The following is a 115,343-nucleotide window of genomic DNA, read 5'->3' on the forward strand; positions in this document are numbered from 1 at the left end:
AAGACGGTAAGACTGTACGTGCCATGGATGTTCTTTTCCCGAAGATTGGTGAAATTATCGGTGGTTCCGAACGTGAAGCGGACTATGACAAGCTGATGACCCGTATTGAAGAAATGCACATCCCAATGAAAGATATGTGGTGGTATCTGGATACCCGTAAGTTCGGTACTTGTCCTCACTCCGGTTTCGGATTAGGATTCGAACGTCTGTTATTGTTTGTAACAGGTATGGCGAATATCCGTGACGTGATACCGTTCCCGCGTACGCCAAGAAATGCTGATTTCTAATATTTCGGTATATTTATGTAAAACTCGCATAATCTTTAGGTTATGCGAGTTTTTTTATGCTCTGAATCGCTGTATTTTCAAAATAAATCTTTATATTTGGAAATACGCATTCAAGAGTGTTAACTAAAATAATACAACAATGAAAAAGCTCTATTTTTTTACCATGCTTTCAATAATGTTGTTAGCGGTAACAGGTGCGATGGCCCAAAAGAAAACTAAATTCAAGGCGGCCGATTTAAAAGGTATTTGGCAGCTCTGCCATTATGTGTCGGAATCTCCCGATGTTCCGGGAGCATTGAAACCCAGTAATACATTTAAAGTGTTGAGTGATGACGGACGGATCGTGAACTTTACCATTATCCCCGGCTCGGATGCCATTATTACAGGATATGGAATGTGGAAACAACTGACGGATGATTCTTATAAAGAAAGTATCGAGAAGAACATTCATCTTCCGATGCTGGATAATCAGGATAATATTTTGGAATTCGAGATCAAAGATAACGATTATCTCCATCTGAAATACTTTATCAAGAACGATTTGAATGGAAATGAGTTGAATGCCTGGTATTATGAAACCTGGAAAAGAGTAGAAATGCCGGCTAAATTTCCGGAGGATATTGTGAGATAAAGGGAAGATACCTTTATTGTGAGACACGGATTTTGCAAAATACTGCATGGTTGCCTGGCTATGCCTGACAACGACTTATTTTGTGAAATCCGTGCCTGTTTTTATGAAAAAGATAAAAACAAAGATCTTTTGGACAAAATCAAAGTCCGTAGAAATAGAAACGAAAATGAAAAAATAGATTTGCAAAGGTTGTGTCTGCGACTTACTCTAACTTTGTTGCCAGTAATAGAATACAGTAACAAAATAAAGTAGAACAATGAAAAACAAACTTTTACTGGCGGTAGGGAGTATTGCTCTCCTGACTGCTTGTGATGCTTCAAAAGAAAATGAAATGGAATGGTTCGACCATGCAGTGAAAACATCCGGACATCAGTTGCTCTATATGTCAGAACAATTGAAGAATGAACCGGACACCGCCTGTTTTCCCCGTTCTATCAAAGAAGGAAAGTATAGACTGGAGCACCCAACCGACTGGACGAGTGGTTTTTATCCCGGCTCCATGTGGCTGGCATACGAGTTGACAGGTGATGAAGTTCTGGCAAAAGAAGCACGCAAATATACGGACCGTCTGCAGGATATGCAATATTATACGGGTAATCACGATTTGGGCTTTATGATGTTTTGCAGTTATGGGCAGGGCATCCGTTTAAAACCCGAGCCAACGGACCGTTTGATTCTGATTAACTCGTCAGAAAGCTTGTGTTCCCGTTTTCGTCCGGAAGTCGGACTGATCCGTTCGTGGGATTTCGGTGAGTGGAGCTATCCGGTGATTATTGATAATATGATGAATCTTGAAATGCTGTTCTGGGCTTCGGAGCAAACCAATAATCCGAAATATCGCGAAATAGCCATCTCTCATGCCGACAAAACGTTGAAGAACCACTTCCGGAAAGATATGACTTCCTATCATGTGGTGAGCTACCTGGCAGATAGCGGTGAGGTGGAGTCAAAAGGAACCTTTCAGGGATATGCCGATTCTTCCGCCTGGGCGCGTGGACAGGCTTGGGGAGTATATGGATATACTATGTGTTATCGCTTCACCAAGCAGCAGAACTATTTGGATGCCGCTCATAAAATAGCGCGGTTTATTATCGATCATCGTCCGGCTGAAAATGACTATATACCTTATTGGGATTATGATGCTCCCAAGATACCGAATGAACCACGCGATGCTTCTGCGGCTGCCATAACAGCTTCTGCATTGCTGGAGTTGAGTGGTTATGGCGACAAGAAACAAGGGGAAGAATATTTTCGTTATGCGGAGCATATCCTGAAGCAGTTATCCTCTGATGATTATTTGGCCAAGGAAGGAGAAAATCATGGTTTCATCCTGTTACATTCGGTTGGTAGTTTCCCGCACGACAGTGAAATTGATACTCCGCTCAATTATGCTGATTATTATTATCTGGAAGCCTTGAAGCGCTATAAAGATCTGAAAGAAAAATCAGAAAATCAGTCTTACTAACTTGGAGGAAGACCGTTGAAGATAATCGTATTCGTTTTGAAGCCAATACCGGTCCTTTATATGAGTTAAAAAAAAGGATTCATTTATCAGATTGAATTGAAAATACTTATCTTTACGATAAATTCTTCAATATTAGCTCATGAAAGACCGACATTTGCTATTTAAGTACATATTCGGATTAACCGTTTACATCTTATTTTTTCCTTTGGCTGTATCGGCTACCGACAGCTTCATCCATTTTAAACGATTATCCGTGGATGACGGACTATCGCAAAATACTGTGCTAGCTCTGACACAAGATCATAATAATAAGATTTGGGTAGGTACCATAGACGGACTGAACTGGTATGAAGGTTCTCGCTTCGTTTCGTATTATAAAGCGCCGGATGATACGACCAGTCTGGCGAACAATCATGTCTATTCACTTCATACCGATTCGAAGGGTACGGTATGGGTAGGTACGCAGGTCGGTTTATCCCGTTATAATATTGTAGGAAATAATTTCACCAATTATTCGTCACCGGACAATCAGCCGATGCAAGTATTGGCTATCGGAGAACCGGAGGAAGGTGACCGGCTTTTGCTTGCTACCAATATCGGTCTGATGGTTTTTGATAAAAAAACTGGGCGGATGAAAGTGCAGCCAGAACTTGCCGGGAAAGTGATCTATTCTGTTTGCCGGATGAATGACGGCTTCCTATTGGGTACTTCGGAAGGTGTCTATTTCTATTATGTACGTAACGGAAACGTGATCCGGCTTCTTCTTCAATTGAAAGGAGAAACGATCTCTGATATGCTTTATGACGATAAAACCGGGAATTGTTGGCTGGCTTCATTGACAAACGGGGTGTATTGTGTGGATAATAACTTTCAAATAAAACATCATTATAACAAGCAAAATACTCCTGTTTATTTCCTTACAAACTCGGTCAGAACACTGTCCAGAGATGATAAAGGAAGGGTTTGGATAGGAACCATGGAAGGTTTGCTTATCCTTGAACCGGAGACGGAAACTTTCCGGATCTGTCGTTTTTCTCCTGAAGATCCGACTACATTGGGGCATAATTCCATCCGCTCTATTTTGAAAGACAATCAAGGGGGGATGTGGATCGGCACATTTTACGGTGGGCTTAATTATTATCATCCCCTCGCTCCGGCATTCGGACGTTTGCAACATTCCGCCTGGAGGAATTCGTTAAGTGATAACACGGTGAGTTGTATTGCCGAAGACCCGGATAATGGAAATCTCTGGATCGGCACGAACGACGGCGGATTAAATTATTATAATCGGAAAACCGGAGTCTTTTCATATTACCGGACGGGTACTTCCGCCAACTCTTTAAAGTCTGACAATATAAAATGTATATGGACGGACAAGGATGGAAGTGTCTATATCGGTACTCACAGAGGGGGAATGAGCCGCCTGCATCATAAGAGTGGCAGGATAGAAACATATTCCTTTCCCCATTCTACTACCCTGACTAACAGTTGTTACTCCTTATTAGACGGAACAGATGGAACGCTTTGGGTAGGCGGTATGAGCGGACTTTACCTTTTCGACAAACAGACCGGAGAACTTTCGCAGCATCCATTAGCTAAAAAGCATAAAAAGTTGGAGAATGTATTGATATATACGTTGTTCCGCGATTCGAAAGGAAGAATATGGATTGGTACGGAAGAGAGTCTGTTTTTGTATGCCGGCGGGAAACTGGAAGAATTGCATCTTTCTTCTTCGGCTTATCTGCATGGGTTGATACAAGCTTTCTGTGTACAGGAAGATAGCCGTCATGAAATCTGGATCGGCTCTTCCACAGGACTATATTGTTATAAGGAAGGAGCACCGACAGCTTGGAAACACTATACGATGATAGACGGTTTGCCGAACGACTTTATTTATAGCATACTGGAAGATGAACGGGGACGTTTATGGTTGACAACTAACAAGGGGCTGGCTTGTTTCAACACGGAAGAGGGTACTTTCCTCAACTATACGAAGCAGGACGGATTGCCTCACGATCAGTTTAATTATTTCGGAGCTTGCAAAGCTCACGATGGTACATTCTTTCTGGGGTCTCTTGGTGGCGTTGCTTATTTCAAACCTTATGAATTGGGTGATAATCCATATTCTCCGGATGCGGTGGTAACAGGAGCTGTTGTCTTAAATCAGGTGATTACGGATATGAAAAGTGAACGGGTACACTATTTTCAGGACGAGCAAGGGCGGATGCTGGGTATGTCGTTTCCTTCCGATCAGAAACTTTTTAATATCCGGTTTGCCGTTATCAACTATTTGGCTGGCAAGCGGAATCAGTTTGTTTACAAATTGGAAGGCTTTGAAACCGAGTGGAACTACTCCCGTCATGTTTCCTTTGCACGGGCGAGTTATTCTAATCTTCCGCCCGGTGAGTATGTGTTCAAGGTGAAGGCATGTAACAACAATGGAAAGTGGAGTGAAGCAACCACTGAATTTTTTGTGCACATCACTCCGATGTGGTATCAAACCTGGTGGGCAAAGACGCTTTTCATCTTCTTTTTTGTAGGGCTCCTCGTTTTTGTGATCTATTTTTTTATTGCCCGTGCCAAAATGAAGATGCAAGTCCGGATTGAACAGATAGAACGAAACAAGATAGAAGAAATCAGTCAGGAGAAAGTACGTTTTTACATGAATATGTCTCATGAGTTGCGTACTCCGCTGAGTTTGATATTGGCTCCGTTGGAGGAACTTTTGGAACAGAGTAATCTGAAAGGTACTCCAGTACAGCAGAAACTGGATTACGTCTATAAGAACGGGCGGAAGTTATTGCACATTGTCAACCAGTTGCTGGATTTCCGTAAAGCCGAAGCAGGTGCAATGCCTCTTCATGTTGCGCAGGTGAATGTAGAAGAACTGTTGCAAGATGCTTTTGCTCTGTTTAAAGAAAATGCGCAAAAGCGTACTATCAGCTTTCATATAAAATCCGATTTAGAAGGACGGTTGTTTCCGGCAGATAAGACGTATGTGGAGACAATCTTGATGAACCTGCTGTCTAACGCCTTTAAGTTTACACCGGACGGTGGAAGCATCTCGCTTTCCTTATGGACAGAGGGAGATACCTATGGTTTCACGGTAAGAGATAGCGGAATCGGTATGTCTCCAGAGCAGCTAACCCGTATTTTCGAACGTTTCTATCAGGTAGACGGTCAGCGAAAGGGAACGGGTATCGGACTGTCATTGGTGAAGATGCTTGTAGAGAAACATCACGGCACTATTACCGTAGCAAGCGAGCCTGCTCAATATACAGAATTTAAAGTCACTCTACCTGCTGACATAACTGCCTTCACGGAGAAAGAACGTGAATTACCGGTGCATGAAGTCGAAACATCTGCTTCTTTCCGGGAGCTTCCGGTGGCTGATGAGTATTTCTCTGGTGATGCGTCAGTTATAGTTTCAGAAGAACTATCGGATGACGATCAGATAGAAGCTGGTAGTGAGGAAGGACGTCCTACTATCCTGTTGGTAGATGACAATAAAGAAATGGTAGATTACCTAAAAGATAATTTCCGGCAGAACTATGTGACGCTTACCGCCGGAAACGGGGAAGAAGCATTGGCTATCATGAAAGAACACCGTGTAGACATTGTTCTTTCCGACGTGATGATGCCGGGAATTGACGGCATCAAACTTTGTCAGTTTATTAAGCGAAATCTGCAAACCTGCCATATTCCCGTCCTTCTGTTGTCTGCCAAAGGAAGTGTCGATGCACAGACGGAAGGTATTCAGGCTGGAGCGGATGATTACATTGCCAAACCGTTCTCTATTCACTTATTGAAAGGAAAAATTGCTAATCAACTGAAAGCACGTCAGCGGTTGAAACACTATTATTCGAATACGATTGATATAGATACTGCTAAAATGACTTCGAATAATCTGGACGAGGAATTCATGAGCAAAGCTATTCAGGTGGTAGAAGAAAATATCAGTAATGAAGACTTCACCTCTGATGAGTTGGCGAGCCAGCTTTGTATGAGCCGTTCGTCACTTTATCTCAAGATGAATTCCATATCCGGTGAACCGCCGGCAAACTTTATCCGGCGTATTCGTTTTAATAAAGCATGTAAATTGTTGCTTGAAGGGCGCCACTCTATTTCAGAGATTAGTGGAATGGTCGGTTTCGGATCTTCTTCTTACTTTTCTACTAGTTTCAAGAGGTATGTAGGTTGTTTGCCATCGGATTATGTAAAACTGCATACTAAGTAACTGCCTTGCAGTTATGCATTTGTTCACCACTGAGGACGCGGAGGACACAGAGGTGAATCTTGTTCATGCCGGTACGGAAATGAATGAGATGACATGTATTCTAGGAATATTTGTACAGTATAAACAAGTTATATGACACCCGGGTCTCATTAGTGCTGACACCCGGGTGTCAGGTATATCAACACCCGGGTGTCAGTGCCATTGAGACCCGGGTGTCATACAACCTATTCATGTAGTCTGCAAATTATTTGAGTGCATGCTGTTTAGCTCGTAACCGTTCGAAAAGGAATTAAACAAAAACTAATAATCTTCATCTTTCTATCGGTTTCAGTCATTCCGTTTGGGGGCTATTTTACCCTTTTACCCTCTTTGTATCCTCCTGTAACGCTTGTTTTGGACGAATTTTAAGTTGAAATGAACGAAAACAAAGCCCCGTTAGACAGTATCAGAGAAGGAAGAAATGAATTGAAAGTCCTGTTTCGGACGGTTTACCTACATTTGCCTACAGAAAAAACAATTATTTGATATCATGAGAAAAATAGTATTGATTTCATTTGTAATCTTATCTGCGGCTGTACAAATGACACATGCGCAAAAGCAGGCAGTCATCAAACTGACGGAGACGACATTGATGCACGAAATGCGTGCCACTCCTTATCCCCTTGATAAAGCGGTGGTAAATGATCGCGCGGTTTCTTTTCAGTGGCCGCTTCGTTCGGATATGAATTCCCAAGATAGTCCGCTGGATGGATTCGAACACAAAGTAAAGAAGATAGATAAAACAAAGATTACCTATCGGTTACGTTATTCACAGGATGCCGGATTGAAGTCGGGAGTTGTTCAGGTGGAAACTCGCTGGCCGTTCTATAATCCGGAACAACCGCTTGCGCCGGGTGTATGGTACTGGCAGTTCGGTTATGTAGAAAACGGACAAGTGACATGGGGAAGCACACAGCAAGTCACCGTGGAAGATCGTCCGGGTAAATTCTGTCCGCCTTCATTGAAAACAGTGTTGGCGAAACTACCTGCTGACCATCCGCGCGTGTGGATCATGAAGAACGAATGGAAGGACTTTATAAATCACAGCAAACAAAAGGCAGAAAGACAATGGTATCTTGAACGTGCAGATCAAGTACTTCAGACTCCAATGAAATCAGTGAAAGATATTAATGTCTCGCAGGTGAAGAATCTGAAGAACGAGATGCAGATAAATTCATACCTCACTCGTGAGAGCCGTCGCATCATCGATGCGGAAGAGGGCAATACTGAAGCACTTATACGGGCCTGGTTACTGACGCAGGATACTAAATATGCTGACGAAGCTATCAAACGGGTATTTATCATGGCCGACTGGGATGAAGATAAGAATGTGAAAGGCGATTTTAATGCTTCCAGCTTATTGTCTCTCTGCTCTATGGCTTATGATTCTTTTTACGACCGGTTAAATACATCACAAAAGAAAGCATTACTGGAAGCCATCAAAAATAAAGGTGGTGAAATGTATGAGAACTTTAATAATCGGATGGAGAACCATATTGCCGACAATCATGTGTGGCAGATGACACTTCGTATTCTTACAATGGCAGCATTCAGTGTGTATGGCGATTTGCCGGAAGCCAATACATGGGTAGACTATTGTTATAACGTCTGGTTGGCACGTTTTCCCGGATTGAACAAAGACGGTGGCTGGCATAATGGCGATTCTTACTTTACGGTCAACACCCGTACATTAGTCGAAGTGCCTTACTATTATAGCAAACTGACTGGCTATGACTTTTTTTCCGATCCTTGGTATCAGGGAAATATCATGTATACCATCTTCCAGCAACCTCCTTTTTCCAAATCCGGAGGAAACGGAAGTTCACATCAGAATGTAGCACGGCCTAATAGTATTCGTATAAGATATTTAGATGCACTGGCACGTCTTACCGGAAATACTTATGCCGCTGACTTTGTACGCCGTACATTGAAAGTGGAACCGGAATATATGAAGAAAGCCTTATTGAGTAAGCCCGGTGATCTTGCTTGGTTCCGTCTGCAATGTGATAAACCTCTGCCGGAGGGCGAAGGGCTGACAGCACTCCCCGCAGGATATGTGTTTCCCGCAACAGGGCTTGCCTCTTTCCAGACTAATTGGGATAGAGTGGGTGGAAATGCCATGTGGAGTTTCCGTTCTAGTCCTTATGGTTCTACCTCTCATGCACTTGCTAATCAAAATGCATTCAATACTTTCTACGGTGGGCAGCCATTGTTTTATAGTAGCGGTCATCATATTGAATTTACTGATGTACATAGTATGCTGTGCCACCGTGCCACACGGGCTCACAATACTATTTTGGTGAACGGTATGGGACAGCGTATCGGGACGGAAGGATACGGGTGGATTCCCCGTTATTACGCTAGCGAGAAAATAGGTTATGTGTTGGGCGATGCTTCCAATGCTTATGGAAAAGTAATTTCACCGCTTTGGCTGACACGTGGCGAGCAGTCCGAAGTGCATTATACACCCGAAAATGGTTGGGATGAAAATCATGTGAAGACTTTCCGTCGGCATATAGTTAATTTAGGCAAAACCGGTCTGATTTTTATTTATGACGAACTGGTGGCAGACGAACCGGTGAACTGGAATTACCTGTTACATACAACAGCAAATCCTATGACAGTGAATAAATCGAATAATCGCTTTGTACATATTCAAGCCACGAATCGGGGAGGAGCATCGGACGCTTATCTTTTCTCTACCGGAACATTACAGACTGATACGACGAGCCGTTTTTTCTATCCGGCAGTCAACTGGCTACGTGCTGATGACAAAGGGGTGTTCAAGAAGTATCCTAATCACTGGCATTTCACCGCTACATCGGAAAAGGCACAAGTATATCGTTTTGCCACTATCATCAACACACATGCGCTGAAATATCCTGCCAAAGACCCCGAAATCCTGTCCGACGGACGTATCAAAGTGGGCGGATGGTTGATCAGTGTAAACCTGAAATCCGACGGTGCTCCTTCATTCTTTATCCGCAGCACCCAAGAGAAGGTGAATATCACTTATAAAGGTGAAGCTACTGTCATCAATGAGGATGGGTATGAAACGGTAATGAGGGATACAGTGCCCGAACTGGAAATCTGATAATGAACATGAAAGATATGGATATATGAGACACTCGACTTTTAATATGAGAACTATATGCTTGTTGGCTGTATTATCGGGCATAACTGTCTTGTCAGCACAGACTCCCGGTAAACCCCGTGTACAGACTTCGGCAGCTCCGGAGGAAACTACGGTTTACAAGTCCGGCGGAAAAAAGCAGGAAACAGCAGTTGCGACTTCTTCAAAAAAGGAGGAGGATAAACGCCAATCCGGCAAAGAGAATACAGGAAAGAAAGCGGCTGCCTTTGATGGTCAACGCTATCTGGCACTGAAAACGAATGTAATATATGATGCTTGTGCTTTGCTGAACCTTGCCGTGGAAATGCAGGTGCATAAAAAGATCACGGTAGAGTTGCCATTGACTTGCAGTTTGTGGGACTTGGGAGATAAGCACGGCGTGCGTACGGTAGCATTGCAACCTGAAGCCCGCTGGTGGATAGGAAATGAGACAGGACGGGGACACTTTGTCGGACTACACGCCCACGTGGCATGGTTTAACGTAAAGTGGAACGATGACCGTTATCAAGATACTGATCGTCCGCTGTTGGGAGCCGGAATAAGCTACGGTTACAAACTCCCTCTTTCCAAACACTGGGGAGCGGAATTTAATCTGGGAGTGGGATATGCCAACATGAAGTATAACACCTATTATAATGTAGACAACGGCGCACTGTTGGATACGCGTGTCCGTCATTATTGGGGGATAACCCGTGTGGGAGCATCGTTGGTCTACCGCTTCTAACCTTAGATAGGAACATACATATAAATAAGATAACAATATGAGAAGAAATTTATATATACTGGCGCAGTGCACTTTCCTGTTGTTCATCACCCTGCTGGTGAATGGATGCAGCCTGCACGAAGAACCGGAAATGACTCCCGAAGGAGAACTGGGAGTGGACCCGACAGCTGTAACACTCAACCTTAATCTGGCAATGAATCTAAGTTTGGCAGAAAGAGCACCGGTAACCATCACCCGTGCGTCGGAAACCAACTATCTGCGTCGTTTCATCGTAGAAGCCTATCTGGATAGACAGGTGGCGGCACGGCAAACGGTATATGAAGAGGATTTTAACCGTGCCAGTCTGTCTGTTAGTATGAAGCTGCACGCCCGTAATTACCGCATCCTGGTGTGGGCCGATTATGTGAATGCGGAGACACCGGAACAGGGACTTGTTTACGATGCCAAGAATCTGGCTTTTATCCTTCCTGCCGGAAAGTATATAGGGAATAGCCGCTATAAAGATGTTTTTGCTGCTTCTACTATGGCAGACCTGACTTCTTTCCGCAATCATTGGGGAGCTGAAACAAGTCTTGACGTTGAACTGTATCGCCCCGTAGCACGCTATGAGCTGGTGGCTAAAGATGTGGCTACGTTTCTCAATAAACTGTCCACAGGCGGACTGAAAGGTGAAAGTTTTACCGCTCGTGTGAAGTACAGTGATTATTTGCCTACCGGCTACAATTTGTGGGACGATGTACCCAAGAACTCGCTCATGTACATGGAATATAAAGTGGCCTTTGAACCCCCTGCCGATGGTACGAAAGAACTGATACTGGGATTCGACTATGTGTTGACCGATGCCGGAGAAACCGTTTCCATCCCTGTAGAGCTCGAAATCTTGAATGAGAAGAATGAAGTGCTGGCACGTACAGCTTTCCGTATTCCTTGTGAACGGGGCAAAAACACAACGGTACGCGGTAACTTCCTGACTTCCGATGCCAATGGAGGAATAGGGATCGACCCCGATTATGACGGTGATCTGGAGGTAGACCTTGGAGAATTATAAAATAGACAAATCAATTAAGAATTGCTTAACCATAAAACAATTAAGATCATGAAAAAGAACTTATTTTATTCGCTAATGGCTTTGTTCGTAGTGCTTTTTGCATCCTGTGGACAAGAAGAAATCGTTTCGGACAACGGAACAGAAATCAATGCTCCTGTTACCATCTCTGTACAGGCTCCTGTAAATAACGTCTTTAGCCGTGCGGTTACCATCCCTGACGGTTATACGATGCAATGTATCATGCAATTACTGAATGCTGATGGCGATAAGATAGGCGATCAGGTAACTAAACCGGTTACAGACGGTAAGGTATCTTTCACTATTTCCGTAGATGAACAAAAAGAAGTGTCGAAAGCATTGTTCTGGGCTGAATACGTACCGGAAAGTGGTGCTGCTAATAAAGTATATAACACTGCTGATTTGAGAGCTGTAGGATATAATACTGCATCATTCGATTTGACAAATGATGCGTTGATGGCAGCCAGCGACGCTTTCTGCGGAAAATTGGAAACGATTGGCAATGCCAGTGTGACATTGAAGCGCCCGTTCGCTAATGTGAGCGTAAAACCGAAGAACCCGGAAGTAGCTGCGCAAGCTGATAAGCTGGAAATAACATACAACGCTTTGAGTGGATATGATATTTTAGAGGGTAAATGTACTGCTACGGCTCCTGTGACTTATACAAATGCAAGTTTTGCTTCTGCGGATGGCAATTGGTTCGCTAATTTCTTTTTTGCTCCTTCAAATGTAGGTAAATTTACAGAAGAAATAACCATGGCATTGAGTGGCGGATATAGTAAAGAGATTAAAATACCGGCAAATACATTACCTTTGGATGCTAATATGCAGATTATGGCTAAATTTGAAATCGGAGATGGCAACTTTGACATTGAAGTAGGAGTGGATCCGGATTATGAAGCGTTGGAAATGAAGGTTGGTAGTTATATCAATGCAGAAGGTAGAGTGGTACGTGATGCAGCAGATGCTGTCGGTATTGTTTTCAAAATGGAGGCTATCGGTAGTGATGTGCCGGCTAATTATCCTGTAGCACTTCAGGGCAAGACAATAGTCGGATATGCAGTAGCGATTGAGAATGTGGCGACTGGTCGTCAGACTCTTAATACGGAATTATTGACTACTTTGGCTGAAACAGCTGCAGGTATGACAAATGGAACACAGACTACGGACGTCTTATTAACAGGTCTTGGAGATGTTGCGTTTAAAACAACTTATGAGAAATGGGTGGGAGAACATGCTCTTGCTAGTGAGAATTTGAGTGCATGGTATATTCCTACATTGTCGCAATTGAGTGCGTTTATGGGTACATTGTTTACAATGAAAGAGGTGCCTGCTACTGGTAGTGAGGACTTTAAAAATATTCCGGAGTTTGAATTTGTCAATGGCAAAATGTTTGATAGAACACCGATTAATACAGTGAATTATGCTTCCAGTACCATCAATAACCAAAATAATGTTTCTGGCGTACGTATTAATGTGACTGATGGTGCTGTAACTAATGCACAGGAGGCGGGTATCAGTGTTAAGGCAGCTCTTAATCAACAAGCTCTTTGCCGTCCAATGATTACGATTTTTAAATAGTCACTATTCGACCTTACTCAATAGAAATTCAAGGAAAGTGGGATCCCCCATCCCGCTTTACCTTCTTCTTACATTGAAACTTTTGAAAATAGCCCTCTAATCTTATACCTAGAAAAGAAAATAATATGCACACCACATTTCGCCTATCGGTTTTTCTTTTGTTCATGGTACAGTTATTCTGTAGCTGTACATCTGACTCGCTGCCCGAACCGGACAGTACGCAGCCAGAGACGCCTGCCGGAATTCCCGATGCCTATCAGGATAAGATACGGACACAACCTTATCCCAAAGCAGATAATGAATTGTATCTGAATCCTGCTCCTCTTATTGTTCCTCAAGCCATGAAGACGGGCGAAAGACTGCAATTTTCCCTTTTACGTACTGAAGATTTCAGCAGTTCCGAAACGCTACTTTCCGAACCGCAGGAATGGTGTATGTATAATCTTCATCGTCGTTTGGAGGTCGGCACATGGTATTGGCGCTTTCGTTCCACCAATCTTAATGGAACTACGCCCGGTGAATGGAGTGCTATCTATCGTTTCGAAGTAAAGAATGATACACCGGAATTTGTAACACCTCCTTTTCAGACATTCTTAGCAAATGCTCCCCGTCTGCATCCTCGTATTTACTGTTTTTTAGACGACCGTATCGGAGAGGCTCGTAACCGTGTCACTTCACACCCTGAATATACAGAATTACAAAGTCGTGCTTCTCAGGCATTGAAAGCCGAATACACCGGAATGACTGATTTATATAGTCGTGCAGAAGAGCTCCGGCAACATGCCACTTATCTTTATCAGGCTTATCATCTGACTCAAAAAGAAATTTATGCCGAAAAGTTGCGTCAGCTTCTCGAAGCGTTGATTGTCGCTCCCCCTGCTGATGGACAACTTTTTACATCCAACTTTACTGCCAGCAACATCGCATGGTGTCTTGTTGCAGCCTACGATCTGCTTTATAATAACTTGTCTGCTTCCGATCGTACTGCTGCCGAAGAACTGATGATGCGTGTGGCACGTTACTATTACAAGGTAAATTGCGGTTTTCAGGAAAACCATCTCTTTGATAATCATTTTTGGCAGCAGAATATGCGGATCCTTTTTCAAGTGGCTTTGTCGCTTTACGACAAACCGGCCTATTCTTCCGAAGTGCTGCCCATGATGGAGTATTATTATGAATTGTGGACAGCCCGAGCTCCTGCCTCCGGCTTCAATCGTGACGGTATATGGCACAATGGCACCGGCTATTTCAGTGCCAATATATTGACTTTGGCGTATATGCCGTCTCTTCTTTCATTCATCAGTCAGTACGATTATCTATCGCATCCGTGGTATCAGAATGTCGGACGCTCGCTGGTTTATACTTGTCCGCCGGGATCGAAAAGCAATGGCTTTGGTGACAATAGTGAAAAGGGTAGTGAACCCAACCGTCTGGTTGCCGCCTTTGCTGATTATCTGGCGTGTGAAACGGGTGATTCCTATGCCGGATGGTATGCCGGAGAATGTCGGGAGCTGTTGCGTCGGGATTATGAATTGCGTCTTTACCGGATGTGTACCGAGCAGGATTACAACACAGCTTTTCCTGCCGGGGCTGATAAAATGGTGTGGTATAAAGATGCCGGTGAAGTAGCCATGCACAGTGCACCGGAAGATGTAGAAAAAGATCTTGCACTCTCGTTCCGATCCAGTACATTCGGATCCGGCAGTCACACTACTGCCAGCCAGAATGCTTTTAATCTGTTGTATAAGGGTGTCGATGTGTATCGCAGTACAGGCTATTATCAGAATTTCAGCGATGCTCACAATCTGATGTCCTATCGCCATACGAGGGCGCATAATTCACTGTTGGTAAACGGCATCGGGCAACCTTATTCTACCGAAGGTTATGGCAGTGTGATGCGTGCTATGGGCGGACAGCATATCAGTTACTGTTTGGGAGATGCTTCACATGCTTACAGAAGTATCAGCAATGACCCGATGTGGGTTGACTACTTCAAGCAGGCAGGTATTGAGCAGACGCCTGAAAATGGATTCGGTGCCACTCCGTTGACTAAATACCGTCGGCACGTGTTGATGCTTCATCCTCATACAGTAATAGTGTATGATGAATTGGAGGCATCGGAGGCTGTTCGCTGGGAGTGGCTGTTGCATAGTCCTACGGAATTTAAGATTGATGCGGTAAAGAAAACGTTGTCTACAGATAATAAGACCAAAGGATGGGTGGCTGTGACACAACTTTTTGGAGGACATGTTTTTACGCTGTCCCAAACGGATCGTTTTGTAGTGCCGCCCGCCATCACCGGAGCAGAGTATCCCAACCAGTGGCACTTGACTGCACGGGTTGACGGTTGTTCTGCCACCCGTTTCCTGGCTATTATTCAGATAGGAGATGAGGCTGTTTCTATTATTAACCGTGACGGTGATACCTTTAACGTAGGCGACTGGACGATCAAAGCGGTTTTGGATGCTTCCAAGGCACCGGAACTGACAGTGAGTCATCGCACCGAACAAGCAGTATTTAGTTATGGAACAGACAATCCTGCGTTGAATGGCAATTTTTACTCTCGACAATATACGGGTTCCTCGTTGCTTTACGACGAGATAGACGGAGCTTATCAGGTGGTAGAAATGACCGACCGGAGTCCTATATCTACCCGGGTAGTAAATCAATGATAAACAATGAAACATAGTGAATATAAATAACAAACAGAATATGATGAAAAGTAGAATTATTTGCATTTTGTTGCTTCTTGTCGGTGTATCCGGCATTTATGCCCAGAGTTTGACCGTTACCGGTAAGGTGGTGGACAACGAAGGCTTGGAAGTGATTGGAGGAAATGTGACCGTGAAAGGAAAACAAAACACGGGTACCATTACCGATATCAATGGTAAATACACCATTACCGTTAGTGATCCGCAGAAAGATGTCTTGGTTTTCTCTTTTATCGGACTGGAAAATATGGAAGTACCCGTGAAAGGAAGGAAACAGATTGATGTGACCATGAAAGCTGCGTCGGTATTGTTGGATGAGGTGGTAGCTATCGGTTATGCAACAGTAAAGCGTAAAGACCTGACCGGTTCCGTGGCTTCTGTGAGAAGCGACGATTTGCTCAAAGTTCCTTCGTCTGATGTAACCCAGGCTTTAGCGGGACGTATGGCAGGGGTACAGATTATACAGACAGACGGTCAGCCCGGTGCTACCATGTCAGTGCGTGTTCGTGGCGGTATATCAATTACGCAAAGCAACGAACCGCTTTATATTATCGACGGATTTCCGACGGAAGATGGTATGTCCAGCCTTGATCCTGCCGATATTGAAAGTATTGATGTGTTGAAAGATGCTTCGGCAACAGCAATTTATGGTGCCCGTGGAGCAAATGGCGTAGTGGTAATCACTACCAAAAGCGGTGCGAAAGGAGAAGGAAAAGCAACACTTACTTTCGATTCTTATGTAGGTGTGCGTACGCTTGCCAAGCGGTTGGATGTATTAAGTGTAGAGGAATTTGTGTTGGCGGATTATGAAAGAACATTAGGCGATGCTACTGATCCCGAGGAAAGTATGCGGTCATGGCAAAATCGTTACGGTGGTTTTGTCGATCTTCATGAGAACTATGGCAATCGTAAAGGTATCGATTGGCTGGATCGTACGATGGGACGCACTACCGTTACGCAAAATTACCGGGTAGGCGTCAACGGTGGTAATGATAAGTTGAACTACAATATGTCTTATGGTTACTTCAAGGATGAAGGTGCGATGGTATATAGCGGCAGCGACAAACATAATATTGCGCTTAGCGTGAAAAGCGAAGTGAATAAGCGGCTCTCCGTTACAGGACGTATCAACTTCGATTATCTGAAAGTGTATGGAGCTGGTGTTGCCGGAAATGGAACGAATGAAGGCGGAAGCAATGTAGATGCAAAGTTTAATAAAATGGTTCAGATTTTGCAATACCGTCCTACTATTGGTATACGTGGTAGTGATTCGGATTTGTTGGCAGGAGAAGATCCTGTATTAAGCGATGCGGATGGAAACGTGATGCAGAATCCATTGATTGCCGCCGCTGAAGAAAAGGATAATAAGGAAACACGCACTTTGCAAGCCAATGGCGGACTGACTTTCAAAATCATCAAAGGATTGACCTTCCGTAACAATACAGGTATGCGTTATCAACTTTATCGCCGGGAGCTTTTTTATGGCGACCAATCTATAATGGGAAGACGCAACGGTATTTACGGCTCTATCAGAAATACAGAGACCGGAAGTTTTCAGACCTCTAACGTCCTGACTTATGACAAACGTTTTCAGAAGAAGCATAAAGTAGTAGTGCAATTGGGACAGGAATTTGTAAAACGCTGGACTCGTGTGCTCGAATCCGGTGTCAGTGGGTTGCCTACCGATGAGTTCATTTTGGGAGATATGAGTCTGGGTACTCCGTCCGTTGCTTCGTCCGATGAAAACTATGATGATAATCTGCTCTCTTTCTTTGCTCGTCTCAATTATGACTTTACGGATAAGTACTTGTTTTCCGCAACTTTCCGTGCGGATGGGTCTTCTAAATTCGGAAAGAATAATAAATGGGGATACTTTCCTGCTGTATCGGCAGCATGGCGTGTAGGTGAAGAGGATTTTATAAAGAAACTGAATGTTTTTTCCGACTTGAAATTCCGTATCGGATACGGTTTGGCGGGTAACAACAGAATCGGTAGTTATAACAGCCTTGCTTTGATGTCTTCCATCATCACAGCTATGGGAGATCAGCTTACTCCCGGTTATGCTTCCAAGCAGATACCGAATCCCGATCTGAAGTGGGAAGCGAACAAGACTTTTAATATGGGGGTCGATTTAGGATTTCTGAATCAACGCATTACCATTTCACCCGAATTCTATATAAATAGGAGTAGTAACTTGCTGCTTAACGCCCAGTTGCCTTATTCTTCCGGTTATCAGAGTATGTTGATTAATGCCGGAGAAACGAAGAATGTAGGTGTGGAACTGACTGTGAATACTGTGAATTTCTCTACAAAGAAGTTTAGTTGGAACACTACACTGACGCTGTCGCACAATAAAAATTCCGTGAAAGCATTGACCGGTGAGGCGGTACAACTCTATGAAGCCAAGTTCGGCTTTAACCAAAATACCCATCGTATTGCTGTCGGAGAACCATTAGGACAGTTCTATGGTTACATCACCGAGGGGCTGTATCAGGTAGATGATTTCAATTATGATGCTTCTACGCAGACCTATACCCTGAAAGATGGTGTACCTTATCATGGTGATAAAGGTCAGATTCGTCCGGGCATGTGGAAGTTTAAGAACTTGACCGGAGATGATAATGTGATTGATGAAAATGATAAAACGGTCATTGGTAACGCTCAACCGAAATTCTACGGAGGCTTGAACAATTCTTTTACTTACAAAGGATTTGATTTAAGTATATTCCTGACTTTCAGCTATGGTAACGAAGTGTTGAATGCGACCAAACTGGTTACCAGTAAGGTGGGTAGCCTGAACTACAACGCATTGGACGTGATGAATAGCTCTAATCGCTGGATGACCATCAATTCGGATGGACAGAAAGTGACAGATCCCGGAGAACTGGCTGCTTTGAATGTTGGTAAAACCGTAGCCGCTTATCATGATGCTCAACAAGGAGATAACTATATTCATTCATGGGCAGTGGAGGATGCTTCCTATTTGAAACTAAGTAATGTGACTTTGGGATATACATTCCCTAAAAATCTGATTGCAAGGGTGGGATTGAAAAACTTGCGTTTGTATGCCACTGGTAATAATCTGTTAACTTGGACCAAGTATTCAGGTTTCGATCCGGAAGTCTCTACGATGAAAAGCGGTTTGACACCGGGTGTTGACTTTGGAGCGTATCCGCTTAGCCGTTCTTTTATTTTTGGTCTCAACGTAGCATTTTAATTCTTTAAATACATAGTAATCATGAAAAAGATACATCTATTATATGCCGTATTCGCCTTGTTGGCAACAGGATTTTCCTCTTGCGAGGATTTGCTAACGGAAGAACCTAACTCAAAATATGACCGGGACCGCTATTTCGATTCGGAAGATAAAGCGGAAATGGCAGTGATGGGAATATATAGTTCATTGTCGGACTTTAATCATTACGGTTGGTACGAAATGGCTTCTCCCGCATCGGACGATACCTATTATACGGCTCGTACGCAGTCTGACAATCAGGTTCACGATATTGCACATTATCAGCTAAACTCCACGAACACATGGATTGAAAGTATCTGGAAACTGAAATATGAGGGAATCGACCGGGCTAACCTCACCATTGACGGAATCTGTGGCATGACAGGATACGCAGAAAATACCCGCCTGAAAGCATTGGAAGCAGAAGCTCGCTTTCTGCGTGCTTTCCTCGCATTTGATTTGGTGAGATATTGGGGAGATGTGCCTTTCAAAACATCTTATTCTTCATCCTACGAATCTGCTTTTGGTGAACGTGTGGACAGGGAAGTGATTTATGACGAGATTATATCTGACCTTACTTTCGCTAAGAACAATCTGGATTGGGCAACTGCTTCTTCCAGTCCCGAACGAGTGACGCAAGGAGCTGCCCGTGCATTGCTGATGCGTGTCTATTTGCAGCGTGCAGGATATAGCCTTCAGTCGAATGGACAGTTGAAACGTCCGGAGGACAGTAAGCGAATGGAATATTTCGATGCAGTGATAGAAGAGTGGGAGGCTTTTGAAAAGAAAGGGTACCATGATTTTTATGACGGTGGTTATGAGGCACTCTTTAAAAGCTACTCGCAGGGGGTACTGAATAATAAGGAGAGTCTTTGGGAGATTGCTTTCTATCATTCGCAAGGACGTCGTAATGGTGGAGCATGGGGGATTTATAACGGTCCGCAGGTGGCGGAACCTACCGGAGTTTCTGCATCTGAATCAAGTCAGTATATGGGACGTGCCAATGGTTTCTTTATAGTCGTTCCCGAATGGCGTAACTTCTTCGAAGCGAGCGATAAACGCCGTGATGTTGCTATTTGCACCTATCGTTATACCTGGAATGGTACTAAAAAAGAGCATGTAAAAGAAGAAAGAAGCGCAGGAAGCTGGTATGTGGGAAAATGGCGTCGGGAATGGATGCCGAAAGAGTCATGGAACAAGAATATCAATTATGCGGATGTGAACTATTGCCCTTTGCGTTATGCTGATGTGGTATTGATGGCTGCCGAAGCGTATAATGAAACAGGAACAGATAGACAAAAAGCATGGGATTTGCTGAATAGCGTACGTACACGTGCTGAAGCAACTTCTATTACAGAAGCGAATTATGATGAAATGATGAGCGTACGGAAAAAGACACATAACCTGACTTTCATCGACGACTCTACACCGGAAGGAAAGTTCCGTACAGCTCTTTACTGGGAACGTGGCTTTGAGCTGGCTTTTGAAGGACAACGCAAATATGATCTGATACGTTGGGGAGTACTGGGCAAGGCTCTGAAACTGTTTGGTGAGATCAGTTCCGTCAATCAGAAAGAGAACAAACCATATCCGGCTTACCGGAATTTTACGGAGGGTAAACATGAACTTTTCCCTATCCCTCTGAAAGAGATACAAAGTAATCCGAAACTCAATGGAATGAATAATAACGGGTATTAAGAAGACTCTCAATAGAATAGGCGACTGGAAAAATATACAAAAATAGTTTGCCAATTCAAAGAAAAGCCGTACTTTTGCAAGCCGATTATTATCACAAAATGATAAGAGATTAATTCATAGCAAGTTAGTATTCCTTTGTCCGGGGAAGACTAATGAGTGGTGAAGAAAATTTTTAGTAGTAACATTTAAAAAACAAAATTAGAGTGGATACTTTAAGTTACAAGACCATTTCTGCAAACAAAGCGACTGTAACCAAAGAATGGGTTATCGTTGACGCTACAGACCAGACTTTAGGTCGTCTGGGAGCAAAAGTTGCAAAATTGCTGAGAGGAAAGTACAAACCAAACTTTACTCCTCACGTAGACTGCGGTGATAACGTTATCATCATCAATGCAGACAAAGTAAAACTGACTGGTAACAAATGGAATGACAGAGTTTATTTGTCATATACTGGTTATCCTGGTGGTCAGAGAGAAATGACTCCTGCCCGTTTGATTACAAAACCGAACGGTGAAGAGAGATTACTGAAAAAAGTAGTGAAGGGCATGCTTCCTAAGAATATCCTGGGAGCTAAATTGCTGAATAACTTGTATGTTTACGCTGGTAGCGAACACAAACAGGCTGCTCAGAACCCGAAAATGATTGATATTAATTCATATAAATAAGATATAATGGAAGTAGTAAATGCATTAGGCAGACGTAAACGTGCTATTGCACGCATATTCGTAAGCGAAGGTACAGGAAAGATTACTATTAACAAGAGAGACCTTGCAGAGTACTTTCCATCAACTATTCTTCAGTATGTTGTAAAACAACCATTGAACAAACTGGGTGCTGCTGAGAAGTATGACATCAAGGTTAACTTGTGTGGTGGTGGTTTCACTGGTCAGTCTCAGGCATTGCGTTTGGCAATTGCTCGTGCACTGGTTAAGATGAACGCTGAAGATAAAGCCGCTCTTCGTGCAGAAGGCTTCATGACTCGTGACCCTCGTTCTGTTGAACGTAAGAAACCGGGACAGCCGAAAGCTCGTAGAAGATTCCAGTTCAGCAAGCGTTAATGTGCTGCCTGATAGAGGAATATGTTTAGTATCTAAACTACTGGGACTCTGTTCATAGACTACCCAGCGGTTGGTTTAGAAAAAACAAAAAAGAAAGTAAACGATTTAAAGAAAAAACAAGATGTCAAGAACAAATTTTGATACATTATTGGAGGCTGGTTGCCACTTCGGACACCTTAAGAGAAAGTGGAACCCTGCAATGGCTCCTTATATTTTCATGGAACGCAATGGTATTCATATCATTGACCTCCACAAAACAGTTGCAAAAGTAGACGAAGCTGCTGAAGCTTTGAAACAGATTGCCAAATCTGGCAAGAAAGTTCTTTTTGTTGCTACTAAAAAACAAGCTAAACAAGTTGTAGCTGAGAAAGCTCAATCTGTTAATATGCCTTATGTAATCGAGCGTTGGCCGGGTGGTATGTTGACTAACTTCCCGACTATCCGTAAGGCTGTGAAGAAAATGGCTACTATCGATAAATTGACTAACGATGGTACATATTCTAACCTCTCTAAGAGAGAAGTTCTTCAGATTTCTCGTCAACGTGCAAAATTGGACAAGACTTTGGGATCTATCGCTGATCTGACTCGTCTGCCGTCTGCATTGTTCGTAATCGACGTAATGAAAGAAAATATCGCAGTTCGCGAAGCTAACCGTTTGGGTATCCCTGTATTTGGTATCGTTGATACTAACTCTGATCCTTCAAACGTGGATTTCGTAATTCCTGCTAATGATGACGCTACTAAATCAATAGAAGTTATCCTGGATGCTTGTTGCGCTGCAATGATCGAAGGTTTGGAAGAAAGAAAAGCTGAAAAGATCGACATGGAAGCAGCTGGTGAAGCTCCTGCTAACAAAGGCAAGAAGAAATCAGTAAAAGCTAGACTCGACAAGTCTGACGAAGAAGCTATCAACGCAGCTAAAGCTGCTGCTTTCATCAAGGAAGACGAAGAGGCTTAATATATAAAATGTGCCAATTTGCTAATGTGCAAGGGTATTGTTATACACTTGCATCTTGATTGGCAGATTGGCACATTTTTTGTTTCGAAAATTATTATTCATTTAAATAAAGGAAATTATTATGGCTGTAACTATGGCTGATATTACCAAGCTGCGCAAAATGACCGGAGCTGGTATGATGGATTGCAAGAATGCATTAACAGAGGCTGATGGCGATTACGACAAGGCAATGGAGATTATCCGTAAGAAAGGACAAGCTGTTGCTGCTAAGCGTTCTGAACGTGAGGCTTCTGAAGGTTGCGTTTTGGCTAAGACTACTGGTGACTATGCCGTTGTCATTGCTTTGAAGTGCGAAACTGACTTCGTAGCTCAGAATGCTGACTTTGTGAAACTGACTCAGGATATTCTTGATCTTGCTGTGGCTAACAAATGCAAGACATTGGACGAAGTAAAAGCATTGCCGATGGGTAACGGTACTGTACAGGATGCAGTGACTGACCGTAGCGGTATCACAGGTGAGAAAATGGAACTTGATGGTTACATGACTGTAGAAGGCGCAAGCACTGCTGTTTACAACCACATGAACAGAAATGGTCTTTGTACGATTGTTGCTTTTAACAAGAACGTTGACGAGCAGTTGGCTAAGCAAGTAGCTATGCAGATTGCTGCTATGAATCCGATCGCTATTGATGAGGATGGTGTTTCTGAAGAAGTGAAGCAAAAAGAAATCGAAGTAGCTATCGAAAAGACAAAGGCTGAACAGGTGCAGAAGGCTGTAGAAGCTGCTCTGAAGAAGGCTAACATCAACCCGGCTCATGTAGACAGCGAAGATCACATGGAAAGCAATATGGCTAAAGGTTGGATTACAGCTGAAGATGTAGCGAAAGCAAAAGAAATCATTGCTACTGTTTCTGCTGAAAAGGCTGCACATTTGCCTGAACAAATGATTCAGAACATCGCTAAGGGTCGTCTGGCTAAGTTCTTGAAAGAAGTTTGCCTGCTGAACCAGGAAGATATCATGGACGCTAAGAAGACTGTAAGAGAAGTGTTGGCTGCTGCTGATCCTGAACTGAAGATTGTTGACTTCAAGCGTTTCACTTTGAAAGCTGAATAATCTGATTCAAATCTTGTTAAGTACTACTTACAAAGTCAGATTTATTATATGTAAAATTTGGGAAAAGGGTTCGGTATTGCACCGGACTCTTTTTTCTTTAAGGCATATCTTAGGATAGGGACTACTTCAATGCTTTATCTATTTGCTTCATCAGCGTATCTATGGCTCCATCTTCATAGCCGGTAGTAGCTGATATTACTTTTCCTTCTTTGTTTATTAAATAACTTCTGGGAATCATTTTGGTGGCAAATTTACCTGTAACTTCCCGTTTGGGATCCGGGTAGAGGGGAAATGTAAACCTTTTTCTTTTATTGTATTCCGCTAATTGGTCGTCTGTATGCTCGCGACCGATCACTAACATACAGAAATCCTTGTTGTTTTTATATTTAGGCCAGAGTATTTTCTGAACTTCAGCCAGTTCGCTTTGGCAAGGGCCGCACCAGGTAGCGAAAATATTGATTAATACAACTTTCCCTTTTAGATCTGCAGAGTTTATGGTGCCGTTTGCTGTTGAATGAAGGGTGAAGGCAGGTATATTGTCACCTACCTTTACAATATCCGCATCACTTTCTTGTGCGAATGACAACAGTGAGAATAGTGTTGCCGCACAGAATAATATTACTTTTCTCATTTCTTGTATTATTTAATTTAACCTCCTATACCTTTGGTTTTAGTATATCCTTCTTTGATGAGTAGATCTATGATCTTGGTCTTGAAATCTCCTTGTACCATTATCTCTCCGTCTTTAGCTGAACCGCCTACTCCACATTTGCTTTTCAGTAACTTGCCTAGCTCTTTCAAATCATTATCCGTACCCACAAATCCGGTAATTAATGTTACCACTTTACCACCCCGGTTCTTTTTGTCAATGGAAACTCGCAGGTTTTGCTTGTCTTTGTCGAGGGTAACCTGTTCTTCATCGTTATCCATTTCATAACCGAAGTCAGGATTCGTGGAGTACACAACGTTCAATCTATCTTTCCAATCATTATTTTTCATACTTGTCATTTTTAATCCTTTTCAAAAGTATTAAACTTATCGAAAAGAGCAAAATTTGAGTCTCTTTTCATCGTTTTGTTTAATCTCTATTAAGGTTTTCTGTTATAGGGTTGTCAGTCTCAAAAAATAATGTACTTTTGCAAAATACCAAATTTTGTAAGAAGTATGAGCACTTATATACGAAAAGAGGCGGATAAAGTGCCGGAGCCTACCTTGCGCAGACTTCCCTGGTATCTGTCCAATATAAAACTAATGAAAGATAAAGGGGAGCAGTATGTCTCTTCTACACAAATCTCTAAGGAAATAAATATTGACGCTTCCCAAATCGCCAAGGATTTGTCATACGTCAATATCTCGGGGCGTACGAGAGTGGGATACAATATTGATGCGCTGATTGAGGTGTTAGAGAGTTTTCTTGGATTTACCAATATGCACAAAGCCTTCTTGTTTGGTGTAGGTAGCCTGGGGGCTGCTTTGCTTCGGGATTCTGGTTTGCATCATTTCGGACTGGAGATTGTGGCTGCTTTTGATGTGAATCCGGAACTGGTGGGAAAAGACCTGAATGGTATTCCTATTTATCATTCCGATGACTTTGAAGCAAAGATGAAAGAATACGATGTAAATATCGGTGTATTGACCGTACCTATTAATATTGCTCAGGAAATTACAGATAAGATGGTAGACGGAGGTATAAAAGCCGTATGGAACTTTACTCCTTTCCGAATCCGTGTACCCGAGAATATAGTGGTGCAGAATACGTCTCTATATGCTCATTTGGCTGTTATGTTTAACCGATTGAATTTTAACGAGAAATAATGAAGATTATTGCAGTAGGAATGAACTACGCCCAGCATAACAAAGAACTGGGACATACACAAGTAAATACGGAGCCGGTGATTTTTATGAAGCCTGATTCTGCTATTCTGAAGGATGGCAAACCGTTTTTCATTCCCGACTTTTCTAAAGAGATACATTATGAAACGGAGCTGGTGGTTCGTATTAATCGATTGGGGAAAAATATAGCTCCCCGCTTTGCTAACCGTTATTATGATGCAGTGACTGTAGGGATCGACTTTACGGCTCGTGACCTTCAGCGAAAGTTCCGTGAGCAGGGTAATCCCTGGGAGCTTTGCAAAGGTTTTGATTCGTCGGCTGCTATTGGAACTTTTGTTCCGGTGGAGCACTATAAGGATATTCAGAATCTTGACTTTCATTTGTTGATCGACGGTAAGGAAGTGCAGCGCGGTTGTACGGCAGATATGCTTTTCAAGATAGATGATATAATCGCTTATGTAAGCCAGTTTGTAACTTTGAAAATTGGTGACTTGCTCTTTACTGGGACTCCTGTGGGTGTAGGTCCTGTTAGTATCGGACAGCGTTTGCAAGGTTATCTGGAGGGAGAAAAACTGCTGGATTTCTATATTCGTTGATCTTTTTTTATTCATTAGTACTCATTTGTTATATAAAATATGAAGATAAGAGTAGGCTTTGGTTTCGACGTACATCAGTTGGTCGAAGGTCGTGAGTTATGGCTGGGTGGCATTCTTTTGGAACACACAAAAGGATTGCTGGGGCATTCGGATGCTGATGTATTATTGCATGCTGTTTGCGATGCTCTGTTGGGGGCGGCGAATATGCGTGATATTGGCTATCATTTCCCCGATACGGCAGGAGAATTTAAGAATATAGATAGCAAGATACTGCTGAAAAAAACAGTGGAGTTGATTGCTACCAAAGGATATAAAGTGGGCAATATCGATGCAACTATTTGTGCCGAACGCCCGAAGTTAAAAGCGCACATTCCTTTAATGCAGGAGACGATGGCAACTGTTATGGGGATTGATATGGATGATATTTCCATTAAGGCGACTACTACCGAGAAACTCGGTTTTACAGGTCGTGAAGAAGGTATATCAGCTTATGCTACTGTGCTGATAGAGAAGATTTCTTAACCCCCTAAAACAAATAATTATGATTCGTCTTTTTAAAATTTACTTAACACTTGCCTTCTTATTGGTAACGACTTTTTGTATGGCTCAGAAGAGTGAACTGAAATTTAGCAAAGATGGTAAATTCAAGATTGTGCAATTTACCGATGTGCATTTTAAATATGGAAATCGGGCTTCAGATATAGCTCTGGAACGTATTAATCAGGTGCTTGATGACGAACGTCCGGATTTGGTGATATTTACCGGTGATGTTGTTTATTCTGCTCCGGCGGATTCCGGAATGTTGCAGGTACTGGAACCGGTAGTTAAACGTAAACTACCTTTTGTGGTCACTTTTGGTAACCATGACAATGAACAGGGAATGACACGGGAACAGTTATATGATATCATCCGTCAAGTTCCCGGCAATTTATTGCCTGATCGCGGAACAGTTTTATCGCCGGATTATGTATTGACAGTGAAATCGTCTTCCAATCTAAAGAAGGATGCTGCTTTGCTATATTGCATGGATTCTCACTCTTATTCTCCTTTGAAAGATGTGAAGGGGTATGCATGGCTTACATTCGACCAGATAAATTGGTATCGTCAACAGAGTGCGGCTTATAAAGTGCAAAACGGCGGACAGCCTCTGCCGGCTCTTGCTTTTTTCCATATTCCTCTTCCTGAATACAATGAAGCTGCCCGTAGCGAAAATGCAATTCTTCGTGGAACTCGTATGGAGGAAGCCTGTGCGCCTAAATTGAATACAGGAATGTTTGCAGCGATGAAAGAAGCTGGTGATGTGATGGGTATGTTTGTAGGACACGACCACGATAATGACTATGCAGTGATGTGGAAAGATATCCTTCTGGCTTATGGACGCTTTACCGGTGGAAATACGGAATATAACCATTTGCCGAATGGTGCGCGTATCATCGTATTGGATGAGGGTGCCCGTACATTCACATCTTGGATTCGTCAGAAAGACGGTGTGGTGGATAAAATCTCTTATCCGGCAAGTTTTGTCAAAGACGATTGGACTAAACGTTGAGGCTTGCGAACTTCACATGGCTAAGGCGCGTGTATTTTGAACCATAGCTTTCGTATCGGCGCGATACTTTCGCCGATGCAACGTAGATAATATCTCCCAGTCGGTATTCATGTTCTATCCCGGATAGAGTGCATGAAACCGCACTGGGATTTTTTGATGGAATACTCATGGTGACTAAATTTCCACTGGCATCGGTCAAAGTCAGTACCTGCTTGACAAAAAACTGTGGGGTAGTGCCGTTCACTCTTGTTTTGTACGGATCGTCTTCCAATCTTACCCGGGTGACTTTTAATTTTAAGTCTGTCAGCTTTTCTCCTAATTCTCCCAGATAACGGCTGGATGAACGCTTCTCCCTCGATTTTCTTATCATTATATCCAGGTGTATGGAATGATAAGCTTGTGCTATTTTGACGAAACGTTCCTGTTTCGGTATTTTGGGAATGAATTTGTATGCTACCCAACTTAGGTAGGCGGGATCTATTTTGAGGATTTCATGTAGAAAATGTCCCCGGTATTTTCCGAAGAAGATAAGATCGTCACCGTTACTCTGCATTCTTTTCTCATTGTAATCTACCAGGATGATGCAACGCTTCGAATAATAAAACATCGTGCTGGCCATCCGCAGGGATTCGTTGATGTCTGGTGACAGGTCATGTATATAAAGAATGGATTGCTTTTCGGGCAGGGGAGAGTACAGCCAAAGGGAATAATTTGGTTTCCCCGGTCGGGGCAACACCACCAGGTAGACTCCTACCTCTTTAAAAGAGGCTCTGCCTCGGTTGTACTCATTCAATTTGGCATACAATAAGGCTTGCTCGTTTTCGGAAATGCCCGGTAATCTGGGGTTAGCCATAATTGTTCTCGCTTTTGGTATATTTCAAATATAAGGATTTTCTTTCAGAAAAGCAACTTTTCTCTTTGAAATCTCGTACATTTGTATCCATGTAAATTTTCAAAATTCGAATGGAAGAACGAAATAAGAGAGTATTGGTAGGTATGAGTGGTGGCATAGACAGCACCGCTACTTGCTTGATGCTGCAGGAACAAGGATACGAGATTGTAGGGGTTACCATGCGCGTATGGGGAGATGAACCACAGGATGCCAGGGAGTTGGCTGAACGGATGGGGATCGAACATTATGTAGCAGATGAACGTATTCCTTTTAAAGAAACCATCGTAAAAAACTTCATAGACGAATATAAGCAGGGGCGTACACCGAATCCGTGCGTGATGTGTAATCCGTTGTTTAAGTTCCGTGTTTTGACGGAGTGGGCGGATAAGTTGAATTGTGCATGGGTGGCTACCGGACATTATTCACGATTGGAAGAGAAAAACGGAAATATTTATATAGTAGCCGGAGACGATGATAAGAAAGACCAGTCGTATTTTCTCTGGAGATTGGGGCAGGATGTGCTGAAACGTTGTATTTTCCCATTGGGAGATTATACGAAGGTGAAGGTTCGTGAGTATCTTGCAGAGAAAGGATATGAAGCAAAGTCGAAAGAAGGAGAAAGTATGGAAGTCTGCTTTATCAAGGGGGATTACCGTGATTTTCTTCGTGAGCAGTGCCCCGAACTGGATAGTGAAATTGGACCGGGATGGTTTGTTAACTCTGAAGGAGTGAAGCTTGGGAAGCATAAAGGAGCACCTTATTATACGATTGGCCAACGAAAAGGATTGGAGATCGCTTTAGGAAAGCCTGCCTATGTGTTGAAAATCAATCCGCAGAAAAATACGGTGATGCTTGGAAATGCCGACCAGCTGGAAACTGAATACATGTTGGCGGAGCAGGATAAAATGGTGGATGAACGGGAATTGTTCGGATGTGAGAATCTGACGGTACGGATTCGTTATCGCAGTCGTCCGATTCCTTGCCGGGTGAAAAGATTGGAAGACGGACGTTTGTTGATACATTTCCTTGAAATAGCTTCGGCCATTGCTCCCGGACAATCAGCTGTGTTTTATGATGGAAAACGGGTGCTGGGAGGAGCTTTCATTGCTTCCCAAAGAGGAATCGGGCTGGTGATTATGGAAAATGAAGAATTATGATTGATTAAAATAGAAAGATAACTTATGAAGAAGTTTATAGTATTGATTCTCGCTTTAAATATGTATTTGGGTGTGTTTGCCCAGTTTACTCCGGGAGATACCTTAAAATATCGAATTAGTCTGAAAGACAAAGCGGCTACGGACTATTCCTTGCAAAAACCGGAAAAGTATTTGTCTAAGAAATCTATCGAGCGGAGAAAAAAACAGGGATTGCCTATTGATTCTACCGATTTACCGGTTTGCAGGAAATATGTAGATGCCATACGGAAAACAGGTGTTCATGTACTTGTGACCGGAAAATGGGATAATTTCGTCACTGTTTCTTGTAATGACAGTATGTTAATCAGCGAAATAGCTCAACTGCCTTTTGTACGTTCTACAGAAAGAGTGTGGAAAGGTATCACGCAAAGAGCATTTCAAAGAGACTCATTGATAAATAAACCGTTGCGCACCGATAGCCTTTACGGTCCTGCAATCACGCAAGCGGCTATGAGCCGCGTCGATCTCCTGCATGATGCAGGTTTTAAGGGAGAGGGAATGACCATTGCCGTGATTGATGCCGGCTTCCATAATGTGGATAAGATTGATGCCATGAAAAATATCCGTATCCTCGGTGTGCGTGACTTTGTGAATCCGGAGGCAGATATTTATGCAGAAAGCAGTCATGGAATGTCTGTATTGTCCTGTATGGCAATGAACCAGCCGCATGTGATGATTGGCACTGCTCCTGAAGCTTCTTATTGGTTGCTGCGTAGTGAAGACGAATATTCGGAAAATTTGGTAGAGCAGGATTATTGGGCGGCAGCTATCGAGTTTGCCGATAGTGTAGGAGTGGATTTAGTGAATACATCGCTTGGTTACTACTCATTTGACGATCCTGCGAAGAATTATAGATACCGTGACTTGAATGGTCATTATGCGCTGATGTCCCGTGAAGCTGCGAAGGCTGCCGATAAAGGAATGGTAGTTGTTTGCAGTGCCGGAAATTCGGGCGCGGGTTCGTGGAAGAAGATTACTCCTCCGGGAGATGCGGAGAATATCATAACTGTAGGAGCTGTAACAAAAAGAGGAGAACTGGCGCCGTTTTCTTCTGTAGGAAATACGGCTGACGGACGTGTGAAGCCCGACGTAGTGGCTGTCGGTTTAAATTCAGATGTGATGGGAACGGATGGAAATCTTCGTCGCGCCAATGGAACCTCTTTTGCTTCTCCGATTATGTGCGGTATGGTAGCTTGCTTGTGGCAGGCTTGTCCGAAGCTGACAGCAAAGCAGATTATTGATTTGGTGCGTCAGTCAGGTGACAGAGCTGATTTCCCGGATAATATATATGGATATGGTATTCCTGATTTGTGGAAGGCTTACCTCCAGTCTTCTTCCACAGAAAGGAAATAAGTGTCCTTGCTAACTAATTATCTATTGTAAAACACGGAATTTGTAGTTGCTTTCAAGTTACTCTTATTTAAAAAAAGTGTGTGACCTGTTCCTGATTTATTATATAAACGAATGATGCTCAATAATATGTATAAGTCCAAGCAATCAGAATCTCCCTCTTTGGAAGAGGGTGGGGAGAGGCTTTCTCTTTTAGAACTGAATGCACTCGTGCGCCGTAGTCTGGAGCAATGCCTGCCCGATGAATATTGGATACAGGCAGAGTTGAGCGATGTCCGTTCCAATACGACAGGGCATTGTTATCTGGAATTCGTGCAGAAAGATCCTCGCAGCAACAATCTCGTAGCCAAGGCACGCGGTATGATTTGGAATAATATCTACCGCTTGTTGAAACCTTATTTTGAGGAAACCACAGGGCAGCTATTTACTTCCGGCATTAAGGTGTTGGTGAAAGTAACAGTTCAGTTTCATGAGCTATACGGTTATAGTCTGACGGTACTTGATATTGATCCTGCTTATACATTGGGAGATATGGCTCGTCGCCGTCGGGAAATATTATTGCAGTTGGAAGAGGAGGGAGTGTTGACGCTGAATAAAGAGCTTGAGATACCGATTCTTCCCCAGCGTATTGCTGTCATTTCTTCGGCTACTGCGGCCGGATATGGAGATTTCTGTCATCAGTTGCAGCACAATTCGGGCGGGTTCTTTTTCTATACGGAGCTTTTTCCGGCTTTAATGCAGGGAAATCAGGTGGAGGAATCCGTGTTGGCTGCTTTGGATCGTATTAATGCCCGCATCAATGAATTTGACGTAGTAGTCATCATTCGTGGCGGTGGAGCTACTTCCGATTTGTCCGGCTTTGATACTTATCTATTGGCAGCTGCATGTGCGCAATTTCCATTACCTATTATTACCGGTATTGGGCATGAACGCGATGATACAGTGCTTGATTCCGTGGCTCATACCCGGGTGAAAACTCCTACGGCTGCTGCCGAACTCCTGATTCACCAGGTAGCGGAAGTCGCGGAGCATCTGGAAGAATTATCTATGCGGATTCAACAGGGAGCTTATATGCTTCTTGATCTGGAACGACGAAGGTTGGAAACTCTCCAAACCCGTATTCCCAATCTTGTTCATCGCAAACTTGCGGACGCCCGTTTTTCTTTGCTGGCAGCAAAGAAAGATTTGTCACAGGTGACGAAAGCATTGGTGGCCCGTCAATCTCACCGGTTGGAACTTTTGCAACAACGAATAGCGGACGCTTCTCCGGATAAACTTTTGAGTCGGGGATATAGTATTACAATAAAGGATGGGAAAGCGGTGACGGATGCTTCTTTACTGAAACCGGGAGAGCATTTGATAACCCGGCTATCGAAAGGAGAAGTTCGATCGGTAGTAGAAAAGTAGCTATCCGTCAAACGTGTATTTGTAAAAACATTCATTATTAACCATTAAATATCAATCATCGTGGCAGTAAAAAAAGAAACATATTCCCAAGCAATGGAACGTCTTGAAAAGATCGTTCGCCAGATAGATAATAACGAACTGGATATCGACATTTTGAGTGAGAAAATAAAAGAAGCCAATGAAATTATAGCCTTTTGCAAGGATAAACTAACAAAAGCCGATCGGGAAGTCGAAAAATTATTGCAAGAAAAGAGGCAATCTGAAGAATAAAAGTTATTTTTGCGTTTCAATGCAATGGAAAATAAACTAATACATAACAATATGAAAGAAATAGACTGGGCGAATCTGTCGTTCGGATACATGAAGACAGATTACAATGTGAGAATCAACTTCCATAATGGTGCATGGGGAGAATTAGAGGTCAGTAGTGATGAACACCTCAATTTGCACATGGCGGCAACCTGTTTACACTATGGTCAGGAAGCTTTTGAAGGACTGAAAGCATTCCGTGGAAAAGATGGCAAAGTTCGTATTTTCCGTTTGGAAGAAAATGCTGCCCGTTTGCAATCTACTTGCCAGGGAATTCTGATGGCAGAACTTCCGACAGAACGGTTCAAAGAAGCAATCCTGAAAGTGGTGAAGTTGAATGAACGTTTTATCCCTCCTTATGAAACCGGTGCTTCTCTTTACATTCGTCCGCTGTTGATCGGAACAAGTGCCCAGGTAGGCGTGCATCCTGCAGAAGAGTATATGTTTGTAGTATTCGTAACTCCGGTAGGACCGTACTTCAAAGGTGGTTTCTCTACCAATCCGTACGTTATCATTCGTGAGTTTGACCGTGCCGCTCCTCATGGAACAGGTATTTATAAAGTGGGTGGCAACTATGCAGCCAGTCTTCGTGCTAACAAGAAGGCACATGATCTGGGCTATTCCTGCGAGTTCTACCTTGATGCAAAAGAAAAGAAATATATTGATGAATGTGGTGCTGCCAACTTCTTCGGTATTAAGGATAATACTTATATCACTCCGAAATCATCTTCTATCTTACCTTCTATTACCAATAAGAGCTTGATGCAGTTGGCAGAAGACATGGGTATCAAAGTGGAACGCCGTCCGATACCGGAAGAAGAACTGGAAACATTTGAAGAAGCTGGTGCTTGTGGTACTGCCGCAGTAATCAGCCCGATTCAGCGTATCGATGATTTGGAAAATGGAAAATCTTATGTGATTTCTAAAGACGGCAAGCCGGGACCTATCTGTACGAAATTGTACAATAAGTTGCGTGGAATCCAGTATGGCGACGAACCGGATACACATGGTTGGGTGACGATTGTAGAGTAATTGTATATTATGAAATAACACATTTATCAATTAATATTATTCACTATGTTAAAACTAAACTCAGAACTACGTGCGCAGGCGCGTGAGGCACTTCGAGGAAAGTGGCCTATGGCAGCCGTTGCTGCACTTATTTATTCAGCAATTGCCGGTGGATTATCTGCTATTCCTGTGATTGGCGGATTATGTTCATTGTTTGTTGGACTTCCGGTTGCATACGGCTTTACTATTGTAATGCTTGGCGTATGTAGAGGCAAAGACATTGATTTTGGTGTTTTGTTCGAAGGCTTTCAGGATTATGGACGTATTTTTGTAACTATGTTGCTTCAGGCTGTCTATACAATTTTGTGGTCACTGTTGCTGGTTATACCGGGTATCATTAAGTCTTATTCTTATGCAATGACATCTTTTATCTTGAAAGATGAACCGGAAATGAAAAACAATGCAGCTATTGAGAAAAGTATGGCTATGATGGAAGGGAACAAGATGAAGCTGTTCATGCTTGATTTAAGTTTCATTGGCTGGGCTATCCTTTGTATTTTCACTTTGGGTATTGGACTTCTTTTCCTGCAACCGTATGTTGCTATTTCGCGTGCTGCTTTCTATGAAGATTTGAAAGCACAACAAGGCGGAAGTGTAGAGGTAAACGTTGAAGTGAATGTTGAGATTTGATAAGACTCATTCAGTACTATAGAAGAATGGAGCATAGAGAAATCTGTGCTCCATTTCTTTTTGTCGGTTGCTTCAAAATCAGTACCTTTGCAACCTAATCAGGATTGATATGGGAAAGAATAAATTAGAAAAGTTTGCCGATATGGCGAGTTATCCGCACGTGTTCGAATATCCTTATTCGGCGGTAGATAACATGCCTTTTGACATGAAAGGGAAATGGCACAAGGAGTTTTTTAAAAACGATCATCCGATTGTGCTCGAGTTGGGTTGCGGACGTGGTGAGTATACTGTTGGCCTGGGTAAGATGTTTCCCGAAAAGAACTTTATAGCAGTGGATATAAAAGGCGCCCGTATGTGGACGGGAGCAACGGAGTCATTACAGGCCGGAATGAAGAATGTCGCTTTCCTGCGTACCAATATTGAAATCATCGAGCGTTTTTTTGCTGAAGGCGAAGTGAGTGAAATATGGCTTACCTTCTCTGACCCGCAAATGAAGAAAGCAACCAAGCGACTGACTTCTACCTATTTTATGGAAAGGTATCGCAAATTTTTGCAACCGAATGGTATTATCCACCTGAAAACGGACAGCAACTTTATGTTTACCTATACAAAATACATGATTGAGGCGAACAAACTTCCGGTTGAGTTTATGACTGAAGATTTATATCATTCTGATCTGGTAGATAATATTCTCGGTATTAAAACCTATTATGAACAACAGTGGCTGGATCGTGGTTTAGATATAAAGTATATCAAATTCCGGCTTCCGCAGGAAGGTAAACTGCAAGAGCCGGATGTAGAAATAGAGCTTGATCCCTATCGTAGCTACAACCGCAGCAAGCGTAGCGGTCTAAGCACAAGCAAATAGCTTGCCGGGACAATCACCCTAAAGTGAACCGGCAGCCATCTGAATAGTGACTTTAAATAGTAATTTGTAAATCGTCAAATAGTAAATAAAATGACTCTCTATCCTAAATTGATATTGGATGCATTGGCAACGGTGCGTTATCCCGGTACGGGAAAGAATTTGGTGGAAGCGGAGATGGTTGCCGATAATCTCCGTATTGATGGTATGACTGTCAGCTTTTCATTGATCTTTGAGAAACCGACTGATCCGTTTATGAAATCAATGTTGAAAGCTGCGGAAACAGCTATTCATACGTATGTCTCTCCTGATGTGCAGGTAACAATCACAGCAGAGAGTAAGCAAGCCGCTCGTCCGGAAGTTGGCAAGCTCCTTCCACAAGTGAAGAATATAGTCGGTATATCTTCCGGTAAAGGTGGAGTAGGTAAGTCTACGGTGTCTGCGAACTTGGCAGTTGCTTTGGCTAAATTAGGCTATAAGGTTGGCTTGCTCGATGCTGATATTTTCGGTCCTTCCATGCCTAAGATGTTTCAGGTGGAGGATGCACGCCCCTATGCTGAACGTATAGATGGTCGTGACATGATTATTCCGGTAGAGAAGTATGGCGTGAAATTATTGTCTATCGGTTTCTTTGTCGATCCGGATCAGGCAACTTTGTGGCGTGGCGGAATGGCAAGTAATGCGTTGAAACAGTTGATAGCTGATGCAGCCTGGGGAGATTTGGATTATTTCCTGATAGACCTTCCTCCCGGAACCAGTGACATTCATTTGACGGTTGTTCAAACATTAGCCATGACAGGAGCGATTGTTGTCAGCACTCCGCAAGCGGTTGCTTTGGCAGATGCCCGTAAGGGAATCAATATGTTCACCAACGATAAGGTAAATGTACCTATTCTCGGTTTGGTTGAGAATATGGCTTGGTTTACTCCCGCTGAACTACCCGAGAATAAATACTATATCTTTGGTAAAGAAGGTGCCAAGAAACTGGCTGAAGAAATGAATGTTCCTTTGTTGGGGCAGATTCCTATCGTGCAAAGCATCTGTGAAGGAGGAGATAATGGTACTCCCGTTGCATTGGATGAAGACTCCGTGACCGGACGCGCTTTCTTATCCCTGGCTGCCAGTGTTGTTCGTCAGGTAGATCGCCGGAATGTAGAGATGGCTCCGACTCAAATCGTGGAAATGCATAAATAAATGGAATCTGGAGTTGGATAGCTTTGCAGTAAGTTATCCATAGGATATAGAGCGAGCCTCTGTAGTCTTTTCAAAGACTATGGAGGCTCGTTTATTTATTAGGATCATATAGAATCCGTTGTTGGCGGATTCTCTTCTACAAAATAGTGACGCTATCCAATATAAATAGTGACGGTATATGACAACGATACCGTCACTATCCTAAGCATATACCGTCACTATCCTAAGCATATACCGTCACTATTTTTTCTATATCAATCAGGGGTCTTGCATTTATTTATGGCGTATATCAACAACGATTTCTGCTTGATCTATTTTTTACGTTTGAATTATTTATTCAAAGCTTTCATGAGTTCTTTTTTCATGGTGTCTACTCCGGGAAATCCAGTTTGTTTGAAGGTGATATTACCCTCCGGATCAACAACAAAATAAGTGGGAACTCCTCGGATATTGAAGTTGGACATTAGAAAGCTCCATTGCTCATTTGTCACACGGAAATGCTCACCATGAATATCGGTAATCATGTTTTCCCAGGTACCTTTGGGGGAAGTTTCGCCTGTGATGTAGAGGTAGATAATATCCTTGTCTTTTAATTCCTCTTTCATTGGAGTGATGGCTTTATTAGCTGTGCGACAAGGGCCACACCATGTTGCCCAAAAATCAACTAACAGTGTGTGTCCCCGGAATTTAGAGATAATGGATGGGAATAAATCTTCATTGGAGACTTGTCCAGTCTCGTTAACAGTGAAGCCTGTCTTTCTTTTGTTTAATTCTATCTTTTTTATTATCTCTTTGTTAACTTGAGTAAGCATCTCTGCATATACCGGGGAAGAAAAAGTCTTTAATTCAACATTCTGTTCTGCTGTTAACGGGGTAAAATCCTTAATGGATTGATATAGCTTATTAAATTTAATGTTATCGAATAGAGGTCCCTGTCCCGTTCTTAGTGTCTCTTTAAGTACATCTAAAGAATTCGGCAGAAAGTTTATTAAATATATCGTTGACGCGTAATATTTGCCGTATAAAGCTTTAAGAGTGTTGATAGAACTGAATTCCTTCAGTATGTCATAGTAGCCTTTAGGAGTATCGATGCGGGTATTATAAAAATAATCATCAGTCTGCTCTCTATTCAGTTTGTTAACAGCAATATGTGCTGATTTTAGTTCTCTCTCCGTCATGGCGATTTTGCCGGTCGCATCCAGGTCTACCAGGATATTTAATAGCTCTTTGCACGCATTGCTGTATGGGGATTGCGCAATTTCTTTTCGAACGGATGGAAGGCGCTCAAGTACATAAGCTTTATATTCATCTGCACTTTTCCCGACAATGTCATTGTACATATCCATGTAATAAACGCTTTTTAATACAATATCTATATCTACTGAAGCTAATTCTTGTTGTAGGCTAGCCAGATAACCATTGAAGTATACAGGCTCTCCATACGTTTTATCTTTTCTTTGTAGATGTGCTTGTCTGCGGCAAAGTTCCTTTGTATTTATAATGAGTGATGTCTCTTCATTGGGAGCTATCAGACATTCAATCCAACCAAAAGGAAATTCCAATGCTACGCTTGTGACAGATGCAACCTTTACTTCCGCCAGGAAAGTGCCGTCCTCCTTGATTTTTATGATATTCTGTTCGTTGTGGATATTCAGTGCAGGACTTTCTATGTGCATCTTCACTTGCTTTATCATCTCTTTTTGATAGTCTAGTATTTTTCCTTTAAGGGTGGCAGTTCCATAGACTAACTTAGGAGTCGGCAATATCGCTTTCTTATTTATTTTGTGCACGACTGCTTCTTTGGGAAGTTTCTGTTTATAGAATGCGTCCTTATCCAGTTGTATGCCCCATATCTTATATGCTCCGTCAAAATCCCCTTCTGAGAAGTCCAGACTGGTTACATTTTCGGGTATGGGAGGAAATTGTAATTGGAATTCCGCTTCTCCTGATTCCGGCATCCAGAACTCTTTATCTAATGTGATTCCAACTCCTCTTCGAATGGGATAAAGCATTCCATTGTTGTCTTTCAGGAAACTGCCCGTAGCTATTTTTATCCAATATTTAGGATGATAGAAAGCCTTTATATACACTGTTGTCACTGTATCACTCATGACAATTTTATCGACCTCAATACTATTGGAACTCCATGCAAGAAAAGGAGGACGCTCGATCACTCTGTCTTTGGCTTGTATGGTGCAGGTTATGCAGAATATCAAACCGATAATCCATACGAATCTTTTCATGTGAATAATGTTTTATTACACGAACAAATATAAGGATCTTTTTATAACTATCCTTGTAAAAAACTAAAAAAGAAATGATTTTTTTGTACTGGAGAAGGATATATCCGGCTCCGGGGAGAAAGGTGTTTCCCACCGATGAACGCCCCGTTCCTCACCGATGAGGAAAGGGGGCGGCACCGGAGAGAGAAATTACTGTAACCTGAATACGATAGGAATGGTATACTTGACAGAAACAGGTTGTCCTTTTTGCATTCCTGGTTCCCATTTAGGCATATTACCCACTACGCGTACGGCTTCTGCATCCAGTGACGGAGATACACTGCGTAAGACTTTGATATTCGACAAACTTCCGTCTTTACTAATAACCATCTGTATGATGACTCTGCCTTGCTCCTTACTTTTTTGAGCGATGACGGGATATTTGATACTTCTAGCCAGATATTGGAACAGACCGGCTTGTCCTCCCGGAAATTTAGGCATTACTTCTACCATGGTGAATACTTCGTCTTCATTTTCTCCTTTTACACTGCCTCCCTCTGGGGTTGGATCATCTTTTGCAGCATAGCCCACCACCACTACTTCATCCATGTCGGACTGCTTTACTTCTTCTGCTTTGGGAAGTTCAGGACCGGATAGCCGAAAAGCAACAGGAACTGTAAATTTCACGTTCACTGCTTCCCCCCTTTGTTTGCCGGGTTTCCATTTGGGCATGGCGGCAATTACACGCATGGCTTCCTTGTCGAGATACGGATTGACACTTCGCTCCACTTTCGTATCGGCTATGCTTCCGTCCTTTTTGACAGTAAAGCTTACAATCACACGTCCTTGTGCACCGATTGCATGTGCTTCAGCCGGATATCTGACGTTCTTCGATAAGTAGTCCATCAGTGCCTGTACTCCTCCCGGAAAATCCGGCATTTCTTCTACAACCTGGAAGACAACGGAATCTGGTACACTTTTGATTTGAGTTTCCGCCATTTCCTTTTCTTGCTTATCCCGTGGAAGTGTAGTTCCTTGAATATCTTCTGTAGGAAGTTCCGGAATATCCGTAGTTTCAGCTTGCATGGCAACTTCTTCTGTTGCTTGTCCCATCATTTCTTTGGCAAATTTTTCAGTGGTACGTGCTACCATTTCGATGTTACTGACAATCATTAAGATAGCAGCCAAGGGAAGAAACATCAGATATTTTGTCCTTCCTATTTCTTTCGTTCTTCGTTTATTCATCATTTTAATACGATTTTTGAGTGGTAAAACATTGAAACTATTTGATAAATTTGCTGCAGCCTTGTGATGTGCCAGTCCCAACAAATGGTACTGGTATGATTTACTATCATGCCCCGTCTCTAATACACGGTGATCTGCCATGTATTCGAGGTTTCCTCTGACTTCCCGTTTCATCAGCCAGATAAATGGATTGAACCAGCAAAAGATACACATTATCTCGCTGATAAGCACGTCTACCGAATGGTATTGACGGGCGTGGGTCTCTTCATGAGTAATAATTTCACTGATTTCAGATTCCGTATGTGATTGTGGGTGTATGAATATCCAGTGGAAGAAAGAAAAAGGGCCGGTTTTTTTCTTTAATAGATGTACGCGTACTCCTTGTATCTTGCTTTTTGAGCATTGGAAGTGTAATCGGATGATGCTGCCCAGTTGTACGAAGAAACGTGTGGCTAGTAATAACATTCCGCTCCAATAGATAACTTTCGCGAGCTGCATGATAAACTCTTGCCAGTTCATTACAGGCTCTTGTAAAGGAGTAACTACTTGCTCCGGAAGGATGATGGTTGCATAAAGATCTGCCATTGCCACCATTGGTTCGTGAGCTTTTATCCATCCCTGAATATTCAGTAAAGGATAAAGCATGGAGATGGCAAAGAAACATAGCAAAGCCATCCTACGCCAATGGAAGAAGGTGTCTTTATGGAAAAACAACCGATAGAATGCATAGAACAGAGCTATCGCTACATTTATCTTTAGAAAATAAGCTAGTTCCGGAGTCATGGTGATGAATGTTTTCTATTAATTTTCTTTTCCTTTTTCAATGAGTTCGATAATATCTTTGAGATCATCGGTCGAAATTTTCTGGTCTTTGGCAAAGAAAGAAACCATTTCTTTGTAAGAGTTCTCAAAGTAGTTACGAACTACGCCACTCATAAAATGGCGTTTATATTCATTTTCGCGAATGGCAGGAGTATATTGGTAGGTATTACCCACACGTTTCGGTGTGACATATCCTTTCCGCTCGAGGTTCTTTACGATAGATGCTACTGTGGTATAAGGAGGTGCCGGTTGCGTATACTTTGCAACAATGTCTTTTACGAAACAGCATTGTAACTCCCAAATGTAGATCATTACTTCTTCTTCTTGTATAGTTAACTTTTCCATGGAGATGTTGTTTAATTACGAATACTTCGCAAATCTACGAATATTTCGTAAACAAGCAATAGCTAGTCGGTTAATAATTGTAAATGTATAAATCTTGCAAGAATATTTTAATTGCATTGTTATTCGGAAATTATTTAAGCATAAAAAAAGACCGGATGAACATTATTTTTTTCTATATAGTCACTCTTTAATAACCTTTATGCAAAAAATAGACTATCAAGGATTTTTTTATATAAAATAAATGAAATATATTTGCGGCTACAAAATATACGTTAAATACGGAAGGGTGTGTTTCAATACTTTAACCGGTTGCGAATAATTCCCCACACTTCAAACAGAACTATTAACTAACAATGCCAACCAAAGGGAAGAGGAAGGCAAACTAAAAAATGAATGATATGAAAAAAGGTTTGATTTTTGTGCTATTTGCACTTGTTTCTATCGTTTCTTATTCTCAGATTTCTTGGAATGCCAAAGTTGGTATGAACATGAGTAACTTTACTGGGGATATGGATACTGACATGAGGATTGGATTCAATGTAGGCGTTGGCATGGAATATCAGTTCTCTGATATGTGGTCTATTCAACCTTCGTTGATGTTCACTCAAAAAGGTGCTAAACAGGATGAAGTGAAAATGAATCCAATGTATTTGGAGATTCCGGTATTGGCTGCTGCAAGATTTGCAATTGCTGATAACCAGAATATTGTAGTGAAAGCTGGTCCTTATTTTGCATTTGGTATTGCTGGTAAGTGTAAAATTGGTGATGAAAAAATTGATTTCTTTGGTGACGGTGATGATCAATTTGGAGCAAAAAGATTTGATGCAGGTCTCGGTGTAGGCGTTGCTTATGAAATTAATAAATTCTTTATTGACTTATCAGGAGAATTTGGTTTGGCTAAATTGGCTGATGGTGACGGTGCACCGAAGAACATGAACTTCTCTATTGGCGTAGGTTACAAGTTCTAAACTTATTATACTCTCTTTATAATATCTCTAAAATCCCTCGTTCTATACTCTCTTGGAACGGGGGATTTTTTTATATCCTTATTAATAAAAAGAAAAACGGCATATCCCATTGAAAGGATACACCGTTAATTCTCTCTCTTGTAATTCTTACTCATTAATCACTTATCTGCTTGGATAAGTTTGCTTTCTCTTTTAATTCTTTGTATCTCTCTATTGCATGTTTGCGACTCATCAGTATTTGCCAGCGGTATACCCAACAGGTGGTCAGGAAATAAATGCCGGCTTGCAACCACAAAGCCTTATATTCAAAAGCTACTTCACTAAGAGTGGCTCCCATATTGTTGATTTTTACAAAGCCGTTAATTCCAAACGTTGAGGGGAAGATGTAGGATACATACTTCCAAAACGGAGGAATAGCTGCTCCCGGCCAGGAAATTCCTGAAATAAATAACAGGGGGACTGATGTGAATACAAAAATCAGCATACACGTTTCCCGATTGCGAATGGCAATAGAAGCTGTCATCGCAAAGAAGATACAAGCCGCAAGATAGGGGACAACGAATAATATTAATGAACTGGGTTGCCCAATTTGGTTGAGGCTAAACAATCTTGGAACGACATAAAGTACGTAGAAAGCTACCAATATATAAACTAGGAAATAACTCAATCCTTTTCCTAATACAATTCGTAACGTCCCGTTATAGTGACGATTAATAGGTACAAGATCCTTAAATCTGTTGTTCTCACGAGCAGTTCCTGCAGCGAGACCGATGCCGAGCAATAATGTCTGTTGGATAATCAATACCAATACAGCAGGAATCAGGAAAGCGGCAAACCCGGCAGTGGGGTTGAAGATGGAGATTTCTTCATATTCTATCGGATAAGCAGTGATTTCATCCTGACGGTCGGTCGTGTTTCCGCTACGTGCAATTTTGATATCCCTGTTCATATCCAGAGAAACGGCAGTGTTGGCAAGAAGCATCGATTTATAGTATAACAATCCGCTCATGTCGCAATAGATACTGACTTGTGTCTGTTTTCCTTTGGCAATATTGTCGCTGAAATCCGAAGGGATATAAATGATACCATACGCACGCCGGTTCTTTAGCGTTTGTTTGGCTTCTTCCATATCAGCACAGTAAGAGACGATTTGAATATCGGGTGTGGCATCTACCTTACGGAGATATTCACGACTAAGAGATGAATGTGAATCGTCTACAACAACGGCAGGAACTTCACGCACTACTTCGTTGTCATAAATGAAACTATACAACAACGGATAACCTAATGGGACGAGTATGAAAAATATCAGCACCCCCTGGTCGCGGAAAGTTGTTTGAAACTCCCGCTTCCAGATATAAAACAGGTCATTGATGCCTTGGGCTATCTTGTCTTTTAATTTTATATCTTTCATTTAGGGTATATATTTATAGTAAACCAATGCTTCCTTCAGGCGATGAACCACAAAGAAGGGGAGCATCATAAATATTAATAGTGCCATATAGTTGGTCCATGAGTAAGCCATACTATATCCGTTGAGTGCTTGATCGACGTAAATCAGGAAATAATGCCGCAACGGGAATAGATTACTCAAAGCCTGTAGAACAGGATGCATAGCCATGACCGGGAATGAAAAACCGGAAATGGAGAACGATATGACTCCCCACAGGGAAGCAAAACTTAATCCGAGTCGTAGAGTCGGCAGAGTTCCTATCATAACAATACCACAACATTGAGATGCTAGTACGAGACACAGTGTGGCGAATATCATCGGGAATATGCCGCTATTGCAAGGAAAATGCAGAAATCCATACAGGTATACATTATAAAATATACCCATAATGAAAAAGACTATTGTGTGGGGAAGCAGTTTTCCTGCCAATGCAATGTAAATGGAGTTGTTACTCATTCGTAGCCATTCGCGGGCAGTGCGATCCTTGATTTCCACACCGATTGAATAAACGGTAACCATAAATATTAATAGCATGAGTACTCCCGGTATCAGTGTATTACATAAGTATACTGAATAGTTCAGCCACGGATTATTTAGTGGGTGTGTATCAATTACGATCGGTTGCAGATAAGCCATAGCCTGATCCTCTGTCGCACCTTTGGCATACAGCATCGTCCGGGCTGCAGCTCCGGAGGTGAGTTCTCCCATCATTTTCATATCCCTGAACAATAGAGAGCCTGCAATCAGGTATGAGTAATTGGTATAGAAAGAGATTGTTGGCTGTCGTTGGCTTTGTGCCTCTGCCGATAAACCCTTGGGGAGATAGAAGAACCCGTAGATTTTTCCCTCCTGCATGGCAATACGCGCATCTGTTACATTGCTGTAATGAGCTACAACCCCTGTCTGCGAAAAAGCATCCAGATTGCGGACAATATTGCGGGAAGTAGACGAATCATCCATGTCCACCACTCCCGCAGGAAGATCCTTGGGAAGCCCCGAATCCATTAAAGTGGTGAAGAATATATAACAAAACAGCGGGGCAATGACCATACAGAAGAGATAGAGCGGGCGTGATACCAATCGCCGGCACTCTCTTTGCATAACCTGCCACAAAGCTATATATTTCTTTTCTCTCTCTTTCATGGTTACTTGTCAATGATAACAGACATACCCGGACGGAGATTTTCCACTTTCTCTACCGGAGAAGCTTTCACCTCGAATGTTTTCAGATCAAATTGTCCGGTCGTTTTGGTTGCTTTCCAGGCAGCATAAGTGCCTAAGTCTTTCAGATAATATACTTTGAGCTGGATCTTTTTATTATCCAGAGCAGGAATGATAGCTTCGAACTCCGACCCCATCGTCAGGTTCTTGAGCAAATCTTCGCGTACATTGAATGTTACCCACATATCGTTGAGTTCAGCGATATTCATGATAGGAGCACCGGTACCAACCAATTCGCCTACCTTCGGGAATATTTCAGAAACTTCCCCGGCAGCCGGAGCAATGAGATAAGTCTCCTTAATATACGATTCAACTTCGGCAACAGCTCCTTTCGCCCGGTTTACCAAAGCTTCCGCAGCCATCTTATCTTCACGTTCCGCTCCATTCTTCGCCATGGTATATTGTGCTTTGGCAGCTTTCTCTGTTGCAATACTTGCGTCCCGTTGCGCAGTCACTTCATCCAGCTTCTGTGCAGGCATCACTCCCTGTTCGTAGAGATTCTTGATGCGTTGATATGATTTCTCGGCAATGGTAACGCCTGCCTGGGCTTTTTGCCACATTTCATAAGCCGCCTGGATTTGTTCCTCACGCGCGCCTTTGATTGCTTTTGCGTTTTGTGCCTGTGCGGCAGCTTCAGTAGCCCGTGCCTGTTCCATTTTTGCTACCACGTCAGGAGCTTCCAAAATGGCCAGCGTATCTCCGGCATTGACACTTTGGCCTTCTTTCACGCGAAATTCCAGTATACGTCCCGGAACTTTACTTGAAACGCGATATTCGGTAACTTCAGCCTGTCCCTGTATAATTTCAGGACCTTTGCGGAGCATCAAGAAACCAACGACTGCAACGATTGCAATAACTCCCAACAGAGTAAGGAATGCAAGAAGCATATTGCTGTTTTGTGATTTTATAGGTGCCATATGATTTATGAATTATGATTTATGGATTGTGATTTATAGATTGTGAGTTGGTTAGAGATTGGGTTGTTTCTGATTGGGTTCTTAACTTTATTTTTCCGAATCTTATTTATTTCAGCGTTCCCAAAGACTTCTTCAGATAGATTTCCGTCAGCTTCACATCTATTTGCGCGTCAATCTTTTCTGAATGAGCAGACAACCATGCTGTTTGTGCTTCAAGAACATTGCTGGTGGCAATCACTCCTTCTTTAAAACCAAGTGTTGCATAGCGTAGATTTTCTTCCGCTTTTTCCATGTTTTTAGAAGACATTACCAGTTTCTTACCAGCTTCTTTTACCTTGAATGCAGCCTGATTGACCTGCAACTCTATTTTTTCACGAGCATCCTGAAGTTGGTACTGTGCAATACGAGCTTCGGCTTTTGCCGCTCTGGTTTTATAAATACCTTCTCCCCAGTGCCATATAGGTATCTGTACCATAACTCCCACATTCCACATACCTTTGAACTTGTTTTCAAAGCTGTTGAAAACAGAGGGATTGGTTACCATATAATTCCCCATCAATGCGATGGATGGAAGATGCTCCGCACGGGTTACATTTACTTTCTGTTTATAAATCTGCGTTGCCAATTCGAGGCTACGTATCTCCGGACGATTCTCATAAGCGGTGGATAGATCGAAATGAGGGTCCGTTGTCAGTAATGGAATGTCTTCCATATTTTCGTCTGCCAGTGTGATGGGAGAACTAAGATCAATGCCACATAGTTGACACAGCAACATTCGCGCAAGACTCAATCCGTCTTCCACTTTAGTCAGTGTCATTTCGGCTTCATTTACCTTGACGCGTACAGACAAACCATCCGCTTTGGTGGCTACTCCTTCATTAATCATTTTCTCTACATCGCTGTCCAGCTGTTGCAGAAGCTTTAGATAACCTTCCGCCAACTTCTTCTTATTAACCAGTGAAATGACTTGCCAATAGGCTTGGTCCGTACTCATGATTACTTCCTGCATACCGCCGTGATGTTGTTCTTGAGCCAACTCTTCGGCATACTTTGTTATTTTGTTGTACGCCCGGATTTTCCCGCCCATGTATAAAGGCTGTGTCAATGTAATGGCACCTGCATAGATATTTCGGGTGTCTGTACGGAGTGCATCCACTAAAGAGTTTCCCGCTTGATCGAGGGCGGGCAGCACCGCTCCTAATTTTCCACTTAAGGAAGAAATAAGTGGTGCCAAGTCAGGATGTGCTGTTGCAATCTCGGTTGCAGCTTGTTGGATGGGGCCAGCCAGATTCGTTCCTAACCCTGAAAGCGCGGCTTTCTGGTCATTGTTTAATAATGAAAACTCTTTCTGGTTCCTCATGTAAGCTCCCGTTGCCGAGAAATTAGGCAAATAATTTGTAAATGCAGCTTTCCGTTGATAATGAGCCGCACTTATTTTTTCATTGCTTATCAACAAATCTTTGTTGTTGGCAAGAGCTAGTGCGCGGCAACTATCCAGACTTAGAAAGCTCTGCGCTTTTACTGTAAAAGTGAAACTTAACAGAAATGTCAGAAGAAAAACTTTTTTCATCGCATCTTGCATATTAATAAGGTGGTACTTCTATTTTAAATAACCCTGTTCTTATGCAATTTGTTTATTAAAGTAGTCTGTTTTTTTGTACTTGTTTACTTAAACAATAATTGCATAAACAACGATGCAAATGTATGTGCTTTCTGTGAGAACTCAAAACGAATTAGCTTTTTTTAGAAATATAGTGGGGATGGATTCTGTTGAAAAGAAAGAAGGCTATTCCTCATGGCGAGGAACAGCCTTTCTTGATATATAAAGTAAGGGGATTTTAATTACAGAGCACCTACTTCTTTCAAAGCAGCGTTAGTTCCGTGAACAGCTTTTGCGCTAGCTGCGAACTTAGCTTTTTCGTCTTCGTTCAGGTTCAGTTCAACGATCTTTTCGATACCGTTCTTGCCAAGGATTACAGGAACACCGATGCAAAGATCTGATTCGCCGTATTCACCTTCCAATAATACAGAACAAGGAACCATCTTCTTTTGGTCGTGAAGGATAGATTCAACTACGAATGCTCCTGCTGCACCCGGTGCATACCATGCAGAAGTACCTAGCAATTTAGTCAGCGTAGCACCACCTACCATAGTAGCAGCAGCAACTTCTTCCAATTTCTCTGCAGAGATGAAATTAGCTACAGGCATACCTTTGTAAGTAGCGAAACGAGTCAAAGGAATCATCGTAGTATCACCGTGACCACCGATAACCATACCTTCTACTTCGTTAGCGTTGCAACCGATAGCTTGAGACAAGAAATATTTGAAACGAGAGCTATCCAGAGCACCACCCATACCGATCACACGGTTTTTCGGCAAGCCCAGAGCTTTCAATGCCAAATAAGTCATTGTATCCATTGGGTTGGAGATAACAACGATGATAGCGTTAGGAGAATATTTCAACAGGTTTTCTGCTACCGATTTAACGATACCAGCGTTCACACCGATCAGTTCTTCACGAGTCATACCCGGTTTACGAGGAATACCTGAAGTAATCACAACAACGTCAGAGTTAGCAGTTTGAGCATAGTCGTTCGTGCAGCCTACCAATGTAGTGTCGAAACCCAACAATTGAGCTGTCTGCATCATATCCATTGCTTTACCTTCTGAAACGCCTTCTTTAACGTCCAGCATTACTACTTCGTCTGCTACTTCATTAAAAGCAAGTACATTTGCACATGTAGCACCTACGTTACCTGCGCCTACTACGGTTACTTTTGACATAATACTATATATTTAAAAAGTTGATAATTTGTTTTATCTTTTAGCGCGACAAAATTACAACGATAATCCTGATTAAAGAAATTTTTCCGTAATAATTTTAGTTAAAGGTCGAAGTTCCCGATAATATATAGGTATGATAAAAAGTTTGGGTGGAAGAAGCTGTTTTTTGCATGGTTATATACAGAATGTAGCTGCGTAAGAATGTACTATTATGGCAAATGATTCATTCAGCTATTTTTTTATAATTGCTTGCCTATTCGGAGTTACTTCGTTAGTTACTGTTACTTCGTTCCACTATAGTGTTCCGCAAGAATAACTATAGTGTCCCTTACGGATAACTATAGTGGAACGCAAGAGTAACTATAGTAGAACGAAGTAATAATAAGCAATGAGATTAATAATATTAGGCAGAGAAAGAAATAACGATAGTATCTTGATGGAGAATTTTTGGCAATACCTTTCAACCGTATGCTTGATTCATTTTTGTATGGAAAAAGAAGATACCAATTAAAGTGGCAGGGAACCTGGCAAGTTTTTTAAATAATGAACGAATAAAGTCCGAAAGCTTATTATCTTTGTGCCAATCTGTTAATTGAAAGTTTAATGAACTGCTGAAAATATCGAAAATATCAAAATGAAGTTCTGGGAATCAAATCATCAATCTGTTCAGGAAGGGGATATGCAATTTATTGCACTTTACAAATTCTACTATCAAGATTTGTATGCTTATGGAGTGAGTTTGGGGTTCAATACCGAAGATGTGAAAGATGCAATTCAAGAAGTATATCTAAAATTGTATTTCAATGAGCGCCTGTGTATTGATGAGAAGAAAATAAAATTTTATTTGTTGCGTTCGGTTAGGAATCAGCTGATTGATTGGGAGCGTACAAAGAAAGATACATCTTCTATAGAAGAAGAGGAAAGGAGTTTTAAATTATCCGTATCCGTTGAAGAAAGCTTTATTTCTGATGAAGAAGACTTATTACTGAAAAAAAGGGTGAATAGAATTCTTGATTTGCTGACAGATCATCAGCGGGAAATAGTCTATTTACATTTTATAGAGGAAATGCCTTATGAAGAGATTGCGGTAATGCTGGATATGAAAATTCAAACGGTGCGCGGACAAGTCTTTAAAGCGATGGAGAAATTAAGAAAACTGGATTCAAAAGATTATTTTCTGTTTTTTCTTATCTTATACCTGCATGGCGTTTCTGTCTTTAAATAATTGAAAAAGAGTATTGTATACGGAAGGCGGGGAGCGTAAACCTATACCTCTCTGCTTTTTTATTTATTTTTTTGAGGAAAAAAGGAGATGAAAGGCATACGAATCTCGTATATATAGTAAACAGGTCTTTAATTGAAATAAATAATGAAAGAATATTCATCATATACTACAGCTGATTTTTTGAACGATGATTTATTTCTTTTCTGGTATTATTCCGGAGAAGGAGATTATTATCGAAAAATCATTGCCGATTGTCCCGATCGTGAGCCGTATTTAAAAGAAGCGATGGAGAGACTGGCGGCGTTAAAGTGGGAAAAGCCGGTTTTACCCCCAAAAGAAGTGGATAATGCTTGTTTGAAACTGGAACAAGCCATTCAAAATCGGAAAATGTCTCAACGTAAATATCGATTGTATAAGATGAGATGGTGGAGCGCTTCAGTTGCGGCAGCTATTCTTATCCTGTTTGTTTCGGTAGAGGTTATTTGGAAAAGTGCTCCGGCAATTGATTATCTAGCTTTGTTGCAAGTGAATGACTCTGTGTTTATGAGTGGTAAAACGCAGCTTTTTGTTGACGATCAGTTGAAAGAAACTTTTGAAGGTAATCCGGATTTGGCTTACGATCAAATGGCGACAGATGCTGGTGAAGGGGAATTTAATAAATTAGTTGTTTCGTATGGCAAACGTGCCCGTGTCACTCTTTGCGATGGTACGAAAATATGGGCGAATGCAGGAACGGTGCTTCTATATCCAACACATTTTGAGGATAAGAAGCGTGAAATATATGTAGATGGAGAAATATATATTGACGTGACTCCTAATCCGGAGAAACCTTTTATTATTAAGACGTCGGATATGGGAGTAAAAGTGTTGGGGACTTCTTTCAATGTTTCGGCTTATCGGGAAGATGTAGAGAAAAGTGTTGTGCTGGTTACAGGTAAAGTGGAGGTAACAGCATCTAATGGAGAATCTGTACGTATTTTACCCAATGACCGGTTCAGGCAATCCACTGATAAATATGTGGTAGATAAAGTGAATGTGGAGGATTATGTGTCGTGGAAGGAGGGACGATTATCGTTTAAAAACACAGAGCTTGGCGGAATACTCAAACAACTGTCCAGATACTATAACGTAAGGATTGATTATGATAAACAACAACAAATCACTTGTAGCGGAAAACTGAATTTGGACGATACGATCGAACAGATATTGAATACTATCACAGAAACGGCTCCTGTGATAATAAGTAAGGAAAACAATGTTTATAAAGTAACAATAAAGAAAAAATAGCCTATGATTAATATGTGAAAAACCATACTCTAATTTATCCTTTTGAGAGAGAAAGGATACCAGCCAGTTTTATTCGTAATAGAATAGCCTTAAAATATTGAAGTATAATTTTAATTCTTAAACAGATGAATGAAAAACATCAAAAAAAGAATCACACTTGCCTAAGTGTGAGAAGGCCCTTTATATGCTTTTTTCTAGCATTGGGTGTGTTTCTGCTATCCGCTTTTCCTACTGAATTGTATGCCCAGAAGAAAACAATTACTTTGGACTATAAAGAGTTGGGACTAATGGAACTTTTTAAGAAGATAGAAGAAAAGAGTGATTATGTCTTTTTCTACTATGACGTATTGATAGATAAGGATGTGAAGGTTCCTGCACGTTTCAAAAACATGACAGTAGAGCAAATTCTGGATAAAGTTTTTGCTAACATGGAGCTTGCCTATAGCATTAATAAAAAACAGATAACTATTAAAAAGAAAGTATTGCAGGAAAAAACGAAGAAAGAAGGTCAAAGCTCTATTGTAAAAGGAGTGGTATTCGACCAGTCTCGTGAACCGTTGCCCGGAGTTAGTATTGTAGTGCAAGGTACTAATATCGGGACCGTCAGTGATCTTAATGGAGCTTATTCCATTCATGTGCCTTCGGATGATTCGAAGATTATTTTCTCCTATATAGGTTTCGCTCCTGTGACTTATTCGGCAAAAGAAATGAATAAGCTGTCAGAAGTGGTGTTAGTTGAAGATACAAAAACAATTGATGAAGTGGTTGTGGTAGGATATACGACCCGTACACGTGAGAAATTAATCAGTTCCGTCTCGACTATAAACAATCAGGAATTAGTTAAGTCCACAGTCCCCAATCTGGAGAATGCGTTGACAGGGCGTGTGTCCGGAGTCTTTTCCCGTCAGACTAGTGCTGAACCGGGTTCAGATGGTGCCGATTTGAAAATTCGCGGTTTTGGTTCTGCTTTGGTGGTAGTAGATGGTATTCCGGGAAGAAATTACAGTGATATCGATCCTTCCGAAATTGAATCCGTTTCCGTATTGAAAGATGCATCGGCTGCCGCTGTTTATGGGATGCAGGGAGCAAATGGAGTTATTCTTGTAACGACTAAAAGAGGAGGAAAAAACAAACCGACGACATTGGATATCAATACGCGCTTCGGATTGCAAATGCCTCATAACTATCCACAGCCTGCATCAACCCCGCTGTGGCAGACATTAGTTGGTGAATATTATGCTAATATGAAATTGATTAATGATAAGAACGCGGTAATTACTCCCGCTGATATGGCTACGCGTGACTATGCTTATAATACCAATTGGTATGAGGAAATGATAAAGAACGCTCCCATCACCCAGTCCAATATCAATATTTCGGGAGGCACAGATAAAGTCAGTTATTTTATTTCAGCCGGCTATTTATATCAGGGAGGTATTTGGTCAACAAATTCTACTGATAAGAATCGTTTCAATTTCCGTAGTAATTTGGATGCGGATATACTGAAAAACTTGAAGTTATCTGTCGGAGTGGGAGCTGTCATTAACAGTCTGAATTATCCGAGATCCGCTTCGTATGAGATAGCCCGCAAAATGAAAGATATGGCTCCGAATATTCCGGTAAAGTGGCCGGGGCATGACGACTATTATGCTTTTGGTGGGGAAGGTACGGTGAATCCGATGGCATTGGCGGATAAAGAGGCATCCGGATATTCCAAGAAAATAGCCAAGAATCTGAATGTGGATTTTTCTTTAGAGTATAAGGTTCCCTTTGTAGAGGGGCTTTCTTTGAAGGCTACGATGGGATATACGCAATCTGATTCGTGGAATAAGAACTGGAATATGAATATCGTTTATATGGGCTATCGGGAGGATGCGCAGGAATATTATGAGAGTGCTTCCGCCTCTAATGCCAATAAAGCAAGTTTGAGTTTGGAAGATGGTTTTTCCTATAATATAACCGGACAAGGTTTTATCAATTATATCCGTTCGTTCGGGAATCATAATATAAACAGCGGACTGGTCTTTGAATTTTCGGATGCGGAAAACCGTTCTACTGTTACGTCTCGTGGAGAATTTCCTTCTACTGTGTTGGATATGATGGCGGGTGGAATTGCCAATAAACAAGTGACAAATAGTGAAGTTTTCCGTAAATACAGGACGGCTTCTTTCATCGGTCGTTTCTCTTATGATTACCGTTCCAAGTATTTTGTCGATTTCAACTTTCGATATGATGGTGCCCAGTATTTTGCCGATAAGTGGGGTTTCTTTCCCTCTGCCTCTGTAGGATGGATGCTGACAAACGAAGAGTTTATGAACCCGTTGAAGAAAGTCTTGAATGAGTTTAAAATTCGTGCCTCCTGGGGAGAATTGGGTGACTTGTCGGCTGCCAGTCAATATTATGCTAATAATGAGCAATACTATTTTCAAAGCGGCTATCAATATCCGGGTACTCCGATGAATTTTGGTGACCGCACCATTTATGGATTAAATCCCACCTTGAATCCTAATCCGGATTTTACATGGGCTACCTCGTCAATGATAAATGCGGGTGTTGATTTTAAGTTGTGGAATGGCTTGCTTAGCGGATCGGCAGATGTGTTCTATCGTCAGCGTAAGGGACTTCCGGCACAAAAGGCCAATGATAATGCAGGAGCATTGGCTACTTGGTATAACTTAGACCATGACAACACCCGCGGTTTTGAGTTCTCATTGAATCATCAATATAAAATAGGAGAAGTCAACTATTTTGTCGGAGGAAACATGTCGTGGTCCAGAACCCGGAAAGGGAACATTGAGCACGGAAGATTTACAAGCGGTTATGACGAATGGAAATGGAACACTGAAGGACATTGGAATAACGTACGTTGGGGATATAACTGTATTGGACGTTATCAGTCGTATGGAGAAATAGCCAATGCACCCATGCATAATAATTCGAATAATAACAGTGCCATATTGCCGGGTGACTTAAAGTATGAAGACTGGAATGGCGATGGCTATATTGACAATTATGATCAACGTCCTATCGGAAGAAATGCTTATCCGGAGTTGGTATATGGTATTAATCTGGGACTTTCCTGGAAGGGAGTTGATTTCTCCATGTTCTGGCAGGGAGGGGCATTGTCGGACTTCCAGATCGGTGCTTTCGATATGGATGCTTTCCAGGAAGGAGCTACCAACCTGAACACTTGGGAATATTTTGGCGATCGTTGGCATCGTGCCGATTATACTGATCCGAATTCTGAATGGATACCCGGGTATTTTCCGGCAGTCCGAGATTTTACATCAGTAACGATCAATCGTCTAAGTTCTAATTTTTGGATGTGGAATGGAAGTTACATTCGTCTGAAAAATGTGGAATTGGGATATACTTTGCCACAACGAATTACCCAGAAGGCTAATATCAAACAGTTGAGGATTTATGCGAATCTTTATAACTGCCTGACCTTTTCCTCACAGAAATTCTTTGATCCGGAACAGCTTGAAAGTCAGTATTCGTTTGCCAGCTATCCGCAAATCATGTCATTTAATGTAGGTATAAATCTTAAATTCTAACAGGTTATGAAAGTAAAATCTATCATATATATGGTATTGGCATTGAGCTTGTGCTGTGGATGTAGCGATTGGCTTACTGTCGATTCGAAAACCATTCTTAGTGAAGAGGACATTGCCAAATATCCCGAACTGGCAGAAGCACAGTTCTTATCCAATTATGCGGAATTACGTAAATCAATTCATTGTATCGGTGACGGAGCAATGTCGTACAGGCAACATCATCTGGATGCTTTTACCGATGATGGAGCGAGCAATATTACCTACGAGAATGGGGTCATGAGAAATAACACTCCGGGTACTGTTTTTGGAGGAGTCTTTTCTCAAAGCAAAGGTGAAATATTTGAGGCGGTATGGAATTATAAGACAATCAATGTTGTAAATAAGTTTATCGCCACTTATAAGAATTCGGATAATGAAGGGGTGTTGAGTACAGTCGGTGAGGCTTATTTTATTCGTGCTTATCTGTATTTTGAGATGGTGAAACGATATGGGGGTGTGCCTTTGTATTCAAGTCCGTTGGATGATGTAAGCTCCATCAACAATCGTTCTACAGAGGAAAAATCCTGGGATTATATAAAAGATAACTTGGACTCGGCTCTTGTATTGCTTCCGAAAGTACAGCGTATTGCATCAGAAGATCGTGACCGTGCCAATCGGTATACAGCTTTGGCGTTGAAGTCGAGGGCTATGTTGTATGCGGGGACTATTGCTAAGTATGGAAAAGTTTCAAATAATAGTTTCCAGGGAATCCGCAAAGAAATGGCGAAAACATATTTATTGGAAGCGGCAAAAGCAGCAAAGGAAATCGTTGATGATGGTAAGTATGCGCTCTCTACTGAATTTGGCGATTTGTTTAATGGAAAAGATGAAAATAATAATGAGATAATTTTCCGTTTTGCTAATGTTGCCAAGACAGGAGTGGCTGTATATGAGGATTACTGGTATCAGTCTTATCGTATTAAACGGGCCGGTTACTGTGCCTTTATGGTTCCTCCTTTAGATGTTGTCGAACAATTTGAAACATTAGACGGTAAGATTCAGCCATTGGATTATGCCGCTTCAAAGAATAATCCCGAAGATTTTTTTGCAAATCGTGATAAACGTCTGGATGCCACTGTTATTTATCCGGGAGGAGAGTTCTTGGGAGAACGTTTCTCTATTTACCGGAAAACACTCGTAAAAAGGACAGATGGAACTACTGAAGAATATTCTTATGAAAAATCTGAAGATTGGATGGGAGCGGGGAAAGTGCCCGGTCACGAAAAATACATGAAAAGTGGAGCAGATGGTATCTTCTTGAACCTTTCCGCCGCAGGAACTACTAACTGGGGATTTTTTCTGAAAAAAACACTGTATGGAGTGAAGAGGTTGGATGATTATCTTATACAAGAAAACGATCAGGATGCTGTCGTTATTCGGTATGGCGAGGTTATTTTAAATTTGGCTGAAGCTGCCGTTGAGCTTTCAACCTATGGAGTGAATGACTATTTAGCGGTTGCCCAAGTCGCTTTTGACCTATTGCGTAGTATACATGGAGGATTGCCTGCCAAAACGATGGACTTGGAGGTTGTACGGCATGAACGCCGGATAGACTTGATGTATGAAGGATTCCGTTATTGGGACTTGAAGCGTTGGCGCATTGGGGAAGAAAAGATGCACAATAAAACGTTGAAGGCTCTCTATCCCATTCTTCATATCGATGAAACAACTTCTCCTGCCTCCGTTTATTATACGTTGGAGAAAGTAGAAGCACCGGATTTGGCTACGAGAGTGAAATGGTTCGAGGAAAGAGACTATTATTGTCCGCTTCCTTTAAGCAAAAGCCCGGGTATCGTGCAGAATGACGGTTGGAATTGATAACCCTAAAAGAAAAGAATATGAATAGAGCTAGATTATATATAAATATCAAACTGTTACTTTTAGCAGTGTTAACACTGAATCTGTCAGGGTGTGAACTTGACGAACGTGTGGATGACTTGACCGGTGGCTACGAAGGCGCTTTTATTGACAGGCTGACCGGTGAAAAGGTGGCTACCGAATATTATGGAGCTAAATTAAAGTTACTTGATCTGGAGTATGGAAATGTAGCGGTTCCCTTGGAGTATAACACACTTCCTGAAGGAACATATCGCAATACCAAAGTATATCCTTCCCGCTATAAAGTATGGGCGAACGGACCGTTCTTTGAGTTGGATACCATTTATGGTGATATTCGTAGTTTTAAGAAAATGGACTTGATTGTTACCCCCAACGTAACATTGAAAATTAAGAAGGTGGAAGTGTTGTACGGCATTACAGCGAACGTCACTTTTACTTATCAGGTAAATGACGAACGCTCCAAGAATCAGGAAATAGGATTGGTATATGGCAAAGAGCAATATCCCGGACAACGTACGGCTATGAATGAAAGCGAAAGCGGTTCACATACTTACAAGCGAATAAAGAAGAATTTGACAGAATTGTCGGGAGAATTTACGGAGACTCTGTTCTTAAACCCTAACAGCACATATTATTTAAGAGCTTTGGGACGTACGGAATCAGCAGGAGATTACTGGAATTATTCAGAACAGACTGTGATTAATACGACAGATATTGATTTGTCTTCCTTACCGATTGAAGCCGCTGTCGGAGTAAGTAGTGCCACTTCTGCTGTTTTGCAGTGGGCATTTCCTCCCGTTGTTGACGAGATAAAGGTTTCTTATACGGATCGGGATGGTGAAGAGGTGATGGATAAATTTAAACCTACGGATTATTCATACGTTGCCAATTTACCTCATAATCAAAAGAGTACAATCAAAGTACAACTTCTGGCGAAAGGAGTTGCCGGTCCGGAACAAACGATTGAAGTACAGACTAAATCTTTGACGGATAAATATGTACCTGCCTCAAACACTCGTCCGGAAAATGTTCCTTTCTACAATGATTCGGAATTTAAAAAATCATTATCAGGTGAATGGGCATTGATATATGGTCCTACAATCGGCGAAGACTGGTCCACTACCGATTTACGTTTTGAATATTTCGATTGGTGGGATACATGGTTGATAGGATTTGCCGACCGTATGCCTGCTTGCCAGGATATAGAGAACTTTAAATCACTGACGATTCAGGGAGAAATACAAACATTGGTTGATATTTTACCTTTTGTTAATCTGGAAACACTTTCTATCATAAAGGGTAAAGGTTTCTCAGTGGATAAAACGATTAATCCGAAAGTTGACCTGACAGTTCTGAAGAAACTGAAGAAACTTAACACAGTTATTATAGGACCGGATGTGCCGCTTACTAAAAAGAATTTTGATGATGCGGGACTTACACATCTGACGATTACCAACTAGGTCGGTAATCACACTACTCCCTTTGACAAGCGAATGTGTCTAGTGGGTAACATCGGATACATTCGTTTTTTAAAAGAAATATATAAATGAAAATATAAATAGTATGTGTAAGATTAAATGTTTATTTCTACTGATGTTGATCGTATTGTGTTCTTCCTGCAAAGAAAGTACAGAAGATGAAAAAGCGATGCAACAGATGGTGGAACGTTTATTTCCGGAGTATGCTTCCCAATTTAGTTTTGAACAATCAGAAAAGATTGATAAAGATTGGTATGAAATAGAAGCGCAAGGAGGAACAGTACGAATACGGGGAAATAACGCAAATTCGATGGCTGTAGGGCTGAACTATTATCTGAATCATTACTGCCTTACCTCTGTTTCCTGGTATGTGAACGATACGGTGGAGATGCCGGAAGTATTACCCATGCCACCGGCAAAAATAATTTCGACTGCCCGTTGCAAGAACCGATTCTTTCTTAATTACTGTACCTTCGGTTATACAATGCCATGGTGGACATGGAAGGATTGGGAACGGTTGATAGACTGGATGGCTTTAAATGGAATCAATATGCCTTTGGCAATCACCGGACAAGAATCTGTCTGGTATCGCGTATGGACGAAATTAGGATTGACGGATGAGGAAATACGGAACTATTTCACAGGGCCTGCTCACTTGCCTTGGCATCGTATGTCTAACTTGGATTATTGGCAGGGGCCTCTGCCTAAAGAATGGCTGGATACACAAGAAGCATTGCAGAAACAAATCGTAGCCCGTGAACGTCAATTTAATATGCGCCCCATACTTCCTGCATTTGCCGGACATGTACCGTCGGAACTTAAAAGAATCTATCCGGAAGCTAAGATTAGCCGGATGAGCTCTTGGGGAGGTTTCGAGGATAAATACAGAAGCCACTTTCTGGATCCGCTTGACCCATTGTTTGCAACCATACAGAAAGAGTTTCTGGAAGAACAAACTAAGTTGTTCGGAACAGACCATATTTATGGGGCAGATCCTTTTAATGAAGTAGCCCCTCCAAGTTGGGAGCCGGAATTTTTAGCCAATTGCTCGAAGCATATTTATCAATCGATGACGCATGTCGATCCGGATGCTACTTGGTTACAAATGACATGGTTATTCTATATTGACCGACATTTATGGACAAACGAACGGGTAGAAGCTTTCTTGAAAGCAGTCCCTCAAAATAAACTGTTGCTACTGGACTATTATTGTGAGAATACTGAAGTTTGGAAGCAGACAGATCGGTATTTCGGGCAACCATATTTATGGTGCTATTTAGGAAATTTCGGAGGAAATACAATGCTTGCCGGAAACACCAAAGAAGTGGGGAAACGAATCGAAAATGTATATACCAATGGTGGAGAAAACTTTTCGGGACTGGGTTCTACTTTGGAGGGGTTTGATGTAAATCCTTTCATGTATGAATATGTTTTCAGTAAAGCATGGGATTGTAATCTGCCGGACTCTGTATGGATAGAACAACTGGCAGACAGGCGAATTGGCTTGAGAAACCAACAAATGCGTCGGGCATGGAAATTGCTTTATGACAGTATTTATACAGCACCAGCTGCTTTGGGACAGGGGACATTGATGAATGCGCGTCCTTGTTTAAAAGGAAATGGCAATTGGACGACTACGCCTACGGTAGCGTATTCCAATGAAACTTTGTTTGAGGTATGGGAGATGTTGTTGAAAGCCGGAGAACATCGACATTCTACTTATGAATATGATGTTGTTAATATAGGAAGGCAAGTGCTGGGGAATTATTTCGGGAAGCTTCGCGATGAATTTGCGGAAACTTATTCCCGGAAGCAATTACCGCTATTAAAACAAAAAGGAGCTGAAATGAAACAACTACTGCGTGATGTTAATACTTTATTAAGTACACAATCTTCTTTTTTACTGGGAAAATGGATTGAAGATGCCCGTTCATTAGGTATAGACGAAGCCTCTAAAAATTATTACGAAGAAAATGCCCGTACTATCGTTTCAACCTGGGGAGATAAAGATCAAAGTTTAAACGATTATGCAAATCGTACTTGGGGAGGTTTGGTATCGGGATATTATGCGCCTCGTTGGGAAATGTTTATAGATGAAGTTATTCGCTCTGTTTCTAACAAGCAGCCGTTTAATGCTGATGCTTTTCATCAAAGAGTGACGCAGTTTGAAATTGACTGGGTCAAGTCACATGAACGTTATCCTTCCGAACCGGTTGGTAATGCTGTTGAGATTGCTACTTTATTGATGAATAAATACAAGGATTCAATTTTAAAAGAAAAACACAATGAGAATAATTAGTTATATTTCAAGTATAATCATCACTTTTTTTGCATTGGCTATTATGAGCGGATGCAAAGATTCGGAAGTTGTTGATGACGGCTTTCGTACAACAATGGCTAAAGCCTCTGATGTGAAATTAAATAAAGTTGCCTATTGGCCGGGAGATCCTGTAAATTGCTCTTTTACCTTGAAAAATGAAACGAACTATCCGATGGATATTCGTGAAGTAAAAGTGGTGATTCAGAACTTGGATGATGGAGGGTGTGTATTGATAGAAAAGTCTGTTGCTTCCCATATTCAAATAGAACCGGGACAATCTGTTCCTGTGGATGCCGGGACACTGTATACCCTTCCAGCTGCATTAAAGCCTTCTTCCTTTTGTGCTGTCAGGTTCCTGTTAGATTTTGAAGATGGGATAACCACTACAATTGACGGAACATATTTCAGAGCTGTCAACGAGCAGTCGCTGTTGACTTACGATATTCAAAAGTTAGATTATCAGGGACTTCCTGTTTATCGTCAGATAGGAGATATGAGTGCCGGGTTCGGTGTATTAAAAACGATAGTTGCTTTCGACCAGGGAATAGCTGCCACCATGGAGGAGGCTCCGCAGGGTGGTACTTATCCGGTTGCGCCTACTCCGGAGTTTTTGCAACGTTCCGTTCGCAAAACTGTTGAGCTTTACAATTCGGAGATCGGAGCTGCCACAAAGATAAAGAGAGTGGTGGTTGGAACGGGGATCGCATCTGTTTCTTACTTTGCAACAATGATGGGGGCAGCCTATTTACCTATTCATTATCTGGTATCGGCTAATTCTGCTTCCGAAGTACAAGCTATACTCGATTATTCCAATCAAAATGGATATGCCTCTTATGCCACATTGGGTTATGACGGTTCTATGCCTGGAGTGGGAGTTGCCTGGATAAAATTATTGGATTTGCCGGAAGAATATAAGCAATTTATAAAAGACCATCAGGTGGAAGAAGTTTATATTTATGGAGTAGGTCAGGAAGGACATGGAGAGTCTTATTCCCGAAGGGTTTTGACGCAGAATACAATTACCGATGAATATGCACCTGGTTCTTTATATATATTGTATACTAACTTTGGTTCGGATGCCGATATTGACGCACTGAAACATCGGTTGTATGACTATAATCAGTTAAAATTGGGTGAAGGACAGTATATATCTGATTGGGAAAGCGGAATTGTTGATGATCAGATAACCAATATATCCGGCTCTGCGCAAGCGATGGCAAATGTGAAAGCTTATACGATTGAGACTGATGATATGATGGCTTTGTACAATATATCTTCTTTCCTGACGCTTCAATATATAAAAAAGAATCAAAGCAAGTTGCAGGCACCTTTTGTGAATGGAGTTATTTTTAACGAGTATCTTACGAATCACCCTCAATATGAAGCGTTTGTTGGATATGTACCTTTATTATATTGGCAATTTAATTCGGCGGCTTCTACAGTAGAACGTATTGATGGTTATCTGAAGCCAGCTATTGCCGGGTATTTTCCTGATGTTGTCGATCATCTGTATGAGGGATCTTTCTATCTGAATTCTAATATGAGACGCTATGAGTTTTATGACGAGCTGATAGCAAGAGGTGTCACTTCGGAGAATATTAGAATTAGGCAGAGTGTAGATAAATGGAATCCGGAAGATGATGGAGAAACGGAAGAGTATTTGGGACGCATTAATCATAAAATAGGTTCGGCTGAAGAATTTGCTTATGATATAATTGAACGTATTGGAGTGCAGAAGTATCGGAATACGGTTAAGTCGATGGAGTACCTGACATTGGAGGAGCTTCGTACTATTTGTGCACAGGTTGGAAATATGAGATTAGTAGAACATTGATATAACATCGGATTTAAGATTTAAACTAACGAAATGAATATAAAACAATTGATGGTAACTTTCTTCATTGCACTATTGGTAGGAGGAGAGATTGGAGCTCGTGTGCTGACGGATAAATTCGTTTATTCACAAGGGGAGAAGGTTGTGTTTACTTTTGATGGGAAGTCAGAAGGTAAAACGATTATACTGAAATATCTCTCCAAGAAAGGAGAACCGGTTCTTGCGGAGATTGGTGGAGAACCATTTGTTTGGGAAGTTCCTTCAGAATTTACGCCTGCAGCCGTAGGTGTTTATCAAAAAGAGGAGGGACAGTTGACATATTCTTCTTATTTTAGGGTGGTAATTCCCGGAATGTTGACTACCTATCAGATCGCTAAAGAGGAATATAAAGGTTTGAATGTGTTTATGCTCGATGGTGGGATGAGTGCGGAATATGCTGTCCAAAAATCTTTAGCTAATCTGACGGCAGGTGTGAGCCATACATGGCAGATTGGTCCGGGAGGAGGTCCCAAACCGGTATGGGGGACACCTGATTTCCTTCAACAATCCGTTCAGCATACAGTAGATTTATATAATGAGTATTTGGGTAAGTCGAAGAAACTTAAAACTGTGATAATAGCTACGGGAGTACCGACGGTACCTTATCTTTCTGCAGCTATGGAGGCTCCTGTATTGCCATTACATTTTTTGGTTGCTGTCAATTCTACCAAAGAAATTTCTTCCATATTAGAATATTCCTCGCAAGCTGGAGTACCTTGTTATGCGACATTGGGATATGATGCTTCCATGGATGATGTCGGAGTTGCCTGGATAAAATTATTGGCTTTGCCTGATGAATATCGGAAGTTTATAATAGAACATGAAGTAGAAAATGTAATTATCGCAGGCATAGGGGAAGACGTGAAAAGTGAATCTTATTGTCGGAAACTTAGTAAAACCGGAGTGGATGGTCAGGAGTATGCAGACGGCTCTCTTTATATTTTATATACCCAATCCGGTTCAGAGCATGACATCAAAACGATATCAAGAAATGTCGTGGACTATGATACGTTATCTCTTGAAAAAGGTAAGGACTTGGCCGATTGGGAGAGCGGTGTTGTCAACAGGCAGATTGATAATATATCAAAAGGTATTTATGAACATACTCCGGCACAAGTTTATTCTTTGATTGCTACTCATGATATGATGGATATGTATAATCTCGGTGCAAATATGGGTATGTATTTTATGTATAAGAATCGGGAGCAAACAAAGGTTTCCGTACAGGGGACTTATTTAAATGAATATTTAATATCACAACCTTTGTATGAGTTGACTCAAGGATATATTCCATTATTGTTTTGGCAGTTTGTTCCTCCTGTATCAACGATCGACAGGATAAAACGTGATATACAGAAAGTGGTGGATACTTATGAAAAAGGTGTTCTCTTGGAGAATAAAACCGTACATGTGAATGCACGTATCGGGAAAGAAGAGTTGGTACAGGAATTGAAGAAAAGGGGATTTCGGTTTGTTACTAAGCGCAAAGATAAGGTGGAAGAATTGTGGAACTTATCCGATGGGATAAATTCTCCTTGTGAAGAAGTCGTGCAGAATATAGTAGAACAGATTGGAGTTCGGAGATATAAGGAATTGTGCGAAAATGCTTTATATTTGGATTTGGATGATCTCAAGCAATTGGTAGAAGATGTGCAGGGATTAATCTTTCAGTCTCTTTGATAAAAGGATGGGGGGAATGTGTGATTCAATCTCTATAGACTTTATTATGTCTCTTAACTTGACTGGGTTGATAAACTAATTAGTTAAAATTATATGGATTAGCAGGGAGTTATAAAAAAACTCTCTGCTTTTCTGCTTGACTTCTGTTGCGAAATGATTACTTTTGCGCACGTTATCAATTCACAACTGAAACTATGAGTAAAAAAAGCCTTCTTATTGCGGCCGTGGCTATCTTGGTGATAGCTATTATTGGTATTACTTATTTATTGTTTACCGAAAAACAAGCTAACCGGGAGTTAGTGCAGGAATTCCAATTAGATAAGGAAGATCTGGAAAACGAATATACCCGTTTTGCACAACAATATGATGAGTTAAAGATGACGATTTCTAATGACTCTTTATCTCAATTACTGGAACAGGAACAATTGAAAACTCAACGTCTCTTGGAAGAACTTCGTACAGTGAAGAGCACGAATGCTACAGAGATCCGTCGTTTAAAGAATGAGTTGGCTACTTTGCGTAAGGTAATGATTGGGTATATTAATCAGATCGACTCTCTGAATAAACTGACTGCACAGCAGAAACAGGTCATAGCTGAAGTGACTCAAAAGTATAATCAGGCTTCACGACAGATCGATAACCTTTCTGAAGAAAAGAAGAATCTGAATAAGAAGGTGACGCTAGCCGCACAACTCGATGCAACTAATATTCGTATCGAACCACGCAATAAACGTGGTAAAGTGGCGAAGAAAGTGAAAGACGTGGTGAAGTTAGCCATCAGTTTCACGGTCGTGAAGAATATAACCGCCGAAAACGGTGAACGTACCATCTATGTACGTATAACCAAACCCGATAATGATGTACTGACCAAGAGTGCATCCAATACTTTCCCTTATGAAAACCGTACATTGGTTTATTCAATTAAGAAGTATATTGAATATAACGGAGAAGAACAGAATATCAATGTGTTTTGGGATGTAGAAGAATTCTTGTATGCCGGAAACTACCGTGTTGATATCTTCGAAGGTGGTAATCTGATTGGTTCGCAGACCTTTATGTTAGATTAATATCGGGGTATTCTTTTTCTCTACCGATATTCTATTTTCTTCTATATTAGCTAACCCGATGGTCTGTTTTTAATATTTCTTCGGGCAACAGTTGTTCTTTTATGGATGAACTGGGGAAAGAACTGCATAAATAATTGCAATAATATACAGAAAATAGGGCGAGCGCAGCATGAATTTGCAGACAATATGCAGCTTTTTAATCATGGAAGCCTTCGTTGGATTAAAACCAACGAGATGTCCCTCACCGAGAAAGGATAAGTTCCTCGGTGAGGGACATCTCATTTCTCGGTGAGGAACTCATATAGGAATGATTAGAAGCTATTTTTTTCTCTAGTTTGTATGTAAATAAAGGTAAGGAGAAACTGATAAAATGAATGACTGTTGTCTATAAAAGAATGATTTGCAAATGCAATCAGTATATTTTAATCTTATTGAGTAAATATAGGGGAAAATAATGTTAATCTGATTTCTTAAGATAGTAAATCCCGGCCCCTTTTCTCTTTAGTTGGAATCTATACCCAATTTGTTGCATTCCCAACAGCTTGAATGTCCCTTTTTTTAGAAGTTCTATTTTTAAGTACCGTATAGTTGAATCGGGTGATGAGGAATAACGGTTGCATAATGTGGACTGCTTACCGTCTTCCGTCAGCTCCCCACATCATCTTGCTGCGGAGTGTATCGAAAAAAATGTGATTAAAACGTTTCACTACCTTTACGCTGTAATCTGCCCGGCGAATGGTTAGTTGAGTCGTTTCTTTGCAAGTTTCGCTCCTCCCGTCGATGGCGACGAGGAAGTTGTGACTTCTGCTTTCTACATCTAATGTAATCTCCCAGTCATCCCGAATAACGATAGGGCGGACGTTGAGACTATGTGGAGCCACCGGAGTGATGGCAATAGTGTTGGAATGAGGAACGATGATCGGGCCTCCTACACTCAAAGAGTAGGCTGTGGAACCTGTTGGAGTGGCAATTACTAACCCGTCAGCTTGATAAGTATTCAGATACGCGCCATTAATAGCTGTCCGGATACTAATCATAGAGGAGCTGTCCCGTTTGAGAATAGCTATTTCGTTGAGGGCATAAGGAGAATCCTGGAGATGTTTCTCGTCACAAATGAGTTGAAGTACACTTCGTTCCTCTACACTATATCTTCCGGCCTGGATTTCATCGAATGTTTCCTCCATTTCTTCCGGAGAAATATCAGCTAGAAATCCTAGACGTCCTGTGTTAATACCCAAAATAGGAATTCCTTTCCTTCCTACACGGCGGGCAGCTTTCAGAAATGTGCCGTCGCCTCCGATGCTGATTACCATATCGGCTGTAAAATCATCACCGTCGAATAAATAATCGGCTTCTATTTCCATTTTTAGGTTTGTAGTCAGGAATTGATAGAACTCTCTGCACATGCAAATCTCTGCTCCCTGTCTCTTTAGGAGTTGAAACAGGGTAACAGCATGAAAAGACTTTTTAGCTTGATAGGTGTTTCCGAAAATAGCAAATTTCATAAGCAACATCATTAGTTCAGGATGCAAATTTGGCATTTTTTTCCGAGATAGCCAATCTGTTTGCGAATATTCAATAGGATGATGGAATGAAAGTGAATGAAATCTTCATAGCGCTTTTTTCTTTTAGTACAATGATTTGCATATGAGCACAAATTCGCGTCCTATTTCTCTGAAAGTGGCGCGTATCTCTTCTTCTGAATAACCTTGCGCATGAAGGTTACTCACATGGGTAGGATAACCAACAAGCTCTGTTCTTATCGTACCATCTTCATTGTCGTAACAATATCGGAGTTCTATGCCGGTTGCTTTATGAGTGCCGGATCTGTTTTCCGTATCAAACATCCATCTGCTTATCACACTGTTATAGGTCTGGATTCGTTCTTTCTTTAATGCCGGACAGTCTTTAAATAATTCATCATTTAATGAAGTGTTTCGATAAAGAAAGGTTGCATTTTCCAGTTGCGTACATCCGCAAAAAGCATGTTTCCCAATTCGGATAACCGACTTGGGTAAGATAACCTCTTTCAGGTTGCTGCATCCCTGAAAAGCGGATTCTCCGATAGAACACACTCCTTCAGGTATTTTTATATATTCAAGACTGGTGACATCGGAGAAAGCAGAATCAGAAATGGACACTACGCTGTTCGGAATGTAATAACTTTCAAGGTTTTGGGGAGCTTTAAGAAGTATTCTTTTATCGGGAGTGTATTCTACTCCCATGTCATCGGTTATTATATCAATGGTTAGCTCGTGTTCTTTTATTAATTGGTACAAATATTTATTTATCACTATATGGGATAGTTTTTCCTTCAAATTTTGTATGCGTTCATTACCTTCAGGATATGAGGTTTGTTGGAGTGAGTTTAATACTTCTGTCATGCTGTTCATCCCCATATCAGACAGTGATAAATGTTCTTCTTCTATCATGGGAATGAGGTCCGAAAACATTTCTTCTCTTCCCTGTAAATAAAAGGACTGTTTATCGTTTCCGTTCAGGATCTCATAAACCGTGTTGACGACGGTTTGTAGATGCTCCAGTCTATCCCGGATAATATGGAAAAACGATGAAAGACATTCATTGGATTCTATTTGTAGTTCTTGCGAATAATAGTCGGATAAAGTGGAAGCATACGCATTGAAAATCTTTTTCCCCTTAAAGAGCCGGGTGATGATATTCATTTTCTTCCATTCTTGTGTCAAATCTTCAATTCCGGGCATTATGCTTTCTTCTATTTTTCTTTTTGTTGCATCACTGTCGGAGTAAGCAGCTTGTTCTTTGTTTTTACAGTACAAACTAAGATACTCAACAAAAAGTCGTATGTGTTCTAAGGAGTACTTCCCGCTACTCCATTGTTCATATAGCCACTGGTCTATCTCATCGCGCTTATGAAAAGAATTGGCGAGGTACTGTCTTTTATAATCTTGGCAGAAGTTGTGGATTCCTTTCTTCTTATATTGATTACGGAAATAGCTTTCACACAGAGCATGGAATTCATCCATGAGGCAGGACTTATTTTTATATATCTGGATAACTTCTTCTTTGAAGTATTGAAATGTCTGCAGGAAATCATTGACAGGCGATAAGGATAAACCATTGCTGTTTTCTTTGGGATCGGGAAAAGGTAATTGAGAATCGTCCAAGCCTATTGCGGACAAGTTTTCAAGCATCTTCTCTATGTCTTCAGGAGGAGGTTTTGTATTGCCTTCCCCATATAAAAGTGATTGTGAACCACTGTTTATGATGGCTTGCAGGATTATGCTGTTTACCAGACTGTTAATATTGACTTTGATGTTGTCATTGGCTTGATCCATATGCTTTTCTATTTTGGTATAACAAAAACGAGAGAGCTACAAAAGTATGTTTTTTCCATGGTAAAAGAATTGTTTTTCAGGCTTTAACATAATTTATTATCGTGTTCTTTTTCCCATTTAATGAGTGAAAATGAAAAATCTCCTTTAAGATTCTACTTTAAATAACCAAAAAAGAACCTATAATGCGTTTCGTATTATTAGGCAACTAATAATAATATTTGTATTTTTGCGGCAAATATAACGTAGAACTATGACTAAATTAAGTGTAAACATAAACAAGATCGCTACACTAAGAAATGCTCGCGGGGGAAATGTGCCCGATGTAGTAAAGGTAGCACTTGATTGTGAATCTTTTGGTGCTGATGGTATCACCGTTCATCCCCGCCCTGACGAGCGTCACATTCGTCGTTCAGATGTATATGATTTGCGTCCTCTGTTGCGGACTGAATTCAATATTGAAGGTTATCCGTCCCCGGAATTTATTGACTTGGTGTTGAAAGTAAAACCTCATCAGGTTACTCTAGTTCCCGATGATCCTTCACAGATTACCTCCAATTCCGGTTGGGATACGAAAGCAAATCAGGAATTCCTGACAGAAGTTCTCGATCAGTTTAACAGTGCCGGCATTCGTACTTCCGTTTTTGTGGCAGCCGATCCTGAAATGGTGGAATATGCAGCAAAAGCAGGGGCGGATCGCGTCGAACTGTATACTGAACCTTATGCAACGGATTATCCGAAGAATCCGGAAGCAGCTATCGCTCCTTTTATCGAAGCTGCAAAGACTGCCCGTAAACTGGGGATCGGATTGAACGCCGGTCATGATTTAAGTCTGGTGAATTTAAATTATTTCTATAAAAACATTCCTTGGGTGGATGAAGTGTCTATCGGACATGCGTTGATTAGCGATGCACTGTATCTGGGACTCGAACGTACCATTCAGGAATATAAAAACTGTCTACGCTCATGAATGCAATGATCTTGTTAGCCCAAGGGGCTATGAATATGGCCGACTCACTGGCTACTGCCAACCCCGTGCTGACGGAGGTAAACGCTCCGGAAATGAACATGCTTGATATGGCTATCAAGGGCGGATGGATTATGATTGTACTGGGGGTACTGTCAGTTATCTGCTTCTATATCCTGTTTGAACGTAACTACATGATTCGCAAAGCAGGAAAAGAGGACCCCATGTTTATGGAACGGATTAAAGACTATATTCATAGTGGAGAGATCAAAGCGGCTATTAACTATTGCCGCACGATGAATACCCCTTCGGCACGTATGATAGAAAAAGGAATCAGCCGTCTGGGACGTCCTATTAACGATGTGCAGGTAGCTATTGAGAATGTGGGTAATATTGAAGTTGCAAAGTTGGAAAAAGGACTGACTGTGATGGCAACTATTTCCGGAGGTGCTCCAATGCTCGGATTTCTCGGTACGGTGACCGGTATGGTACGTGCTTTTTACGAAATGGCCAATGCCGGAAGTGGAAACATTGATATCACTTTGCTTTCGGGAGGTATCTATGAAGCTATGATTACAACGGTCGGTGGTCTGATTGTTGGTATCATCGCTATGTTTGCCTACAATTATCTGGTGATGCTGGTAGACCGTGTGGTAAATAAAATGGAATCTCGTACAATGGAGTTCATGGACTTGTTGAACGAGCCTGCAAAATAATTGGCAGATGGGATTAAAAAGAAGAAATAGAGTATCGCCCAATTTCAGTATGGCCTCCATGACGGACGTCATCTTCCTGTTGTTGATATTCTTTATGATAACCTCTACGGTGGTGTCGCCCAATGCCATAAAGGTATTGTTGCCTCAAGGCAAGCAGCAGACTTCGGCCAAACCGCTGACAAGAGTGGTTATCGATAAGGACTTGAATTTCTATGCCGCTTTCGGCAATGAAAAAGAGCAGCCGGTGGCGTTGAACGATCTGACCTCTTTTTTGCAGAGTTGTGCAGAGAAGGAACCGGAAATGTATGTGGCATTGTATGCTGATGAATCGGTACCTTACCGTGAGATTGTAAGGGTATTGAACATTGCAAACGAGAATCATTTTAAGATGGTGCTGGCTACCCGCCCGCCTGAAAATAAATAAGAAACAATGGACAGAAGAAAAAAGGGTGAATACATAGGAGCGCTCGGTGCACTGTTGGTGCATGTGGCAGTGATTGCTCTTTTGATTCTGGTGAGCTTTACTGTCCCCCAACCGGATGAAGATGCAGGTGGAGTACCTGTGATGCTGGGGAATGTGGATACAGCGAGCGGCTTTGATGATCCTTCTCTGGTAGATGTGGATATCATGGATGAAGATGCGGCAGCACCGCCTGCGGAAACAGAACCGCAACTCCCTTCTGAACAGGATTTACTGACACAGACTGAAGAGGAAACGGTCACTTTGAAGCCTAAGACGGAAGAACCGAAAAAAGAGACGGTGAAACCTAAAGAGGTGGTCAAGCCGAAAGAACCGGTGAAGAAGCCGGAAAAAACGGAGGCGGAAAAAGCTGCAGAAGCGAAACGACTGGCGGAGGAAAAAGCGGAACGTGAGCGCAAAGCTGCCGAAGAGGCCGCTAAAAAGAGAGTATCCGGTGCGTTCGGAAAAGGAGCGCAAATGACGGGTAATAAGGGCACGGCAACCAGTGGTACGGGAACCGAAGGTAGTAAAGAAGGTAATTCTTCTACCGGAGCGAAAACCGGAACTGGTGGTTATGGAACATTTGACCTTGGCGGACGTTCTTTAGGTACGGGTAGTTTGCCGAAGCCTGCATATAACGTGCAGGAAGAAGGACGTGTAGTGGTGAATATCACCGTGAATCCCGCAGGGCAAGTAGTGTCGACCAGCATTAGCCCTCAAACGAACACTGTAAATTCCGCTTTACGTAAGGCGGCGGAGGATGCAGCTAAGAAAGCCCGTTTTAATACGATCGATGGAGTGAATAACCAGACAGGGACAATCACCTATTATTTTAACTTGAGATAGTATCATTAACCAAATATATTAAGCATTATGGGAACTGTATACGCTTTTTTTGCAGATGGTTTTGAAGAAATTGAAGCCTTTACTGCTATTGACACGTTGAGACGTGCCGGACTGAATGTAGAAATCGTATCCGTTACACCGGATGAAATTGTAGTAGGAGCACATGATGTATCCGTTCTTTGCGATATCAATTTCGAGAATTGTGATTTCTTCGATGCTGAACTTTTGTTGTTGCCGGGAGGAATGCCGGGAGCTGCTACACTTGACAAGCACGAAGGATTGCGTAAATTGATTCTTGATTTTGCAGCAAAAGGTAAACCTATTGCTGCCATTTGTGCTGCTCCGATGGTGTTGGGTAAACTGGGACTGCTGAAAGGAAAGAAGGCTACCTGTTATCCGAGTTTTGAACAATATCTGGATGGTGCCGAATGTGTAAATACACATGTCGTACGTGATGGAAACATCATTACGGGTATGGGACCGGGTGCCGCTATGGAATTTGCCTTGGCAATCGTTGATCTGTTGGTAGGTAAAGAAAAAGTAGACGAACTGGTAGAAGCGATGTGCGTTAAACGCTAAACCGCCCATGAAGAAATATGTAATCATTGTTGCCGGTGGAAAGGGCTTGCGAATGGGAAGTGATCTCCCCAAACAATTCCTTCCCATGGGTGATAAACCTGTGTTAATGCATACCCTGGAAGTCTTCAGGAGATATGACGAGACGCTTCAAATCATATTGGTACTTCCGAAGGAGCAACAACGTTTCTGGAAGCAACTTTGCGATGAACATCATTTTACGGTGAAACATGTCCTTGCAGAAGGAGGTGAAACACGTTTCCATTCCGTAAAGAACGGGCTGGCACTGGTGCAAGAGCCGGGATTGGTGGGAGTGCATGATGGAGTACGCCCGTTTGTATCAGTAGAAGTGATTCGCCGTTGTTATGAGTTGGCAGAGGTGCAAAAAGCTGTGATTCCTGTGGTGGATGTAGTAGAGACGCTTCGCCATTTGACAGATGCAGGAAGTGAAACAGTCAGCCGGATGGATTACAAACTGGTGCAAACGCCGCAAGTGTTTGATGTAGAGTTGCTGAAACAAGCCTATGCCCAGGAATTTACCCCCTTCTTTACAGATGATGCTTCCGTTGTGGAAGCGATGGGAATGCCCGTTTATCTGGCAGAAGGCAACCGTGAAAATATAAAAATAACAACACCTTTCGATTTAAAAGTAGGGAGTGCTCTTTTATAAATGTTCGATTTAGCCACACGCGACATAAAATTTATCTCCGGTGTAGGCCCTCAAAAAGCCGCTGTATTAAATAAGGAGTTGGAAATCTACTCCTTGCACGATTTAATTTATTATTTCCCTTATAAATATATTGACCGGAGCCGCATCTATTACATTCATGAAATAGATGGCAATATGCCGTATATCCAGTTGAAAGGAGAAATCCTCGGTTTCGAGACCATTGGTGAAGGACGGCAGCGCCGTCTGACAGCGCATTTCTCGGATGGTACAGGAGTCGTGGATTTGGTGTGGTTTCAAGGTATAAAGTATATCTTGGGAAAGTATAAACTCCACGAGGAATATATCATTTTCGGCAAACCGACAGTTTTCAACGGACGTATCAATGTGGCGCATCCTGATGTAGACAAACCGGATGATTTGAAACTTTCCTCGGTGGGGCTGCAACCTTATTACAGTACGACGGAGAAGATGAAACGCAGTTTCCTCAACTCTCACGCGATTGAGAAGATGATGGCAACGGTGATTCAGCAGATACAGGAGCCTCTACCTGAAACACTTTCTCCCAAGTTGCTGACGGAGCATCATTTGATGCCTTTGACGGAAGCGCTCCGGAACATCCACTTCCCGACCAATCCCGATGTCCTCCGTCGGGCACAATACCGTCTTAAATTTGAAGAACTGTTTTATGTTCAGTTAAACATTCTCCGATATGCCAAAGACAGGCAGAAAAGGTATCGTGGATACATCTTTGAAAAAGTGGGAGATGTGTTCAATACATTTTATACAAAGAACCTTCCTTTCCAACTGACAGGTGCGCAGAAACGGGTATTGAAAGAAATACGGAACGATGTCGGCAGTGGCAGGCAGATGAATCGTCTTTTGCAGGGAGATGTAGGAAGCGGAAAAACACTGGTTGCCTTGATGAGTATGTTGCTGGCATTGGATAATGGCTATCAGGCTTGTATGATGGCACCTACCGAAATCCTGGCAAACCAGCACTACGAAACCATCAAGGAATTGCTTTTTGGCATGGACATTCGTGTTGAGTTACTGACGGGTTCTATTAAAGGAAAAAGGAGAGAAGCGATTCTGACCGGATTGCTGACCGGAGATGTGCAGATATTAATAGGAACACATGCAGTTATTGAAGATACTGTCAATTTTTCTTCTTTAGGTTTCGTTGTGATTGACGAACAACATCGCTTTGGTGTGGCTCAACGTGCCCGTCTTTGGAGTAAGAATGTGCAACCTCCGCATGTACTTGTAATGACTGCCACTCCCATTCCCCGTACGTTGGCGATGACTTTGTATGGTGACTTGGACGTGTCTGTTATCGATGAACTTCCTCCCGGAAGAAAACCGATTACTACCATCCATCAATTCGATAATCGCCGGGAAAGCATGTATCGTTCGGTGCGTAAGCAGATCGACGAAGGCCGTCAGGTTTATATTGTCTATCCGCTGATTAAAGAGAGCGAAAAGATTGATTTGAAGAATCTTGAAGAAGGCTATCAGTATATTCTGGAAGAGTTTCCGAAGTGTACGGTTTGTAAAGTGCATGGCAAAATGAAACCTGCCGAGAAAGAGGAGCAAATGCAGCTTTTTGTCTCGGGGAAAGCGCAGATTATGGTAGCTACCACCGTCATCGAAGTGGGAGTGAACGTTCCGAATGCTTCGGTGATGATTATAGAAAATGCAGAACGTTTCGGGTTATCGCAGTTACATCAGTTGCGTGGCCGGGTAGGGCGTGGAGCAGAACAGTCTTATTGTATTCTGGTGACGAATTACAAGTTGACGGAGGATACCCGGAAACGATTGGAAATCATGGTGCGCACCAATGATGGCTTTGAAATAGCAGAAGCTGATTTGAAATTGCGTGGTCCCGGTGATCTTGAAGGTACGCAGCAAAGCGGTATCGCTTTCGATTTGAAGATCGCGGATATTGTCCGTGACGGACAACTGTTGCAATACGTTCGTGCTATAGCTGAAAGCATAGTAGAACAAGACCCTGCAGCACAAAGTCCGGAGAACGAAATCTTATGGCGACAGCTTAAAGCCTTACGGAAAACGAATGTTAACTGGGCTGCCATAAGCTGAAAAACGGTTAAACATGCAGTTTATTTGCGTAAATGTGTTGCAAAACATATTTCACCTCTATCCTCCCTATTTATAGGAGTTTAACGCCCCAATTACCCCCTCTTTTTGTACTAAGCATCTGAAAAATAGTTAATAGCTCCCTTGTCTTTTCGTAGGAAAATACTACCTTTGGGGGAATTTTTTTAGTAAATGTATTGTTTAACCATTTGCAAAGTCGAGTATTATGCTTGAAAAAACGCTGGTCATTTTAAAACCGTGTACCCTTCAAAGGGGATTGATAGGTGAGATTACTCATCGCTTTGAGCGTAAAGGATTACGGTTGGCCGGCATGAAGATGATGCAACTGACTGATGAATTGTTAAGCGAACATTATGCCCACCTTAGCGGCAAACCTTTCTTTCAGCGTGTGAAAGATTCCATGATGACAGCTCCTGTCATTGTTTGTTGTTTTGAGGGTGTGGATGCTATTCAAACAGTCCGTACGTTGGCGGGACCGACTAATGGACGTCTGGCTGCTCCAGGTACTATTCGTGGGGATTACAGTATGAGCTTTCAAGAGAACATAGTTCATGCTTCCGATTCTCCGGAGACCGCAGCTGTTGAATTAACGAGATTTTTTAAACCGGAAGAAATATTCGATTACAAGCAGGCAACATTTGACTACCTGTATGCAAACGACGAATATTAATTGAATTGACAAAGAACGAATGAATTTTAGCATTATTAAAACAGGATTGGTCGCTGTTGCGGCTATGGTCAGTCTGAACTCTTTCTCGCAAGACCTGATTGCCCGCCAAGCACCGATAGACAAGAAATTAAAGTCAGTAGACTCTTTGGCCTTGCAGAAGCAAATCCGCACCGAACAGTCCGAATATCCCGCCCTAAGTCTTTATTCAAACTGGAATAACCAGTATGCTCATTCTTATGGGAATGCAATTGTTCCCGAAACATATACTATCGATTTGACCGGTTTCTGTATGCCGACTCCCAGTACAAAGATAACTTCACCTTTCGGACCTCGTTGGAGAAGAATGCATAATGGTCTCGACTTGAAAGTAAATATTGGTGATACGATTGTTTCTGCTTTCGACGGTAAAGTGCGTATTGTAAAGTACGAGCGTAGAGGATATGGTAAATATGTTGTGATCCGTCATGATAATGGACTGGAAACAATATACGGACACTTATCCAAACAACTGGTTGAAGAAAACCAGCTGGTGAGAGCCGGTGAACCGATTGGTCTGGGTGGTAACACCGGACGCTCTACAGGTTCGCACCTTCATTTCGAAACCCGCTTCTTGGGAATTGCCATTAATCCGATTTATATGTTCGACTTCCCGAAACAGGATATCGTTGCCGATACTTATACGTTCCGTAAAGCAAAAGGTATGAAGCGTGCAGGTTCTCATGACACGCAGGTGGCTGACGGTACCATCCGTTATCACAAGGTGAAGAGTGGCGATACATTGTCCCGCATTGCTAAGTTACGCGGCGTATCAGTCAGCACGCTTTGCAAACTGAACCGCATCAAACCGACCACGACTTTGCGTATCGGACAGGTTTTGCGTTGTTCATAAAATAGATAGCTTATAAAACAGTAATACAATATCTTTAGAAGAGGGCACTTTAATATAATTTAGAGTGCCCTCTTTCTGTTTTTACTTAATTATTGTTACCTTTGCGCACTATTTGGAAGAAGATGAAAGATACCAAGCAACAATTTGAACATGTCATCGCTTTGTGCCGTGACTTATTTTCCAAGAAGCTGCACGATTACGGGCCTGCATGGCGTATCCTGCGTCCGGCTTCGGTGACTGACCAGATTTTTATTAAAGCCAATCGGATTCGTAGTATTGAAACCAAAGGAGTGACCTTGATTGACGAGGGAATCCGTGCAGAGTTTATTGCGATTGTCAATTATGGCATTGTCGGACTCATCCAGTTGGAACTGGGTTATGCCGAATCTGCCGACATCAGCAATGAAGAAGCGATGGCTTTATACGATAAGTATGCAAAAGAGGCATTAGACCTGATGCTTGCCAAAAACCATGATTATGATGAAGCCTGGCGGAGCATGCGTGTCAGCTCTTACACAGACTTGATCTTGATGAAGATTTACCGTACCAAGCAGATTGAGAGCCTGGCCGGCAACACATTGGTGTCAGAGGGAATTGATGCCAATTATATGGATATGATTAATTACTCTGTTTTCGGACTAATTAAGATAGAATTTGAAGGATAAGAACTTACATATCATTCAGGAGGTAGTGGCGAATACGTGTCGCTTTCTTTTGGCGGCATCGTTCATCTTTTCCGGATTTGTAAAGGCAGTTGATCCACTGGGGTTCCAGTATAAGATACAGGATTATCTGACCGCATTCGGAATAGCTTCCTGGTTCCCTTCATTCTTCCCTTTATTGGGAGGCATCATCTTGTCAGCCGTTGAGTTTTTTATCGGTATCTCCTTATTCTTTGCTACCAGAAGAACGTTGGCTACTTCATTGGCTTTGATGCTGATGATTTTCATGACACCACTGACCTTGTATCTTGCCATCTTTGATCCGGTTTCGGACTGTGGTTGTTTTGGAGATGCCTGGGTGTTGACAAACTGGGAGACATTCGGCAAGAATATAATTCTGCTGTTTGCAGCAATGATGGCTTTCCGCCACAGGAGGATGCTGATCCGTTTTATCAGTGTGAAGATGGAGTGGCTGGTTTCTCTCTATACGCTGTTCTTTGTATTTACTTTGTCGTTCTATTGTCTGGACCGTCTGCCAGTTTTAGACTTTCGTCCTTACAAGATCGGAAAGAATATTCCGGAAGGGATGACAATGCCCGAAGGAGCGAAACCGAGTGTATATGAAAGCATCTTTATCTTGGAAAAGAACGGAGAGAAGAAAGAATTTACGTTGGATAACTATCCGGATAGTACCTGGACATTTATCGACACACGGACAATTCTGAAGGAAAAAGGATATGAACCGGCTATTCACGATTTCTCTATGATTGATCTGAATACGGGTGAAGATATAACAGACGATGTGTTGACGGATATAGGATACACTTTCCTGTTGGTTGCCCATCGGATTGAAGAGGCGGATGATAGTAACATTGATTTGATTAATGAGATATATGACTATTCGGTGGAGCATGGTTATAAATTTTACTGCCTCACTTCTTCACCGGAAGAACAGATCGAATTGTGGAAGGACAAGACGGGAGCCGAATATCCTTTCTGTCAGATGGATGATATTACATTAAAGACAATGGTTCGTTCCAATCCGGGATTGATACTGATTAAGAACGGAACAATTCTGAATAAATGGAGTGATGAGGATATACCGGATGAATATGTGCTGACGGACAAGCTGGAAAATCTGCCGTTAGGAAAACAGAAAGTGAGCAGTGACACTCATACGGTGGGATATGTATTCTTATGGTTTGTTATTCCGTTGTTGCTAGTGCTTGGGGTGGATGTTTTGGTCGTTCGCCGCAGAGAACGGAAAAACGCGAAGCGGAAGCAACAAGAGGAAGAGATGAAAAGCAAAGAATTAAAAGCGGAGAATCCGAAAATAGAAGAACAAGAAAAGAATGAATGATAACGAGCGGCCTCTGTAACGAACGCTAATCCCGATCGTTCAATCGTCAATCGTGAAATCGTAAATTTATTAACCCTTTAAAATAAAAAACAAAATGAGAAAGAACATTGTTGCAGGAAACTGGAAAATGAACAAAACCCTTCAAGAGGGTATCGCTTTGGCTAAAGAATTGAACGAAGCATTGGCTAACGAAAAGCCTAACTGTGATGTAATCATCTGTACTCCGTTCATCCACCTGGCTTCTGTTACTCCGTTGGTAGACGCTGCAAAGATCGGTGTAGGTGCTGAAAACTGTGCAGACAAAGCATCAGGTGCATATACAGGTGAAGTTTCAGCTGAAATGGTTGCTTCTACAGGTGCAAAATATGTAATTTTGGGACACTCTGAACGTCGTGCATATTACGGTGAAACAGTTGCTATCCTCGAAGAAAAAGTAAAATTGGCTTTGGCTAACGGTCTGACTCCGATTTTCTGTATCGGTGAAGTGTTGGAAGAACGCGAAGCTAACAAGCAGAACGAAGTGGTAGCTGCACAGATGGAATCTGTATTCTCTCTGTCTGCTGAAGACTTCTCTAAGATTGTATTGGCTTACGAACCGGTTTGGGCTATCGGCACAGGTAAAACTGCTTCTCCTGAACAAGCACAGGAAATCCATGCTTTCATCCGTTCTATCGTAGCTAACAAGTATGGTAAAGAAATCGCAGACAATACTTCTATCCTTTACGGTGGTAGCTGCAAACCTTCTAACGCTAAAGAACTGTTCGCTAACCCGGACGTTGATGGTGGTTTGATTGGTGGTGCTGCTTTGAAAGTATCTGATTTTAAAGGTATCATTGATGCCTTCAATTAAATGATAGTTGATAAATGATAGTTGATAGTTGCTATGCAGTATAGCTTGCTATCGACTATCGTTTATCTTTTCAACTATCATTTTTCAACTATCATTTTCCGACTATCATTTATCAACTATCAACTGTTTAATAATGAAGGTTTTACTTACCCTATTGTTTGTTTTGACAGCTACTTTTGCGCAAGCGCAAAGTATTATCAAGAGTCTGGAACGTAACATTCCGGGGCAAGGAAAGGTGACTATCCATCAAGATCCCCGCATTGAGGCTCTGATAGGTATGGAACGTCCTGCAACAGGTGAACAGAAAGTAATAAAGACTTCCGGGTTCAGAATCCAGGCGTATGCCGGTAACAATACTCGTCAGGCGAAGAATGATGCTTATCATGTAGCATCGCGTGTGAAAGAGTATTTTCCTGAATTGACGGTATATACTTCGTTCAATCCACCTCGTTGGCTTTGTCGTGTAGGTGATTTCCGTAGCATTGAAGAAGCGGACGCAATGATGCGTCGGTTGAAAGCTACCGGTGTGTTCAAAGAGGTTTCTATTGTAAGAGACCAGATCAATATTCCTTTATAATTGTATCATGTTAGAAAAAGAAGAAATTGTTTCTCCGAATCTGGAGGAGTTGAAGAGTCATTATCGTAGTATTATAACTTTGTTGGGTGAAGATGCCGAAAGGGAAGGGTTGTTGAAAACTCCGGAACGGGTGGCTAAGGCGATGTTAAGCTTGACGAAAGGGTATCACATGGACCCTCACGAAGTGCTTCGTTCTGCTAAATTCCAGGAAGAATATAGCCAGATGGTGATTGTAAAAGATATCGATTTCTTCTCTCTTTGCGAACATCACATGTTGCCGTTCTACGGAAAGGCGCACGTGGCTTATATTCCTAATGGCTATATCACAGGGTTGAGTAAGATTGCCCGTGTAGTCGATATATTCTCTCATCGTCTGCAAGTGCAGGAACGCATGACACTGCAAATCAAAGAGTGCATTCAGGAAACGCTGAATCCACTGGGAGTAATGGTGGTGGTGGAAGCCAAACACATGTGTATGCAGATGCGTGGTGTAGAAAAACAAAACTCTATTACTACTACTTCTGACTTTACCGGAGCTTTCAATCAGGCAAAGACTCGTGAAGAGTTTATGAATCTGATTCAACACGGAAGAGTATAATCCGTTTTCTACTTACTGAACAAATAAGCTTATCGTAAAACGACGCGATCTCCCAACCGTTTTGCCATGATGCTTTGTACGGTTCTCAACTCATTATAGCGTTGCATAAGTGAGTCGCATTTCTCATTATCATGGGCAAGAGAAGGATCTTGTAGGGCATAAAGCATGTGCTTCAATTCCTCTGTTACGATTGCATACTTGAAGTTAATCATTAACATCGGCACCAGTTCATAGAGCCGCTCTTCATCCGTCACGATCTTTTGGGACTTGGAGTGATATTTGCTAAGCTGATAACGCACATTAATCAAGTCTACACTCAATTTACTGATTACCGGATCAGGATGTGCCAGGAAATAACGTTCGGCAATGAAGTTGGAGTCGTGCATGTGTGCAGCAGCTTCCGATAACATTTGGCGGTGCAGCGGATTATGGAAGGCTAACTCATCCTCTTTCAGATCATTAACTACATATTCAATGACGGTTACCGGAATTTCGTTTCCTTCTTCATCGGTCAGGTTACACATGATTTTCTCTCCATAACGAACTACCGCCTGTAATATCAGTCGCTCGAATTTGTAGAATTCCTGCCCTTCCTTTCCTTCCTGTGGAATAAAGGAAGCATAACTGTCTTCCTGCAGAGCAGGAGGAACATCTGTATATCCGCCATCCACTTCAGGAGGTAACGGAATATCTCCATTAGGCATTGGAACATCTTCAGGAGGTGTGCTGCCTTGTGACATCATAGCCGTTCTTTCAGCCATCCGGCGTTCCCGTTCCGTTTGCTCGGCTCGCTTCTCTGCTTGAGTTTCCCGCCTTTTGGCGACTTCCGCTACAAGCAGTTTGTCTTCTACATGAAGTAGTTGGGCACATTCTTTGATATAAACATCTCTAACAATCGCTTCCGGAATGACAGAGATACTTTGTACCAGGTTACCAATCAGTTCCGCACGCTTGATAGGGTCTTTTCCTGCATCCTCCAGCAACAAGTTTGTCTTGAAGCGGATAAAGTCCGTTTCATGTTCCGAGATAAAGGCTTGAAATTCCGTAGAGTTATGTTTACGGGCAAAAGAGTCCGGGTCGTCTCCATCGGGAAGAAGACAGACCTTGATGTTCATCCCTTCTTCCAATAACATATCAATTCCCCGGATAGAAGCCTTGATACCTGCTGCGTCACCGTCATAAAGCACTGTCATATTGTTGGTGAACCGGTGGATCATACGGATTTGTCCTGGCGTGAGGGCTGTTCCCGAAGAAGCAACCACATTCTCTATGCCGGATTGATGCATGGAGATCACATCCGTATATCCTTCAACTAAAAAACAACGGTCCTGCTTTACAATAGCCTGTTTGGCGAAATATATACCGTATAATTCGTTACTTTTGTGGTAAATTTCCGATTCGGGCGAATTGACGTATTTAACTTTAACCCCTTTCGTTGCACTGGCAAGTACACGTCCGCCAAAAGCCACCACTTTGCCGGAAAGCGTATGGACAGGGAAAATAACACGTCCCCAAAAACGATCCCGTAACCGGTGGTCATCCGTTTCATAACAAAGTCCGGTCTTTACCAGATACTCTTTCTTATATCCTTTTTGGATTGCCTCTTTGGAAAATGCATCATGACTTTCGGTACAGTAACCTAACTGAAATTTCTCAATAATGTCATCGCGAAAGCCACGATTACGGAAATAGGCCATACCGATGCTACGGCCGTCTATATGATTCTTTAGTATATTCTGGAAATAATCGCGTGCAAAGTTATTGACAATAAACAGACTTTCACGTTCGCTTTGCACAAACTTCTCCTCGTCGCTTAATTCCCGTTCCTTGATTTCGATATTATATTTCTTGGCAAGGTACTTCAATGCTTCCGGATAAGACATCTGCTCGTGCTCCATAATGAAATGCACGGCATTTCCACCTTTTCCACAAGCAAAGCATTTGCATAATCCTTTAGCGGGAGAGACATAAAAAGAAGGAGTTTTATCACTGTGGAACGGACACAAACCGACATAATTGACACCACGTTTGCGCAGGGTGACAAAGTCAGAAACGACATCCATAATTTGTGCCGCGTCCAATATCCGGTCTATGGTAATTTGATCTATCATTCTTTCTCCTGTGAATCCGTTTTTGCGGATACAAAGGTACACATAAAAAAATCCCCTGCAAAGAACTTTTTTGCAGGGGATCGTTAAATCTTGGCACCGGTATTGATTATTTAATCTTTTCCCGGATCTTCGTCAGATACTTTTTCATACCTTCCGCATCCTTGTTTTCGATGATTTCGAGAAGGTTTTTCAACTCTGTCCGGATATTAGTCACTTGTCCCGGAGTGCGTGGGTTGAACAGTATTTCCTGAAGCAGGTAATCATCTTCGCTTAGCAGCCCTTTGGCGATTGCCATGTGCTTTTTGAACGTAGTTCCCGGGGCTTCCTGATGTTTCATTACGGCAGCAAATACGAACGTCGATACGAACGGAATAGAAAGCGAGTAGGCTACTGTTTCGTCGTGCTCATCGAAAGTATATTCAAAGATGTTCAACCGTAATGTCTGATAGAGGTCTTTGAAGAATATTTTTCCCAGGTGGTCGCCTTCACTGATAATGATGGCATTTTCACTGCTTAGATTGCTAAGACTTGCGAAAGTTGGGCCAAACATAGGGTGACTGGAAACGTAGCGGAAACCACTTTCTTCGTAGAACTTCTTCAGTCCGGTTTTTACAGAGGCAATGTCACTAATGATACAGTCTTTGGGTAGTACAGGCAGTATTTTGCGAAAGGCATCCAACGTGTACTTTACTGTGGCGGCATTAATAACCAGTTCCGGTTCAAATTCCTTAATCTCCTCCAATGTGGTAAAACGATATGTGTTATAGACGAAACGCAACTGGTGCGGGTTGACGTCGAACACGGCCGTCTCGTGTTGAAAGCTCAAAATATCAGTAAAGAAGGAGCCCATTTTACCGGCTCCAAGGATTAATATTCTCATAATGTTTATTATTTAGTGAGAGTGTGTCAAAACGCAGATTAACGCAAATTATCGCAGAAATAATTTTATAAGTCGTTGATTAATATATCAATATAATTGAAATAATCTGCGATAATTTGCGTTAATCTGCGTTTTATTATTCATTATGACACACCTTCACTCTAACTATTTATTAATAATTTCCATCTGTTGACGAACTGATTCTTCGTGGATGGCTTCGAAAATCTTCTTCATAAACTCGCTGTCCATACCGCATTGTTCGCCCTGCGCGCCACGTTTTTCCAGAATCTCATTGTAACGTCCGGCTTGAAGGACTGTGATTCCGTGCTCTTTTTTGTAAGTACCGATTTCACGGGCCACACGCATTCTTTTTGCTAATTCCTGAATGATATTGTCGTCACATTCGTCAATCTGTTTACGGAGCTGTGCCAGACTTTCGGTAGACTGTGTTTCCGTACGGATTACCAACAGATTGAGGATATAGTCGAGTACGTCCGGAGTAACTTGTTGAGAAGCATCGCTCCATGCGCAATCCGGGTTGCAGTGGCTTTCTACAATCAGACCGTCGAAATTCAAGTCCATAGCCTGTTGGCAAAGCGGTGCAACCAACTCACGTTTTCCACCGATATGGCTCGGATCACAGAAAATCGGAAGATTAGGGATGCGGCGGCGCAGTTCGATAGGAATATGCCATTGGGGAAGATTCCGATAGATCTTTTTGTCATAACTGCTGAAACCTCGGTGGATAGCACCCAGACGCTTCAAACCAGCGTTGTTGATACGTTCCAGTGCTCCGATCCATAATTCGAGATCCGGGTTCACCGGGTTCTTAACCAATACAGGGATATCAACCCCTTTCAGTGCGTCAGCGATTTCCTGTACGGCGAAAGGATTGGCAGTGGTGCGTGCACCTACCCAAAGAATATCGATTCCCGCTTTCAGACATTCGTAAACGTGTTTGGCTGTTGCTACCTCCGTAGAAACATACATTCCAGTTTCTTTCTTCACCTCTTTCAGCCAGGCAAGACCTTCTACACCGATACCTTCGAAACCTCCCGGTTTGGTACGCGGCTTCCAGATTCCGGCACGATATATTTTTTGTCCTTTAGCAGCCAGTTGTTTGGCTGTATCCATTACTTGTTCTTCCGTTTCTGCGCTACACGGGCCGGCAATGACAATCGGTCTTTTAGCTTCAACGCCCGGTAATAAAATTGATTCGAGTTCCATATTCTTATTTGTTTTTATTCTTTTAATAACTTGTTTTCATTGAAATTGTTCTGTCTCATTCTGCTGTCGTTCTCTCTTTGGGAGAGGTTAGATTCTTTTAATTCTTTCCAGAGCTTCTGCCAGCTTATTGTCCTTGCAACAAAGTGAGATACGAATATACCTTGCTCCGTTACTGCCGAAGATAAATCCCGGAGTGATAAACACTCTTGCTTCATGCAGCACCTTTTCTGTCAGTTCCTCTACATCCTTGCAGGAAGCAGGAATCTTCCCCCAGAGGAACATGCCTACTTGTTTTTCATCGTAGGTGCATCCCAATGCTTTCATGATCTCACCGGCAAGATGACGACGGTTGCGGTAATTCTTATTATTACCTTCATACCAGTCTGTTTCAGCCTCAAGGGCGGTAGCTGCAGCCAGTTGCATGGCACGGAACATACCGCTGTCGATATTGCTTTTCACTTTCAATATCCATTGTACGAATTCAGCATTCGATGCCAGCATACCAATACGCCAGCCCGGCATATTGTGGCTCTTACTCATAGAATTGAACTCGATGCAACAGTCTTTGGCTCCCGGTACACTTAGGATACTGATAGGTTTTTCGTTCAGAATGAAGCTGTATGGATTATCATTCACAATTACGATATTCTTGCGACGGGCAAAATCAACGAGACGTTCATAGATTTCCGGAGTTGCATTGGCTCCCGTCGGCATGTTGGGATAATTGGTCCACATCAGTTTTACGCGACTAAGATCCATTTTTTCCAGTGCCTCGAAGTCAGGCATCCAGCCATCCTCTTCTTTCAGGTCGTAGTTGATAACTTCCGCTCCGAGTATTTTACTCAAAGAAGTATAGGTGGGGTATCCCGGATTCGGGACTAGCACCTGCTCACCCGGATTGACGAATGCCAGCGTAACATGGAGAATTCCTTCTTTCGAGCCGATTAAAGGCTGTATCTCCGTATTCGGATTCAGTTCCACTCCATACCAGCGTTGATACCAGGCAGCAAAGCCTTTGCGCAGTTCGGGGATACCTACATACGGTTGATAACCGTGTCCGTTGGGATCATGAGCATTGTTGCACAATGTTTCGATGGTTTCCCTTGAGGGAGGCATATCAGGACTTCCGATGCCGAGGCTGATAACATCCTTTCCCTCTGCATTCATCTGTGCTACCTCTTTTAGCTTCTTTGAGAAGTAGTATTCGCTAACACTTGCCAATCTGTCGGCAGGAGCGATTTTATACGTTTGACTTTCCTTCTGCATATTCGCCTAATAATTTAAGTTCTTTGGTTAATGGAGTGATTGCAGCAATAGACTGCTTGTATCTTAGATAATCGTTGAAAGCTACATCTACGTAAAACTGGTATTCCCATTCCCGTCCGATGATAGGCAACGATTGAATTTTTGTCAGATTGATATTATAGAACGATAGAATGGATAAAACCTGTGACAGGCTGCCTTCCGTGTGTGGAAGAGTGAATACGATACTTGCCTTGTTGGTTGCATTGGCATGATGTTGACGGAGTTCGTCTACTTGCCAGGGATCGGCAACAACCAGAAAACGGGTGAAGTTGTGCTTGTTCGTTTCAATACCTTCTTGAAGGACTTTCATACCGTAACGTTCAGCTGCTGCTTTGGAGCAGATGGCAGCGTGTCCTTTCAGATTTTCATTCTTGATGATTTCTGCGCTGCGGGCCGTATCTTCACCTTCCACCACTTTCAACTGCGGATGTTGATTCAGAAATTCGCGACACTGCATCAGGGCGATAGGGTGGGAGTTGACTTCTGTCAGATCTTCCCAGTTCTCATCGGGGAGACAGACAAAACTGTGAGAGATGCGCAGTTTGTATTCACCGATAATCTGTGTGCCGCTTTGTCTCAACAATTCATTGTTGTGCAACAAACTTCCCGCAATCGTATTCTCGATGGCTAGCATTCCGATAACCTGGCTGTCTTTCCGTATCGAAGTAAACACATCTTCGAAGTTGGCACAACAGATTAACTCTATTTCTTCTCCCTCGAAGTACTTGTGTGCGGCGATATCATGATATGAGCCGAGTGTTCCTTGAATTGCTATCTTTTTCATTGTTCTAAATATATTATATAAAAAAATCCCGCGTCCATATTGGAGCGGGATTCATATGATTGATTTCTCTATTCAGTCCTTAAGCATCACTGTCACTTGATACATACAAACTCCCGCTCTACTTTGTTGCTAAAGTAAAAGTAAAAAAAGAAGTAATATGCATAAGTAAATGATTTCATTCGAATCTATCTTTTTTGCTTTGGTTTTTAATTCTGGGGCAAAAGTAATAATTTTCTGTTAGATGCAAACAAAAAACGATACTTTTTTTGTTTTCTTGCCTAAAATAGATGAAAAGGATACTTAAAAGATGCCGGGAAGCGCTTCAGGCTTTGGTCCCAGGTTCTTGAATTCCCCATTCAGGTTAGCTTCATCCTTCGGATTCAGTTCCAGAGATTTCTTCATGTCCTCTACAGAACCGTCCTTATCACCATTCAGTAATTTAGCACGTCCACGTTCTTTGTAGGCTTCTGCAAAGTTCGGATTCAGCTCGATGGCTTCATCAAACAGGCCGATAGCTTCCGTCAGTTTTTTCTGGTTGATATAAAGTTGCCCTAAATAAAGGTATGCCTGTTCGTTGAATGGGTTTATTTCTGTCACCAGTTTGTAGTCCTCTTCTGCTTCTTCGTCCTTGCCGTCTGCTTCTTTCACTTTTCCGCGCAGGAGCATGGCTGTCTCTTCTTCCGGATTTTGGGCGAGCACAGCATCTATATCCTCCATCATATCCTTATACTGTTTCAGGTTCATCAAAGCTTCCGCACGTAATAGGCGAGCTTCAATGAAATCATCTTTCAAAGTGATTGCTTTGGTGAGATGGGCAATAGTCATCAGGTCATCATCCTGTCCCTTGCGGGCCTTCCCTAACAGATAATGAGCCACGGCATTTCCTTCTTCGATGGCAATCGCTTTATTGGCAGCTTCTTCCATAGCCTGATAATCTTCCTGGATGAAGCATACATTGGCCAGTGTCAGGAAAGTACTTGTGACATCAGGTTCCATAGTAGCCATCTTTTCCAATAGCTCGTGGGCCTTTGCCGTTTCCCCCATCTGGATATAGAGTTGGCTAAGATAGCCCATTGTTTCAAACTCTTCTTTGATGGCAAGAGCTTCAATAAAACATTTTACTGCATAATCCGGACGTCCCATGCGTTGCGCACGTAAACCGTCGTATTTGAAGATCTCGAAATTTTTCTGATCGTTTTTCTGTTTTTCACTTTCCGGAGTTTCCGACTTACCGGAGAAGAAAGATTTAAAAAAGTTCGGCATGGTGTGTTATTTTTGAGTTACCTTGCAAAGGTAGTAACTTATTTTGAAATATGTATCATTCCATCCTGCATCTTCCATTCACCTTCCTCCAATAGATATTGGATGACTTCGCTGATGCTCTCTTTCTCCGCTTCTATCTTATCGGCTATTTCTACTGGTGTCAGCGGTTTCTGAGTAAGTAATTCTGATATTTTCTTTTTCAGTTCCTCGAAATCGAAAGAATTCTCGGTCAGGGCACCAGTTGCACGGTGACTAAGACAAACATCGCATTGTCCGCAGTTGTGCTCGTTCTTCTCTCCGAAGTAACGGAGCAGCATCCGGCTCCGGCACACATTCTCCGAAGTGACATACTCTTCCATCGCTTTGATGCGGGCTTCATACCGGGCTTTGCGTTCTTCGTAGACGGAAGGAGGAATATGCACAAAACGAAGTTCCTGCCGTTCGCGGGTGTATATAATATAAGGTGTCTTTTTGTGCGGAATGTAATCCACGATACGACGTTTGGTAAGCGTGACCAGTATATTATAAATTTGTTCGCGGGTCAGTCCGGTACGTATGGACAGGGTTGCTTCGCTGATATAGGCATAGTCGGTGAATACTCCGGTGTAAGAGCGGAGAATCGTCTGTATCAGTGCTTCGGCTTCCGTTCCCATTTCCCGCAATTTGTATAGTTCGTCCCGGCGAATCGTGAAAAGAATACGGGAGGCATTATCCTGTTCGTCCGTATATTCCAGATAACCGGCTTGAGTCAGTATTTTCAGTGCACTGTCCACCGGAACCGGGAAGTATTTGAACTTCCGGCAAAACTCTTCCAGATTAAATTCGCGGACACATTGGAAACCGTCGCCCATTGCCATCTGATAGTAATACTGCAGATGTTCATAGACATTGAGAATATACTCCTTGTTGGGGAAAGTATCCACAACGCGCCTGTGCAGCGTCGTTCTGTCCGTTTTGGTGTATAAGATCACAGCATACGCTTTTTCACCGTCTCTTCCTGCACGACCGGCCTCCTGGAAGTAAGCTTCGAGAGAGTCGGGGAGATCGAGATGCAATACGATACGCACGTCGGGTTTATCAATCCCCATTCCAAAGGCATTTGTCGCTACCATTACACGGACTTCTCCGCTTTGCCAGCGTTTTTGCCGGAGGTCTTTTACGGCATTATCCAGTCCGGCGTGATAGAAGTCGGCGGTAATATCTTCGTTTACCAGTAACTCGGTGATTTCTTTGGTGCGTCGTCTGTTGCGGACATAGATAATGGCACTGCCGGGTATCTTTCGTAAGATATGCAACAGCTCTTGAGTTTTGTTATCCGTTTGCCGGACGATATACGCCAGGTTTTTCCGTTCGAAGCTCATGCGGAAAACATTCTCTTCACGGAAATCTAGGCGAGCTTGAATATCCTTCACTACTTCCGGAGTGGCGGTCGCCGTAAGTGCCAGTACCGGAATTCCCGGTAGCAATGTCCGTATTTCGGCAATTTTCAGGTAAGCAGGACGGAAGTCATATCCCCATTGTGAGATACAGTGACTTTCGTCGACCGTAATCATGGAGACTTTCATTGATCGCAGTTTGGTACGGAATATGTCCGTGTCCAGACGTTCCGGAGAAATATAGAGGAATTTATAATTACCGAAGATGCAATTTTCAAGAGCAGTGAGAATCTCCTGCCGTGTCATGCCTGAATAGACAGCAAGCGCCTTGATGCCGCGTTTACGCAGGTTTTGCACCTGATCTTTCATCAGGGCGATGAGAGGAGTAATGACAATGCAAATCCCTTCCTGGGCGAGAGCAGGCACTTGAAAAGTGATGGACTTACCGCCTCCGGTCGGCATAAGTCCCAGTGTATCTTTGCCTTCGCCAATACTGGTGATGATCTCCTCCTGCAAGTCGCGGAAGGAGTCATATCCCCAATATTGTTTTAATATCTCCTGATACTTATTCAATCGGCTTTATATCCTCGATTTGAAGTTGTACTTCACCACGCTTGTGCGTGTTTTCTTCAATGGTGTAACAGATGTCGAACGAGCGTTTCGTTTTGATATAACGTACGTGTGAGCTCTGTCCGAACGCGATACCGTTCATTACATTATTCGATTTATTATCGACCAGTTCGAGTTTGATATGTTCCTGATCGCGTCCCACCACTTTACTTGTTCCGTAATCATAAACATGATGAGTGCAGAAAATAGGTTTCGTGTTATCAGGACCGAAAGGATTAAACTTTTTCAGGTCGCTGAAGAACTTGGACGAAATATCCCTGAAATCTATTTCAGCATCAATCTCGATAACGGCACTGGTTTGTTCCGGTAAGATATGCTGTGAAACGTATTCTTCGAATCGTTTGGTAAAGGCATTCACGTTCTCCACTTTCATCGACAGTCCGGCGGCGTATGTATGTCCCCCGAAGTTTTCCAGCAGGTCGCGGCAATGTTCGATTGCTTTATATACGTCGAAGCCGGAAACTGAACGTGCGGAACCTGTTGCCATATCATCCGTCCGGGTCAGTACCACGGCAGGGCGGTAGTACACTTCTGTCAGACGGGAAGCTACGATGCCGATCACGCCTTTGTGCCATTCTTCGTTGTAGAGCACGATGGAGCGGCGATCCGCTAATCCTTCCAGATTGGCAACGATGTTGTTTGCCTCTTCCGTCATACTCTTGTCGAGGTCTTTCCGGGTTTCGTTGTACTGGTTGATTTGTCCGGCTTTCTCAAGTGCTACCGAGAAATCTTTTTCCGTCAGCAGGTCTACGGCTTCTTTTCCGTTTTGAATACGTCCTGATGCATTGATGCGCGGTCCGATTTTAAACACAATATCGCTGACGGTGATTTCCTTTTCAGAAAGTCCACATACGTCGATAATAGCCTTCATACCAATGCTCGGGTTACTGTTCAGTTGCTTCAGACCGTGGTAGGCGAGGATACGGTTTTCACCCATAATCGGAACGATGTCCGATGCAATACTCACAGCTACAATATCCAGCAAAGGAATCAGGTGGTGGAACTCGATACCGTTACTGATAGCGAATGCCTGCATAAACTTGAAACCGACTCCACAACCGGAAAGGTGAGTGTACGGGTACGTATTATCCAGACGTTTGGCGTTCAGAATAGCTACGGCAGGCGGAAGCACATCATCCGGTACATGATGATCGCAGATGATGAAATCAATCCCTTTCTCTTTGGCATAAGTGATTTCTTCTACTGCTTTAATTCCACAATCGAGTACAATAATCAGTCCTACACCGGTTTCTGCGGCGTAGTCCACTCCTTTTTTAGAAATGCCATACCCTTCATTGTATCGGTCGGGTATATAATAATCAAGGTTCGAATAGAACTGTTGAATAAACTTGTAGACCAATGCTACGGCAGTAGTACCGTCTACGTCATAATCTCCATAAATTAGAATACGTTCTTTCTTTCCCATCGCCCTGTTCAGACGTTCTACTGCAATATCCATATCCTTCATCAGGAACGGATCATGCAGGTCGGGCAATTGCGGGCGGAAAAACTTCTTGGCATCTGCTGCCTTCGTAATTCCCCGCTGCACCAAAAGTTGTCCAAGTATCGGGCTAATCCCTAGTTCCTGGGCCAATGTCTGGCTTGTCTCTGCCTGTTCGGGTGTAATGGGTCGATAATTCCATTTGTGATTCATTTTATATATTGTTTTTTCTTTTTCTGTTCTCAAGGGTTGAAAAGGCACTTCTTTCCAACAAGGGGTAAAAGTACGAAAAAAAGCGGAAGTGTATAGTAGATAAGACGAAAATATTTCAAGACCATAGAAAACGAAGACAGGAAAAACGCTACCATATTAAAAGTAAGAAGCTGCCAAAAGTTGGCTTAAGGGGCTACTGGTCATTCTGTATCGGAAGTCGTCGGAGGATATTGATTATCTGGATAGTAGAGAAGGGCCGATAGAGAAAATGGAGTGAGAGAGTGGAAAAGTACGGGAATCTTTGGATGAATGTTGATTATTGACTAGCTTTAGCGGCTTAAATGATTCATTTCTCTGTCTATGATAAAAAGAAACTTGTTAATTGCTATCCTGATTTTATGCTCTATCGGAATAATAAAAGGGCAAACAGTATCGGATTCACTGGCAATTGTCTCTGCCCAATGGAAGGTGGAAAGTCCTCAAAAAGGACTTATTCATAAGTATGCTTCTATCCCCCGATTGTATCAGGGACCCCAGTCTGTTAGTCTGATAGAAGTTGATCCCGGCGCAGGCTTGAAGGTTGATGTAGCGGTTTCGGGTGAAATGAAGGAGACGAGTCGGATTGCTTCTGAACATCATGCCATTGCAGCCATTAATGGTTCCTACTTTGATATGAAGCGGGGAAATTCGGTTTGTTTTCTGAAAGTTGGTGACCAGGTCGTTGATACGACCACTTTGAGTGAATCTAAATGGCGTGTTACTGGAGCTATACATCTACATAAGGGAAAAATGAAGTTAATTCCCTGGAACAGGCAAACAGAAAAGGAGTATGAGGAAGAAGCAGGTACCATACTTGCTTCCGGTCCGTTAATGTTGAAAGACGGACAGGTTTGTGATTGGAACTCGTGTGAACCGAATTTTATCCGGACGAAGCACCCTCGTAGTGCTGTTGCTACTACTAAGGATGGAAAAATACTGTTGATAACGGTAGACGGGCGTTTTCCTGAACAAGCAGGAGGAGTGAATATCCCGGAATTGGCACATCTGATTCGTGTTTTAGGGGGTGAGGATGCATTAAATTTGGATGGAGGTGGATCTACTACTCTTTGGTTGTCCGGTGCATCGGATAATGGAGTCGTTAATTATCCTTGTGACAATGGGCGGTTTGACCATGCCGGAGAACGGAAAGTTCCTAATATTCTTTATATAACGCATTAATAACGTTTCCATTATTCATCATTGTATTTAAGGTCTTTCAGTGCATAGATTAAGACTTTTCAGTGCAGAAACTAGTGACTTTTTATGCAGTCGGGTAGTTGTCCCGTTGTAACGGGACAATGGGCACTTTATAAAAAGACAAATGTCACCTTATAGGGTGACATTTATCATTCTATAAGGTGACTAGCTATCTCCAAAAGGATGAAAATTACTAAAGATACAAAATTAATTAGTGAAAAGCAATAGTAGGGTAGGAAATTTATCTGTATTGCAAACAGATTTAATTCATTTCCATACCCTTCTGAAGTAATAAGGTCATTAGTCTTTTATCTTGCGCAACTTCGCCTTTTTGATAAAGAACTTGGCAAGCTCTCTTCCTGCTTTGGCATACGTTTCCTGGACGCAATATCCGGAAGTAAAATCAGTACCCCAAAAGTTGTTGGCAGAAGCGTTACGAATTTTGATGGAGGCTACTTGTTCGCCGGTTTCAATCTTCTTCACCTTGCAACTTAGATCGACAGATGCATTTTGGCGCATGACACCCACGTTCCAACCCGGTTCGGTGAAATCGGTATTGATTTCAATCCGGTATTGAGCACCTTCTGAACCTGCAGTGATGCCTACCTCACTCATATATTTATCAAAAAGCTCCAGGAACTTTGGTTCAAACCGTTCTTTACGGTCACCATACCAGGCGGCTTTCCATTGGTCTCCTTTGCCCTCTTCTTTAGCGTTGTATTCAGAACTCTTTTTTTCTACATATTCGTTTTCTGTCAGTTTGCCTACCAGCATTTCATCGTAAGAGAAAGTAAATTGTATCACTTGCTGGTCCTTGATGAAGTCAATAGTACCGGAAGTCATGACAATACTTTGTGCAAATGAGAATGTAGTAATGCAACTTAATAGTAGAAGTGTTGTGATGGTCTTTTTCATCTTCGAATTTGATTAATCGTTTGTTTGTCTGTTGTAAACAACGGGGTTAGAATTCAAATCCGAATCTAGCTCCTACTCCGTGTAACTCCCATGTATCATTCCAACTGTTATGATAATAATGCCCTCCATAGCTGTAACTATAATCTGTTGTGGCGTCATAATCTTGGAAGTTATACATCAAAGCTAAATTCAAGGCCTTTTTCCCTTTTAAAGAAAAACGCACTCCTACTCCTATCGAAGCATACGCTCCTTCTATGTCTCCTACAGAATATCCGGCTTTTACGTCGGCGAACGGAGTCACTTTTTTGTTGATGAAGTTAGCTCTGAAGTTAGCATAGATGGGGGCTGCATAAAGATCTGCATCGGTATAGTAGTTGAAAGCAACGCCACCACCTACAAAGAAATAATTGTTGAATTGATAACCATGTGTGGTTGATAATTCAATTTTAGAGGCATTGTAGTCGCTCACATCGCCAATATATGCAAAGTCTACGAAACCCTTATAGCCTTTTAATGTATTTCTTGCGGCTTTGCGGTCGTTGGTATCCTTACGATAATCTCTTGTGTACCGTTCTTCTTTTGTGATTTTAGTCACATCACTCATCTGACAGATGATGAGGCTGCCATCACCTGTTTTGATTTTTAAAGAGACATTGGGCACTTGTTCAATGATTACTCCTTTAATAATGCTGCCATTCTTTAAATACACTACTTCTGTGTAATTCTGTGCTGCGACATACGTACTGATACTTAATAATAAGGTCAGTACTAATAGTAGTTTTCTCATACTTATATTTTTATTGTTTATAGTTTCTTGAGTGCGCTATAGATAGAGCCTGCCCAATAGTTGCGCAATCCGAAACCACGTGCCTTGCCGTCGGTGATCCATTCTTCAATGATTTCCTTTGTTTCGGTATTGAAGAATACGACTTCATACGTACCTCTATTGTTTGATTTGTCCAGGAACTGTGCGATAAACACCATACCTACTCCGGGTGTTTTCTGGATAGGCAATGCGTTGATGGCTGCTTTGATTTGCTCTTTACTAAGAGTATATTCTCTTTTAGCAGTCATTAGCTCGGCCAGGTCGATGTTTTCGTTCACCTGATTAACGGCATCCAGTGAAATCTCTGTCACTTCTTTTTTCAATTGTTTTCCTACGTTATACTTCTTAGCTTCTGTGATGAACAGCTCATTGATACGTCTGAAAGCATCTTTGAATTGTGCCGGTGATTCATCTGCACCGAAAACTTTTACTTGGGAGTAGTCTACCCCATAGAACTTAATAGACTGAATGTCTTTCAATGCACTCTTGCCTTGTCCGAAACAGAACAGGCTCGTGCTCAAGAATAAGAATAGAATAAGTTTTTTCATATACGTTAATGTTAAAGTGATATAGTTGGTTACTAACTTCCAAAAGTAGAAAATAATTATCGTAAATCAATGAATTTTATCGTTTTTCGACTCATCGGAGGCATTTGTATCTTGGCAATGTACTCTGCCGATTCAAAATTGATGCTTGGCGCCACTCTGACTTTCGAACGGAACAGATCTTTAATCTCTTTGGCAAAGGCTTCGCTACGGTTCTCGCTTCCGATACGAATCAGAATCTCATCCGTTCCCAATTCATTGGTATAAACTTCAATGATATAGTTTTTTACCGAAGGTATATTATCCAGAATGTCGAATAATGCAGGCGGATATAACGTTGTTCCTTTGTATTTAATCATTTGTCCTTTCCGGCCGAGGATGGAGCTTAGGCGGATGGTATTTCTCCCGCAACCACAGGGCTCGGTGTGGTGGTAGCAAATATCGCCTGTTTTGAAACGGAGCAACGGCATCCCTTTGACTCCGAGCGTCGTGATCGTTACTTCCCCTGCTTCTCCCTCTTCCACGGGACGATTGTTATCATCCAGAAACTCTACAATGATAAGTTCCGGTTGCAAATGTCCTCCGTGGAATTCATTACACTCGGTAAAGGACGACTGCATTTCGGTGGAGGCATAAGTGGAATACAACTGCAAGGCAGGCCATTTATCGTGTATCTTCTGTCCGAGCGTATTCAACTGGAATTCCTGATTGCGCAATGCTTCTCCGATACAGATGCACTTCTGCATGGAACAGGTATTATGGTCGATATGATTCTTTTCGGCAAACTCTATCAGTTTGATAAGGAAAGAGGGGACCACCATTCCACAAGTCGGATGTATCCGTCGAATCGTGTCCCATTGCAGTTCCGGGATGCCGTTGCCTACACGGATCACTCCCATACCCAGTTCGCGGGCTCCCATATAATAAGCTAGGCCTGCCATGAAACGGCGGTCGATGGTAGTCATTAATTGAAGAATATCCTGTTTGGTGCATCCGGTGGTGGTGAAAGATAGGTATTCGTTGTAAGAGAGACGGTCCAGGTCTTCAGAGGTGAGAACGAAAGTGACCGGATCTCCCAATGTGCCCGAAGTCGTCACATAGTCGATAATTTCCTCTTTGTCTACGCAGATGAAATCATCGTTATGGAGTTGCAAGTCCGTCTTGGTAGTGACGGGGATCTGTTGCAAGTCTTCAATCGTCTTTATTTGATTGATATCAATGTGATGTTCGGCAAACATCTGTTGATAGAACTTGGAATGTGCTTGCAGGTAGGCTAACGCTTTGGCTAACTGTTCTTCCTGATAGCTTTTGATATCTTCCGGTGAGCGGAACTGAATTTCAGGATTCTTTTCCATCTTTGGATTGTTTTTGAATTTTCTGTTGGATACGTTCTTTCTCTTGCAGCTTGGGAATAGGTCTCTTCAATGCCTGTTGCCAGTATGCAATGGCTTGTTGAGGTTGCTGCATGGCCTCGTAGTAATCTCCTATTACTTCATATACATAGTATAAGGAAGGATTGGAGGCTTGGTATGTTTTTAAAACAGATTCCTCTATCTTTTCCTTTTTTCTGATTTTCTTCAATAAAAGCGGAGTCAGTTTCTTATACGTGAGAAGATGCTGGAACTCCGGTGTGTCGATGAATTTATCTTCCGGAATGGTCAGAGCGGAACTGTATATTTCGTGTTGCCAATCAATCGTGTCCTTGAATATCTTATTCAGGTCATAGGCTACGTATTTCCCGCATTGCCAGGGAGAGGTAGATACCCACATCAGCCGTTTCTCCGGCTGGAAGATGACGGAATGATGGGCAATAAACTGATTGATGGCCATTTCGTTGGCCAGTCCCAAGTCTGTGTTTTGCAAGCCTTTGTGGTCACGCAGGATAGAGGCGGCTTTGGAGACATCTATCGGAAGATCCTTATTAATGAGTTCCGTTAATCGTGCAAAACGGTATGGGCTGTCGGAAGTGCGGATATTTTCCATGTTTCGTTCGTCCTTGCTGAATTCTTCCGATTGGTAATGGTTGGTGCAGATGAGCCGATTGGCTTCTTTTCCGGTGAAAAGCACAGTTTTCTCCGGAGATTTCTCGATAATCGCGGCCTTGCCGTCTTTGGCAGAACCTATCAATATGGATTCGGAGACGAATGTTTCCCGTTTTTGGGCGATGGCAAAGGCTTCATCAATAGTGGCTGCATATTGCAGAATCTCTCTGGTCAGGATGGAAATAGGGGTAGCGGAACCTGTCGGGACAGCAGATTTGGCAGCATTAATTGTCACGGTAAGTCCTGTCTCGTTCATGCCGGATAACACTCCTATCATACCCGGCCATCCCACGGAAGCAAACCTGTATCCTTGCTCCGGTACATAAAAAGCCACCTGCTTGTTCTCTGCGAAGGCATCTCCAACGTAGAAATCGAAGTTACGTCCAATCAGCAGGGATGAATCTGCACTTTGTGTTCCCCAAGTGGCGAACGAACTGCATCCCACTAACATATAATCCTGCATGGCGTGTCCCAGGTCGTGCGCCGAATGGTAATTCAACTGGCGTTCGTAAGGAGTGCCGATGAAGTCGTACTCATGTGTACATGATAGCGAGATTCCGTAGATCTCGTCGCGGTATTCTTCGAGGACGTTCTCACCCAGATTACGGTTGAATAATACAATGAAGAACCGGAGGAATTTCAGATAACTGTCTGAAGGAACAATCTCACGAATCTGATCCACGAACACTTTCTCTTGATGGTGGAGCAGGTCGGAAGACAGTTGCCCGATAGCTTCTCCTCTCTGGAAAGCATCCCCTTTCACAAACAATTCCCATAAGCCGCTGTCGCTGTGCCGGAGAAAGTTATCTCCATAATGCCGGAGGTGGAGACTGTCTATATCAATCACTTTGTCTGTGGTCATGCTTTGCTCATGTTTGGGCGTTTGCATATCCGCAGAAAAGTAGAGATAGCTGATTCCGGCTATCAATAGAACAATGAGCAACAGGAAAAGGAAGCCCGTGTATTGGAGTGTCTTTTTGACTATTCTATGCATTTCCTACTTTTTTAGCCAGATATTCTTGTCCTACAAACTCCGCACAAGTCAGCATGGCAGTTAGTGTTACCCCTAATGCACCATGCACATTCAGGTTTTGCCCGGTGAGAAAGAGATTTCCCAAGCGGCTTCTTGTAGATACGAAACCAATTTGCGGACATTTATAATCTTTGATAATCCCATACGCGGAACCATCCACTGTTCCTGTATAGTCGCGATAGCTTAATGGAGTAGTGGTATACATCTCTTCTATGTTTTCTGAAAGATCAATGCCATGTCCCCGGATGAAGCGGAGAATCTGCTCTGCTTTCTCCTTTTTGAAGGATTGGTAGTCTTCTCCCCGATGTTCGGGAGTCGTGTCCTTCCAGGCAGACAGTTCATCTATATACATCGGTGCCAGGATGGAAATGACACTGGCATATTGACTGTCCTCGGAAGACGCTTGCATGGAAATCATACAGTTGGTGGTCCGTCCCGGATAGAGCAGTTTATCATACCACACTTTATTGTTCGCATGCAGATACAGGTTGCGGTTCTGATAGGGAGTGCTTTTTTTCTTCATTACCAGGTAGAGCGTAAAGATGCCGTAGGTATTTTCCAACGAACGGATGCGGGAAATATAGGCATTCTTGATGCTACGGTTTTTATCCAGTATCTCCAATGTCCGTTGGGGATGCATATTGGAGATGACGAAGTCGCTTTCCAGTCGCTCTTCTCCATTGATGATAACCCCTTGTACCTTTTCGTTTTCAACGATGATGCGGGTGGCTTCACTGTTATTGAGCACGGTCCCTCCGTTTGCCCGGATTACATTGATTAGCTCCAGACTGACTTGCATACTTCCGTCTACAAAACGGTAGGCGCCTTCAATATAAGAGTGATTAATCATGGCATGCTGGTAGAAAGTGGATACATCTTTCAAACCTCCGTAGAGTAAAGCTGAACCTGCCAGTACATTTCGTAAGGCGGGGTCCGGAGTGATATCCGCAATCAGGTGGGCGGCAGAGGTACAAAAGTATTTCATACCCTCCAAAGCGAGTGTGCCTTGTTTCAGGTGGTCTACGCTAATCAGGTTTCCGACAGCCTGAAGCTGTTCGGCATAGCATTTCAAGTTTTCTTTCTCATGCGGGAAGGAACGGCAGATGGTTTCAATAAACTGCGGGTACCCCATTGCATAATCGTATGTTTTTCCTTTATAGTAGATCGTGTCAAAAGCAGCATCGTCCAAGCGTTTTATTTTCAGCTTGTCCATGATACCGAAATAGCGGAAATACTGGTTCATCACTTGACCCTCATCCAGGCTTCCTACATAATGAATACCCGTATCCAACAGATGCCCTTTTCGTTGGTAAGTCTGGAAGCATCCGCCGAATTGCGCATTTTTTTCTACTACGCATACGTTGAATCCCTCTTTGCTAAGAATCGCTCCGCATTCCAGTCCGCCAAGGCCGCTGCCGATAATGATGATGTTATATTTGCTCATACTAGTTCGGTTTTCTAAATATGTAAATGGTGTTTGATGTATATTTGTCATTAGGAATGATTTCGACAGCCATTCCACAGGCGACTGCTATTTCCCGTAATTGGGTTTCAGTGGTGAAATACAGCTCTCCGGTTGTCCGGTTGAAGTTGAAAATACGGGTGGATAGTAATTCCGTGAACCGGGTTAACCGGTGCTTGGAAGCGTTGGCTGAATTTCCGTCGCGTATGATAATCATTCCTTGTGAACGTAAGCGACCGGCACATTTCAACAATAGGGTTTGTTGATGTTCGTAGCTCATATAGTGAAGCATGTCGTTCAGGATAAAGACATCACTTTCCGGCAGGGGATATTCCAATGCATTGCCATGCTTGAACTGGAGATGCTCGTTGCGTAACCATCCGTGCTGTGCCAGCGCTATCTTGTCTTCATCGTAATCAATACCCAGGATTTCCCGGTCCTCGGAAAGCAGAGACAGCATATAGCATAACGGGCCGAAGCCGCAACCGATGTCTGTGATTTGCCCTTGGACGGGAATCAACCGGTTGAATAGCCGGTAATTCTTTTCCATTTTTACTTTGATACGGATATACCATTCTACGACGGGACCTTTATAGATATAGTTCTGGATAAGAGCTTCGTAGAATGCAGGATTGTCCGTCGTGTTCTGTTCACGGCAGATACGGGCATAAACCTCTTTCATGTAAGCGGATATGCGTTTGGTACGCTCCTGATAAGTACTTCCGAAAGACAGATCGTCTAATGGTATACGGGGAAGTATTTCCGTATAGATGATTCCTTTCCGGATATTGAAAGGTTGTGCTTTGGCAATGATTTTGTTATTACCGTAAAGCAGGATCGGGAGAATATCCAGTTTCAATGCTTCTGCCAGATAGAATGCTCCTTTGTGGAAACGTTTCATCTTTCCATTATAGGTACGTGTGCCTTCCGGGAAAATGGCGATGGAGTAGCCCTCCTTCACTTTTTTCCGCATCCGTTCCATATATTGCTCGTATCCTTCGCCTATATAATAGAAGTCGACATAACGAATGATGGCTCCGAAGAAAGGAGAGTGCCATACCCAATGGTTGGTTACCATCAGGATTTTAGATGAAAGAGACAGCAATACCAGAATGTCGATGAACGACTGGTGGTTGGCAATGATAATTGCCGGATGCTGGAAGCGTTCGTTGGCTTTGTTGATATGTTCTTTTTTGACGGCGGTGGCCAGTAGCAAAATTCCTTTGCAGGTGATTTGTATCAGGCGGCACACCAAACGCTGCTTGCTGCTTTTGCGCACAGGCACCGGATAAAGCAGAATAATCAATATACGGAGGACGATGCAGCCGATAAAGAAAAGCAGGAAGAGCAACACGGTACGTATCAATCCGATAAGCGTATAAGGCGGCAATCCTTTGGAAGCGGGGCCTGCGATGAAGAACCGGAAAATGAGTGGCTGAATGGTATAGGCCACCAATACCACTGCTATCATACCCAGAATGGAAATCAGGGAAATGGATTGCAAAGCCGGGTGTTTGGCAAACACAAGTGCTCCCATACCGACCACTGTGGTGAAGGCGGAGAAGAAGATGGCTGTTTTATGGGAATTCAACACCTTCTGACCTGTACGGTATTTGTTTTGTAGCCCGTCCATAATGAAGATACTGAAGTCATCTCCAATGCCAAAGATAAAGGTGGACAGGATGATGTTGATAATATTAAACTCAATTCCCAGAATTCCCATTAATCCTAAGATGATTACCCAGCTGATTAGCATCGGGAGAAAACTCATCAAGGTAAGCTCGATACGTCCGTAGGAGAACCATAGTGCAAAGAATATCAGGAAAGAAGAGATGTACAGAATCAAGTAAAAGTCGTCATTGATGGCCGATACCCATTTGTTGGCAAAGTAGGAACGGTCGAAGATGACTACATTCGGGTCTTTATTAAAGTTCTGGTACACAGCTTCCTTATTCGGTTTGCTGATCCGTATCTGGCTGATAAGCATGGTGATGGAATCGGCAGAGGTTTGCCATTCATTCAATAGCTTGCCGGATAAATCGTCTCCTTGCGCGGTGTAATGATATTCACCGAAAGGTTGGTTCATCCATTGATAAAAAGAATCAAAGCTTCCCGGACGGAAACGATATTCAGCAGCAGCTGTTTCCAGCTGTTTACGGACTTGTTGCTGTTTTTCATCCGTCCAGTAATCTTTCCATTTCTTCAGGCGTTTCTGCTGCTCTTGCGGAGAGATCAGAAACTGTGAGGCGGAGGCATACTCTTTGATGAGTCCCTGCTCTTTCAGTGCCGATAACTTCTGATTGGTCATTGCATAAGTTTCGGTAGCCTGATTCATGTCTTTGCCCACACTGACAAAAAGCACGGTCTTTTCGTCGTTGTCGAAGAGTTGCAGTAATTTTTCTTCTGATTGTTGGAGATGGCGGGGCTCATAGTTGAGACTCATCATATCGTTGTTGAAGCCTACCTTTTGCGAAGTAAACAAACAGATCACTGTAATGAGGAGGATGCCGCCTACCAGCCATTTATTCTTTTCGTAAGAATAAACATTTATTTTCTCGATGATGCGTAGTATGCGTCCCTGTTTGACGTCTGCCTGTCCTTTCAGAAAATGAGGCAGGTAAATGAGACAGAAGAGGGTGGTGCCCACCAATGCCAGAGAGGCAAACAATCCGAAGTCGCGTAACAGATCGGAACTGGTGAATATCAATCCCAGAAATGCGCCGATGGTGGTGAAACTACCTACCGTAAGCGGATAGGCTATCTCTTTAATAAGTTGTTGCACGGTGGAAACATGGTTCTGATGTGCCAGCATGTGAATGGAATAGCTTAGTGCAATACCCATCACTGCCGAACCGGCTCCCACTGCAATGGCGGAGATACTTCCTTTAATAAAGAAAATGAGAAACAGGGCAAATAATCCTCCGAACAGTACCGGAGTAATAATCAACGGTATCGATCTCTTTCGTTTAAAAACGAGTGAGATAAATACAATGATGATAAGCAGTGCCAGGGAGGAGGTCAGGATGGTATCTTTCTTAATCTGACGGGCGTTGTAGACTCCCACGGAGGGACCGCCGAAATATTCAGCTCGAATGGTAGGAGATTCTCCCTGTACGTGCTTGAGCTCTTCTTCGAGTATCTTTATCAGTTCGTCGTTCTTTCCGGTGCTGCCTGTACTGAATACCGGGGTAATGAACATAAGTAAGGTGGAGCCGTCTTTGGAGAAGATATGTTCGTCATAAATCTCGTAGTTGGCTTCCAACTGGAAATCTTGCAAATGTTTCAGGGTTTCGCTTCCCAATCCGAGCGGGTCCCGGAGAATATAACTTCTTAATGCAATTCCGGCAGGAGAGAGGAGGTTGGTATAATTCTTCTGCATGACAGCCTGTATCCCTTTATCCGTCAGTAAGGAATCGAAGCGTTGATAGTCCGTATCTGTCAGGAAAAGCGGAAGATGTTCATAAATGAAGTCTGTGGCTCCTTGGATGAGGCTTTGGTCTACCTGTGCGAAAATTCCTTTAATCAGTGTTCCTCCGGCTTTTTCAGTCAGGGTTTGTTGTACTTGTCCGGCTGCTTCTATCAGGGAGTCGGGTTCTACGCGGTGGCAGGTATCTGCCGAGGATAACATAATGATAATCTTATCCTTAATCTTGAGATTGTCGAATACTTTGATTGTGTTCTGGGAATCTTTAGTGTCGGGGAAAAATTGTGTGATGTTCTCTTCGAACCTTACTTGCAGGGCAAAGAATCCCATTAACAGGACACAACTGATGAGTGACAAATAGAACAGAATCTTGTGCCTCTCGAAATAATCATATAGTCCGATAAAAAACTGGGTCATATCTTTTTTTTCCTACACGCCGTGAGCAGAATGAACGCGATGGTTCCTGCCAGTATGCTGCATACGACTGCAAAGATAACACTTCCTATTAAATATTGCTCTATGACTGATTTTACATTTTCAAAAGAAAGTTCGTTTAAATGCAGATTGACAGGATCTCCCAGCACTTTGCAACCGGTTACGTAACTGCCGTACAGCAAAAATGGAATCATCGGAGGGATACTGATATTGGCTGCTACAATAGCTATGACTTTATTCAGTCTGAACAAATGTGCCAGAAATAACGTGATTAGCATTTGATATCCCCATACCGGAACGATACCCATGAATACGCCGAGTGTGATGGCAGCCGTGATCCGCAGATTAGATTCGGGGGAGTGGGTGACATGATCCGAGAAAAACTGCTTGCAGTTCTTCCAGGTCAGTTTACGGAAAAAGTTTCGGGGGATGATCCAAAGGAAAGTGACGAGCACCAGTACTGTGTTCAGGATACTGATACGGGTGAAATCACGGAACGGTCGGAAATGAGAAACCCGCTCTTCCTGTGGCGGATAATAAACATGTACCGGGATGTTTTTAACGGTAATGCCTCCCCAGGCTGCAAAGACAAGTGCTTCCAACTCAAATTCGTATTTGGCGGTGTAATACCACTTGTCCACATTCATTCGTTGGATGGGGTACAGGCGGTAGCCGGATTGTGTATCTTGCAGTTTGATACCTGTTTCGAGGGTAAACCAGAAGTTGGAAAACTTATTGGCAAATGTATTCTTTCCCGGCATATTGTCCGAGGCGAGGTTACGGGCACCTACCAATAATGTGTCCGGTTCTTTTTCTATGGCTTCGATCAATGCGGGAATATCCGAAGCGAAATGCTGTCCGTCAGAATCAATGGTGATTGCATACCGAAATCCTTGCTTTTTGGCAAAGGATAGTCCATGTCTCAAAGCTACTCCTTTTCCTTGATTGGCAGGGTGGGTGATGATATGTAAGTTAGATTCCCGGCTAAGTATTCCGGCAGTTTCATCTGTAGAACCGTCGTTGACAACAAGGATATCGGGGGCGTAGAAATGTACACTTTCTATGACGTCCGCCAGTGTCTTTTCATTGTTGTAACTTGGGATGATAACGATGATCCCTAATTGGTTCAACTTCTCGTGCCAATAGGCTGTACTTATTTGTTCCTTCATACTGTCGGGGTAAGTACAGCTTTTAGTTTGATGAAACCTTCGTCCTTTACGGTATTTTCCTCTACAGTGCTCTCTTTCACAGTACTCTTTTTTACAGCATCCTTTTTTACACTCCCTTCCGCTTGCAACTGAAGTGTACCTTCTTCTGTCTCTTTAAAAGTCAGTGCCACCGAAATGTGCGGTGTTTCTATCGGATTGATAGCCGAAAGAAACTTGCAGGAAGACACTTGTGTTACTTGCAATTTTTGCTGGCGAATGTCTTCTACACATTCCTTGATAAGTTGTAACAGGCAAACTCCCGGAACTACCGGGTGTCCGGGGAAATGTCCCTGATAAACAGGATGCCCGGGATTCAACTTTATCTGGATAGTCCAGATCGTTGAGTCCGATGATTCGGAGGAAAGGATGGTATAGAAGTTATCAAGTAGCATATATTAAATCTCTTTAGATAGTTTGTCCAGACGGATCGTTAACCGAATCCACGGATGTTTGATTTTTATTTGTGCGGGATCGCCCGGAGTATTGCCAGTGATGTAGACCACTGACTTTCCAAAGCCTTTTCCACTGGTTCTTTTTTCAGTAGCACTGTCTTTGGTCGCTTTCACACGAGTATCTTTCCCACTTAAGAACAGACGTCTGAAATCCATCTCCAGAAGTTTCAGCACCTTTTCCTTTTTCATGGGTTCAATGCAACTGTTGACAGTAAACTGATCGTTGCGAAGAGAAAAATCGAAAAGGCTTAGTCCGAAGTAGGTAGACGCTACGATCCGGATTTCGTTATCAGGCATACGGCGTACTATTAGCATACCGCTCATGTGATGTTTCATGAAATCCAGTTGGATATTGTATTTTTGCGAGCTTTCTCCTTGTGTTAGTTCGATAGCGGGGAGCACGGTACTTCTTTCCCCACTCATCCGTGGAGAGCAGGAAGTCTGGATCTGTATCCATAAGAACAGCAGAACCGTCAGACTAACGAATCGCAAACTTCGTCTCATTCTTCAGGGAGTTGAACTTTTTATTATAGAATTCGTATTCTGTATAGTTTGTGGCTGTTTCGGACAGACGGAGTTTGTGTACCGACATATCTTTCTTGTCCAGATAGATTTCTATACCGGCAATATAGGCTTGTACCGCTTTGTTGGTCGGTTTTATTTTAACCAGATAGTATCGTGCGTCTTCAAAATACTCCAGCAGGTAGTTGGACGACATTTTAGACAGGTCGCCTATCATACATGCGGTCAGCATATCCTGCATCTGTGCCATCATTTTGTTCGAACTAAGATTCATGATACTTTTCTTGCCATCCGAAACGATTTTGAGCTTACTGCCGTTTATCACGATGAGATAATCCATCGGGCGGAAATATTCCATGCAGATTTTATGGGTCTTCTGGTAGTAGAACTTCCCTTTGGAAGTAACTTTCTCATCGAATACATCGAGATATTTCACTTGGGTGAAATCGCTTTCGATGGACTCTACGGTTTGCGCCTCCTTTGCCAGGCGGCTTTCAAACTCTGTCTTTTGCGCCATCTTTTTCATGCTCTGGGCATGGATAGAGGCTATAGATAAGAAACTAAATAGTAAATATATGAATGATTTTCTCATATTTTCTCTTTCAGTATTCGTTGATTACGGATTAATTCTTGTTCAAGTTCCTTTTCTGTAGGTAATATAGTCCGGTATTTGGATGCGAATATTTGTTTACTTTCATTTAATACGGAATATTTGACTATTGTTTCATCCTTATCTGTGCAAAGAATAATGCCAATTGTAGGGTTATCGTCTTTACCTCTTTTCAAATCATCGAACATTCGTACATACATATCCATTTGTCCAATGTCCTGATGAGTGAGTTTGTTCGTTTTTAGGTCAATGATTATAAAACATTTAAGTAGATAGTTGTAAAAAACTAAATCAAGATAGAAATGATTTGTCTCGGTACTGATACGCATTTGACGAGCAACGAAAGAAAACCCCTTTCCCATTTCAAGTAAAAACCTTTGTAGATGTGAAACTATTTCACTTTCTAGTTGAGATTCATGATAATTGGAGTTTTCGGATAGACCAAGAAATTCTAGTATATAGGGATCTTTTATAAAATCATCGGTGATAGTATTGGGATCAATGATAACGTTTGCTGCCTGTTCTTGAGTAGAAATAATCCTTTGATAATATTTACTTTTTATATTTCGCTCCAATAGTCTTACCGACCAGTTCTGTGAGTGACTTTCTTTAAGGTAGAAATCTCGTTCTAAGGCATTGTCTATTCTCATAATCAATCGTATATGTGACCACGTCAATTCTCTACACACTGTGTAGAGAATTGACTCTTCGGGAAACACAAGGTAGAATTGACGAAAATTCCATAAGTTTGCCATAGAAAGCCCTTGTCCAAACTCTTCTGATAGAGCAATAGATAGTTTTTTGATTAAAAAGCTACCATAATTAGCCCTTTCTTTACCTTCTTGCTCTTGTTCCACAATACGTTTCCCTATTTTCCAATAAGTTTGTGTCATGATGGAATTGATGGCAGTATAGGTTTGGAGACGTGCATTACGTAACATCTCCCTTATTTCGTTGAAGAATTTTTCTTCTTTTGGGGAAGATGAGATTGTATTTTCAGATTTCTTTAATGAATTCATAATAGTTTCTTTATTGATATATAAGTTTGTCCGGACGGACAACGGTATATCCTTGTTCTTTCAGCAAATCCAAGATTTGTTTCACTAGCTGGTCGCTGTCCGGCATCCGGTCGTGCAACAGAATAATGGCTCCCGGTTCAAGACGTTTCCGAATCCTGGCAAGGACTTTATCCGGTGCTTGTTGTGTATCCAGTGTACGGATGCTCCATCCTATAGAGGTATATCCTAACTGTCGAACGGCTTTCGCAATCGTTGGATTAGTGACACCGAACGGCGGACGAAACAAACTAACCGGCTGCGAAGTTACTCGTTCTAGTTCACACTGACAAGTTTGCAAGTCTTTTTTCATCTTGGAGAGCCCGTATAGCGGGAATAAACCGGAATGGGTATGCGAATGATTTCCAATCAGATGACCTTCTGCCACCATTTTTTGCAAGATTGCTTCATTCCCTTTTACCTTATGACCGATACAGAAGAAACAGGCGGTTACCTGATATTCTTTTAGTACCTGCAGAACTTTGGGAGTCTGTAGGGAGTCGGGGCCGTCATCAAAAGTCAGGGCGACAATCTTTTCCGCAGTATGCTTTTTGCAAAATGACCGGAGGTAAATTCCCGATTGAATGCTATAAGAGGCATAAGCGAGAAAAGACAGGAGCAAGAGCAAGCAAAGAAGGAGGCAAACGATTATCATACGCTTTTCCGGATTAGAATCAATGAATGATTGATGGAGTGGTGATGATTGTAAATCAATATATGGGTCGAGGTAGTGCAGTTGACCGATTCGTTCACTGCTTTCCATACCGCATACGATGTTGCGGTAGGATATTCACCACATTCATTCTTAAAACTAAGATGAACACTTTCCGGGAAAAGGTTTGTTTCAAGTTCTTCATAAATAGAGTTGCCATTGTCGACAGTTTGCTCGTGAGAGTCATCTTGATTGTGTTGCTTCTTATTTTTCCCAGTAACCAACCACTGAATATCCTGACATTCTAAACCATTTCGTTGCAAAAAACGGATGATTTGGGAGCTGATTTCTTCTGTTGTCTGTTTCCCGATGAAAGTTTCGACTCCCTGTATTTCAGCCAACGGATGCTCTCCGGCTTCCCGACTTAACAGAAAGAATTGAGCACCTTCTCCGGCTGCTATCCCTTTCAGCATTCCCAGCCGTTGCTGAATCGTGTAACTGGTTTCTGTCATTTCATCGATGGCTCCCACAAGTATATTCTCGCTTCCTTCTTCTATTTTCATCATAGCGTCCAATAAAGCACTTTCAAAACTAAGTCCACGGTGGACATAAGTCATGTTGTAGGCATGTATTTGATGAATCAGAGCTATTTGTGCACCGATTGTATTGAATGTCGACTGGATGAAAGGAGTAGGATTCAGCATCCGCTCTTCATTATCCAATAGGTTGTTCAGGAATTTTTCCGTATCTGTCAGGCAGCCCAATCCTGTTGCTGTGATGATTCCTTGTATCTTTTCAGGAGATAGTTCACCCATACATTCCAATCCGCAGGCCACCCCCATTTTTACGATACGGCTCATACGTCTGCGCAAGGTCGCGTTGGTGATAATATCCTTATAATCGGGTTCGGAAGCCTGAAGATAAGGGCGATTATTTTCTGGTGAATAATCCTTTAGCGGATGAATGGAAGCGATGCGTTGAATATAAACTGGCTGCATAGGCTTAAATACTTAAAGGTGCGTTCATGCTGGAAAATTCGTTGCGGAAAAGAGGAGCGATGAATCGTTTCCTCCGAAACCGAAAGAGTTGGATAACACATGTCGGATGGGGATTCCTTCTTGAAAAGAGGTTTCCGGTATCAGTCCTGTTTCCGGCATCGCATCCGTAAAGTTCAGGTTGGGATAAATCAGCCCTTTATCTATTGAAAGAACGGAGTAAACAGCTTCAATGCCTTCGGAAGCTCCTAAGGTATGTCCGATAAAAGCTTTTACCGAACTAAATGGCGGAACGTGTTCTCCAAAGATTCTTCGGAGTGCCATACCTTCTGACGCATCATTGCCGGGAGTACCTGTTCCATGTACATTGATATAATCGATTTCTTTGGGAGAAATGCCACTGGAGGCGATAGCTTCACTCATTGACAGAAAGGCACCGTCTCCTTCTGGAGAACTTCCTGTTTGATGATAAGCCTCATTTGTATTGGCGTAACCGCTAAGTTCGCAATAAGGAGTTCTTTGGAGTGAACTTTCCGATTGAAGTACTAAGTAACCGGCACCTTCTCCCAGATTTAATCCGGTACGTGAGCGGTCAAAGGGACGGCAATGTGTTTTGTCCAAAATCATCAGGGAGTTGAATCCATTGAGCGTAAACCGGCAAAGTGCATCCGTACCTCCCACGATAACGGCATCCAGTAGCCCGTGCTTAATCATTCTTGCTCCCAGCATGATGGCATTGGCTGCTGACGAACAGGCTGTACTGATGGTGGTTATAAAATCATTGATACCCAAATACGAAGCAATCAATTCTGTGCTGGCTCCGCAGTCGTGTGAAATTACTTCCCGTAATCGTCCCTGTCCCGGGTCTTTCTTGAAAGATTCATAGAAGTGCTCGCTCAAATCCATGCCGCCAACGGAAGTGGCGGAAATAAAACCGATACGTAATGGTGGTGTGAGTCCCGCATCTTTCATTGCTTCTTCGGCTGCTATCATTCCCAACAAGGCTGTACGTGATACAGTGCGTTGCGGAGGTAAAGAGATCAGTTGCTTCAGTTCCTCATTGCTACGTTTCACTTCGGATACGGGCACATCGAGAGCAGTCGGAAAAAGAGTTACTTTTCCGATGCCATGCTTTCTTTGTCTCAACGCTTCTATATTTTCGGAAACTCCGATACCGATGCCCGAAACAACTCCCAATCCGGTGACGTATATCTTCATCGGTTAAGCTTTGCGATTAGCAATGATGTAGTCTGCCAGTGTACGTACCGAGTAGAAGATTTGTTTTCCTTCACTGGGGTTCTCTATCTTTATACCGTATTCGCGTTCCAGAATCAGGATGATTTCGAGTGCGTCAATGGAGTCAAGGCCAAGACCTTCGTCGCCAAACAGAGGGGCTTCATTGTCAATATCTTCCGGAGTGATTTCTTCAAGGTTCAACTCTTCGATTAGTTTCCCTTTCACTTCGTCCATCAGTTCTCTTTTGGTTTGATCTAAATTATCCATAAATCGTTGATATATTATTAAGTTGTTTAAATTCTGCTTGATAATGTCCGTCCAGTAGTTCGCACCAGCCTATGATGCAGGTGCGTAACTTGCCTTTTGCCATCAAAATCCTTGCATAATCCTCTAATGAGGCAGCATCGGATTGTCGACGGACAAAGAATGTATTCTCTCCCTGAATCTTATGCCGGATACAGATTTCTCCCAATACTACATTGGGGAGAGTGTAGACAAACACGGCAGGACTGGCAGCTTTGTCTCCTTCTTTACTGATGATTGCCTGATGTTTGCAGTCCGTATCCAGAGAGGAAGAAGCATTGGCAAGAATGATTCCAATCTCTTCCGGACGGTAGTTTGTATCTTTCAGTAAATATTCGGCAGCTACATATCCCAGCTTACAGAGGTTGTCCATCTTATAGAACTTCATATTGTTTTCTCCCAGATGCTTGTACGCTTCTCGGATAAACGGTGCAAAGTCAGTTTCCGAAGAGCTGAATACAGTTGTTCCTTTACTTTCTACTGCTCCCGGTCTGATTGTGACCATGTTGCCCGATTCCACCACTGCTTTGCAAGCTGACGGAGTACTCGCTTTGTCGGTTGCCTGCAAGTTTGCTTTCTGTTTCAGATGAGCATCGGGGAGGGATAATACCAGTGCGGCATTACAGCCTCCGAAGCCGGAAGCAGTTTTGATGCAGCATTTCATCGGCATCGGCTGATGAGTGGCATAGACAGTGATAGGGATGGGAACACCGAGTGTTTCATATCCTAAAGTTCCGTAGTATCTTCCTTCTTTTAGTTGCTCTATGCAAAGTATGGTTTCGATAATGCCCGAAGCTCCTAATGTATGACCGAAATAGGGCTTAAGGCTATTCACCGGAACTGTAGCTAATCCCGCCAGATGTATGGCTTTGGATTCCATTTCGTCATTGTAAACCGTGGCTGTTCCGTGTGCATTGATAAAGCTAATGTCTTCGGGGAGTGTTCCGGCTTCTTCCATTGCCTGATTAATGGCTAAAGCTAAACCGTCCCCTGTTCGGGAAGGACCGGATATATGGTTGGCATCATTGCTGATTGCTCCTCCGGAGAGAATAATATGATTTGCGTTTTCTTGAGTTTCTAAAAGAACAGCTCCACAGGCTTCGCCCAGACTTAATCCATCCCGTTGTATATCGTATGGTCGGCAGGGGTGTGCGCTGACAGATCGGAACGATAGAAAGCCGCTGGTAATGAAATGAGAAAGAATATCCCCACCTGCCACAATCACTCGTTTGTAACGTCCTGATTCTATCCATCTCTTAGCGACGATTAGTGCCGAGACTCCTGATATACAGGCATTGGAGATGACCTCTACCTGATTTGTTGCTCCAAAGAAATCTCCGATTCGTTCCGCCATTTTCCAAAGAAAAACCGGACTGTCGGCAGGTAATTCACTCAATAAATCAACATTTCCTTTAGTGGTAGATAATAACAAGGCACAATCCGGCTCCCGCAAGTCGGCTCCCGATTGAGAAATAACCTCTTGGATAGCCAGTATGAATAATTGCTCCATCCGGGTATAATCCGTAATCTGCATCAGCTTCGCCCGTTTTTCCAGTTCCACAGAATCAATCATTCCCGCCAATAGGGGATGATCGGAAATTAGGCCGGCTTCTTGCATACGGATTCCGCTTCGGTAGTTATGGATGGCCTCCAGATTTTCCGGGATGCCGAAACCTAACGAACTAATCAGCGTATGAGCTGTGATGTATATATTTAAAGGATATTCCATTTCTTTTTCCATTCCAGATAAAACGGAGGATTCATAAGCTCCAATTCTTTATTCAGGTTCAGGAACACTTGTATAGTGCTTCCGGTAGCTACTATACTCTGGTCGGTAGCCCGGTAGATAACGTATTCAAATTTTATCTTGGCTGCCTCACAGGCAATATAGCGCGTCTCGACAATCGCTTCTTCACCAAAAGATAGTGATTGTTTGAACTGACAGGTTAAATCCACGATGGGAACCATGTATCCCTCCCGGTAAATACTCATATAATCCAAACCATACTGTTTGCCAAAAGCTTCTCTTCCATCTTCAAAGTAGCGCACATACTCGCCATGCCATACAATCTGCATGGAGTCTATTTCGCTGAACCGCACTCTGAAGGTAGTCCGGTTAGTCAAAGCTGCAACCTGTTGATTCGTTTTCCGTTTCATTCTTTTTTTATAAATATTTTCATCCTGCATTCAGCTATCAGTTCTTCTTCCACTTTCACTTGTGCAGAAATCAATGTAATGTCGAAGACCTCCTGTACAACGGTAATCTCCGTAAATAGTTTCATTCCGATCTTTGGCAAATCGTAGATTTTAAGTTTGTCTACCGAGCCGATAAACCCTAACGGTACTTTTTCACCCTGCCGGGTATAAAGAAATCCGATACGTGCTGCTGCCGATTGAGCGATGTGTTCAATAATTCCTGCCTCTTGCAGTTTTCCGGTTTCCGGTTGCTCGCTTCCTTCTTGCTGTTCTCCGGTTTCGCAGAAAATATTATCAGCAGTAACAGTCAGTCCGGAATAGGAATGATTCTCTTCGATACCAAAGAAACTGTCCACCATCACGATGGGCGGACGCTGTGGAATCAGATCGAGTATTCCTTCTCCCTGTATGATAGCCTCCTTGTTGTTCATTTCAATCTGCATTGTACAATGCTGTGTCCCATTCCTAAATGGTCATCTATCTTTTCAACTTCCAATCCCGCTGCTTTGATGCACCGTTCCATATCATCCGAATGATACATTTTGCTGTTACCATTTGCCATGGCTGTGAAATAAAGACTGATTTGTGTCAGGCAATAAGCGGCTGTGTCAAACTTTTGCCGGTTCCAGAAAGTTTCCATGATATAGAGGCGGCTCTCCCGGCTCATAGAGCGGGCTGCACGGGTCAGTATGCTGGTTACTTCTTCTTCCGAGAAACAATCAAGGAACTGGCTCATCCAGATAGCATCGAACCCTGTCGGGAAAGGAACTTCGGGATCGAGCAGATTGGCGCCATATCCGTGGATACGCATTGCTCCGGGCAGTTCTTTAGTTTGTTGACGCATCATCTCCAATTGTTGCGGAAGATCCATAATAGTTACTTCCACTGCGTCGTTATAGCTTACGCACTTGGTCGCCCATCGACCGGTATTACCTCCCACATCCAGTAAAGTCTTGGGATGACGGGCGAAAACAATTGCCAAAGCTTCGTCAAATGAGCAATCCGAGTAATAATGATCGAAACCGAACCAGCTCTTTTGTACCTGTGAGGGCAGACTTGACAGCCCTTCATAGATGGTACTCCATTCGCCGAATACTTTCAGCCCTTCGGGACGTCCGTTGGTGAGAGCCTCTTCAAGATGGAACATTCCCAGATAGTTGACATCGTGGTTGAAATCCATATTGACGCGTACCATCTTGTCGTTGAGCAGGAACCATCCGGCTTTGGCAAGGCGGTAACGGTTTTCGTGCTGCAATACGGTACCGATGGTTAATGAGGCTTCCAACAAAACTTGTGTCGCATAAGAAGACAACCCACAAGCCTTGCTGATTTCTTCTTGTGTCATGCCAGCGCGTTCGTCGGCCAGTAACTGAAAAATACCGAATTTGAGCATGAGGCGTGATACCTGAAACACGATGGGCCCGAAAGCTATTTCTTGTGCCAGGCGTTGTGCCTCTACCGCAGTCAACGGTTCCTTATCATATTGATTCTGTTGCATCTTTATTTTGTTATATCTTTATTTCAATCCTTTGGAGGGCGAACCGTCACTTGTGGTTTCCCAGAATGAGTAATAGTTGAACCATTGTTCCGGATAGCGTTTCAGTATCTGGTCCAAAGCGGCCGTATATTGTTCGAGCAGGGCTGTCTCTGCTTTCTTTTCTTTGGTTCGTATGACTGGTTCCGTCCTTATAAAATGAAAACGGTAGGTTCTGCCCGGCTCTCTCATGGCAAAGTAGAATACCACCGGAACTTTCATTCGCGAACCAAGCAGGAAAGGACCGGCAGGGAAAGGAGCTTTCTGTCCCAAGAGTGTTCCTGTCAGCAGTTTCTCTTTATTCAGATAACGGTCGCCCTGGAAGCATACATATTCTTTCTTGTTTAACGCCTCGGTAATACGGAAAACGTGTGTCAGGTTATCTTCGTTGACGGGGATAATCTTAAAATCCTTGTCCTGACCATTTTTCTCCAATATCTCTTTGATTCTACGATGTTCGGCATCATACATCACGATATTGATTTTCTTTCCGTAATCGTCGAAGAAAGGAACGCCTATTTCCCAGTTTCCCACATGGGCGCCAATCATAATCACTCCCTGTTCACTGTTCAGCAATTGCAGAAACTCCGGATAGCGTTCGAATTCGAATCGGTATTGATCGACTTTACCGTTGCCAATGGCTACTTTGTCAATCAGGATTTGCCCTAACCGGTAATAGTTGCGCAGCAACATACCCAAAGAGCATATTCGGTTGTATTTCAGAATGTGGCGGGCATAAAACCAGGTGCTTTTAGTGGCTTTCGGAGCAAACGGTATGAAGTACAATACTACCAGACTTAGAAAAATATAAGCGGCAGTAATGCCCAGATACTTAATCAGGTAAATAAAGAATAAGTATCCGAATGTTCCTCCCCGGGTTTTGCCTTTCCACGTCGACATATTTACTTGGCTTCCTGCATACGGGTGATAACGAGATCGTAGAAGTCCTGGAAGGTTTTGATGCCTGCGAAATCTTGTCCGGTTACGTTGA

Annotated in this window: 95 protein-coding genes (2 of these 95 only partly in view); 52 read left to right on the forward strand and 43 right to left on the reverse strand. The window is 42.5% G+C overall.

The genetic code is table 11. The annotated features are described in order from the left end of the window. The 15 genes from asnS to tsf all read left to right on the forward strand — a co-directional run. On the forward strand, window positions 1-287 hold the 3' portion of the coding sequence (asnS, locus tag H8796_RS09810; protein WP_117934607.1) for an asparagine--tRNA ligase. Its footprint begins 1,117 nt before the window's first position; the window shows 287 of its 1,404 coding nt (coding positions 1,118-1,404); its start codon lies beyond the left edge, outside the window; it ends in the stop codon at window positions 285-287. 139 nt (window positions 288-426) lie between these two features. Next, on the forward strand, window positions 427-918 hold the full coding sequence (locus H8796_RS09815) for a DUF4488 domain-containing protein (RefSeq protein ID WP_004324683.1): 492 nt from the start codon (window positions 427-429) through the stop codon (window positions 916-918). A 256-nt stretch (window positions 919-1,174) separates the two neighbouring features. Beyond that, window positions 1,175-2,383: a glycoside hydrolase family 88 protein gene (locus tag H8796_RS09820; RefSeq protein ID WP_117934604.1), complete on the forward strand. Its 1,209-nt coding sequence runs from the start codon at window positions 1,175-1,177 to the stop codon at window positions 2,381-2,383. 139 nt (window positions 2,384-2,522) lie between these two features. Next, on the forward strand, window positions 2,523-6,620 hold the full coding sequence (locus H8796_RS09825; protein ID WP_117934601.1) for a hybrid sensor histidine kinase/response regulator transcription factor: 4,098 nt from the start codon (window positions 2,523-2,525) through the stop codon (window positions 6,618-6,620). A gap of 529 nt (window positions 6,621-7,149) precedes the next feature. After that, window positions 7,150-9,753: a DUF4962 domain-containing protein gene (locus tag H8796_RS09830; protein WP_117934598.1), complete on the forward strand. Its 2,604-nt coding sequence runs from the start codon at window positions 7,150-7,152 to the stop codon at window positions 9,751-9,753. A gap of 25 nt (window positions 9,754-9,778) precedes the next feature. Then, the gene (locus tag H8796_RS09835; RefSeq protein ID WP_117934596.1) at window positions 9,779-10,516 is read left to right on the forward strand and encodes a DUF3575 domain-containing protein; all 738 of its coding nucleotides are present in this window, start codon (window positions 9,779-9,781) and stop codon (window positions 10,514-10,516) included. 37 nt (window positions 10,517-10,553) lie between these two features. Then, window positions 10,554-11,564 carry a DUF6562 domain-containing protein gene (locus H8796_RS09840; RefSeq protein WP_117610967.1) on the forward strand — a complete coding sequence of 337 codons (1,011 nt, stop codon included), beginning with the start codon at window positions 10,554-10,556 and terminating at the stop codon, window positions 11,562-11,564. A gap of 48 nt (window positions 11,565-11,612) precedes the next feature. Next, on the forward strand, window positions 11,613-13,163 hold the full coding sequence (locus H8796_RS09845) for a hypothetical protein (protein WP_117934594.1): 1,551 nt from the start codon (window positions 11,613-11,615) through the stop codon (window positions 13,161-13,163). 125 nt (window positions 13,164-13,288) lie between these two features. After that, entirely contained in the window at window positions 13,289-15,835 is a 2,547-nt protein-coding gene (locus H8796_RS09850) for a DUF4962 domain-containing protein (RefSeq protein ID WP_117934591.1), read from the forward strand. Between the two features lie 40 nt (window positions 15,836-15,875). Next, window positions 15,876-19,091, forward strand: a complete 3,216-nt coding sequence (locus tag H8796_RS09855; RefSeq protein WP_070782604.1) for a TonB-dependent receptor — start codon at window positions 15,876-15,878, stop codon at window positions 19,089-19,091. Between the two features lie 21 nt (window positions 19,092-19,112). Continuing rightward, window positions 19,113-20,807 (forward strand): RagB/SusD family nutrient uptake outer membrane protein, encoded by a 1,695-nt coding sequence (locus tag H8796_RS09860; RefSeq protein ID WP_117610964.1) that lies wholly within the window; start codon window positions 19,113-19,115, stop codon window positions 20,805-20,807. 203 nt (window positions 20,808-21,010) lie between these two features. Continuing rightward, window positions 21,011-21,472: a 50S ribosomal protein L13 gene (gene rplM, locus H8796_RS09865; protein WP_004297202.1), complete on the forward strand. Its 462-nt coding sequence runs from the start codon at window positions 21,011-21,013 to the stop codon at window positions 21,470-21,472. A 6-nt stretch (window positions 21,473-21,478) separates the two neighbouring features. Next, window positions 21,479-21,865 (forward strand): 30S ribosomal protein S9, encoded by a 387-nt coding sequence (gene rpsI / locus H8796_RS09870; protein WP_004297203.1) that lies wholly within the window; start codon window positions 21,479-21,481, stop codon window positions 21,863-21,865. Between the two features lie 121 nt (window positions 21,866-21,986). Further along, window positions 21,987-22,823, forward strand: coding sequence for a 30S ribosomal protein S2 (gene rpsB, locus H8796_RS09875; RefSeq protein ID WP_004305566.1), 837 nt, complete (start codon window positions 21,987-21,989; stop codon window positions 22,821-22,823). Window positions 22,824-22,944: 121 nt separating this feature from the next. Continuing rightward, window positions 22,945-23,937, forward strand: a complete 993-nt coding sequence (gene tsf, locus H8796_RS09880; RefSeq protein ID WP_004305564.1) for a translation elongation factor Ts — start codon at window positions 22,945-22,947, stop codon at window positions 23,935-23,937. Window positions 23,938-24,058: 121 nt separating this feature from the next. Here tsf and H8796_RS09885 read toward each other — a convergent pair whose 3' ends face one another. Together H8796_RS09885 and H8796_RS09890 are read right to left on the reverse strand one after the other, a co-directional pair. Continuing rightward, window positions 24,059-24,568, reverse strand: a complete 510-nt coding sequence (locus tag H8796_RS09885) for a TlpA disulfide reductase family protein (protein WP_004324696.1) — start codon at window positions 24,566-24,568, stop codon at window positions 24,059-24,061. Window positions 24,569-24,585: 17 nt separating this feature from the next. Continuing rightward, window positions 24,586-24,936, reverse strand: coding sequence for a translation initiation factor (locus tag H8796_RS09890; RefSeq protein ID WP_004305562.1), 351 nt, complete (start codon window positions 24,934-24,936; stop codon window positions 24,586-24,588). A gap of 165 nt (window positions 24,937-25,101) precedes the next feature. Here H8796_RS09890 and H8796_RS09895 point away from each other — a divergent pair, with 165 nt between their 5' ends. The 4 genes from H8796_RS09895 to H8796_RS09910 are packed head-to-tail and all read left to right on the forward strand — an operon-like array spanning window position 25,102 to window position 27,915. Beyond that, window positions 25,102-25,752, forward strand: a complete 651-nt coding sequence (locus tag H8796_RS09895; protein ID WP_004324697.1) for a redox-sensing transcriptional repressor Rex — start codon at window positions 25,102-25,104, stop codon at window positions 25,750-25,752. Beyond that, window positions 25,752-26,366, forward strand: coding sequence for a fumarylacetoacetate hydrolase family protein (locus tag H8796_RS09900; RefSeq protein WP_004297209.1), 615 nt, complete (start codon window positions 25,752-25,754; stop codon window positions 26,364-26,366). Before H8796_RS09895 ends, H8796_RS09900 begins: the two co-directional genes overlap by 1 nt. Window positions 26,367-26,405: 39 nt before the next feature. Continuing rightward, window positions 26,406-26,888, forward strand: a complete 483-nt coding sequence (gene ispF / locus H8796_RS09905; RefSeq protein ID WP_004297210.1) for a 2-C-methyl-D-erythritol 2,4-cyclodiphosphate synthase — start codon at window positions 26,406-26,408, stop codon at window positions 26,886-26,888. A 19-nt stretch (window positions 26,889-26,907) separates the two neighbouring features. Further along, complete coding sequence (locus H8796_RS09910) at window positions 26,908-27,915, forward strand: metallophosphoesterase family protein (protein WP_004297211.1); 1,008 nt, start codon at window positions 26,908-26,910, stop codon at window positions 27,913-27,915. Here H8796_RS09910 and H8796_RS09915 read toward each other — a convergent pair. Then, window positions 27,905-28,768 carry a hypothetical protein gene (locus H8796_RS09915; protein WP_004297212.1) on the reverse strand — a complete coding sequence of 288 codons (864 nt, stop codon included), beginning with the start codon at window positions 28,766-28,768 and terminating at the stop codon, window positions 27,905-27,907. The genes H8796_RS09910 and H8796_RS09915 overlap by 11 nt on opposite strands. 110 nt (window positions 28,769-28,878) lie before the next feature. On the opposite strand from H8796_RS09915, the gene mnmA reads away from it, so the two are divergent. The 8 genes from mnmA (at window position 28,879) to H8796_RS09955 (ending at window position 36,829) form a co-directional block, all read left to right on the forward strand. Further along, a complete protein-coding gene (mnmA, locus tag H8796_RS09920) occupies window positions 28,879-29,964 on the forward strand; it encodes a tRNA 2-thiouridine(34) synthase MnmA (protein WP_004305546.1) in 1,086 nt (361 codons plus the stop codon). A gap of 24 nt (window positions 29,965-29,988) precedes the next feature. Continuing rightward, a complete protein-coding gene (locus tag H8796_RS09925) occupies window positions 29,989-31,356 on the forward strand; it encodes a S8 family serine peptidase (protein ID WP_004324699.1) in 1,368 nt (455 codons plus the stop codon). Window positions 31,357-31,470: 114 nt separating this feature from the next. Next, window positions 31,471-32,760: an exodeoxyribonuclease VII large subunit gene (xseA, locus tag H8796_RS09930; protein WP_004324700.1), complete on the forward strand. Its 1,290-nt coding sequence runs from the start codon at window positions 31,471-31,473 to the stop codon at window positions 32,758-32,760. Between the two features lie 60 nt (window positions 32,761-32,820). Continuing rightward, complete coding sequence (gene xseB / locus H8796_RS09935; protein WP_004324701.1) at window positions 32,821-33,030, forward strand: exodeoxyribonuclease VII small subunit; 210 nt, start codon at window positions 32,821-32,823, stop codon at window positions 33,028-33,030. Between the two features lie 24 nt (window positions 33,031-33,054). Further along, window positions 33,055-34,101 carry a branched-chain amino acid aminotransferase gene (locus H8796_RS09940; protein WP_080598049.1) on the forward strand — a complete coding sequence of 349 codons (1,047 nt, stop codon included), beginning with the start codon at window positions 33,055-33,057 and terminating at the stop codon, window positions 34,099-34,101. 45 nt (window positions 34,102-34,146) lie between these two features. After that, window positions 34,147-34,770, forward strand: a complete 624-nt coding sequence (locus H8796_RS09945; protein WP_004297218.1) for a DUF975 family protein — start codon at window positions 34,147-34,149, stop codon at window positions 34,768-34,770. A gap of 109 nt (window positions 34,771-34,879) precedes the next feature. Continuing rightward, on the forward strand, window positions 34,880-35,638 hold the full coding sequence (gene trmB, locus H8796_RS09950) for a tRNA (guanosine(46)-N7)-methyltransferase TrmB (RefSeq protein ID WP_004324703.1): 759 nt from the start codon (window positions 34,880-34,882) through the stop codon (window positions 35,636-35,638). Between the two features lie 90 nt (window positions 35,639-35,728). Then, window positions 35,729-36,829, forward strand: coding sequence for an Mrp/NBP35 family ATP-binding protein (locus H8796_RS09955; protein WP_004297220.1), 1,101 nt, complete (start codon window positions 35,729-35,731; stop codon window positions 36,827-36,829). A gap of 329 nt (window positions 36,830-37,158) precedes the next feature. On the opposite strand, the gene H8796_RS09960 is transcribed toward H8796_RS09955, so the two are convergent. The 3 genes from H8796_RS09960 to H8796_RS09970 all read right to left on the reverse strand — a co-directional run bounded on the left by H8796_RS09960 (window position 37,159) and on the right by H8796_RS09970 (window position 41,463). After that, a complete protein-coding gene (locus H8796_RS09960) occupies window positions 37,159-39,072 on the reverse strand; it encodes a TlpA disulfide reductase family protein (RefSeq protein WP_004324704.1) in 1,914 nt (637 codons plus the stop codon). 189 nt (window positions 39,073-39,261) lie between these two features. Next, entirely contained in the window at window positions 39,262-41,079 is a 1,818-nt protein-coding gene (locus H8796_RS09965) for a M56 family metallopeptidase (RefSeq protein WP_004297224.1), read from the reverse strand. 18 nt (window positions 41,080-41,097) lie between these two features. Then, window positions 41,098-41,463, reverse strand: a complete 366-nt coding sequence (locus H8796_RS09970) for a BlaI/MecI/CopY family transcriptional regulator (protein WP_004305524.1) — start codon at window positions 41,461-41,463, stop codon at window positions 41,098-41,100. Between the two features lie 398 nt (window positions 41,464-41,861). Here H8796_RS09970 and H8796_RS09975 point away from each other — a divergent pair, with 398 nt between their 5' ends. Continuing rightward, a complete protein-coding gene (locus H8796_RS09975; protein ID WP_004314733.1) occupies window positions 41,862-42,431 on the forward strand; it encodes a porin family protein in 570 nt (189 codons plus the stop codon). Between the two features lie 154 nt (window positions 42,432-42,585). Here the strand turns inward: H8796_RS09975 and H8796_RS09980 are convergent, their stop codons facing one another. The 5 genes from H8796_RS09980 to mdh form a co-directional block, all read right to left on the reverse strand. Then, entirely contained in the window at window positions 42,586-43,845 is a 1,260-nt protein-coding gene (locus H8796_RS09980) for an ABC transporter permease (protein ID WP_004324705.1), read from the reverse strand. Beyond that, entirely contained in the window at window positions 43,846-45,027 is a 1,182-nt protein-coding gene (locus tag H8796_RS09985) for an ABC transporter permease (protein ID WP_004297230.1), read from the reverse strand. Window positions 45,028-45,029: 2 nt separating this feature from the next. Then, complete coding sequence (locus H8796_RS09990) at window positions 45,030-46,022, reverse strand: HlyD family secretion protein (protein ID WP_117934589.1); 993 nt, start codon at window positions 46,020-46,022, stop codon at window positions 45,030-45,032. Window positions 46,023-46,128: 106 nt separating this feature from the next. Then, the gene (locus tag H8796_RS09995) at window positions 46,129-47,592 is read right to left on the reverse strand and encodes a TolC family protein (RefSeq protein ID WP_004324707.1); all 1,464 of its coding nucleotides are present in this window, start codon (window positions 47,590-47,592) and stop codon (window positions 46,129-46,131) included. A 272-nt stretch (window positions 47,593-47,864) separates the two neighbouring features. After that, on the reverse strand, window positions 47,865-48,806 hold the full coding sequence (gene mdh / locus H8796_RS10000) for a malate dehydrogenase (RefSeq protein ID WP_004297234.1): 942 nt from the start codon (window positions 48,804-48,806) through the stop codon (window positions 47,865-47,867). A gap of 634 nt (window positions 48,807-49,440) precedes the next feature. Here mdh and H8796_RS10005 point away from each other — a divergent pair. From H8796_RS10005 to H8796_RS10045, 9 genes are all read left to right on the forward strand, one after another. After that, entirely contained in the window at window positions 49,441-50,031 is a 591-nt protein-coding gene (locus H8796_RS10005; protein WP_004297236.1) for an RNA polymerase sigma factor, read from the forward strand. A gap of 144 nt (window positions 50,032-50,175) precedes the next feature. Further along, entirely contained in the window at window positions 50,176-51,318 is a 1,143-nt protein-coding gene (locus tag H8796_RS10010) for a FecR family protein (RefSeq protein ID WP_004297237.1), read from the forward strand. Between the two features lie 287 nt (window positions 51,319-51,605). Then, complete coding sequence (locus tag H8796_RS10015; protein ID WP_224440821.1) at window positions 51,606-54,875, forward strand: TonB-dependent receptor; 3,270 nt, start codon at window positions 51,606-51,608, stop codon at window positions 54,873-54,875. A gap of 6 nt (window positions 54,876-54,881) precedes the next feature. After that, window positions 54,882-56,732 (forward strand): RagB/SusD family nutrient uptake outer membrane protein, encoded by a 1,851-nt coding sequence (locus H8796_RS10020; protein ID WP_004297239.1) that lies wholly within the window; start codon window positions 54,882-54,884, stop codon window positions 56,730-56,732. Window positions 56,733-56,752: 20 nt separating this feature from the next. Beyond that, window positions 56,753-58,213 carry a DUF3823 domain-containing protein gene (locus H8796_RS10025; RefSeq protein ID WP_004323584.1) on the forward strand — a complete coding sequence of 487 codons (1,461 nt, stop codon included), beginning with the start codon at window positions 56,753-56,755 and terminating at the stop codon, window positions 58,211-58,213. A 103-nt stretch (window positions 58,214-58,316) separates the two neighbouring features. Beyond that, complete coding sequence (locus H8796_RS10030) at window positions 58,317-60,530, forward strand: alpha-N-acetylglucosaminidase (protein WP_004297241.1); 2,214 nt, start codon at window positions 58,317-58,319, stop codon at window positions 60,528-60,530. Then, window positions 60,517-62,385, forward strand: a complete 1,869-nt coding sequence (locus H8796_RS10035) for a hypothetical protein (RefSeq protein ID WP_004297242.1) — start codon at window positions 60,517-60,519, stop codon at window positions 62,383-62,385. The genes H8796_RS10030 and H8796_RS10035 overlap by 14 nt, the downstream gene beginning before the upstream one ends. 33 nt (window positions 62,386-62,418) lie before the next feature. Next, the gene (locus H8796_RS10040; protein WP_117934586.1) at window positions 62,419-64,104 is read left to right on the forward strand and encodes a hypothetical protein; all 1,686 of its coding nucleotides are present in this window, start codon (window positions 62,419-62,421) and stop codon (window positions 64,102-64,104) included. A 194-nt stretch (window positions 64,105-64,298) separates the two neighbouring features. Then, window positions 64,299-65,171, forward strand: a complete 873-nt coding sequence (locus H8796_RS10045; RefSeq protein ID WP_004297244.1) for a hypothetical protein — start codon at window positions 64,299-64,301, stop codon at window positions 65,169-65,171. A gap of 632 nt (window positions 65,172-65,803) precedes the next feature. Here the strand turns inward: H8796_RS10045 and H8796_RS10050 are convergent. Both H8796_RS10050 and H8796_RS10055 read right to left on the reverse strand, forming a co-directional pair. Continuing rightward, on the reverse strand, window positions 65,804-66,712 hold the full coding sequence (locus H8796_RS10050) for an NAD kinase (protein WP_117934583.1): 909 nt from the start codon (window positions 66,710-66,712) through the stop codon (window positions 65,804-65,806). Between the two features lie 87 nt (window positions 66,713-66,799). Beyond that, window positions 66,800-68,488 carry a leucine-rich repeat domain-containing protein gene (locus H8796_RS10055; protein ID WP_117934580.1) on the reverse strand — a complete coding sequence of 563 codons (1,689 nt, stop codon included), beginning with the start codon at window positions 68,486-68,488 and terminating at the stop codon, window positions 66,800-66,802. Between the two features lie 250 nt (window positions 68,489-68,738). Here H8796_RS10055 and H8796_RS10060 point away from each other — a divergent pair, with 250 nt between their 5' ends. The 14 genes from H8796_RS10060 (at window position 68,739) to folE (ending at window position 80,441) form a co-directional block, all read left to right on the forward strand. Further along, entirely contained in the window at window positions 68,739-69,455 is a 717-nt protein-coding gene (locus tag H8796_RS10060; protein WP_004297247.1) for a pyridoxine 5'-phosphate synthase, read from the forward strand. After that, window positions 69,452-70,168 (forward strand): MotA/TolQ/ExbB proton channel family protein, encoded by a 717-nt coding sequence (locus H8796_RS10065; RefSeq protein ID WP_117934578.1) that lies wholly within the window; start codon window positions 69,452-69,454, stop codon window positions 70,166-70,168. Before H8796_RS10060 ends, H8796_RS10065 begins: the two co-directional genes overlap by 4 nt. Before the next feature lie 7 nt (window positions 70,169-70,175). Continuing rightward, window positions 70,176-70,592: a biopolymer transporter ExbD gene (locus tag H8796_RS10070; protein ID WP_004305499.1), complete on the forward strand. Its 417-nt coding sequence runs from the start codon at window positions 70,176-70,178 to the stop codon at window positions 70,590-70,592. 6 nt (window positions 70,593-70,598) lie between these two features. Continuing rightward, a complete protein-coding gene (locus tag H8796_RS10075; protein ID WP_117934576.1) occupies window positions 70,599-71,474 on the forward strand; it encodes a cell envelope integrity protein TolA in 876 nt (291 codons plus the stop codon). A 27-nt stretch (window positions 71,475-71,501) separates the two neighbouring features. Then, on the forward strand, window positions 71,502-72,053 hold the full coding sequence (locus H8796_RS10080) for a DJ-1 family glyoxalase III (protein ID WP_117934574.1): 552 nt from the start codon (window positions 71,502-71,504) through the stop codon (window positions 72,051-72,053). A gap of 7 nt (window positions 72,054-72,060) precedes the next feature. Then, window positions 72,061-72,720: a 2-C-methyl-D-erythritol 4-phosphate cytidylyltransferase gene (locus H8796_RS10085; protein ID WP_117934571.1), complete on the forward strand. Its 660-nt coding sequence runs from the start codon at window positions 72,061-72,063 to the stop codon at window positions 72,718-72,720. Then, window positions 72,721-74,817, forward strand: a complete 2,097-nt coding sequence (gene recG / locus H8796_RS10090; RefSeq protein WP_117934568.1) for an ATP-dependent DNA helicase RecG — start codon at window positions 72,721-72,723, stop codon at window positions 74,815-74,817. It begins immediately after the preceding gene. A gap of 223 nt (window positions 74,818-75,040) precedes the next feature. Beyond that, window positions 75,041-75,505, forward strand: coding sequence for a nucleoside-diphosphate kinase (ndk, locus tag H8796_RS10095; RefSeq protein WP_022275728.1), 465 nt, complete (start codon window positions 75,041-75,043; stop codon window positions 75,503-75,505). 19 nt (window positions 75,506-75,524) lie between these two features. Then, a complete protein-coding gene (locus H8796_RS10100) occupies window positions 75,525-76,394 on the forward strand; it encodes a peptidoglycan DD-metalloendopeptidase family protein (protein WP_117934565.1) in 870 nt (289 codons plus the stop codon). 122 nt (window positions 76,395-76,516) lie between these two features. After that, window positions 76,517-77,059, forward strand: coding sequence for a DUF1599 domain-containing protein (locus H8796_RS10105; protein WP_004297257.1), 543 nt, complete (start codon window positions 76,517-76,519; stop codon window positions 77,057-77,059). Beyond that, window positions 77,049-78,416 carry a BT_3928 family protein gene (locus H8796_RS10110; RefSeq protein ID WP_117934563.1) on the forward strand — a complete coding sequence of 456 codons (1,368 nt, stop codon included), beginning with the start codon at window positions 77,049-77,051 and terminating at the stop codon, window positions 78,414-78,416. Before H8796_RS10105 ends, H8796_RS10110 begins: the two co-directional genes overlap by 11 nt. Window positions 78,417-78,510: 94 nt before the next feature. After that, window positions 78,511-79,266 (forward strand): triose-phosphate isomerase, encoded by a 756-nt coding sequence (tpiA, locus tag H8796_RS10115; RefSeq protein WP_004297259.1) that lies wholly within the window; start codon window positions 78,511-78,513, stop codon window positions 79,264-79,266. Between the two features lie 133 nt (window positions 79,267-79,399). After that, window positions 79,400-79,843: an SPOR domain-containing protein gene (locus tag H8796_RS10120; RefSeq protein WP_004297260.1), complete on the forward strand. Its 444-nt coding sequence runs from the start codon at window positions 79,400-79,402 to the stop codon at window positions 79,841-79,843. A gap of 7 nt (window positions 79,844-79,850) precedes the next feature. Continuing rightward, on the forward strand, window positions 79,851-80,441 hold the full coding sequence (gene folE, locus H8796_RS10125) for a GTP cyclohydrolase I FolE (protein WP_004297261.1): 591 nt from the start codon (window positions 79,851-79,853) through the stop codon (window positions 80,439-80,441). Window positions 80,442-80,470: 29 nt separating this feature from the next. Here the strand turns inward: folE and dnaG are convergent, their stop codons facing one another. From dnaG to recJ, 8 genes are all read right to left on the reverse strand, one after another. Continuing rightward, on the reverse strand, window positions 80,471-82,552 hold the full coding sequence (gene dnaG, locus H8796_RS10130) for a DNA primase (protein ID WP_117934561.1): 2,082 nt from the start codon (window positions 82,550-82,552) through the stop codon (window positions 80,471-80,473). Window positions 82,553-82,658: 106 nt separating this feature from the next. Then, window positions 82,659-83,432: a prephenate dehydrogenase/arogenate dehydrogenase family protein gene (locus tag H8796_RS10135; RefSeq protein WP_055167702.1), complete on the reverse strand. Its 774-nt coding sequence runs from the start codon at window positions 83,430-83,432 to the stop codon at window positions 82,659-82,661. 165 nt (window positions 83,433-83,597) lie between these two features. Further along, window positions 83,598-84,659, reverse strand: a complete 1,062-nt coding sequence (locus tag H8796_RS10140) for a bifunctional 3-deoxy-7-phosphoheptulonate synthase/chorismate mutase type II (protein WP_004297264.1) — start codon at window positions 84,657-84,659, stop codon at window positions 83,598-83,600. An 87-nt stretch (window positions 84,660-84,746) separates the two neighbouring features. Then, window positions 84,747-85,925: a pyridoxal phosphate-dependent aminotransferase gene (locus H8796_RS10145; RefSeq protein ID WP_055167701.1), complete on the reverse strand. Its 1,179-nt coding sequence runs from the start codon at window positions 85,923-85,925 to the stop codon at window positions 84,747-84,749. Continuing rightward, on the reverse strand, window positions 85,900-86,748 hold the full coding sequence (locus tag H8796_RS10150) for a prephenate dehydratase (protein WP_004297266.1): 849 nt from the start codon (window positions 86,746-86,748) through the stop codon (window positions 85,900-85,902). Before H8796_RS10150 ends, H8796_RS10145 begins: the two co-directional genes overlap by 26 nt. Window positions 86,749-87,048: 300 nt before the next feature. Further along, on the reverse strand, window positions 87,049-88,011 hold the full coding sequence (locus tag H8796_RS10155) for a tetratricopeptide repeat protein (protein ID WP_117934559.1): 963 nt from the start codon (window positions 88,009-88,011) through the stop codon (window positions 87,049-87,051). A 38-nt stretch (window positions 88,012-88,049) separates the two neighbouring features. After that, the gene (locus H8796_RS10160) at window positions 88,050-89,960 is read right to left on the reverse strand and encodes an ATP-dependent DNA helicase RecQ (RefSeq protein WP_117934556.1); all 1,911 of its coding nucleotides are present in this window, start codon (window positions 89,958-89,960) and stop codon (window positions 88,050-88,052) included. Then, entirely contained in the window at window positions 89,953-91,671 is a 1,719-nt protein-coding gene (gene recJ, locus H8796_RS10165; protein ID WP_008776721.1) for a single-stranded-DNA-specific exonuclease RecJ, read from the reverse strand. Before recJ ends, H8796_RS10160 begins: the two co-directional genes overlap by 8 nt. A gap of 360 nt (window positions 91,672-92,031) precedes the next feature. Here recJ and H8796_RS10170 point away from each other — a divergent pair, with 360 nt between their 5' ends. Next, a complete protein-coding gene (locus H8796_RS10170; protein WP_117934553.1) occupies window positions 92,032-92,889 on the forward strand; it encodes a phosphodiester glycosidase family protein in 858 nt (285 codons plus the stop codon). 318 nt (window positions 92,890-93,207) lie between these two features. Here H8796_RS10170 and H8796_RS10175 read toward each other — a convergent pair whose 3' ends face one another. The 22 genes in view from H8796_RS10175 to H8796_RS10280 are tightly spaced (at most 56 nt apart) and all read right to left on the reverse strand, a layout consistent with a single transcriptional unit that may run on beyond the window. Further along, window positions 93,208-93,822, reverse strand: a complete 615-nt coding sequence (locus tag H8796_RS10175) for a hypothetical protein (RefSeq protein ID WP_117934551.1) — start codon at window positions 93,820-93,822, stop codon at window positions 93,208-93,210. Window positions 93,823-93,868: 46 nt separating this feature from the next. Beyond that, complete coding sequence (locus H8796_RS10180; protein WP_055167694.1) at window positions 93,869-94,609, reverse strand: hypothetical protein; 741 nt, start codon at window positions 94,607-94,609, stop codon at window positions 93,869-93,871. A 17-nt stretch (window positions 94,610-94,626) separates the two neighbouring features. Beyond that, window positions 94,627-95,196: a hypothetical protein gene (locus H8796_RS10185; RefSeq protein ID WP_004324721.1), complete on the reverse strand. Its 570-nt coding sequence runs from the start codon at window positions 95,194-95,196 to the stop codon at window positions 94,627-94,629. Between the two features lie 56 nt (window positions 95,197-95,252). Then, window positions 95,253-96,548: a phenylacetate--CoA ligase family protein gene (locus H8796_RS10190; protein WP_004324722.1), complete on the reverse strand. Its 1,296-nt coding sequence runs from the start codon at window positions 96,546-96,548 to the stop codon at window positions 95,253-95,255. Next, on the reverse strand, window positions 96,532-98,229 hold the full coding sequence (locus tag H8796_RS10195; RefSeq protein WP_117934548.1) for a C45 family peptidase: 1,698 nt from the start codon (window positions 98,227-98,229) through the stop codon (window positions 96,532-96,534). The genes H8796_RS10190 and H8796_RS10195 overlap by 17 nt, the downstream gene beginning before the upstream one ends. Beyond that, complete coding sequence (locus tag H8796_RS10200) at window positions 98,222-99,712, reverse strand: NAD(P)/FAD-dependent oxidoreductase (RefSeq protein WP_117934545.1); 1,491 nt, start codon at window positions 99,710-99,712, stop codon at window positions 98,222-98,224. Before H8796_RS10200 ends, H8796_RS10195 begins: the two co-directional genes overlap by 8 nt. 1 nt (window position 99,713) lies before the next feature. After that, window positions 99,714-103,571, reverse strand: a complete 3,858-nt coding sequence (locus H8796_RS10205; protein ID WP_117934542.1) for a trifunctional MMPL family transporter/lysophospholipid acyltransferase/class I SAM-dependent methyltransferase — start codon at window positions 103,569-103,571, stop codon at window positions 99,714-99,716. Then, window positions 103,568-104,758 carry a DUF2062 domain-containing protein gene (locus H8796_RS10210; RefSeq protein WP_117934539.1) on the reverse strand — a complete coding sequence of 397 codons (1,191 nt, stop codon included), beginning with the start codon at window positions 104,756-104,758 and terminating at the stop codon, window positions 103,568-103,570. The genes H8796_RS10205 and H8796_RS10210 overlap by 4 nt, the downstream gene beginning before the upstream one ends. Continuing rightward, on the reverse strand, window positions 104,755-105,189 hold the full coding sequence (locus H8796_RS10215) for a 3-hydroxylacyl-ACP dehydratase (RefSeq protein WP_117934535.1): 435 nt from the start codon (window positions 105,187-105,189) through the stop codon (window positions 104,755-104,757). The genes H8796_RS10210 and H8796_RS10215 overlap by 4 nt, the downstream gene beginning before the upstream one ends. A 3-nt stretch (window positions 105,190-105,192) precedes the next feature. Continuing rightward, a complete protein-coding gene (locus H8796_RS10220) occupies window positions 105,193-105,753 on the reverse strand; it encodes a hypothetical protein (RefSeq protein ID WP_117934533.1) in 561 nt (186 codons plus the stop codon). Continuing rightward, window positions 105,728-106,363: an outer membrane lipoprotein carrier protein LolA gene (locus tag H8796_RS10225; RefSeq protein WP_117934530.1), complete on the reverse strand. Its 636-nt coding sequence runs from the start codon at window positions 106,361-106,363 to the stop codon at window positions 105,728-105,730. The genes H8796_RS10220 and H8796_RS10225 overlap by 26 nt, the downstream gene beginning before the upstream one ends. Continuing rightward, entirely contained in the window at window positions 106,360-107,400 is a 1,041-nt protein-coding gene (locus tag H8796_RS10230) for a YhcG family protein (protein ID WP_117971434.1), read from the reverse strand. Before H8796_RS10230 ends, H8796_RS10225 begins: the two co-directional genes overlap by 4 nt. Before the next feature lie 10 nt (window positions 107,401-107,410). After that, the gene (locus H8796_RS10235; RefSeq protein WP_117934527.1) at window positions 107,411-108,091 is read right to left on the reverse strand and encodes a polysaccharide deacetylase family protein; all 681 of its coding nucleotides are present in this window, start codon (window positions 108,089-108,091) and stop codon (window positions 107,411-107,413) included. After that, the gene (locus H8796_RS10240) at window positions 108,088-109,086 is read right to left on the reverse strand and encodes a beta-ketoacyl synthase chain length factor (protein ID WP_117934524.1); all 999 of its coding nucleotides are present in this window, start codon (window positions 109,084-109,086) and stop codon (window positions 108,088-108,090) included. Before H8796_RS10240 ends, H8796_RS10235 begins: the two co-directional genes overlap by 4 nt. Before the next feature lie 24 nt (window positions 109,087-109,110). Beyond that, window positions 109,111-110,301: a beta-ketoacyl synthase gene (locus tag H8796_RS10245; RefSeq protein ID WP_117934521.1), complete on the reverse strand. Its 1,191-nt coding sequence runs from the start codon at window positions 110,299-110,301 to the stop codon at window positions 109,111-109,113. Between the two features lie 3 nt (window positions 110,302-110,304). Continuing rightward, the gene (locus H8796_RS10250; RefSeq protein WP_004297289.1) at window positions 110,305-110,586 is read right to left on the reverse strand and encodes a phosphopantetheine-binding protein; all 282 of its coding nucleotides are present in this window, start codon (window positions 110,584-110,586) and stop codon (window positions 110,305-110,307) included. Beyond that, on the reverse strand, window positions 110,579-112,351 hold the full coding sequence (locus H8796_RS10255) for a beta-ketoacyl-[acyl-carrier-protein] synthase family protein (RefSeq protein WP_117934519.1): 1,773 nt from the start codon (window positions 112,349-112,351) through the stop codon (window positions 110,579-110,581). Before H8796_RS10255 ends, H8796_RS10250 begins: the two co-directional genes overlap by 8 nt. Beyond that, window positions 112,336-112,779 (reverse strand): thioesterase family protein, encoded by a 444-nt coding sequence (locus H8796_RS10260; RefSeq protein WP_004305454.1) that lies wholly within the window; start codon window positions 112,777-112,779, stop codon window positions 112,336-112,338. The genes H8796_RS10255 and H8796_RS10260 overlap by 16 nt, the downstream gene beginning before the upstream one ends. Beyond that, the gene (locus H8796_RS10265; RefSeq protein WP_117934630.1) at window positions 112,776-113,249 is read right to left on the reverse strand and encodes a hydroxymyristoyl-ACP dehydratase; all 474 of its coding nucleotides are present in this window, start codon (window positions 113,247-113,249) and stop codon (window positions 112,776-112,778) included. The genes H8796_RS10260 and H8796_RS10265 overlap by 4 nt, the downstream gene beginning before the upstream one ends. Next, window positions 113,246-114,316, reverse strand: a complete 1,071-nt coding sequence (locus H8796_RS10270; protein ID WP_117934516.1) for a class I SAM-dependent methyltransferase — start codon at window positions 114,314-114,316, stop codon at window positions 113,246-113,248. The genes H8796_RS10265 and H8796_RS10270 overlap by 4 nt, the downstream gene beginning before the upstream one ends. An 18-nt stretch (window positions 114,317-114,334) precedes the next feature. Next, on the reverse strand, window positions 114,335-115,252 hold the full coding sequence (locus H8796_RS10275) for an acyltransferase (RefSeq protein WP_117934513.1): 918 nt from the start codon (window positions 115,250-115,252) through the stop codon (window positions 114,335-114,337). A gap of 2 nt (window positions 115,253-115,254) precedes the next feature. Continuing rightward, window positions 115,255-115,343 carry the end of an acyl carrier protein gene (locus H8796_RS10280; RefSeq protein ID WP_004305450.1) on the reverse strand. 163 nt of this gene lie beyond the right edge of the window, so only the last 89 of its 252 coding nucleotides appear in the window; its start codon lies beyond the right edge, outside the window; the stop codon is at window positions 115,255-115,257.

Origin of the sequence: Bacteroides sp. M10 (assembly GCF_014334015.1) — a bacterium.
GTDB lineage: Bacteria > Bacteroidota > Bacteroidia > Bacteroidales > Bacteroidaceae > Bacteroides > Bacteroides intestinigallinarum.

What these genes read in the sequence shown, in the direction of transcription:
- H8796_RS10005 (WP_004297236.1), top strand. Translation starts at nt 49,441, where the DNA reads ATGAAGTTCTGGGAATCAAATCATCAATCTGTTCAGGAAGGGGATATG.
- mnmA (WP_004305546.1), top strand. Translation starts at nt 28,879, where the DNA reads ATGGAAGAACGAAATAAGAGAGTATTGGTAGGTATGAGTGGTGGCATA.
- H8796_RS10050 (WP_117934583.1), bottom strand. Translation starts at nt 66,712, where the DNA reads ATGCCAAATTTGCATCCTGAACTAATGATGTTGCTTATGAAATTTGCT.
- H8796_RS10085 (WP_117934571.1), top strand. Translation starts at nt 72,061, where the DNA reads ATGAAGAAATATGTAATCATTGTTGCCGGTGGAAAGGGCTTGCGAATG.
- H8796_RS10010 (WP_004297237.1), top strand. Translation starts at nt 50,176, where the DNA reads ATGAAAGAATATTCATCATATACTACAGCTGATTTTTTGAACGATGAT.
- rpsI (WP_004297203.1), top strand. Translation starts at nt 21,479, where the DNA reads ATGGAAGTAGTAAATGCATTAGGCAGACGTAAACGTGCTATTGCACGC.
- H8796_RS10065 (WP_117934578.1), top strand. Translation starts at nt 69,452, where the DNA reads ATGAATGCAATGATCTTGTTAGCCCAAGGGGCTATGAATATGGCCGAC.
- H8796_RS09895 (WP_004324697.1), top strand. Translation starts at nt 25,102, where the DNA reads ATGAGCACTTATATACGAAAAGAGGCGGATAAAGTGCCGGAGCCTACC.
- tsf (WP_004305564.1), top strand. Translation starts at nt 22,945, where the DNA reads ATGGCTGTAACTATGGCTGATATTACCAAGCTGCGCAAAATGACCGGA.
- H8796_RS10205 (WP_117934542.1), bottom strand. Translation starts at nt 103,571, where the DNA reads ATGACCCAGTTTTTTATCGGACTATATGATTATTTCGAGAGGCACAAG.
- H8796_RS10255 (WP_117934519.1), bottom strand. Translation starts at nt 112,351, where the DNA reads ATGGAATATCCTTTAAATATATACATCACAGCTCATACGCTGATTAGT.
- H8796_RS10100 (WP_117934565.1), top strand. Translation starts at nt 75,525, where the DNA reads ATGAATTTTAGCATTATTAAAACAGGATTGGTCGCTGTTGCGGCTATG.
- H8796_RS10135 (WP_055167702.1), bottom strand. Translation starts at nt 83,432, where the DNA reads ATGAGAATATTAATCCTTGGAGCCGGTAAAATGGGCTCCTTCTTTACT.
- H8796_RS09925 (WP_004324699.1), top strand. Translation starts at nt 29,989, where the DNA reads ATGAAGAAGTTTATAGTATTGATTCTCGCTTTAAATATGTATTTGGGT.
- H8796_RS10250 (WP_004297289.1), bottom strand. Translation starts at nt 110,586, where the DNA reads ATGGATAATTTAGATCAAACCAAAAGAGAACTGATGGACGAAGTGAAA.
- H8796_RS09855 (WP_070782604.1), top strand. Translation starts at nt 15,876, where the DNA reads ATGATGAAAAGTAGAATTATTTGCATTTTGTTGCTTCTTGTCGGTGTA.
- mdh (WP_004297234.1), bottom strand. Translation starts at nt 48,806, where the DNA reads ATGTCAAAAGTAACCGTAGTAGGCGCAGGTAACGTAGGTGCTACATGT.
- H8796_RS09985 (WP_004297230.1), bottom strand. Translation starts at nt 45,027, where the DNA reads ATGAAAGAGAGAGAAAAGAAATATATAGCTTTGTGGCAGGTTATGCAA.
- H8796_RS09955 (WP_004297220.1), top strand. Translation starts at nt 35,729, where the DNA reads ATGACTCTCTATCCTAAATTGATATTGGATGCATTGGCAACGGTGCGT.
- H8796_RS10275 (WP_117934513.1), bottom strand. Translation starts at nt 115,252, where the DNA reads ATGTCGACGTGGAAAGGCAAAACCCGGGGAGGAACATTCGGATACTTA.
- H8796_RS10035 (WP_004297242.1), top strand. Translation starts at nt 60,517, where the DNA reads ATGAGAATAATTAGTTATATTTCAAGTATAATCATCACTTTTTTTGCA.
- folE (WP_004297261.1), top strand. Translation starts at nt 79,851, where the DNA reads ATGTTAGAAAAAGAAGAAATTGTTTCTCCGAATCTGGAGGAGTTGAAG.
- H8796_RS10020 (WP_004297239.1), top strand. Translation starts at nt 54,882, where the DNA reads ATGAAAGTAAAATCTATCATATATATGGTATTGGCATTGAGCTTGTGC.
- H8796_RS10150 (WP_004297266.1), bottom strand. Translation starts at nt 86,748, where the DNA reads ATGAAAAAGATAGCAATTCAAGGAACACTCGGCTCATATCATGATATC.
- H8796_RS10270 (WP_117934516.1), bottom strand. Translation starts at nt 114,316, where the DNA reads ATGCAACAGAATCAATATGATAAGGAACCGTTGACTGCGGTAGAGGCA.
- H8796_RS10240 (WP_117934524.1), bottom strand. Translation starts at nt 109,086, where the DNA reads ATGCAGCCAGTTTATATTCAACGCATCGCTTCCATTCATCCGCTAAAG.
- recG (WP_117934568.1), top strand. Translation starts at nt 72,721, where the DNA reads ATGTTCGATTTAGCCACACGCGACATAAAATTTATCTCCGGTGTAGGC.
- H8796_RS09960 (WP_004324704.1), bottom strand. Translation starts at nt 39,072, where the DNA reads ATGAAAAGATTCGTATGGATTATCGGTTTGATATTCTGCATAACCTGC.
- H8796_RS09835 (WP_117934596.1), top strand. Translation starts at nt 9,779, where the DNA reads ATGAGACACTCGACTTTTAATATGAGAACTATATGCTTGTTGGCTGTA.
- H8796_RS10210 (WP_117934539.1), bottom strand. Translation starts at nt 104,758, where the DNA reads ATGAAGGAACAAATAAGTACAGCCTATTGGCACGAGAAGTTGAACCAA.
- H8796_RS09910 (WP_004297211.1), top strand. Translation starts at nt 26,908, where the DNA reads ATGATTCGTCTTTTTAAAATTTACTTAACACTTGCCTTCTTATTGGTA.
- trmB (WP_004324703.1), top strand. Translation starts at nt 34,880, where the DNA reads ATGGGAAAGAATAAATTAGAAAAGTTTGCCGATATGGCGAGTTATCCG.
- H8796_RS09840 (WP_117610967.1), top strand. Translation starts at nt 10,554, where the DNA reads ATGAGAAGAAATTTATATATACTGGCGCAGTGCACTTTCCTGTTGTTC.
- tpiA (WP_004297259.1), top strand. Translation starts at nt 78,511, where the DNA reads ATGAGAAAGAACATTGTTGCAGGAAACTGGAAAATGAACAAAACCCTT.
- H8796_RS10060 (WP_004297247.1), top strand. Translation starts at nt 68,739, where the DNA reads ATGACTAAATTAAGTGTAAACATAAACAAGATCGCTACACTAAGAAAT.
- recJ (WP_008776721.1), bottom strand. Translation starts at nt 91,671, where the DNA reads ATGAATCACAAATGGAATTATCGACCCATTACACCCGAACAGGCAGAG.
- H8796_RS09945 (WP_004297218.1), top strand. Translation starts at nt 34,147, where the DNA reads ATGTTAAAACTAAACTCAGAACTACGTGCGCAGGCGCGTGAGGCACTT.
- H8796_RS10025 (WP_004323584.1), top strand. Translation starts at nt 56,753, where the DNA reads ATGAATAGAGCTAGATTATATATAAATATCAAACTGTTACTTTTAGCA.
- H8796_RS09980 (WP_004324705.1), bottom strand. Translation starts at nt 43,845, where the DNA reads ATGAAAGATATAAAATTAAAAGACAAGATAGCCCAAGGCATCAATGAC.
- H8796_RS10200 (WP_117934545.1), bottom strand. Translation starts at nt 99,712, where the DNA reads ATGAGCAAATATAACATCATCATTATCGGCAGCGGCCTTGGCGGACTG.
- H8796_RS10265 (WP_117934630.1), bottom strand. Translation starts at nt 113,249, where the DNA reads ATGAACAACAAGGAGGCTATCATACAGGGAGAAGGAATACTCGATCTG.
- H8796_RS09850 (WP_117934591.1), top strand. Translation starts at nt 13,289, where the DNA reads ATGCACACCACATTTCGCCTATCGGTTTTTCTTTTGTTCATGGTACAG.
- H8796_RS10080 (WP_117934574.1), top strand. Translation starts at nt 71,502, where the DNA reads ATGGGAACTGTATACGCTTTTTTTGCAGATGGTTTTGAAGAAATTGAA.
- H8796_RS10175 (WP_117934551.1), bottom strand. Translation starts at nt 93,822, where the DNA reads ATGAAAAAGACCATCACAACACTTCTACTATTAAGTTGCATTACTACA.
- H8796_RS10180 (WP_055167694.1), bottom strand. Translation starts at nt 94,609, where the DNA reads ATGAGAAAACTACTATTAGTACTGACCTTATTATTAAGTATCAGTACG.
- H8796_RS10070 (WP_004305499.1), top strand. Translation starts at nt 70,176, where the DNA reads ATGGGATTAAAAAGAAGAAATAGAGTATCGCCCAATTTCAGTATGGCC.
- rpsB (WP_004305566.1), top strand. Translation starts at nt 21,987, where the DNA reads ATGTCAAGAACAAATTTTGATACATTATTGGAGGCTGGTTGCCACTTC.
- H8796_RS09830 (WP_117934598.1), top strand. Translation starts at nt 7,150, where the DNA reads ATGAGAAAAATAGTATTGATTTCATTTGTAATCTTATCTGCGGCTGTA.
- H8796_RS10170 (WP_117934553.1), top strand. Translation starts at nt 92,032, where the DNA reads ATGATAAAAAGAAACTTGTTAATTGCTATCCTGATTTTATGCTCTATC.
- H8796_RS10015 (WP_224440821.1), top strand. Translation starts at nt 51,606, where the DNA reads ATGGAACTTTTTAAGAAGATAGAAGAAAAGAGTGATTATGTCTTTTTC.
- H8796_RS09975 (WP_004314733.1), top strand. Translation starts at nt 41,862, where the DNA reads ATGAAAAAAGGTTTGATTTTTGTGCTATTTGCACTTGTTTCTATCGTT.
- H8796_RS09885 (WP_004324696.1), bottom strand. Translation starts at nt 24,568, where the DNA reads ATGAGAAAAGTAATATTATTCTGTGCGGCAACACTATTCTCACTGTTG.
- H8796_RS10215 (WP_117934535.1), bottom strand. Translation starts at nt 105,189, where the DNA reads ATGCTACTTGATAACTTCTATACCATCCTTTCCTCCGAATCATCGGAC.
- ndk (WP_022275728.1), top strand. Translation starts at nt 75,041, where the DNA reads ATGCTTGAAAAAACGCTGGTCATTTTAAAACCGTGTACCCTTCAAAGG.
- H8796_RS09970 (WP_004305524.1), bottom strand. Translation starts at nt 41,463, where the DNA reads ATGGAAAAGTTAACTATACAAGAAGAAGAAGTAATGATCTACATTTGG.
- dnaG (WP_117934561.1), bottom strand. Translation starts at nt 82,552, where the DNA reads ATGATAGATCAAATTACCATAGACCGGATATTGGACGCGGCACAAATT.
- H8796_RS09940 (WP_080598049.1), top strand. Translation starts at nt 33,055, where the DNA reads ATGGAAAATAAACTAATACATAACAATATGAAAGAAATAGACTGGGCG.
- H8796_RS10260 (WP_004305454.1), bottom strand. Translation starts at nt 112,779, where the DNA reads ATGAAACGGAAAACGAATCAACAGGTTGCAGCTTTGACTAACCGGACT.
- H8796_RS10245 (WP_117934521.1), bottom strand. Translation starts at nt 110,301, where the DNA reads ATGAAGATATACGTCACCGGATTGGGAGTTGTTTCGGGCATCGGTATC.
- H8796_RS10120 (WP_004297260.1), top strand. Translation starts at nt 79,400, where the DNA reads ATGAAGGTTTTACTTACCCTATTGTTTGTTTTGACAGCTACTTTTGCG.
- H8796_RS10140 (WP_004297264.1), bottom strand. Translation starts at nt 84,659, where the DNA reads ATGGAACTCGAATCAATTTTATTACCGGGCGTTGAAGCTAAAAGACCG.
- H8796_RS10185 (WP_004324721.1), bottom strand. Translation starts at nt 95,196, where the DNA reads ATGAAAAAACTTATTCTATTCTTATTCTTGAGCACGAGCCTGTTCTGT.
- H8796_RS10195 (WP_117934548.1), bottom strand. Translation starts at nt 98,229, where the DNA reads ATGCATAGAATAGTCAAAAAGACACTCCAATACACGGGCTTCCTTTTC.
- H8796_RS10075 (WP_117934576.1), top strand. Translation starts at nt 70,599, where the DNA reads ATGGACAGAAGAAAAAAGGGTGAATACATAGGAGCGCTCGGTGCACTG.
- H8796_RS10225 (WP_117934530.1), bottom strand. Translation starts at nt 106,363, where the DNA reads ATGAGAAAATCATTCATATATTTACTATTTAGTTTCTTATCTATAGCC.
- ispF (WP_004297210.1), top strand. Translation starts at nt 26,406, where the DNA reads ATGAAGATAAGAGTAGGCTTTGGTTTCGACGTACATCAGTTGGTCGAA.
- H8796_RS10105 (WP_004297257.1), top strand. Translation starts at nt 76,517, where the DNA reads ATGAAAGATACCAAGCAACAATTTGAACATGTCATCGCTTTGTGCCGT.
- H8796_RS09990 (WP_117934589.1), bottom strand. Translation starts at nt 46,022, where the DNA reads ATGGCACCTATAAAATCACAAAACAGCAATATGCTTCTTGCATTCCTT.
- H8796_RS10235 (WP_117934527.1), bottom strand. Translation starts at nt 108,091, where the DNA reads ATGATAATCGTTTGCCTCCTTCTTTGCTTGCTCTTGCTCCTGTCTTTT.
- H8796_RS09845 (WP_117934594.1), top strand. Translation starts at nt 11,613, where the DNA reads ATGAAAAAGAACTTATTTTATTCGCTAATGGCTTTGTTCGTAGTGCTT.
- H8796_RS10145 (WP_055167701.1), bottom strand. Translation starts at nt 85,925, where the DNA reads ATGCAGAAGGAAAGTCAAACGTATAAAATCGCTCCTGCCGACAGATTG.
- H8796_RS10030 (WP_004297241.1), top strand. Translation starts at nt 58,317, where the DNA reads ATGTGTAAGATTAAATGTTTATTTCTACTGATGTTGATCGTATTGTGT.
- H8796_RS10220 (WP_117934533.1), bottom strand. Translation starts at nt 105,753, where the DNA reads ATGAGACGAAGTTTGCGATTCGTTAGTCTGACGGTTCTGCTGTTCTTA.
- H8796_RS09890 (WP_004305562.1), bottom strand. Translation starts at nt 24,936, where the DNA reads ATGAAAAATAATGATTGGAAAGATAGATTGAACGTTGTGTACTCCACG.
- H8796_RS09900 (WP_004297209.1), top strand. Translation starts at nt 25,752, where the DNA reads ATGAAGATTATTGCAGTAGGAATGAACTACGCCCAGCATAACAAAGAA.
- H8796_RS09915 (WP_004297212.1), bottom strand. Translation starts at nt 28,768, where the DNA reads ATGGCTAACCCCAGATTACCGGGCATTTCCGAAAACGAGCAAGCCTTA.
- H8796_RS09965 (WP_004297224.1), bottom strand. Translation starts at nt 41,079, where the DNA reads ATGACTCCGGAACTAGCTTATTTTCTAAAGATAAATGTAGCGATAGCT.
- H8796_RS09860 (WP_117610964.1), top strand. Translation starts at nt 19,113, where the DNA reads ATGAAAAAGATACATCTATTATATGCCGTATTCGCCTTGTTGGCAACA.
- H8796_RS10190 (WP_004324722.1), bottom strand. Translation starts at nt 96,548, where the DNA reads ATGGAAAAGAATCCTGAAATTCAGTTCCGCTCACCGGAAGATATCAAA.
- H8796_RS10040 (WP_117934586.1), top strand. Translation starts at nt 62,419, where the DNA reads ATGAATATAAAACAATTGATGGTAACTTTCTTCATTGCACTATTGGTA.
- xseA (WP_004324700.1), top strand. Translation starts at nt 31,471, where the DNA reads ATGCTCAATAATATGTATAAGTCCAAGCAATCAGAATCTCCCTCTTTG.
- H8796_RS09815 (WP_004324683.1), top strand. Translation starts at nt 427, where the DNA reads ATGAAAAAGCTCTATTTTTTTACCATGCTTTCAATAATGTTGTTAGCG.
- H8796_RS09995 (WP_004324707.1), bottom strand. Translation starts at nt 47,592, where the DNA reads ATGAAAAAAGTTTTTCTTCTGACATTTCTGTTAAGTTTCACTTTTACA.
- H8796_RS10155 (WP_117934559.1), bottom strand. Translation starts at nt 88,011, where the DNA reads ATGCCGAACTTTTTTAAATCTTTCTTCTCCGGTAAGTCGGAAACTCCG.
- H8796_RS10045 (WP_004297244.1), top strand. Translation starts at nt 64,299, where the DNA reads ATGAGTAAAAAAAGCCTTCTTATTGCGGCCGTGGCTATCTTGGTGATA.
- H8796_RS09825 (WP_117934601.1), top strand. Translation starts at nt 2,523, where the DNA reads ATGAAAGACCGACATTTGCTATTTAAGTACATATTCGGATTAACCGTT.
- H8796_RS09820 (WP_117934604.1), top strand. Translation starts at nt 1,175, where the DNA reads ATGAAAAACAAACTTTTACTGGCGGTAGGGAGTATTGCTCTCCTGACT.
- H8796_RS10055 (WP_117934580.1), bottom strand. Translation starts at nt 68,488, where the DNA reads ATGGATCAAGCCAATGACAACATCAAAGTCAATATTAACAGTCTGGTA.
- H8796_RS10230 (WP_117971434.1), bottom strand. Translation starts at nt 107,400, where the DNA reads ATGAATTCATTAAAGAAATCTGAAAATACAATCTCATCTTCCCCAAAA.